This window comes from Stenotrophomonas sp. 22LJNL06-5-1 (genome assembly GCF_056861455.1).
In genome coordinates this window covers 1-112230 of record NZ_JBSPUE010000008.1, presented here as the reverse complement: position 1 = coordinate 112230, position 112230 = coordinate 1, and the positions used below count along the sequence as shown (strand labels likewise).

Below are 112230 nucleotides of genomic sequence, written 5' to 3'. Positions count from 1 at the left end.
GGCCTGTTGCCGGTGGTGGGCATCCCGATGCCGTTGATCAGTTATGGCGGGACATCGGCGGTCTCGCTGTTGGCCGGCATCGGACTGGTGATGGCGGTGCGTGGGCACCGGCCCGTGCACGGGGGATAGGGTTTCCAGCCAACGGCGCAGCCCCTCGTGGATGGTGTCTGGGTGGTCGCGGAAAGCAGAAGCCGCGGGTGGGCCGGTCGGGTTGGGTACGCGGGGGACGCCGTGAATCCGTCCCTGGAGGCTTGGCAGCCGCTTGCTCGTGTGCGCTGTCCTGCGCACACGGCAAGACCGGGGTTGGGCGTCCTGCCCAACCCGCCCGAGGCATGCCTCTGGCCCATGCGGCTGACACCCCCCGCGAACCCAACCCGACCGACCTCTGACAGATTTTGGCGGTCTGCCACCCACGGAGAAGAAAAGAGAAGATCAAAAGCGGGTCGCGGCGCTGCACTTGCTCGTGAGCCGAGCATGGCTATGCCGGTCGTCCTGACCGGCACCCTTCGGGCCGTCGCCATGGTCGACGTTGGCAGCTGCTCCTGCCGCTGCCTTCGGCTCCACACAAGGCAATGAAGCGACCCGCCAAGCCGCTTTTGCTCTTGATCTTCTCTTTTCTTCTCCGTGGGTGAATGCGCACGGAACCTGTCCGTGGCCGGGTAGATGGGCTGCGCAGGGGCGTGAGCCGCATGGATGCGGCGACCGAGCTTACATGGATGTACTTGCAGCGGCCCCTGCGCAGCCCATCTACCTGGCCTCACCCGTGAACTGCTTTTCGCGGCGACCCACGAGGGGCTGCGCCGTTGGCTGGAAACTTCCTGACTCTGCGCAACGCCCGTTGTGGAAGCGTTCTCACAACGATGCACGACAGCACACCCGCTGACCAAAGTCCGGAAAAAGCGTTAGCTGGTTCACACTTTTACAGCGCGTTGATCCTGATCAATGGACTTGTCGTAATCGGCCTGCACAATGGCGGCCCGTTCGGCACGGCGCGCCGTCAATCGTTGCAGCGCGAGGGGGCGTCGGGCGGGAAGCAGTACTGATCCAACGGGTACAGGGAGCGCGGAGCACTGCCACTGGGGAGCGGCAGCCGCGCGGGTACCGACCGGATCCGGTCGCCGGTTGCGTCTGCGGGGATGGGGACGCAACCGGCAACCTCTATCTGAATGGGGAAGTGTGATCACGACGTCTTCACATTTCCCGCTGGTCGCAGGCAAATCGTTGTGATTCATGGTGTTAGGGGTTTTAATTCATCCATGACCTGCTAACCTGCGACGATGATTCGACGCACTCTGGCCTGCATGCTCACCCTCGGCCTGGTCGCCTGCGCGACCCAGCCGAAGTCCCCACCGTCTTCGCCCCAGGCCAGCAGTACGCCGCGCCAGCCCGCCGCCAAGGCCCATGGCCCGGCCGAGGCCGCGCCCGAAGCCGCCGCTGCCACCGCGCCGCCGGTCGATCTCACCCCGGTGCGGTTCGAGGTCGCACGGGCCCGCTTCGTTGCCGATACCGCCAAGCGCTATGGCCTGAAGCCGGAGCAGATCAGCAGCGTGCTCGACCAGGCGCAGGTGCGCCAGCCGATCATTGCCGCGATGTCGCGCCCGGCCGAACGGGTCAAGCCGTGGAACGAATACCGGCCGATGTTCATCAGCAAGGCGCGTATTGATGGCGGCCGCGCGTTCCTGGCCCAGCATCGCGCCGAACTGGATCGCGTGCAGCAGCGCACCGGTGTGCCGGCCGAAGTGATCGTGGCGATCATCGGCGTGGAAACCAGCTACGGAAAGAATGCCGGCAGCCATCGCGTGCTCGATGCGCTGTACACGCTGGCGTTCTATTACCCGCGCAGCGGCGACCCGGCCAAGCTGGAACGCGAAGTGCGCCGCGAGCTGTTCTTCCGCGATGAGCTGGCCAAGCTGTTCGAGCTGGGCCGCGAAGAAAACCTGGACATCACCACGCTCAAGGGCAGTTATGCCGGTGCGATGGGCATGGGCCAGTTCATGCCGTCCAGCTATCTGGATTACGCGGTGGACGGCAACGGCGATGGCCGCCGCGATCTGTTCACCAGCTACGACGACGTGTTCTCGTCCATCGCCAACTACTTCGTGAAGAAGGGTGGCTGGGTGCGGGGTGGCCAGGTGGCCGTGCCGGCCACGTTGGCGCCGGGCCGCGAGGAATTCAATCCGACCGAGTGGATGCCGACCTGGTCGCTGGCCGACTTGGCGCAGCGCGGCTACCAGCCCAGCGCTGCAGTGCAGCCGGGCGCCACGGCCACGCCGATCACGCTTGAAGGCAGCACCGGCAAGCAGTACTGGCTGGGCTTCCAGAACTACTACGCGATCACCCGCTACAACCTCTCGAAGATGTACGCGATGGCCGTGTTCCAGTTGTCCCAGGCCATCGCCGGACAGGAGCTGCCCCCGGCATGAACATCAGATGGCTGGTCCCAGGCTTGATCGTCCTCGCGCTGGCTGCCTGCAGCAGCGCGCCGAAGAAGCCGGCCACGGCCGGCCATGGTGGCAAGTCGGGTGGCACCCTGGTGCAGGGGCGCGGCTCACGCCCGGCCCACTGCCCGGAAGGCTCGCCCTACGCGGCGGCCAAGGAAGACCTGAGCACGCGCGGCAACTACACCGCCGGTGGCCTGTACAAGCCGGGCGTGCGTGACAGCACGCCGGACTACATTCCCAACGTGGCCTGCATCCCCGAGCCGGAAGTGACCGCGGAAGAACGCTCGGCGATCGGCAACAAGACGCCGTACGTGGTGCTGGGTAAGTCGTACAAAGTGCTCGACGACACCCGCAACTATGTCGAGCGCGGCACTGCGTCGTACTACGGCGCCAAGTTCCATGGCCGCCTGACCTCCAACCGCGAGGTCTACGACATGTATCAGTTCACCGCTGCGCACAAGACGCTGCCGCTGCCCAGCTTCGCCCGCGTGACCAACCTCGACAACGGCGAGTCGGTGATCGTGCGCGTCAACGATCGCGGTCCGTTCCATGATGGCCGCGTGGTCGATCTCAGCTATGCCGCCGCTGTGCGCCTGGGCATCACCCAGCGTGGCACCGGCAACGTGGAGGTACGCGCGCTGCAGCCGGGTGAGGGCAACCTGCTGGCGCAGAAGCCGTCGCGCCGCGAGCGCCGTGCCGCCGAAGCAGCAGCCGCGGCCGCTGTGGCCAGTGCGCGCCCGACGCCAGCCGCACGCCCCACCGCCGACAGCGACATCGATCGCCTGGTCAAGCGCCTGCCGGGCGACAGCATGCCTGCGCGTGGCCAGCCGGCCACCACCCAGGGCGTGGCCAGCACGCTGCCGGACGTGGCGGTCAGCAGCCTGCCGCCGAGCGCGGCGCCGGTGCGCAGCACGGCGCCGGCTCCGGCTGTCGTGGCCAGCACCACTCCGCGCGCGGTGGCGCCGGCACCGGTGCGCAGCGCATCGACCACGCCGGCCGCACCCAGCCTGTCGCAGCAGGTGGTGGGCGCGGTGATGGTGCAGGTCGCCAGCTTCTCCAGCCGCGACAATGCCAACCGCGCGATGGGCCAGCTCAACGCCGCCGGCATCGTCGGCGCGACCATCAGTGACATCGCCGCCGGTGGCCGCACCCTGTTCCGCCTGCGTGTTCCCGCCAGCGACCATGCCAGTGCTGCGGAACTTGCCGGCCGCATCGCCGGTCTGGGCCTGGGTTCGCCGCAGATCGTCAAGGATTGATCCGCCCGGGCCGGTGCTGCCGGCCCATGCTCCCCCGGCCTTACAATGGCCGTTACGTTCCACCCTCCATTCCCGGCCGTCCCCTGGAGCCTGCTGTCCAATGAATTTCCGTTCCGCCGCCACCGCCCTGGCCGCCACCCTGGTGGTGGGCCTGGCTTCCGCCCAGACGCCGCTGCCGACCCCGGCCACGCCGACGCCTGCCGCCGCTGCCGCCCCGGCCACTGTTGCCACTCCGCCGGCGCCCGCGCCCAGCGTGTCCAAGGCCTGGGTGCTGATGGATTACGCCACCGGCCAGGTGCTGGCCGGTGAAAACATCAATGAACAGCTGGCTCCGGCCAGCATCACCAAGGTGATGACGTCCTACGTGATCGCCGCCGAGGTCAAGAACGGCAAGGTCCGTGCGGATGATCAGGTGATGATGAGCGAGCGCGCCTGGCGCGAAGGTGGCGCGGGTACCGATGGCAGCTACAGCGGCTTCCCGGTCAACCAGACTGCGCGCCTGGAAGACATGGAAAAGGGCATGGCGATCCAGTCCGGCAATGACGCCGCGATCGCTCTGGCCGAACACGTGGCTGGCAGCGAGGAAGCCTTTGCTTCGCTGATGAACAGCTATGCCGCCAAGATCGGCATGAAGAATTCGCACTTCGTCAACGCCCATGGCCTGACCGCTCCGGGTCACCACAGCAGCGCCTACGATCTGGCACTGCTGGGCCGCGCGATGGTGCGCGATTACCCGGAAACCTACGCGTACAACAAGATCAAGGAATTCCAGGTCGGCAACATCAAGCAGCCGAACCGCAACCTGCTGTTGTGGCGCGATGGCAGCGTGGACGGCATCAAGACCGGTCACACCTCGGAAGCCGGTTACTGCCTGATGAGCTCGGCCCAGCGTGGTGACCAGCGTCTGGTGGCCGTGGTGCTGGGCGGCCAGTCGGAAAAGCAGCGTGCCGATGACAGCCTGGCCCTGCTGAACTGGGGGTTCCGCTTCTTCGAGACCCACCGCCTGTACGAGCCGGGCAAGGCCGTGGCCGAGCACAAGGTCTGGAAGGGCACCACCGACAAGGTGCAGCTGGGCGTGGCGCAACCGATGCTGGTGAGCGTGCCGCGCGGCCGCTACAACGACCTGAAGCCGAGCATCGATGTGCCCAAGACCCTGGAAGCACCGTTCACCGCCGGCCAGCAGATCGGCACCGTGAAGGTGATGCTGGATGGCAAGCTGGTGGCCGAAGCACCGCTGGTGGCGGTGGCTGCCGTTGAACAGGCCGGCTTCTTCAAGCGCCTGTGGGACAGCTTCTGGATGTGGTGGGAATCGGAATGATCCACGCCCCGGCGTGGTGAACGAAAAGGCCGGCAAATGCCGGTCTTTTCCGTTTTGGGATGGCGGCTCCGCATGATTCCCGCCGGATGTGGGTAGTGCCGGCCGCTGGCCGGCTCCTCATGAACCCATCCGGATGTGGGTAGTGCCGGCCGCTGGCCGGCTCCTTATGAACCCATCCGGATATGCCGGCAGCCGGCCAGCGGCCGGCACTACCCTCGGCGCTTCGCTTACAGCGATCGGCTGATGGTGAAGCTGCCGAACACCGGTGCTTCGCGCTGGCCGTTGAACTCGCGCGTGCTGTGGTAACGCGCCGCGGCGAACTTCCAGCGTCCGTACATCACGGCCACGCCGTAGCCGCCGTAGGCCACCACATGGCGCTTGTCCACGCTGTGACTGTTGCGGAACGTGTTGCCATCCAGCGTGATGTCACGGATCACCCAGGCGGCGTCCGAGGTCGCGAACAGGTGCCAGGACCAGCCATTGGGACGGCCGCCGCGGGTCGGCGCAGTGTTCTCACCGGCCGGGCGCAACGGCGTGCTGCCGAAGTCGTCCGGCAGCTTCCAGCCGAAGCGCACTTCACCGCCGAGGTTGGCCTTGGTTTCCAGGTTGCCGATCGACCCACCGTAGTGGCTGATGGCGTCCCAACCCCAGCCGTCGGCATTGACGCTGGCATCGCCCGGCCAGCGGCGCATGCGCTCATGGGTCAGCATGAACAGGGGCTCGTTGTGCAGCTGGTTGTCCCAGCCCTTGAATTTCTCGTCGCCCAGCACTTCGTGCACGGCATTCTGCACCTGCTTGCCCTGTGCCCACGGGCCAACCACGCCCAGCGTCAGCTGGGTGGTCTGCAGGCGGTCGCCGCTGCGCGCATTGAAACCGAAGTTTGCGATCAGTACGCCGGCGTAAGGACGGTCGTCCTCGATCAGGTCCCTGCGGCTGAAATCGGTCGGGGTGAAGATGCCCTGGCCGATGCTGAAGATCATGTTCTGCTGTTCGAACTTGCCCGGATGCAGCCCTTCCAGGTACTGGTTCACCCAGCGCGCCATGCGCGGCAGGCAGGGGTCGTCGGTGTAATCGACCAGATTGGGCGAGACCAGGGTCAACAGTGCACCGTTGGTGTAGCCCTGGTCCTGGTGGCGGCCGCCGAACAAGTCATTGTCGACGCGGAAATTGACCTGCGGCGGGTGGTCGCGCATCGCGTCCGGGCCACATTGTTCGGCCGCCTGGGCGGCGAGGGGGAGGGCAGCAGCCAGCAGGCCGGACAGCCCGAGGGCTGCAAGGCGGCGTTGGGAAGGGGGGCTCATGTGAGAAGTTGTTTCTGTCTGTCGTTATATGCTGCGACACGGTACTCGCGCGGACGTGATGGAACGAGCGCGTTCGAATCACTTGTCTGTTCCGAAAACGACATTGTCTCGTGAAGACAATCCTGCACTGTCCTGCGGCGCCCCATGGCGCAACGGCCAATGCTGAACGGCCGTTCAGCTGCAACGCAGCGACTCACCGGTGCACTGTTTGACGTTGATGAATACTCTTGGGTTTATTGCCCTGCGGCCCGATAATGGGGGCATGGAAATCAAGTCCGACAACCCCGACCACGGCTTCCAGTTCCCCGGCCAGTTCGAGCTCAGTGCCATGGGCCCGGCCAACCGCGGCCTGGAACATGAGCTTCCCCGCCTGCTGCTGGCTGCCGGCATCGATGTGGTGAACGAACGCATCAGCTGGAAGCATTCCTCCAACGGCAAGTACGTCTCCGTGCGCATCGTGTTCAAGGCCGAAAGCCGCGAACAGTACGACCTGGCGCACCAGGCGCTGCGCGACCACCCGGAAGTGAAGTGGACGCTGTAGCCGACAGCTGCCCGGCCGAAGCCGCCCCGGAAGACCGCGCGCCGCGCCCGGCGCTGGTCCGCGACCTCGGCCGCCAGGCCTATGAACCGGTGTGGCGCGCCATGCAGCGCTTCACCGACCAGCGCAGCGAGGCAGACGCCGATGAGCTGTGGGTGGTCGAGCACGACCCGGTATTCACCCTGGGCCAGGCCGGCAAGGACGAGCATGTGCTGGCGCCGGGCGAAATCCCGGTGCTGCACGTGGACCGCGGTGGCCAGGTGACCTATCACGGCCCCGGCCAGCTGGTGGTCTATCCGCTGCTGCGCCTGCCACGGCTGGGCATCGGTGTGCGCGACTACGTGTGCCGCATCGAGCAGGCCATCATCGATACCCTGGCCGAGTGGAACATCGGCGCCGAACGCCGCGAGGGCGCCCCGGGCGTTTACGTGGGTGGCGCCAAGATCGCCGCACTCGGCATCCGCGTGCGCCGCGGCTGTACCTTCCATGGCCTGGCCTTCAACGTGGCCATGGACCTGGAACCTTTCCACCGCATCAACCCCTGTGGCTATCAGGGGTTGCAGGTGACCTCGGTAGTAGACTTGGGCGGGCCCTCCGGGATGGAGGCCGTCAAGCCGGTGCTGCTGGACCACCTGGCCCGCCAGTTCGGCCTGCTGCTGCAGGCCACGCCCGAACTGCCTGATCTTTCTGCGGCCGCCTGACCGCCCCCCGGAACTGCCATGACTGAAACCACCGCCCGTTCCATTCCCCTGCAGATCGTGCAGGGCGACTCTCCGTCCGCCGCGCCGTTGCAGGCCGGGGTCAAGCAGCTGGGCGGTGACAAGATCAACCGCTCGCCGGTGCAGTTCGCCGACGCGCCGGTGCTGCGCAAGCCGTCCTGGATCCGCGTGCGCATTCCCTCGGGCAATGCCGTGCAGAACCTGAAGGCCAAGCTGCGCGAGAACCGCCTGGTGACCGTGTGCGAGGAAGCCAGCTGCCCGAACATCCACGAGTGCTTCGGCCACGGCACGGCAACGTTCATGATCCTCGGCGAAGTCTGCACGCGCCGCTGCTCGTTCTGCGACGTGGCCCACGGCCGCCCGAAGCCGCCGGATGCCAACGAACCGGCCAGCCTCGGCCAGACCGTGGCCGACATGGGCCTGAAGTACGTGGTGGTGACCAGCGTCGACCGTGATGACCTGCGCGACGGCGGTGCCCAGCACTTCGTCGACTGCATCAGCGCCATCCGCGCGAAGTCGCCGGGTACCCGCATCGAAGTGCTGACCCCGGACTTCCGTGGCAAGGGCCGCATGGAACGCGCGCTGGAGATCCTGGCGCAGAACCCGCCGGATGTGTTCAACCACAACATCGAAACCGTGCCGGACCTGTACCGCAACGTTCGCCCGGGTGCGGACTACCAGTGGTCGCTGAACCTGCTGAAGAACTTCAAGGCGCAGCACCCGGACGTGCCGACCAAGAGCGGCATCATGCTGGGCCTGGGCGAAGAGTTCGAACAGATCAAGGCCACCATGCGTGACCTGCGCGCGCACGACGTGGACATGATCACCATCGGCCAGTACCTGCAGCCGACCGCGCATCACCACCCGGTGCTGAAGTACTGGACCCCCGAGGACTACAAGGCGCTGGAAGACTATGGCTACGAGCTGGGCTTCAGCCACGTGGCCTCCGGCCCGATGGTGCGCTCGTCGTACCACGCCGACGTGCAGGCCAAGGGCGCCGGCGTCTCCTGAGGTGGGTGCGAACCGCCCTGGTGGGTGCGAACCTTGGTTCGCACGCCTTTGCCTGCTGTAGAGCCGAGCCCATGCTCGGCCCCGCCTTCGCCTGCATTCACAATTTGCTACACCGGCCCGGCTAGGCTGGTTTTCCACCGAGCGCGGCCGGATGACAAACCCGGCAACTTTCGGCACTGTCGTGGTGTCTTAACACCCCGCAGTCTCCCCCTTGGCAAGGCGCCTTCGAGCACGTCAATGAAATTCAAAGCCCCCGCATTCCTGATGGCCCTGGCGCTGGTCGCGCCGTTGGCGCTGGCGGCCAAGGCCGACTCGCCGGCATTGCCCGCCGCGGCAACCGCCGATCAGGTGACCACATCCAAGCTGGTGTACGGCCTGCTGTCCGACAGCCGTTACGCCTACCGCCCGCGCGCGCTGGACGAGGCCACCTCCAAGGACGTGTTCAAGCGCTACCTGGAGACGCTGGACGGCGGCAAGCAGTACTTCACCCAGGCCGACGTGGCGCGCTTCGCGCCGTTCGAAGCCAACATCTCCTCGGCCATCCGTGGCGGCGAGCTGGAGCCGGCGTTCCAGGTGTTCGCGGTGTACAAGCAGCGTGTTGGCGAACGTGTGGCCTATGCGCGCAAGCTGCTCAAGCAGGAGCCGGACTTCACCACCGACGAGCGCTTCGAATACGACCGCAAGAAGGTGCCGTGGGCGGCCAGCAGCGCCGAACTGGATGAGCTGTGGCGCAAGTCGGTGAAGAACGACTGGCTGCGCCTGAAGCTGGCCGGCAAGAAGCCGGACGACATCCGCAAGACGCTGGACAAGCGCTACGCGACGCTGGAGAAGTCGGTCAATGAACTGAAGGGCGAAGACGTCTTCCAGTTCTTCATGAATTCGTACACGAGTGCCGTCGATCCGCACACGGACTACTTCACCCCGCGCACCGCCGAGAACTTCAACCAGGCGATGTCGCTGTCGCTGGAAGGCATCGGTGCGCAGCTGCAGCGCCAGGATGACGTGGTGGTGATCCGCGAGATCATCGCCGGTGGCCCGGCCGCGGTGGATGGCACGCTGAAGCCGGGTGACCGTATCGTCGGCGTCGGGCAGGGCAAGTCCGGCCTGGTCGAGGATGTGATCGGCTGGCGTATCGACGATGTCGTGGCCAAGATCCGAGGCGCCAAGGACACCCAGGTCAAGCTGGAATTCATTCCGGCTGCCGAAGGTGCCGACGGCAAGCACCACACCCTGGTGCTGACCCGCCAGAAGGTGCGCCTGGCTGAGCAGGCCGCCAAGGGCGAGACCATGACCATTCCGGCCGCCAATGGTGAGCCGGCGCGCAAGGTCGGCGTGATCAAGCTGCCGACTTTCTACCAGGACTTCGAAGGCCGTCGCCGCAATGCGGCCGACTACGCTTCGGCCACCCGCGACGTGGCCAAGCTGCTGGCTGGCTTCAAGAACGACAAGCTGGACGGCGTGGTGCTGGATCTGCGCAACAACGGCGGTGGTTCGCTGGATGAAGCCATTGAATTGACCGGCCTGTTCATCGAACAGGGCCCGGTGGTGCAGGTGCGCGAGTCCGGTGGCCGCGTCACCGTCAACAGCGACCGCAACCAGGGCGTGGCATGGGATGGCCCGCTGGCGGTGCTGATCAACCGCGGTTCGGCCTCGGCTTCGGAGATCTTCGCCGGTGCCATCCAGGACTACGGTCGTGGCCTGGTGATCGGTGAGACCAGCTTCGGCAAGGGCACCGTGCAGAACATCGTCGACCTTGACCGTTGGCCGAGTGGCGAGACCCAGCGCTTCGGCCAGGTCAAGCTGACCATCGCCCAATTCTTCCGCATCAGCGGCAGCAGCACCCAGCACAAGGGTGTGGTGCCGGACCTGGCCTTCCCGGCCAGCGTCGATGCCACCGAGTTCGGCGAGAGCACCTACGACAACGCGCTGCCGTGGACCCGCATCGCTGCCGTGCCGCACACCCAGTACGGCAACTTCGCGCCGTTGCTGCCGAAGCTGGAAACCCGCCATGACGCGCGCATTGCCGCCGACAAGGAATTCCAGTGGTGGAACGAGGACGTGGAGCAGTTCCGCACCGAGGCCGCGAAGAAGTACATCTCGCTCAACGAGGCCACCCGCCGCGCCGAGCGTGAGCGCCAGGACACCCAGCGCAAGGAGCGCCAGGCGATGCGCAAGGAACTGGGCCTGGCCCTGGACCCGCTGGCCGATGACAGCAACGACGACGGCCTGACCGGCAACGAGCGCGACATCGTCAAGGATGCCGCCCGCGAGAAGGCTGCCGAGAAGCGTCCGGACCCGCTGCTGCGCGAGTCGGCCTCGATCCTGGCCGATGCGGTGAACTTGCTGGCCAATGACCGCCCGCTGTCGGCGCAGGTGCTGCCGCAGTCGACCGGCGCCGGTCGCTGGGCAGACTGAGCCGGCGACGGCATGTGATACCCGAGGGGCCGGCATTGCCGGCCCCTTTCTGTTTGGGGAGCTCGTTCACGGTGGCACTGGGCCATGCCCAGCGAGTGAAGTGCCACAAACGACTTAATCCCCTCCGTCCCCTTTTACGTGCATGAACCGGCAGCAACGCGGTGGCCCGGTCACGCCGGTTTCGACCTGCCGCACACGGCCGCGGGACTACCCTTGGCGGTACCGTCCTCGCAGGAGCACCCATGCGGGCCTCCCGTCTTTCCCGTGCTGTTGTGGTGCTTGGCAGCGCCCTGATCCTGTCGGCCTGTGGTGGCCGCGCCGCCGACAGCACGTTGCTGCGCGAATCCTTCGATTCCGGCGACACGTTCTCGCGGACCGTCGATGGCGGTCCGGGTGAAGCCTGTGAAGCCGCGCGACGCACCCTGCTCAGCCAGGGCTATGCCATCGCCCGTGCCGATGACGCACAGGTGGAAGGCAACAAGAACTTCCAGCCGCGCGAAGACGACCACGAGCAGCTGGTGCTGCGCATCTCCTGCGCGCCGCGTGGCAACCAGACGCTGGTATTCGTCAGTGCGGTGCAGGACCGCTATGCGCTGAAGAAGAGCCCGACGTCAGCCAGTGTCGGCGTCGGTGCGCTGGGCTCGGTGTCGCTGCCGTTCGGCAGCAATGACGACTCGCTGGTGAAAGTGGCCAGCAGCACGGTCACCGATGCCGGGTTCTATCAGCGCTTCTTCCAGCGCCTGCAGCAGTTCCTGCCGGCGACTGCAGGCACACCCGCACCACCTCCGGCCGCACCACCGGAACCTGCACCGGCCAGCACGGACCAGGGTTGAGGGTGCGCGCCAGTTTGATCGGCGTGGTTCTGCTGCTGGTGCCTGCGCTGGGCAGCGCGGCCATGGCACCGGACTGCAGGCAAGGCCTGCTGCAGCGGCTGGGATGGCGCTTCGACGAGGCCATGGTCAGTGCCCCCCTGGTGCACGGCGGTCCGGTATGCACGCGCGCGTCGCTGGCTGAAGCACAGGCGGCGGGCGATTTGCGCGTGCAGTGGGCGGCCGGAATGCCCGCTGCGGCCCGCCAGGCAGTGCTGCAGGAGCTGCTGGATGACCCTGCGACGGTCTGTGCCTATGCCTTCCAGTTGGGCGCAGCCACGCAACGTGCAGCCTCGGCATTGCAGGCCAACCCCACCTTCCGCTTCTCCGGCCCGCAGCTGGGCTGGATCGGCTTCGGCCTGCAGGGGCCGCGCGCGCAAGGCTGGCAGCGCACGCGCAGTTTCGGCCGCGGCTTCGTGCCCAGTGCAGGCAACAGTCAGGCGCTGCAGGCGTTCTACAGCGGTGCCGTGCGTGCCGAGTGCGGGGTCGGCCGCCAGGTCGCGCAGCTGGCTACGCAACGAGAGCTGTATGGTGATGCCGCGTTCGATACGGAGTTCGCTGCGGATGAGCTGTCGATCGGCACCTTCCTCGCTCTGCATGGGACCGACAGCATCCTGCTCGGCGCGCATGCCGGCGATTTCTTCGCCGATGGCAAGGCGGTGCGTACCTCGGCGATGGGGCGGCAGGCGTTCGTCGGCGTGCCCGGTTTCATCGAACATGTGTACGACAAGGGCACGCTGGACGACCTGAGCAACCAGGCCGAGAACTTCGTGGTGGTCGATGTGGGAGCGGACGCTGCACAGGTGCTGGCGATGCACGGTGGGCTGGCCTGGTACGACCAGCGCAATGTCGAACTATGGAAACTCGCGCAGGACATCCCGCGTATCGGCCAGCGCTACTTCGAGCGCCTGCTGTTCGAGCGCGATCCGGACCTTCGTGCACGGCTGGAACCGCGCTACCAGGCCACGCTGGCACGCATGGACCAGCTGCTGGACGATCCGTTCTACCAGCAGTTCGTGATCTATGTGCACCCACGCGGTATACGTCCCATCGGCTACCACGTCGCCCGCCTGCTTGATCGCAACCCACGAACGCCGTTTTCGATCGACCTGGCGGTGCACAATCTGCATACCACGCTCTACCGGCGTTGGCGCGAGGCGCAGCTGCGCCACTGCGCGGCTACCGGCAGGCCAGGCAGCCTGACCCTAGACCCCAACTGAAGGTGAAACAATGGATATTGCAATGATCGGCCTCGGCCGCATGGGCGCCAACATGGCCCAGCGCCTGCATCGCGGTGGCCACCGCGTGGTCGGCTACGACCCGGGCGAAGGTGCCCGCCAGCGCGCCGCCGAAGCCGGCCTGGAGGTGGTCGATTCGCTGGCCGCCGCGGTTGCCGCGCTGCCGGTGCCGCGCGTGGTGTGGCTGATGGTGCCGGCCGGCGAAACCGTCGACCAGACCCTGGGCCAGCTGACCCCGCACCTGGCCGAGGGTGACATCGTCATCGACGGCGGCAACTCCAACTACCAGGACTCGATTCGTCGCGCCAAGGCGCTGGCCGAAGACGACCTGGGCTACGTCGACTGCGGCACCAGCGGTGGCGTGTGGGGCCTGCAGGAAGGCTACAGCCTGATGGTCGGTGGCGAAGCCTCGGTGGTGGAGCAGATCGCACCGCTGCTGCGCACGCTGGCACCGGCCGAAGACCGTGGCTGGGGTCGTGTCGGCCCGTCCGGCGCTGGCCACTTTACCAAGATGGTCCACAACGGCATCGAGTACGGAATGATGCAGGCCTACGCCGAAGGCTTCGCGCTGATGGAGCGCAAGCAGGAGATGGAACTGGACCTGGCCCAGGTGGCCGAAGTCTGGCGCCACGGCAGCGTGGTGCGTTCGTGGCTGCTGGACCTGAGTACCGAAGCCCTCAAGCGCAATCCGTCGCTGGATGGCATCGCGCCGTACGTGGAGGATTCCGGTGAAGGCCGCTGGACCGTGGCGGAAGCGATCGCGCTCGATGTGCCGGCACCGGTGATCACCTTGTCGCTGCTGGAACGCCTGCGCTCGCGCGAATCCAATTCGTTCACCGACCGCCTGCTGTCGGCGATGCGCAACGAGTTCGGCGGCCACGCCATCAAGAAATCGTAAGCACCGCGGTGGGGTCAGAGCCCTTCGGCGTTGCCGAAGGGATCCGACCCCAGGCAGATCGGGGTCGGATCCTTTTCTGAAGGAAAAGGCTCTGACCTCACAAAAGCAGTCGAGCATGGCTCGACTCTACAAAATCCGTCTCCGATCGTTGCCACGTCATCCACGCATGGCGTGGAACTACTGGTCAGTCCAACGCGATTCGCCGCCCTTCGCGCGCACTGTCCATGCCAGCCTGCAGCAACCGCATCAGCTGCAGCGCCTGCACCGCGCTGACCGTCGCTTCGCCGTCGCCATGCATCGCCGCCGCGAACCGTGCATACAGCCGCCGGTAGTCGCCGGGCAGATTGTCGACCGTCGCGCGCTGCACGTTGTCTTCGGCATCGCAGCGCACCAGCTCACCATGCCGCGGGTCGATGCCCCAGCCCGGCGCACCGGGTGCCACACCGCGGCGCAGCTGCGCCTCCTGCACGTCCAGGCCGTGCTTGATCCAGCTGGCCTTGCTGCCATGCACGCTGAAGTGCGGCGTCTGCGCCGCCACCAGCGAACCGGAATGGATGATCGCGCGATGCCGCGGGTAATGCAGTACCGCGTGGAAGTAATCGATGCCGCTGCCACCTTCGCGCTGCACGGCCAGATCGGCATCGATCGCCTCGGGCCAGCCGAACAGCACCAGCATCTGGTCCAGCAGGTGCGGGCCCAGGTCGTACCACAGGCCACTGCCCGGGCCGTCCTGCTCGCGCCAGCGCTCGCGAACCTGTGGCCGGTAGCGATCGAAATGCGCGTGGCACTCGGCCACGTCGCCGAGCGTGCCTTCGGCCAGCAGCGCCTGCAGGGTGAGGAAATCCGCATCGAAGCGCCGGTTCTGGAACACGGTGGCGATGCGTCCGGCATCGCGTGCCGCAGCCAGTACCACCTCGGCTTCAGCGACATCCAGCGCGAACGGCTTGTCGACCAGCACGTGCTTGCCGGCGGCCAGTGCCGCCATCGCAAGGGGGGCGTGCTGTTCGTTCGGTGTAGCGATCACCACCGCGTCCACCGCCGGGTCGTTGAACACCTCCTGCGGCGTGGCCCGCACGTGCACGTCGCTGAACGCGCGCAGCAGCGTGTCGCGCTGCGAGCTCACGATGCTGTGCAGTACCAGGCCCGGCGTGTGCTGGATCAGGGGCGCATGGAAGACGCGGCCGGCAAGGCCGTAGCCGATCAGGGCCAGATGCAGGTCGGGGCGCATGGCAGAGCTCCGGCAGTGGGGAAGGGCAGGGTAAACGACCCGCGACGACAACCCCAAACTGAACCGTTGCCGTTGAATGCGGGGCGATTCACGGCAGCGTGACCGTAGCGCCACGCGTGCTCTACGCCTGCTTGTCCAGACTGGCAGCACATTCCGCAGGAGTACGACACGATGAGCAATACGACCCGCACGCTGATTGCCTCGGCCCTTACGCTGGGCCTGGCGCTGTCCTCCTCGGCCGCATTCGCCAAGGATCCGGCCGCGAAGAGTCCTCCCAAGACCGATCATTCGGCAATGACCCACGCCGACCGCCATGATTCCAACGAGCCGGTGACCGACAGCTGGATCACCACCAAGGTGAAGGCTGATCTGCTGGCCAGCAGCAACGTTCCGGGCACGGAGATCAAGGTGGAAACGGTCAATGGCGTGGTCAGCCTCAGTGGCGCCGTGGCGACCCAGGCCGAGCATGACAAGGCGGTCACCACTGCCAAGGGCATCAAGGGCGTGACCCGCGTCGATGCCGCTGCATTGAAGGTTAGCGCTGCTGCCAAGCGCTGACCCCGATGGGCGCCCCGGCATGGGGCGCCCGCTGCCGGGGTAGAGTCGGGCTTGCTCGACTGCCCTTTGGGTTGCAGCCGAGCGTGGGCTCGGCTCTACAGCACCGGATTCCGAACTCGTTCAGCCAACAACACTGGAAATTCCAGAGTTGTGACCGCCTGCGCTATATTGCCGGTTCCGCCGCAGTGGGGCCGGTAACGGCAGACGCTTTGCGGCTGTGCTGACGAGGAACTATGGCGCTGGTTTTCAGTGATGACATCTGGGACCGCTGGCGGTTGCCGGCCCTGGCGCTGGCCGCTGCCGCGATCATCGTGGTGCCGTGGTTGACCCTGCGCAAACTGCAGCAGGACAGCGAAGATGCGATGGCCTGGGTCAACCATACCCAGGCCGTCGGTGTGGCCCTGCAACAGCTGCAGGCCGATGTACGCGATGTCGAATCGGCCGCGCTGACCCTGTCCAAAGGCGTGGACGCACCTGGCCTGCGCGAGCGCATGGCCAAAGCCAATGACCTTCCCGGGCGCCTGGCTGAACTGGGGCGGATGACCCGCGACAATCCTGATCAGCTGATCCGCATCGGCCGCATCGAGTCGATGCTGGAAGGGCGCATGGCGCTTGCCCGCGAACTGGCAAAGTCCGAGCCCAACAGTGATCAGCGCGAGCTGGTGCAGGATCTGAGCACGCGTTATCCCATCCGCGGGTTGGTGGAAGAATTGCAGGCCAGCGAGCAGAAGCTGCTGACGCTGCGCGCCGAGCAGGCCGCGCGCCAGCGCAAGCAGACCGAGCTGGTGTCGTGGAGTTCGCTGGTGATCCAGCTGGCGCTTCTCGGCCTGGTGCTGTGGCTGCTGCAGCGGCAGATCGGTCGCCGCCTGCATGCCGAACGGCAGTCGCTGCGTTCGGCCGCACGTGCAGCCTCGGTGCTGCAGACCGTGCGTGAGCCGATCGTGCTGCTCGACCGCGACCTGCGCGTGCAGCTGCACAATCCTGCCTTCGCCGAGCTGTACGGGCTGCAGGATGAACGCGCCGATGGCCTGTTGCTGGACACTGTCGGCGATGGTGCGTGGAAAGACCCCGTGGTGCGCCAGCGACTGTCCGATGTGCTGTTGCGCGGCCGCGAACTGTGGGATTTCGAGCATGAACAGCGCGCCGCCGATGGCATGGTGCGCTACATGCTGCTCAACGCGCGGCGCATGCCGCTGCCGGACACCGACGACGAAGTGGTGTTGCTCACGGTCAGCGACGTCACCGTGCAGCGTGCCGTACAGCTGCGGGTGGAGGAACTGAACCGCCAGCTGGAAGGCAAGGTTGCGCAGGTATCCGAGGTCAACAGGGAACTGGAAGCCTTCAGCTACTCGGTCTCGCACGACCTGCGTGCACCGTTGCGCCACGTCGCCGGATTCTCCGACAAGCTGTCGCGCCACCTCGGCGACGCCGCCGATGACAAGAGCCGCCACTACCTGGAAGTGATCTCCAGTTCGGCGCGGCGCATGGCGGCATTGATCGACGATCTGCTGGTCTACTCGCGGCTGGGCCGTGCGGCGATGCGCCAGCAGGCGGTGGACATGCAGTCGCTGGTGGCCGATACCCGCGCCATGCTCGATTCCAACCTGCAGGCCGAGGCCGAGAACAGCAGCCATGCGCACCAGGTGGAGTGGAGCATCGCGCCGCTGCCGATCGTGGTCGGCGACGAGAACATGATCCGCCAGGTCTGGCTGAACCTGCTCGGCAACGCAGTGAAGTACTCGGGCAATCGCGAACCGGCGAAGATCCGCGTGGACTACCAGCCGCAGCCTGACGGCGGTCATCAGTTCACGGTCAGCGACAATGGCGCAGGCTTTGACATGGCCTACGCCGGCAAGCTGTTTGGTGTCTTCCAGCGCCTGCACAAGGCCAGTGACTACCCGGGGACCGGCATCGGCCTGGCCAGCGTGCGCCGCGTGCTCACCCGTCATGGCGGCCGTATCTGGGCCGAGGCCGAACCGGACGTCGGCGCCACCTTCCACTTCTACCTGCCTCCCGCGATCGACGCGGACAAACAAGGTCCTTCTGCATGACGACTCTGCGCACCATTCTTCTCGCCGAAGACAGCCCGGCCGACGCCGAAATGGCGATCGACGCCCTGGAAGAGGCGCGTCTGGCCAATCCCATCGTGCACGTCGAAGACGGCGTGGAAGTGATGGACTACCTGCTGCGCCGCGGCGCCTTCGCCAACCGCGAGGAAGGCCTGCCGGCGGTGCTGCTGCTGGACATCAAGATGCCGCGCATGGATGGCCTGGAAGTGTTGCGGCAGATCCGTGAACACGAAGAACTCAAGCGCCTGCCGGTGGTGATCCTGTCGTCCTCGCGCGAAGAAAGCGATCTGGCCCGCAGCTGGGACATGGGCGTGAATGCCTACGTGGTCAAGCCGGTGGACGTGGACCAGTTCTTCGGCGCGGTGCAGACCCTGGGCAAGTTCTGGGCGTTGATCAACCAGGCACCGGAACTCGAGTGAGCCCATGCCCCTGACCGGTCCCGCCCTGGGGGCGCTGCGCATCCTGCTGGTGGAAGACTCACCGGAAGATGCCGAGCTGATGTCCGAACAGATGCTCGACGCGGGCCTGGAGGCTCGCTTCGAGCGTGTCGAGAGCGAGGCTGAACTGCGCCAGGCGCTGGTCGCGTTCCAGCCGGACATCGTGCTGTCCGACCTGAGCATGCCGGGGTTCTCCGGTGACGACGCGCTGCGCATCGTGCGCGAGACCTCACCGGAAGTGCCCTTCATCTTCGTCTCCGGCACCATGGGTGAGGAGAACGCGGTGGCGGCGCTGCAGAAGGGCGCCAACGATTACATCATCAAGCACCTGCCGGCGCGCCTGCCGTCAGCGGTGGCGCGTGCGATCCGCGATGCCCGCAGCGCCATAGAGCGCGCACGGGTGGAAACCGAACTGATGCGTGCGCAGCGCCTGGAAAGCCTGTCGCTGCTCGCCGCCGGCCTCAGCCACGACCTGCGCAACATCCTGCAGCCGCTGCTGATCATGCCGGACCTGCTGAAGGCGCGTACCGAAGATCCGCAGCTGCACCATCTGGCCGATGTCATCGCCGAGTGCGGCCGCCGTGGCCACGAGATGGCCGAATCGATGCTGTCGTTCGTGCGCGGCTCGCGCAAGCCGAGCGAGCGCATCGAGATCAATGGCCTGTTCGACGCGGTGGCGCTGCTGTTGCGCAGCAACGTGCCCGATGCGGTGCGCCTGGAATTGCAGGTGCAGGACGACGGCCTGGTGGTCGACGCCAACTACACCGAACTGCAGCAGGTGATGCTGAACCTGGCGCTCAACGCGATCCAGGCGATGCCCAATGGCGGCCGCCTGAGCCTGACTGCCAGCCATGCCGGCCAGCGCGATGGCGTGGACTGGATGCATATCCGGGTCGCCGACGAAGGCATCGGCATGGATGCGGATACGTTGTCGCATCTGTTCAATCCGTTCTTCACCACCAAGGCCGATGGCACTGGCCTGGGGCTGATTTCCTGCAAGCGCATCGTTGAAGGCGCCGGCGGCAGCATCCACGTCAGCAGCCAACCGGGGCAGGGCACCTGCTTCGAACTGCGCCTGCCGATGCACGAGGCCATCGACGGCAGCGAGCCGATCGAACAGCTGGTGGCACTGGGCAGCGGCCAATCGATCCTGGTGGTCGATGGCGAAGCCACGCGCCTTTCGCTGCTCGGCAACGCGTTGTCCAGCCAGGGCTACCAGCTGCAGCTGGCCTCCGATGGCCCGGCCGCGTTGCGCTGGATGCAGCAGGAGGCGATGCCGGCGCTGGTGATTGCCGATGCCGGCTCCAAGTTGCTGCCGGCCAGCCAGCTGCTGGGCGAGATGGCTACGCTTGGCTACCGCGGTCCGGCGCTGGTGCTGGAGGACCCTGCGGTGCCGGTCGCGGCCGACGCGTTCCCGGCCGGTGTGGAGGTGCATGTGCTGCACAAGCCGCTGCAGATGCAGCAGGTCTTCCGCGCGGTGGCCGAAGCGCTGGGCTGATGCCCCGGTAGTGCCGGCCGCTGGCCGGCATCCCTGTGTGGTGGGGTCAACGCGGTTGCCGGCCAGCGGCCGTACTACCGGTCCCGGGTTTCCCAGGGGAACCGCGGCAGGGCGTCCACCGCCTGTTCCAGCCGCCGCGACCAGTTCTGATGGATGTCGGCATACAACGCCGAATCCGCGCCCAGCCGCAGCTGCTGGCCAATGCGCAGCTCGCCGTCGTGCAGCAGCGCCAGGTCGATCGGCAGGCCCACCGACAGGTTGGAACGGATGGTGGAGTCCAGCGAGACGATCGCCGTGCGCGCGGCGTCCTCCAGGCGTGTGGCCGGGCTGAGGATGCGGTCGAGGATCGGCTTGCCGTACTTGGACTCACCGATCTGCAGGTAGGGCGTTTCCGGCGAAGCGGCGATGGCGTTGCCGAGCGGGTAGATCATGTACAGCCCGGGCCGCTCGCCGGCGATCTGGCCGCCGAAGATCAGCGTGGCCTGGGTGTTGACCCCGTCATGGCCATGTTCGCTGTGGCTGCTGTGCACCTGGCTGTCCACCAGCAGTTGGCCAACGTACTCGGCAGCTTCGAACAGATGGGTCATGTCGCGCAGGTTGGGCGCGCGCCGTTCGTCGGCATCGCGCCCCAGGCGTGACACCAGCAGCTGGGTGGTGGCCAGGTTGCCAGCCGCCATCAGCACGTAGGCTGCCTGGCCGGGATATTCGAACACGTGCAGCTTACGGTGCACGCGCACATCGTCCAGCGAGGCATTGGTCCGGGTGTCGGCAGCGAAGACCAGGCCCTCGTCCACCTCGATTCCAACGCAATAGGTCATGTCGGTGCCCTATCATGTGCGTCCCGGATTGTAGGCAGGCCGCCGTGACGACGGCATGTCCACGCCCCCATCGCTGCCACCTGAACCGCATGACGACCGTGCTCCTGAGCCTGGGCAGCAATGTCCAGCCCCGCCGCTACCTCCACGCCGCGGTGGCGGCCCTGCGCGAGCGCTTCGGCGCGCTGCAGGTGTCGCCGGCCTACCGTACCGCCGCGGTCGGCTTCGATGGCCCGGCCTTCCTCAACAATGCGGTGGCGATCGAGACCGACCTGCCGCTGCAGGAACTGGACGACTGGCTGCATGCGCTGGAAGACGCGCACGGCCGCGACCGCAGCGGGCCGCGCTTCTCCGACCGGACCCTGGACATCGACGTGGTGTTCTATGGCGACCTGGTGGTGGAAGGCCCCGGCCATCTGCGCATCCCGCGCCCGGAGCTGAAGCATGCCTTCGTGCTGAAGCCGCTGGCGGACATCGCGCCGGGCTTCATCGACCCGGTCAGTGGGCTGGACCTGGCCACGCTGTGGCGCGCGCACACGCAGTTCGGCGAGGCGTTCGAGGTGGTTGACCTGGAGTGATGGAGGTTGCCGGCCAGCGGCCGGCACTACCGGTAGTGCCGGCCGCTGGCCGGCAACATCTCAGCTGACCGTGCGCCCACCATCCACGCGCAGGGTGTGGCCGGTGACGAAGCTGGCCTCGGCCACCAGCCAGTAGACCGCTTCGGCGATCTCCTCGACTGTGCCGATCCGCGCCAGCGGCGTGCGTGCCAGCAGCGCCTCGCGGGCGAAATCGTCCTTGCCCTGTTCCGGCCACAGGATCGCACCCGGTGCTACTGCATTGACCCGCACCTTCGGCGCCAGCTCCAGCGCCAGCGAGCGGGTGGCCATCTCCAGCGCGGCCTTGGCCATGGTGTAGGCGATATGGTCGCGCATCGGGTCGGTGCCGTGCAGGTCAGTCAGGTTGACGATGCAGCCCTGCTGGCGGCGCAGGTAGGGCGCCGCCGCCTGTGACAGCAGCAGCGGCGCGCGCGCGTTGACCGCGTACAGCTCGTCCATTGCCTCGGCGGTGACCTGGCCGAGCGGGGTGGGGAAGAAGTTGGAGGCGTTGTTGACCAGCGCGTCCAGTCGCCCGAAGTGGGTGACGGCCTGTTCCACCAGGTCGGCGAGGGCGTCGGCGTCACGCAGGTCGGCCTGCAGGGCCAGCACGCTGCCCGGGCGCACGTTGTCGAAATCGAACGCGGCCTGCTGCAGCTCGGCGCTGGAGGTGTTGGCGTGCAGCACCACCGACCAGCCACAGGCGTGGAACTGGCGGGCGATGGCCGCACCGATCCGGCGCGCGCTGCCGGTGATCAGGACCACGGGGTGGGTGTCGCTCATCGAGGGTCCTCCAAGGCTCGGCTATCCTGTGCACCATTGTCACCGCATTCGAAGACGCCATGCAGCCCACCTTCCCCCTGCCCGAAGCCGATGCCCTGGCCCACAGCGACCAGCTGGCCGCCGCCCTGCGCGCCGAAATCCTTGCGCAGGGCGGGGCGATGCCGTTCTCGCGCTTCATGGAACTGTGCCTGTATACCCCCGGCTGGGGCTATTACAGCGCCGGCGCCAGCAAATTCGGTGGCAGCGGCGACTTCACCACTGCGCCCGAGCTCGGCAGCCTGTTCGCCGGCAGCGTGGCCAATGCGCTGGCGCCGGTGTTCGCCCAGCTGGGTGCGCAGGCGCGGATGCTGGAGCTCGGCGGTGGTACCGGCGCCTTCGCCGAGGCGGTGCTGCTGCGCCTGGCCGAGCTGGATGCGCTGCCGTCGCGCTACGCCATCCTGGAACCCAGCGCCGACCTGCGCGAGCGCCAGCAGCAGCGCCTGCAGCAGAACCTGCCGGCCGAGCTGGCCGCGCGCGTGGACTGGGTCGACCGCCCGTTCGAAGAAGACTGGGAAGGCGTGGTGTTTGCCAACGAGGTGATCGACGCGCTGCCGACCCCGCGCTTCCTGATCCGGGGCGGCGAGGTCTACGAGGAAACCGTCGAGCTGGACGCCGAGGGCAACTTCATCCGTGGCGCGCAGCCGGCCGATATCCTGCTCAACGGCGCCGTGCGGCATATCGAGCGTTACCTGGAAAAGCCCTTCGCCGAGGGCTACCGCTCCGAGGTGCTGCCGCAGCTGCCGTACTGGCTGCAGGCGGTGGCGGGCGGCCTGCAGCGCGGTGCGATGCTGTTCGTCGACTATGGCTACAACCGCGGCGAGTTCTACCAGCACGACCGTGACGATGGCACCGTACGTGCGTTCTACCGCCACCACGTGCACAACGACGTGCACCGCTGGCCGGGCCTGCAGGACATCACCGCGTCGGTGGATTTCACCGCGATGGCCGAGGCCGGCATGCACGGCGGTTTCGAGCTGGCAGGCTACTGCAGCCAGGCCAGCTTCCTGCTCGGTAATGGCCTGGACCAGGTGCTGCTGCTGGCCGAGGAACGCACCGATGAGGTCGGCCGCATCCAGCTGCGCGACCAGGTGAAGAAGCTGACCCTGCCGACCGAGATGGGCGAGCGCTTCCAGGCCATCGGCCTGCAGCGTGGCGTTGACTTCGAACCGGCCTTCGAGCTGGGTGACCTGAGCTGGCGCCTGTGAGCGAGGTGTTGCCGGTGATCAAGCCGCTGCGGCGGCCGCGGTTGTGGGTCGTGTTGTGGGCGACAGCAGTACTGCTGGTGATCGTGGTCTGCCTGATCCCACCGCCGCCGATTCCGTTGCCGGAAAACAGCGACAAGGGCGAACACTTCCTCGCCTATTTCATCCTGGCCGGCAGCGCGGTGCAGCTGTTCCGTCGGGGCCGCCCGCTGCTGTGGGTGGGCGTGGGCCTGGTGCTGATGGGCATCGGCATCGAGTTCGCGCAGGGCGCGTTGACCAGCAACCGCATGGCCGACCCGATGGATGCCATCGCCAACACGATCGGTGTGCTCGCCGGCATGGCCACCGCACTGACCCCGCTGCGCGACCTGCTGCTGCGCTGGCGCGGGTAAAGACGTGCCAACCAAGGTTGGCACCCACCCTGGATGGAATCAGTAGATCCACGCCATGCGTGGATGAACTGCCCGAGGTGCCGACCAAGGTCGGCACCCACCAGGACAGACCTTCCGTCATTTCCCCAGCGTGACCTCATCCAGCACCCACATCGCCGGGCGCGTGTCGCCGGTGAAGTTGATGCACAGGTCACCGGTGCCCTGCGTATCCTTCGGCAGCGCTGCACGCAGTGTCACGAAGCCATCGGCATCGGGCTTGGCCGGCAGCGGTACCTCAGCCAGCACTTTGCCGCTGCAGTCGCCGCGGCGCACCTGCATCTCGCCGTGCGCGCGCTTGGCCTTCCCGAAGCGACGCTTGGGCTCGTCGTGGGCCAGCTGGAAGTAGTACGGAATACGACCCGCACGCACTTCCACGCTGCCGATACCGTCCAGCTGCGCCTGCGGCCAGCGCCAGCACGGCTGGAAGATGTCCACGTTGAACACCGCACGCGTTCCCTCGCGCGGGCCATCGTCTTCCAGGCGCAGCACAAGCCCCTTCTTGCCCACGCAGCTGAGCAGCTCATCGCTGCGGCGGCTGAGCAGTGACTGCGCGGTGAACGCGGCGATGGTCGGTTTCGCCGCCAGCATCTGACCCTGATAGAACGCGGCAGCCTGCACGGTGGTTGGCAGCTTTCCGGTCAGCGGCTGCTGGTACAGCGGCGACTGCGCGGTCACCGGCTGGCCATCGGTGCTGTAGCGCACCTCATAGCCCAGCGGATTGGCCAGCGACACGGTCACCGTGTCGGCCGCGCGGTTGTCGGTGTAGTCCACGCCCACTTCGAACGGGGTCTGCGCGTAGGCCAGGCCCCAGGCACGGTAACGCTGCAGCTGTGCCGGCAGGCGCGCGAGGAAGTCGCGGAAGTCGCGATGTTCCGGCGTGCTCCAACCGGTCTCGGCCACCGCGGCCAGGCGCGGGAACAGGTTGTGCTGCAGGCGTGCATAGCTGCGCGTGTGCTCGGTGAACATGTTGGCCTGCAGGCCGAGGATGTGCCCGCGCTTGTCGGCGGCCAGTTCGGCCGGCACCGGCTCGAAGTTGTACAGCTTGCCGAGGTTGACCTGGGTCGGGCGACCGGGCGGCTCGTTCGGCGAGGCCGTCTGCAGGTAGTCCAGGTACAGGTAACCCACCGGCGACATGATCACGTCATGCCCGGCACTGGCCGCAGCCAGGCCGCCTTCGGTGCCCTGCCAGGACATCACCGTGGCCTGCGGCGGCAGGCCCCCTTCGAGGATTTCGTCCCAGCCGATCAGGCGCCGGTCGTGCTCCTCCAGGAAGGTCTCCAGGCGCTTGATGATGTGGCTCTGCATGGCCATTTCATCCTTGATGCCCAGCGCACGCATGCGCTGCTGCACCTGCCTGGAGGCTTCCCACTGGTCCTTCACTGCCTCGTCGCCACCCACATGCACGTACTTCGCCGGGAACAGCGCGATGACTTCTTCCAGCACGTTCTCGAGGAAGGTGACCGTGCTGTCTTCCACGTTGAACAGGTTCGGGAACACGCCCCATTCGCTGATCGGCTTCAGCGGCGTGCTGATCGAACCCAGTTCCGGATACGCGGCAATCGCAGCGGTGGCATGGCCGGGCACGTCGATTTCCGGAATCACCTGGATATGCAGCTTGGCGGCATAGGCGATCACCTCGCGGATCTGCTCCTGCGTGTAGAAGCCGCAGTACGGGTGCTCCTGGCCACTGACCGGATCGATGCCGCCGTCGCCGGCTGGCAGGCGGCAGCTGCCCACCTCGGTCAGCTTCGGGTAGCGCTTGATTTCCATGCGCCAGCCCTGGTCATCGGTCAGGTGCCAATGGAAGGTGTTGAGCTTGTGCGCGGCCATTGCGTCGAGCACACGCTTGATCTCGTCCAGGCTCTGGAAATGCCGCGCCGAATCGAGCATGAAGCCGCGCCAGCTGAAGCGTGGCGCGTCCTGGATCTGCACCGCCGGCAGCACGCCGTTGCTGCCACCCGTGGCGAGCTGGGCAAGCGTGGTGGCGCCGTAGAACAGGCCGGTTTCGTTGCCAGCCTGCACCAGCACGCCTTGTGCGGTGCTTTCCAGCGTGTAGCCCTCACCGCTGTCGCGGAAGGTCGGCACGATCTGGAAACGGATGCTGCCACTGCGGGAGGGCTCCTTGCCCTTGGCCAGTGCAAGGCGCGGTCCGCCGCTGTGGGCCAGCAGATCGGCGAACTGGGTGGCGACCCGTTGCGCAGCCTCACCTTCGGCCTGCAGCACGGTATCGGCGCGTACGGTGATGCCGCTGCCCTGGCCGGCCTGCACATGGGTGGGGGCGGGAATCAGCATCAGGCTGCCGGCGCGCAGCTGCGGACCCGGTGCTTCAGCGGCCGGCGTGGGATCGGCGGCAAGTGCCGGCATCGCCGGCAGCATGGCGAGCAGGCTGCCCAGCAGCACTGCGCTGCGCATCCGGGCGCGGAAAGGCTTGACCATCGGAACGACTCCTTGGAACGGTGCGATGAACGCTATACATGAAAAACGCCGGACCCGGAATGACCCAGGCCCGGCGTGCGTGCACGACTCGGCGATGTTGCCGCCGCTGGATCAGTACTTGAAGCGGAAGTTGAGGTAGTACTGGCGACCGTTGCTGTAGAACGAGGTCGGGATGGCCGCGGTCTGGTAGTACTTGTAGGTCGGATTGTTGAGGTTCAGCGCGTCGAAGCTGATGCTCAGCCAGTCGGTGGCCTTGTAGCTCAGCGATGCCGACAGGGTGCCGAAGTCATCCTGGTAGTACGGGTTGGCACCGGATAGGCCGATCAGGAACGACGAACGGCGCGTGTAGCTGACGCGTGCACCGAAGGTGTCGTTCTCGAAGTAGGCACCCACGTTGTAGGTGTTCTTCGAAGTGCCGAGCAGGTTGTCGGTTCCATCGGCCCAGGTGTGTTCGGTGCTGCCATCGGCGTAGGTGTAGTTGGCGTTGACGCCGAAGTACTCGCCGATCGGCTGCTCGTAGGCCACTTCGATACCGCGCACCTTGCCGTCGGCGTTCTTCGGACGCGAGATGTCGTACTCCTCGAGCTGGTTGGTCAGCTCGCTGAACAGCATCTGCTTCTCGGTGCTGAAGGCCACGTAGTCCTTCAGGCGCATCGAGTAGGCACCGACCGACAGCATGCCGCGCGGCATGAAGTACCACTCCAGGTTGGCGTCGAAGTTGGTCGAGATCACCGGCTTCAGCTTCGGATTGCCGCCGCCGCCCTTTCGGTTCAGATCCGAGCCGTACGAAGACGCACCCAGTGCGGAGTAGTCGGGCAGGGTCTGGGTCTGCGAGGCGGCGAGGCGCAGCACCAGGTCGTCGCGCAGGTCGTACTTGAAGTTCGCGCTCGGCAGCACGCGGTTGTGCTTGTTCTCGAAGGCTTCGCGGGTCCACGCACCGAACAGGCTCTTCACGTCCGGCACGGTCGAGCCCATGGCGGTGGCGTAGGTATCGATGTCCTGCTTGATGTTGACGTAGCGCAGGCCGACGTTGCCGCTCCAGCGGTCGCCGCTGAAGTTGCCCTGCACGTAGGCGGCGAAGTTCTTTTCGGTCACCTTCCATTCGGCGCCATAGTTGTGGCGGCCATCCGGACCGTCATTGCCCGACAGCCATTCGGAGTTGTTGGTCACCGCATTACGCAGTGCTGCCGGGGTGTAGTACCAGATGTTGCGTGGGAAGTTGCCGCCGATGTCGCCGGCGAAGCCACCCGGGTAGTTGGCGGTGGGGCTGCCGCGCAGGGCGTCCCAGATGTTGCCTGGGGTGGCGCCTTCCGGCGACTTTGCTTCACGCGTGTGGTCGGCGTAGCGCGCGCCGAAATCGATCGAGCTCAGCACGCCTGCGTTGAAGTACTGGCTGAAATCGACGTTGGCCCACTTTTCCTTGTCGATCGCAGTGACCTGCTGGTTGCCCCAGGTGCCGCCCCAGCTGGCGCCGGCAGGGCTGATATCGCCCCCCACATTCCAGTCCACCGGCGAGCCGTTGCCATGGGTGGTCCAGCTGGCGCCGCCACCCTTTGCAGTCAACAGCTCGGCGATGTACTGGCGCGGCGTTTCGCCAGTGCCCTTGGTGGTACCTGCCTGGAACTTCGCAGTCAGGTTTTCGCTGACCTGCCAGTCGGCATCCAGGGTGATGTAGTTGGTCTTGGCCGTCGACTCGCGGTAGATCATGTCGTACACCGCGTAGTTGGTGTCCGGCATGCCCTTGTAGCTGGCCTGGGTCAGTACGCCGTCCTTCACCACATAGCCCGGATCAGGCGCCTGCGACTTGCCGAAGCTGTTGCCGAACATCATGAAGTTGCGGTTGTAGTTGTTGGCTTCCAGCTTGGAGCTGAAGCCGCTGAGTACGAAGCTCAGATCATCGGTCGGCTTGAACTGCAGCGAGACCAGGCCACCCGTACGCTTGCGGGTCTGCTCGAACAGGGTCGAACCGAGCAGGCCCGGGACCTGTACGCCGAGCAGATCCGGGTTGGTCTTGGCCACCGGATCGTTGGCTTCGATAGTGAAGAAGCCACCCGGGATTTCCTGCGCTTCGCGGCGCAGCTCGCGCTTCTGGCTGAAGGCCTGCAGCATCACGCCGAAGGTGCCTTCATCGTTCTTGTAGTTGAACAGGGCCGACAGCTGCGGGTCGTTCGACTTGGCCTGGTCCGAGCGCACCGCGCCGATCGAGCCTTCCGCGGTGAACTGCTTGGAGAATTCCAGCGGCTTGCGGGTGATGATGTTGACGGTACCGGTGGTGCCGCCGTCCTGCAGCTTGGCCTGCGAGGACTTGTTCACTTCCACCGAGCTGACCAGTTCCGACGGCAGCAGCGAGTAGCTGACGCTGCGGCCGACGTTGTTGCCCTGGCTGAGCACGAACCAGTCGGCCGAGCCGACGGTGTGGCCGTTGATCAGGGTCTGGGTCAGGCTCGGGCTGGTGCCGCGCAGGCTGACACGGTCGGCTTCGTCGAAGCCGCCTTCGTCGGCGCTGGACGAGCTGATGTTCACGCCCGGCAGGCGCTGCAGGGTATCGGCGACGTTGTGCGCGGGCAGCTTGCCCACGTCTTCGGCGGTGACCACTTCCACGCGCGCATTGGCTTCGCGCTTGGTATCCAGCGACTTTTCCATCGAACCACGGATGCCGGTGACCTGCACGGTATCCAGGTCGGTGGCGGTCTGGGTGGCCTGCTGCGCGTGCGCGCTGAAGGCGAGGCAGCTGACGATGGCGGCCGAAAGCAGGGTCTTGCGGGTGTTCATGATGTCTCTCCTCATCACTCGATTGGATGCCGGCGGCGGTGTTCGATTACGGTTGCGATGACATGCGCGGGGCGGCGGCGAAGTCCCGTGCGTTGGCGTGCCACGTACTGCGTGCTGCGATTGCGTTGAAGCCTGTTGCGGTGTCAGGCGGCCGACTGCTGCTGCAGGTACCAGCTGGCAGCGCCGACCACGCCCAGCTGGCCGTGTTCGACGACCTTCACCGGGATGCGTGCCAGCGCTTCGCCCATCGGCCCCTTCTGCAGGTAGCGTTCGACGAAGGTGCTGGCATGCAGGTATTCGCGGATCTGCGGCAGGATGCCGCCGGCCAGGTAGACGCCACCGTGGGCGCCGTAGAACAGCGCCATGTCGCCGATGGTGCTGCCGAGCAGGCCGCAGAACACATCCAGCGCCTGGCGCGCGTGCGCATCGGTATCGGCCATGGCGGCGGCAGTGACCGCATCGGGGCTTGCCAGCGTCGGTGCCTGCCCCTGCAGTGCGCACACCGCGCGGTACAGGTTCATCAGGCCCGGGCCGGAGATCGCATGTTCGATCGATACATGGGCGCGGTCGCGCTGCATGTGGCGGACGATGGCCATTTCCAGTTCGGTGCTGGCGGCCAGGGTCGGCTGGCCGGCTTCGGTGGGAAGCACCACCGGGCCATGCGCAGTGGGAATCCACAGTGCCGCACCGAGGCCGGTACCGGGGCCGACCACCAGGGTCGGGCCGCGCGTGGCAGTGTCCGGCCCGCACAGGTGCAGCACGCCGCTGGCGTCCACCTGCGCGGCGGCATAGGCCACAGCTTCGAAGTCGTTGACGATGTAGACCCGCTGCAGGCCGACGTCGGCTTCCACCTGGCGCGCCGACAGCGGCCACGGCAGGTTGGCAGTGATCACCGTGCCGTCCTCGCGGGCGTAGCCGGCACTGGCGACCACGCAATGCGTGGGCCGTGGGCCTTCGCCGAGGAAGTCGGACAGGATCGCGCTGAGGCCGGCATGGTCGGCATTGCGGTACTTGCGGTACTCCAGCACCTGCACCGGGTGGGCGGCATCACCGCTGGCCTGGACCCGGGCCACGCGCACATGGGTGCCACCGACGTCGGCGGCCAGGAACGAGGGCGCGACTCGGGACAGGACATGGGCCGGGGCGGGGTGGCTGGCGGTCACGCGGGCTCCTGCTGCAGGTGGGGCCGGCCCCGGGATCGGGGGCGGCGATTGGGGCGGAGTCTGTAACCCCGCTGACAACGATGTCAACGAGTTCGTGACACTTTCGTTGCTGCATCGCAACGAATGCGACATGCAGTAAACGTTTACATGGCGTGAGTGCAGGTTTCACGTTGGAACCGTTGCCGCACATAGGCCAAGGCCTCCGGCGCATTCAGCACGATGCGTTGCGATCGGGTTGCGCAGTGCAGCACGAGGTTCACAGGGCTGCGCGTGGAAGTTGACAAACCGCAGCTGTCCATCGAAAGAATGTGACAACGTTGTTCCCAGCCACTCTCCGACGCCGCGTTCTGCGGCCGTCGCCGCAGGAGCCCTCCTGATGTCCGCCGTCCCCGCTGCAAGCGCGCGCCCGAACGTGGCCACCTCCATCGCCATCGTTGGCGTGTTGTTCTTCCTGATCGGCTTCTTCACCTGGCTCAACGGCCCACTGATCACCTTCGTCAAGTTGGCCTTCGAACTCAGCGAGGTCGGCGCCTTCCTGGTGCTGATGGTGTTCTACCTGTCCTACTTCTTCCTGGCCCTGCCGGCGTCGTGGATCCTGCGCCGCACCGGCATGAAGAAGGGCCTGAGCCTGAGCCTGCTGGTGATGGCCGGTGGTGCCGCGTTGTTCGGTGAATTCGCCACCCAGCGCTGGTACCCGGGTGCGCTCGGCGGCCTGTTCGTGATCGGCAGCGGCCTGGCGCTGCTGCAGACCGCGATCAACCCCTACATCTCCATCCTCGGCCCGATTGAAACTGCGGCACGCCGCATCGCGCTGATGGGCATCTGCAACAAGATCGCCGGCATGCTGGCGCCGGTGCTGATCGGCACCCTGGTGCTGCACGGCATCGGCGACCTTGATGCGCAGGTGCAGGCGGCTGATGCGGTCACCAAGGCCGCGCTGCTGAACGAGTTCGCTGCCAAGATCCACACCCCTTACCTGGCGATGGCCGCGCTGCTGGTGGTGCTGGCGGTGGCCGTGCTGTTCTCGCCGCTGCCGGAAATCAAGTCGTCCGAAGCCAACGCCACACCGGTTGCGGCCGGTGCCGCCGAACGGCGCAGCATCTTCCAGTTCCCGCATCTGTGGCTGGGCGTGCTGTGCCTGTTCGTCTACGTGGGCGTGGAGGTGATGGCCGGTGATGCGATCGGTACCTACGGCCATGGTTTCGACTTGCCGCTGGACCAGACGAAGATGTTCACCTCGCTGACGCTGGGCGCGATGCTGGTCGGCTATGTGGTCGGCCTGCTGCTGATTCCCAAGGTGGTCTCGCAGTCGCGCTACCTGACCATTTCGGCGGTGCTGGGCGTGGTGTTCTGCCTGGGCGCCTGGGCCACCCACGGCTACGTATCGGTGGCCTTCGTAGCCCTGCTGGGCTTCGCCAACGCCATGATGTGGCCGGCGATCTTCCCGCTGGCGATCCGCGGCCTGGGCCGCTTCACCGAGACCGGCTCGGCGCTGCTGGTGATGGGCATTGCCGGTGGCGCGATCATTCCGCAGCTGTTCGCCGTGCTCAAGCAGCACATCGACTTCCAGCTGGTGTTCGTGCTGCTGATGGTGCCCTGCTACCTGTACATCCTGTTCTATTCGGTGGTCGGCCACCGTGCCGGCCTGCCGCAGGAGCGCTGATCGGCGATGATGGACGGCAGCCAACCTCAGGGAAAACCCATGCGCAGAGCGACCATCAAGGACGTTGCGGAGAAGGCCAAGGTCTCGCTGAAGACGGTCTCGCGGGTGATCAACAACGAGCCTTCGGTGATGCAGGCCACCCGTGCGCGGGTGCTGCGTGCCATCGCCGAACTCGACTACGAGCCCGATCCGTCCGCGCGCAACCTGCGCAGCGGCACCACCTTCGTGATCGGGCTGGTCTACGACAACCCGAACCCGTACCACATCATCGGCGTGCAGAACGGCGTGCTCGCTGCCTGCCGCGAGACCGGTTTCGGCCTGCAGATCCATCCCTGCGACTCCAGCTCGCCGCTGTTGGCCGATGAGCTGGCCGACTGGGTGCAGCGTTCGCGGCTGGCCGGGCTGGTGCTGACCGCACCGATGTCCGAGCGCCGCGACCTGATCCAGGCGTTGACCGCGCGCGGCATCAAGCTGGTGCGCATCATCGCCGCGACCGAAGACCCGGCCGACGGCGCCTGCGTGTTCGTCGACGACCGCGAGGCGGCCTACGAGATCACCGAGCACCTGATCCAGCTGGGTCACCAGCGCATCGGCTTCCTCTGGGGCGGCAGCTCGCACCGTTCCTCCGGCGAGCGCTACGCCGGTTACGAAGCCGCGCTGAAGGACTACGGCATGACCGTGGACAAGCACCTGGTGGTGCAGGGCGACTACACCTTCGACGATGGATTCCGCGGTGCGCGCCGCCTGCTGGCGCTGCGCGAACCGCCCACCGCCATCTTCGGTTCCAACGACGAAATCGCCGCCGGTGTGCTGGCCGCTGCCAAGTCGGCCGGCATGAACGTGCCGTACGACCTGTCCATCGCCGGTTTCGAGGACAGCCCGTTCTCGCGCCAGTCGTGGCCGCCGCTGACCACCGCCAAGCAGGCCACCGAGGACATCGCCCGCCACGCCGCGCGCCTGCTGATCGCGCAGCTGCGCAGCGACGCCTACGACGATGCACCGGCACCGCTGCACAACCAGGGCTTCGTGCCGCAGCTGGTGGTGCGCGGTTCGACCGCGCCGATGCGCCCGGCCGGCGCACGCCCCCTTCCTTCCGATCCTGCCTGAGCCTGCCATGTCGCTGTCAGACCCCACGTCCACCCTGATGTTCGCCGAGGCCGCTGAAGCGGCCGACGTGGTTGCCCGCCAGTTCTCGCGCAACCACGCCACCATGGAATCCCTGGCCGCCAGCCTGCGCGCGGCGCCGCCGCCGTTCGTGGTCACCTGCGCACGCGGCAGCTCCGACCATGCCGCCACCTATGGCAAGTACCTGCTGGAAACCCAGCTGGGCTTGGTGGTCGCATCGGCTTCGCCGTCGGTGGGTTCGGTCTATGCCGCACCACTGCAGCTGCGCGGCGCGCTGTTCATCGTCATCTCGCAGTCGGGCAAGAGCCCCGACCTGCTGCGCAATGCCGAGGCCGCCAAGGCCGCCGGTGCGCGCGTGATCGCGCTGGTCAATGTCGAGGATTCGCCGCTGGCGCAGCTGGCCGACACGGTCATTCCGCTGCATGCCGGCGCCGAAAAGAGCGTGGCGGCCACCAAGAGCTACCTGGCCTCGCTGGCCGCACTGCTGCAGCTGGCTGCGTACTGGAAGCAGGACAGTAGCCTTCGCGCCGCACTGGACCTGCTGCCGGATGCGATGCGCGAAGCCTGGCAATGCGACTGGACGCCGGTGACCGAGGGCCTGGTCGAGGCGACCAACCTGTTCGTGCTCGGCCGTGGCCTGGGCCTGGGCGCAGCCCAAGAGGCCGCACTGAAGTTCAAGGAAACCTGCAGCCTGCATGCCGAAGCCTACAGCTCGGCTGAAGTGAAGCACGGCCCGATGGCGCTGGTTGATCGTGGCTTCCCGGTACTGGCCTTTGCCCAGCCGGACGAAACCGGCGCTGGTACCCGTGCCGTTGTCGAAGAATTCACCGCGCGCGGCGCGCAGGTATGGATGGCCGGTGCTGGCGGCAACCTTCCGGTGGCGGCCGCACCGCATCCGCTGTGCGCACCGCTGCTGACCGTGCAGAGCTTCTACCGCGCAATCAACGCGCTGGCGCTGCGTCGTGGCTTCAACCCGGACCTGCCGCCGCATCTGAACAAGGTCACGGAGACGGTGTGATGGCGACGGTCCTGCGCAATGCCCGCATCCTCGCCGGCGATGAATTCCGCGACGATCTGGCGGTGGTGATCGAGGACGGTCGCATCAGCGCGCTGCTGCCCGATGCGGCACCGCAGCTGGGCCACGCTGCAGAGCAGGTGGACCTGGGCGGCGGTTGGCTGCTGCCCGGCTTCATCGACGTGCAGGTCAATGGTGGCGGCGGCGCGCTGTTCAACAACACGCCCGATGTCGCCTCGCTGCGCACCATCGCGCAGGCGCACCGCCGCTTCGGCACCACCGCGATGCTGCCAACGCTGATCAGCGACGACGTGGGTGTGATGCGCGAAGCAATCGCTGCGATGCGCGAAGCGATCGCGCAGGGCGTACCGGGCGTGATCGGCATCCATCTGGAGGGGCCGTACATCGCGCCGGCCCGCAAGGGCACGCATGATGCCAGCAAGTTCCGCGTACCGGACGAAGCGGAGATTGCACTGGCCGCCTCGCTGGACAACGGCGTGACCCTGCTGACACTGGCACCGGAACGCGTGCCGCTGGAAACCATCCGCGCGCTGGTCGAGCGCGGCGTGATCGTCGCCGCTGGCCACACGGCTGGAACCTACGAAGAGATTCGTGCCGGCCTGGATGCCGGCGTGCGTGGCTTCACTCATCTGTACAACGCGATGTCGCCGCTGCAGGGGCGTGAGCCCGGCGCGGTGGGTGCTGCGCTGGAAGACCGCGACAGCTGGATCGGCATCATCGTCGACGGCGTGCACGTGCATCCGGCCAGCCTGCGCGTGGCGCTGGCGGCCAAGCCGCGCGGTCGCCTGCTGCTGGTGACCGATGCGATGCCGCCAGTGGGGGCCGACGACCCCAGCTACGTGCTGTACGGCGAAACCATCACGGCCATCGACGGTGTGGTGCGCAACGCTGCCGGCTCGCTGGCAGGCTCCGCGCTGGACATGGCCACTGCAGTGCGGAACACGGTGCAACTGCTTGGCCAATCTTTGGCCGAAGCCGCACGTATGGCCTCGACTTACCCGGCGCAGTTCCTCAACGTCGACGACCGCCTGGGCCATATCGCCGAGGGTTACCAGGCCGACCTGGTGCTGCTGGATGATGCCCTGCAGGTGCGGGGCACCTGGATTGCCGGGCAGTACGAGGCCGCCTGATGAACAGTTCGCCGCCACGCCGGCTGGGCTCGATCGATGCCCTGCGCGGCATCACCGTGGCGGCAATGCTGCTGGTCAACAACCCGGGTGACTGGAGTGCGGTGTTCGCGCCGCTGCGTCATTCGGACTGGCATGGCTGCACGCCGACCGATCTGGTGTTCCCGTTCTTCCTGTTCCTGGTCGGCGTGTCGATGGCCTTCAGCGTGGCGCCGCGCGCGCTGGACGCGGCGGCGCGACCTACACTGGCGCGTGGCGTGCTGGAGCGCGCGCTGCGCATCCTGCTGGCCGGTGCGCTGCTGCACCTGCTGATCTGGTGGGCGCTGGATACCCATCACTTCCGCATATGGGGCGTGCTGCAGCGGATTGCGGTATGCGCGGCGCTGGTGGGGGTGCTGGCGGTGTATGCGCGGCCGCGCGTGCAGGCGGGCGTGCTGGTCACATTGCTGGTGGGGTACACGGTGCTGCTGCTGGGCATCGGTGAGCTGGCGCCGTGGACCAACCCGGCCAGCCGTTTGGATACCGCACTGTTCGCACCGTGGATCTATCAATGGCACGCCGATACCGGGCTGGGCCATGATCCGGAAGGGTTGCTGAGCACGCTGGGTGCGCTGGCCAGCACGGTGCTTGGGCTGCTGGCCGGTGGTCTGCTGCGCAGCGGACGTGCCGGGGCGCTGGCCGGGCTGGGTGTGGCGACCGCTGTGCTGGGCCTGCTGTTGGCCGTGGTGCTGCCGTTGAACAAGCAGCTGTGGACGCCCAGCTACGTGCTGTGGACCGGCGGCCTGGCCGCGCTGGCGCTGTGGCTGGGCCACGTGCTGATCGACCAGAAGGGTTGGCCTGCACTCGGCCGGCGCTTCGGGGTCAACGCGATCACCGCGTATCTGGGGGCATCGGTGATGTCGGTGGTGTTGATGGCTACCGGGATTTGGGGGTGGGTCTGGCAGCAGCTGGCCACCGCGATGCCGCAGGCGCTGGAGCTGGCGTCGATGTTGCAGGCGCTGGTGTTCGTCGCACTGTGGTGGGGCGTGGCCTGGTGGCTGGACCGGCGGAAGATCTATCTGAAGATCTGATGGCACGGGGTCGGCCCCCCTTTCCGCAGGAAAGGGTGCTGAGCCTTCCCGGGAGGGCACCTCATCCACGCATGGCGTGGACCAACCGGGTGTGTCGGCGGCTCAATCCACGCATGGCGTGGATCTACCGGGTGTGCCGGCGGCTCATCCACGCATGGCGTGTGACCGCCGCAAAGATGAACGATTTCAGCCACGTAGATGTGGGGTGATGCCCGATCAAGTTCGCATCTGAACTGTGATGATCGGCACGCGAATTCACCTGTCGAAACCGTTCACCATGGTGCAGACTTGGCTCGCAGTGCCGCATATCCGCAGTTCCTGATCCCTTACCAGGAGTGCTGTATGTCCCGTGCCGTCCCGAGCGCAGTGCGTATGCGCAGCCTCGCCGTTTCCGTGCTGCAGGCCCTGGCCGTCCCGTCCGTCATGCTGTTGACCGCCAGCGTCGCCTGGGCGGGCTGTGACAATGCCACCCCGACCGCAGGCCAGACGGTCACCTGCGACGCCAGCGCGCCGAACCCGCAGACCGTTCCCATTACCGCCAATGGCGCGGCCGGCATCACCGTCAACGTCGCTGGTACGGCACAACTGCAGCAGAGTGGCGGCAGCAGCGCGATTTCGCTGGTCGGTGCAGATGGCCACCTGTTGTCCACTCTGGGGGCGATCAGTTCGGTGGGCGGTGTCGCGGTCCAGCTCGGCGGAGGCAGCCGTGTCGAGAATGCGGGCAGCATCAGTACGGGCAACAACACCGCCCTGCAGTTCGTCGGTGCGGGCGACAGCGTGCTGGTCAACCGAGGCACGATCAGCGGGCGCACCGGCGTGCAGTTCGGTGCCGGCAATGATCGCCTGGAGATGGAGGCCGGCAGCATCACCGGAGGCGTACTGCAGGGCGATGGAAGCGATGTGCTGCTGCTCAGTGACGGCACGATCGACAGCGTCGACCAGGGCAGTGGCGATGACCAGATGACCGTCACCGGCGGCACCGTCACCGGACTGGTGGCGCAGGGCAGTGGCCGCGATGATTTCGTCATGAGTGGCGGCACGATCGGCGCGCTGCAGCAGGGCGACAACATCGATACCTTCCGCATGAGCGGTGGCCGCATCGTTGGCGCGTTCGAGGATGGCGACCAGGCCTGGATGACCGGTGGTCGTATCGGCCGCGTCAACATGAAGCTGGACAAGAACCTGTGGGACCAGTCCGGGGGTACCGTTGACGGCAATGTGGTGACCGGCTTCGACACCGACACCATCATCATTTCGGGTACGGCGTATATCGGCGGCAACATCAGCGTCAGCGGCGGCGCCGACAGCGTGACCATCACCGATGGCACTGTGCGCGGGCAGGTCCTGCTCAGCACCGGCAATGACACCTTCAACTGGAATGGCGGCGGCATCGTCTACGGCGCGGTCGACCTGGGGCCGGACGACGACGTGGCCAACCTCAGCAACCTCAACCAGGGCAATCTCGGTGCGGTGCCGCTGTTCGACGGTGGCGCGGGCAACGACAGGCTCAGCTTCAACAACGTCAAGACCACGGGTGTAGGCCGCTTCCAGAACTGGGAGACGATCAGCCTGGCCAACAGCACCGAGCTGTCCTTCGATGGCGATCTGGTGCTGGGCGACAGCGCAACCGGCACCGGCACGCTCACGGTGGATGACACCAGTACCGTGTATGCGGGCAGTGGCGGCCATGCCATCCGCCCGTTCAACAGTGGCGCACTGGTGGAGATGGTCAATGCCGGGCGCATCGACCTGACCGGTACCGGTGCCGGCGACGTGTTCACCGTGCGTGGCAACTATCGCGGTGATGGCGGTGGCCTGTACCTGCGCACCGTGTTGGGCGCGGACAATTCCACCAGCGACCGCCTGGTGATCGATGGCGGTACTGCGACCGGGACCACCGGCATCGGCGTGCTCAATGCCGGCGGCAGCGGCGCTGCCACGCTGGCCGACGGCATCCTGGTGGTGCAGGCCTTGAATGGTGGCCGCACCGCGCCGGGCGCGTTCTCGCTGTTCGCACCGGTCGCGGCCGGTGCCTACGAGTATTTCCTGTTCAAGGGCGGTGTCAGTGCCGGTACCGGCGAGAACTGGTACCTGCGCTCCACGCTGGTCAGCGGACCGACGCCGGCACCCAATGGCGGCGGCACTGCCGTACCACCACCATTGACGCCGCCGGTGGCACCACCGCCACCGATCACCCCGGCACCGCCGCCGCCGCCCGAAGGCGCCACCGATCCAGACCTGACAGCCGGCGAGACGGCCCCGCCGCCTCCACCACCGGAACCGGCGCCTGTGGCGCCGCCCAGTGATCCCGCGGTGCCGGACGTGCCGGTGGCCGGCGGTGCGCTGCCCGGTACCGGTGCGCCGCCGACACCGGGCGCACGCCCCGCCGAGGGCGCAGTGGTACCGCTGTACCGCGTGGAGACTGCCACCTATGCCGTGGTGCCGCCGCTGCTGCGCGAGACCTCGCTGGCCAGCCTCGGTACCTTCCACGAGCGGCAGGGCGAGCAGCGCCTGCTGTACAACCAGGGTGCATTCCGCACCGCCTGGGGCCGTCTGGTGGGGCAGAGCAGCGAGATCCATTGGAAGGGTGATGCGCAGCCGGGCTTCGATGGCGATGTGATGGGCCAGCAGGCCGGCCTCGACGTGTGGGCCGCTGCTTCTGACAACCACCGCAACCAGATCGGCGTGTTCGTCGGCCGCACCCGCGCGCAGGGCAAGACCACCGGCTTGGCACTGGGCTGGGAGAACGTACAGGTGGGACAGAACCGCTTGGACGACAAGCACGTAGGCCTGTACTGGACCTTCACCGACAACAGCGGTGGTTACATCGATGCCGTGGCGATGCAGAGCCGCTACGACGGCCGCGTGCGCTCCTCGCGCGGGCTGGGCTTCGGCCTGAGCGGTGATGGCACCAGCGTGTCGGCGGAAGCCGGCAAGCCGCTGCTGCGGTTTGGGCAGTCGGCGTGGTGGCTGGAACCGCAGGTGCAGGTGATCTGGCAACGCACCTCGCTGGACGACCGTCGCGATGAGGTGTCGAGCGTACGCTTCGACAACGACAACGCCTGGACCGGCCGCGTCGGCCTGCGCCTTGCCGGCGACTACCAGCTGGCCGACAACGGCTGGCAGCCGTACTTCAAGCTCAACTACTGGCATGGCCGTTCCGGCGAGGACCGCATCCGCTTCGCCGACGACGTGATCGTCAATTCGCAGCGCTCGCGTGCGTTGGAAGCCGGTGTGGGTGTGGTCGGACGCTTCAACCGCACTATCAGTGCGTACGCGGTGGCCGACTACACCCGTGAACTGGGTGGCGACCGCAACGAGAAGCGCCGCATCATCGAAGGCAACATCGGCCTGCGGGCGGACTGGTAGCACCGGGTATGGATGTCATGGCCCGCTCTGGTGGGTGCCGACCTTGGTCGGCACGAACCGTGCCGCTGTCATGATCTTGTAGAGCCGAGCCATGCTCGGCTCTGGTAGGTGTCGACCTTGGTCGACACGAATCCATCGGTGCCATTACCCCGCGCATGCACCCGGCGTCACCAGCGCGCTGGCATGATCGGCCAACACCACCACCGCGTGCAGCAGCCCTTCCTCCACCTGCGGCGGGCACTGCGCCGACGCATCGTCCATCTCGCGTGCCGACTGCGCGGCCAGCAACACACCCCCACACGCAGACACTGCCGCCAGACAGCGCGTCGCCTCGGCCAACTCCCGGCCACGCGCCTCGCTGAGTTGCCGTTCGCGCCAGATCTGACCATCGGCAGCGTGGCTGTGCGTGATGCCGCGCAACCGCGTAAAGAATGCGGAGGGCGGCGCCTGTTCGTGGACTTCGGTGAGCGCATCTTCCAACGCTTCGGCTGCCGTAGTGGACAGCTGCAGGCCGGGCAACGCAACGCCTAGCAGTGCCTGCAGGCGTGGATAGGTGGGGTAGGACGTGTTCATTACGGCAACCTCACGGAGCAAGGCCACCTGCGGCATGCAAGGTGGCGGGCGGTGCGGGTTGGCGTGCCGGTCAAAATCGAAGCGAAAAAAGCCGACGGATCACGAGGATCCCCACGCACCGCCCGCCATGGGCGAGCCGGTGCATTGTCGCGATTGCCGTTGAGGCGACAACTCGATCGCTTCGATGTTTGATTCAGGACGCCAATCCTAGCCAGCGCAAAGCGCGCCAGCAGAGCCACCTTCGCGCTTTTGCCCGAGCGACAACATGAGCAGAGTTGTAAATGTTGTTCTGCGCGGCGCCTGCCAAAGCCGACATACAACGACAGCGGCAAGCGCGTATGCTGCGGTTCTCACCCAGGACGAAGGAACGTCGAATGTCTTTTGATCTCCGCGTGATGGCCACTGCACTGGGCGCCCTGTTCTGCACCACCGCGCAGGCCGCCGCACCAGACGCCATCGACCTGCCGACAGCACAGGCCCAGTTGCTGGACATGCTGGAGAAGGAATCGCTGTACCGCGACCGCGTGGACTGGCGGGCCATCCGCACGCGCCTGAAGGCGGCGCAGAACGACCCGGCCGAGGCCCGCGCGGTGCTGCGGCAGGCCATCGGCCGCAGTTCGGGCGGGCACGGCGCTTGGATCAGCGCAAAGCAGCTGCAGGCGAAGGCAGAACGCTTGGCGCGCGCCAATGGCGCAGCGGCAGCGGCTCCGAAAGCAACGACGGCCCCGGCCGAAGCACTGGACCCGCGCATCGGTCGGGTGGAGATCGAGGGCTACGGTGTCATGCAGGGCCCGACGGCGCACCAGCAGATGAAGCAGCGTGCCCTGCGCTGGCAGGCGATCATCGATGACCAGGACAACGGCAGCCGCTGCGGCTGGATTGTCGATCTGCGCGGCAACACCGGTGGCAACATGTGGCCGATGCTGCTGGGCGCGGCGCCGCTGTTGCGCGTCACGCCCAGTGCCGACGAGAACGTGGGTTCCTTCGCTGCCGCAGATGGTCCGTCGCTTTGGCAGCTGACGCCGTCCAGCGTGCGTCTTGGCGAGCGCGCGCGGATCGATCTTGGCGGACCCGGCTATCTGCTCAAACATCCGGGCGCGCCCGTCGCCGTGCTGACCGGGCCGCGCACTGCTAGCTCCGGAGAGGCCACCGTACTTTCATTCCGCGGTCGGCCGCAGACGCGCAGTTTCGGCCAACCCACCTCGGGGCTGTCCACCGCCAACGTGATGCGGCCGCTGGTTGATGGCAGCGCGCTGCTGCTGACCACCAGCGTGATGCAGGACCGCACCGGCCGCGGTGACGGGCTGAAGATAGAGCCCGACCAGCGAACGGACGGCGATGCAGCCACCCTTGCTGCCGCACAAGCATGGCTGCTGGCCCAGCCGGCGTGCGCTGTGCACTGATGCCGTTCGCCGCTATGCTGCGGCGCTGGACGCTGACAAGGATGCGTCAATGAACTCTCGACTTCCCGCGCGCGCGCTCCTGGGCGCAGCATTGCTGCTGGCCTGTGGCGGCCCGGCACTGGCAGCACCCGCTGCGGCCGTGGAACTGCCATCTGCCGAAGCACTTGAACAGATGCTGCATCTGCTGGAGACCCAATCGCTGTACCGCGATCGCGTCGACTGGAGTGATGCGCGCGCGCGGCTGGCCGCCGCAGGCGATGATCGTGCAGAGCAGCGCCGCGTGCTGGATGAGGCGGCCGCGCGTAGCAGTGGTGGGCATGGCCGATGGATATCGCCCAGCCAGCAGCGCGATCGCTCCGGTCGCGCCCAGCGTGTGAATGCTGGGCAGGGCGCTGCATTGGCAGAATCCCCGAAGGTCGATGCCCGCATTGGCGTGCTGAAGGTCGGCCCCTTCGTGGAGGATCTGCAGCGCAGCGAACAGGAGCGCTATGAGGCGCGCAAGGCCTACGCGCTGGCCCTGCAGCAACGCATCGTAGACCTGGATGACGGCACGCGCTGTGCTTGGGTGGTCGACGTGAGCAGCAATGGCGGCGGCAACATGTGGCCGATGCTGCTTGGGCTCTTGCCTTTGCTGCACAGCACGCCGGATGCACAGGGTGCGCTGATCGGCGCCTTCCACAGTGCCGATGGTCTGCAGTGGTGGCGGCGAGGAGAAGGAGAGGTCAGGCAGGACGGCACGCAGGGGCTGCGCTCACGACAGGCCGCCTATCACCTGCGTGCGGGTAGCGCACCGGTCGCGGTGCTGATGGGTGCGCGCACCGCGAGTTCGGGTGAAGCCGTCGCGTTGGCATTCCGCGGGCAGGCGGGCAGCCGCAGTTTCGGCCAACCCAGCGCAGGTTTCTCAACTGGCAATAGGCCCGTCAAGCTGGTGGACGGTACCACCCTGCTGTTGACCCACAACGTGATGGCCGACCGCAACGGGCAGGGCGACGGTACTAGGTTGCAGCCGGACGAGGCCACCGCCAGCGGACCGGCCACCCTTGCCGCCGCCCAAGCCTGGCTGCTGGCCCAACCCGCCTGCCAGGGCCGCTGACCCATGATCCTGATCGGCCAGCAGGAGCGGGTGATGGTGGTGGGCCCGACCGAAGCCCATCACTGTCTGCGCTGCCAGACGGAAACCGAGTTCGCGCCTCAGCTGCGTTACAGGATGGCGCGCATCGACCTGCTGTTCGGCCTCACCTACCATCGCCGCTACGAGCTGGCCTGCAGCCGGTGCGGGCACGGCTGGGTGCTGGACACCGACACCATGGACCAGCAGCTGGGTGGGGTGCCGATCCCGTGGCGGCACCGCTTCGGCCTGCCGCTGATGCTGGTGGTGGTGGCCGGTCTGGCGGCGCTGGGCTGGCTGTGGCGGCATGGATTCCTCGGTTGAGGACCGGGCCTGTTAAAGTCTGCCCTGCAATCACGTACCGGAACCGACCATGGACCACGACACCCCGTTCGAACCCCTCAACGACCTCGAGGTGCGCCTGCTGCAGGCCCAGGACGGCACGCTGACCGCAGCGCAGTTCCTCGACGGCCTGCTGACCTCGACGGCGTTCGTGCTGCTGGACAAGGCCATCGGCGAAGATGGCGCCTGGGACGAGAGCATCTCGCCGCTGGTGCTGACCAGCGAGAGCGGCGAGCCGATGTTTGCGGTGTTCACCGCCCCCGAGCGCGCGGGCCTGTGGCACGAGCAGCTGCCGCAGTTTGCGCATGCCATGCCGATCGCGGTGCACGCGCTGCTGGCCGGTATCGGCGACGGCGTCGGCCTGGTGCTGAACCCGGGCCTGGACGTGGGCATGGAGATGATTCCCGATGCCGTGGCCCAGCTGAAGCAGCGGGCTGCGGCGATTACCCGTGGGATGGCGCACTGATTCAAGGAATTGGGGTTGCCGGCCAGCGGCCGGCACTACCAGGTGCTTCAGCGCGCTGTGGCGATGGCTTTTACGCGCGCCTTGGCCAGCGCTTCGCCGATGGCCGGGCCCTTCAGATGCGTGGTATCCAGATCCCTGGCCTGCACTGACAGCGCCGCCTGGTGCAGGCGCTTGAGCGTTTCGCCCTGTGGGTAGTCGGCGTCCTCGAAGCCGAGCCGGCCGCGCTTGTCGGCCTCGCAGCACAGTGCGATGCGGGCCACGCGCTCCGGCCGGCGCAGGGCATCACAGCGGCCCAGCAGTTCCAGCACGGTGGCATCGCGCAGTTCGTCGATGCGGTGCACGTTCAAGTGCTCACGGCAGACCGCTTCGGCCAGCTGCTGGTGCTCGGTGGGAATCTTCAGCCGTGCGCACAATGCCTTCAGCGGCTTGATGCCGCGCTGCTCATGCATGATGTGGCGCGGCCACTCCTCCGGCGGGGTCAGGCCCTTGCCGAGATCGTGGGTGAGGGCAGCGAAGCCGACCAGATCATCGCCGGGGGCCAGCTTCGCGGCCATGTCGCTGACCATTTCCTGGTGGATGCCGGTGTCGACTTCCGGGTGGAATTCAGCACGCTGCGGTACGCCGTACAGTGCTTCCAGTTCGGGCAGGATCGGGCCCAGTGCCTGCGCATCGTGCAGCGTGCGCAGGAAGGCGGAGGGTTGGGCACTGACCAGTGCTTTGCGCAGTTCCTGCCAGACGCGCTCCGGCACCAGTGCGTCCAGCTCGCCACTGGCGGCGACCTCGCGCATCAGCGCCATGGTCTCTTCGGCGACGGTAAAGCCCAGTGGCGCGAAGCGCGCCATGAAGCGTGCCGCGCGCAGCACACGCAGTGGGTCTTCAACGAAGGCTGGGCCGACGTGGCGGAGCACGCGCTGCTCAAGATCGCGAACGCCACCGTAAGGATCGACCAGCGTGCCGGTCTCCTCATCGCAGGCAATCGCATTGATGGTGAAGTCGCGGCGCTGCAGGTCTTCTTCCAGCGTCACCGCCGGATCGGCATCGACCACGAAGCCGCGATAGCCGCGGCCGGATTTGCGCTCGGTGCGCGCCAGCGCGTATTCCTCACCGGTCTTTGGATGCAGGAACACCGGGAAATCGCGACCAACGGCAGTGTAGCCCTGTGCTTCCATCTGCGCGGGCGTGGCGCCAACCACCACCCAGTCGCGGTCGCCGGCAGGGCGCTGCAGCAGGCGGTCGCGTACGGCGCCGCCGACAAGATAGATCTTCATGGGGGGGATGATCGCACGGTAGGTGCATGAGCATCGGTAGTGCCGGCCGCTGGCCGGCAACCCTTGGACAATGGCGGCTGCCGGCCAGCGGCCGGCACTACCAATGTGCATCACGGCAGGCCGCGCCACTCCGGCACGAACAGGCCGGCCAGGAACCACAGGCCGTAGACGATCCACAGGCAGAGGAAATACAGCTTGATCTGCGCTTCGTCCCACAGGCTGCCCCAGCTGTCGACGAAGGCCAGCGACTTCCAGCCTTCCATCCAGGCCGCGCCACCCCAGCGCAGTACCCAGGTGGCGAACAGGCTCCAGGCGGCGAACATCCCGATCCAGGCCAGCAGGCTCATTGCGTTCCCCTCCCCGGGAATGGATACCGGGTCGTGCCGGCCACTGGCCGGCACGACCGCAGTGCGATCAATCGCCGCCCTGGTCGGCGTTTGCGGCGCAGCTGAAGCGCTTGCGCTTGTCCACCAGGCGGCCCATCAGGCGGTCGCTCAGCGGCAGCGCATCGCCGTTGAGGCGCCAGTCGTAGATCACGCTGAAGGCCAGCACGCGGGCCACGTACTCGCGGGTTTCCTTGTAGCTGATGGTCTCGATCCACAGGTCCGGATCAAAGCCCGGGCGCTGGCCCTGCCAGCGTGCGGTCGGGGTCGGGCCGGCGTTGTAGGCGGCGATGGTCACGTACGGCAGGCCGTCGTACTTGTTCATCAGCTGGCGCAGGTAGGCGGTACCGATGGCGATGTTGGTGTCCGGGTCGTACAGGCTGTCGGCGCCGCCGTAGCCGGTCAGGCCGATCGACTTGGCCACACCGGCACCGGTGGCCGGCAGCACCTGCATCAGGCCCATGGCGTTGGCAGGCGAGCGCGCACGCGGAGTGAAGGTGCTCTCGGCGCGGATTTCCGCCGCTACCCAGGCCGGATCGATCGCGTTGCGTGCCGATTCGCGGCGGATGGTAGCGTCGTGGTGCAGCGGGAAGCGCAGGTCGTACAGGCGCTGTTCCTGCGGCTGCTTGCCGAGCGCGAACACGGCGCGGTCGAACCAGCCGTTGTCCTGCGCCACGCGTACCGCCAGGCGGCGCTGGGTGTCATCGAAGCGCGACAGCGCGCTGTTCCATTCGGCCACGGCCCAGCCGGCACGGTCGATCTGGTACAGCGCCATTGCGCGCTGGATGGCCGGATCGCGCGCGACCGCTGCCTGTGCCTGCGCGCTGTCATTCGGCTTCCACGGGCACAGCGTGTAGCCCTGCTGCAGCTTGTCCGCAGCGAGGAAACCGTGGAAGGTCGGTGCGCGTGCGGCCTCGCGGAACAACGGTTGGGCCTGCTGGGCCTGGCCGGTCTTCTCCAGCATGCGGCCTTCGAAGTAGCGCCAGCGCGGATCGCTGCGCTGCTTGCTGGCCATCTTGCGGATCGCCGTCAGCGCCGCCGGCCAGTCACCGCGCGACATCGCTTCGCGCACGCGCCATTCGTGCAGTCGTTCGTCATACGCCGATTCCGGCACTGCGTTGAGACGGCGCGCCGAATCGGGCAGGTAGGAGGCCACTGTCCACAGCGCGATCTGGTACAGCACCTGGCCCTGCTGCTCGGCACTCAGGCCCAGCGCCTGCGCGTACTGCGGCAGCTGCTGTTCGGTGGCGCCCGGGTCGGCCTTGGCCAGCTTGGCCAGGCCATCGGTGGCGATGCGCCGGCTGCGCTCGTTGCGCGGCCAGTTCAATGCGCTGGCATTGGGCTTGTCGACAAAGGCGGCGTAAGTGTTGGCCAGCGCCAGGTCGGTGGCAGGCAGGCCACGTGCGGCGCTGCGCATCACGGCCGGCTGCTGGGCGTCGGCGGCGGCATCGATGCGTTCCCAGCGCAATGCGTCACTCAGTCCGCCCTGTGCCTGCAGCACGGCGAAAACGGCGTCACAGCCGTCTGGCAGCGACTTGCCGTTCTTGCGCCACAGATCCTGCGCTTCACCGATCCACTGCGGATCGACCTTGCCCGTCACCTGGCGCGCGGTCAGCTGCGCACAGCGCAGGCCGGCGTTGTCGGTGGGTGCCCAGTTGGCGAGCAGGGTCGGCCAGTCCTGGCGGCGTGCGACCGAGGGCAACCACACGCTGCGGAACGTGTTGGCCACGGCCTGGCCGTCGTAGCGCTTGAGGAAGGCCTGTGCCTGCGCGGTATCGACGGTGTCGATGTTGCGGCGCAGGTTGGCGTACTCCAGCCAGCCATAGGCCGGATGGCGGCTGAGCGAGGCGGCCTGGCCGGGATCGAACTGGCCGCGTTCGGCGGCCGCGATCGCAGCCTTCAGCTGCGCGTTCTGGGCGTCGAGGGACTGGGCATTGGCGCAGCCGATCAGCAGCGTGGTGGCCAAGGGCAGCAGGGACAGGGCAGTTGAAGTGCGTCGGGTCATGGCGACCAGCATAGCGGGCGATGGCTGAATTCAGTTTCGCATTGCGTGCACGCGCTGGTTCGGCAACGGCAGCTGAATGCTCGCGCTGCAGGCACTGCCTCGCGGGCCAGCGGGCGACGTAGTGTCGGGCGTGGGCGAACGGCCCGGCTGCAGGGAGCGGCATATGGCGTTCAGTAGCGCAGGAAGAAGCGGCCCGCTGGCGGACATCAATGTCACGCCACTGGTGGATGTGATGCTGGTGCTGTTGATCATCTTCATCGTGACCGCGCCGATCGTGGCCCGGCCGATTGCCGTGCAGTTGCCGCAGGCCACCGATCGCGTGGTCGACCGTCCTGAACCGCCACCGCCGATCGAGCTGCGCCTGGACGCTGCCAACCAGCTCAGCTGGAATGGCCAGCCGATGGCGATCGGCGAGCTGCAGGCGCGCCTGCAGGCACAGTCGGGCGAGCATGCTGGCAACCTGCCGGAGCTGCGCATCGCCACCGATCCGGCGGCCGAGTACGAAGGCATGGCGAGGATTCTGGCCGCCGCCGAGGCCACCGGTATGGAGCGCATTGCGTTCGTGCGGTAGGGCGTTGTCTCACTGCCGCTCATGCGGTGATTGCTGCATGAGCGGCGCTTGCCCTGCTGACAGTGTCGCATCCAGGATCCGCAGAAAAGCCATTTCAATCTGTGCTGGAACCGGGGTCGGATGTGCTCGCCACTTTCTGCTCTCAGGGTCATGTTCAACGTCGAAAGCAGTCAACCCGGCTCTCTCGAAATCCACCACAACCGTCAGTCCCTCTCCCGAGGCCAAGGCCGCACCGCTGGGAGAGGGGCAGTTGTTGCACTCGATCACGCCGCCTGCTCTCGATTCACCTGCCAGGGAAAGAAGCAGCATCATCACCATCGTGACGCCCAGCACGGCAGTCAGTGCTTTCATCCTGCAAAGACCTTTTTCATGAATGCGGCAGCTCCCGGCGCGTGCTGTCGCAGCCAGCATCAAGGCTGCCTGCAGTGAACAGTATCGTCCGGTCATAACCTGCAGCTATCTGACGCAATCGGCCTGCAATTGCGTCAATTCCGCGTGAAAGAGTGTCGATCATCACGCCGCGATTTTTACCACTTGTTTACAAAGGAGACGGCGCCGCCATGCAGGGAGGGAGTGCGGCAGCCCATGTCCCGACATTCCTTTGGAGAGAGAGCGAATGAATCACCTGCACCACCGCCCTTTGGCGGTTGCCGTCGCGCTGTGCGTGATGACCCTGGCACCGTTGGGTGCCGCTGCACAATCCACCACCAACCTGGATGCGGTGGAAGTCACCGGTACCCGCATCAAGCGCGCTGAAGTCGAAGGCCAGGTACCGATCCAGACCTTGACCCGCGGCGACATCGAACGCACCGGCCTGACCTCGATCGGCGAAGTGCTGCAGCAGCTCACCGGTTCCGGTTCGGCGCTCAACGCCAAGTTCAACTCGTCCGGCAACTTCGGCTTTCCGCCCGATGGCAGTGGTGTAGGTGCTGGCTCGGCGCAGGTGGACCTGCGCCATCTGGGCGCCAAGCGCGTGCTGGTGCTGGTCGATGGCATCCGCTGGGTCAATGAGTCATCCGCCTCCGGCGTCGGCTCGGCCACCGATCTCAATACCATTCCGCTGGCCATCGTCGAGCGCATCGAAGTGCTGGAAGATGGCGCGTCGTCGCTGTACGGTTCCGATGCCATTGCCGGCGTGGTCAACATCATCACCCGCCGTGACTTCGATGGCGGCCAGGTGACCCTGAACTACGGCGAGTACAGCAAGGGCGATGGTACGCAGAAGGGCGTGGACCTGGCCTGGGGCAAGAGCGGTGATCGCTTCAGCCTGTTCCTGGGCGCCAGCTGGACCAAGCAGGACCCGGTGTTCGCCAAGGACCGCGAGCAGTCGCGCTTCCCGATTCCCGGCACCGGCCTGGCCTTCGGCAGCGGCGGCATTCCGCAGGGCCGTTTCATGTTCACCGACCCGAACACCGGTGCGGTGCAGAACATCGTGCCCAATACCGGCGTGAGCAACCCGCGCTACGATGGCAGTGCCGGCTGCGCGCGCACCGATGACTATCACTGCTTCACCAGCGCCGACCGGTTCAATTTCGCCGAGTACAACATGGTGCTGACTCCGTCGGAGCGTAAGGGCCTGTTCGGTCAGTTCCGCTTCGACATCACCGACAACGTGCAGTGGTACGTCAAGGCACTGGGCAACCGACGTGAGTCGACCAACCAGGCCGGCCCGGAGCCGCTGTTCTTCGGCCCCGATGGCGCCACCGGCAATCCGCTGGCCGACAACATCACCGTGTCCGCCCTCAATCCGTACAACCCGTTCGGCTTCGACCTGGTCTCGGGTGACAACCTGAGCCTGATCGGCCGCCGTCCGGTGGAAGGCGGTGCGCGCGTGTTCAAGCAGGAAGTGGACACCACGTACTTCGCCACCGGCTTCGTCGGCAACTTCCAGGCGGCTGACCGCAGCTGGTACTGGGACGTCAATGGCATGTACAGCAAGAACAAGGCCGAACAGACCAACTACGGCAGCTACAACATCTACAACGTCAACATGGCGCTGGGCGATCCGTCCGTCTGTGCGGCGACGCCGGGCTGCGTGCCGCTGAACATCTTCGGCGGTGTCGGTTCGATCACCCCGGACATGCTGAAGTGGATCCAGCCGGTGGTGCGTGACCGCAGCCAGAACGAACTGAGCCTGTTCACCGCCAACCTGTCCAGCGACCTGTTCACGCTGCCGGCCGGCCCGGTGTCGTTCGCTACCGGCTTCGAGTATCGCAAGTACGAGGGTTCGTACCAGCCCGATCCGTTGACGGTGGCCGGTCACTACAACGGCGTGCCTTCGCAGCCGACCTCGGGTTCCTATGACGTCAACGAGGCCTATCTGGAGTTGAGCGTGCCGATCTTCGCCGATTCGACATTCGGCAAGAAGCTGGACCTGAGCCTGGCCGGCCGCTACTCGGACTATTCCACCTTCGGTGGCGAGTTCACGCCCAAGTACGGCCTGCGCTGGCAGGTGACCGACGACTTCGTGCTGCGCACGACTTATGCCGAGGGCTTCCGCGCACCGTCGATCGGCGAGTTGTACGGCTCGGCCGCGCGTGCCGATCTGCAGTTGTTCGATCCGTGCTCGGTGGGCCTGGGTGGAACGCCGCCGCGTGGCAGTGCCGCCAACTGTGCCGCGCTGGGCGTGCCGACCGGCTTCCAGCAGGCCAACTCGCAGATCTCGGTGACCACCGGCGGCAACCGCGAGCTGGATCCGGAACGCTCGCGCAGCTTCAGCGCAGGCTTCGTCTGGAGCCCGTGGTTCGGCAGTAACACCTCGTGGTCGGAGCGCTTCGACGTGGAAGTGACCTTCTACCGCCATGCCATCGACGGCGCGATCCAGGCGATCAACGCGCAGACCCAGCTGGACCTGTGCGTGGATACGCTGGACCCGATCTACTGCAACGGCATCACCCGTGCCAGCACCGGCGCGGTCAGCAGCTTCAACAACCGCCTGACCAATCTGGGTTCGATCAAGACCGATGGCTGGGATGTGGATCTGTTCTGGACGCTGCCGCAGAGCTCGATTGGCCAGTTCAAGCTGGGCTGGAAGAACACCTTCGTGGGTCGCTACGAAGCCACCGGTGCGGCGGGCCAGAAGCAGCCGCAGAAGCCGGGCGTGGAGGTGGCCGACAGCTCGATTCCGGAATGGACCAGCAATGCCAGCATCGGCTGGACGCTGGACCGCTGGAGCGCCAACTGGACGGTGCGGCATATCTCCGAACTGACAGAAAACTGCGGTGACGCCTCTGTGTTCCCGGTCTGCAGCAACCAGGCGGCGGGCACCAATACGCTGTCGGCCACCACCTTCCATGACATGCAGGTGGGCTACAAGATCGACTGGATGAAGGGGCTGCAGCTGACGGCCGGCCTGAACAACGTGTTCGACAAGGATCCGCCGATCTGCCTGTCGTGCTCGTTGAACGGTTACGACGCCTCGACCTATGACATCCCGCGTGGCCGCTACTGGTACCTGCGCGCGGACCTGCGCTTCTGATGAAGGGACGGCGCCGGGCTCAGCCCGGCGCCGTTGCAGGGTCGAGCCCTGTTCGACCGCCCTGTGTGATGGAGTCGGGCAGGGCTCGACTCCATAAAGATGGTCAGTCCGGAATGTCCTGCTCCGGGTCATCCTGCTCAAGGCCATCCTGCTCAAGGCTGGCACGGCGGAACGCGGTGCGTGCCCATCCCAGTCCGGCCACGATCATCATCGGCCCGACCGCGAAGCTAGGCAGTGACGGAATGCGGAACTGCGGCAGGGATTCGACCAGCAGGTTGTACAGGATCCAGGCCACCAGGATCAGGCCGATCCCCGCGCACAACAGTCCGAACAGCACCTGTGGAAGGCCCATTGCCAGGCCCAGCGCGCGCTCGGTGCGGGTGGGGGCGGGGATGGCACGCAGTTCCCGGCCCAGATCGAACCAGAACAGGATCGCTGCGGGCAGGCCCATCAGCAGAAGCAGGATGAAGTAGCCATTGCCGGTGGCGACCATCAACGGCAGCGAAGAGAACAGGGCCACGAGCGAGAGACCGAGTTTCGTGCGGGTGCGCATGGCCGGTCGTCCTTGAGGGGGAAGGCGCGAGGTATCCGTGTGCGCGACGCTACACCTGCAAGGGCAGCGCGGCAACAGGGGGGCGCCGAGCGCCCCCGTTGTAGTGTCGAGCCGTGCTCGACCACCCCGTGTGATCGAGTCGGGCATGACGCGACTCTACAGGAGCCGGTTACATCAGAACGCCCAGGTGAACGTCAGCGAGCCATTGCGGCCGTCGCCATAGGCACCGTAGCCGGTGATCTGCGAGTAGTACTTCTTGTCCAGCAGGTTGTTGAGGTTGGCCTGCACGCTGAACTCCGGCGAGATGCGGTAGCGCACGAAGGCACTGACCAGCGCATAGCCTTCCTGTTCGAAGCGACCCACCACCGGTGCGGAGTAGTAGATGCGGTTCTGCCAGTTGGCACCACCGCCGACGGTCAGCGCCTGCAGCGACTGCGGGGTATAGCTGGTGAACAGCTTCAACGCGGTCTGCGGCAGGTTGGTGTTGATGTCGGCGCCGTTGATGTCCTTGGCCACGTAACGCGAAGCACCGAAGGTCGCGTTCCAGCCCGGTGCCAGTTCGCCATTCACTTCGAACTCGAAGCCACGGCTGACGGTACCGCGTGCAGCGATGAAGGCGGTTTCGTTCAACTGCCCGTCAACCTTGTCCATGGTTGCCTGGCCAACGTTGTCCTGCTCGATGCGGAACACTGCCACGGATGCATTCAGTCGGTTGTCGAACCACGCACCCTTGACGCCTACTTCGTAGCTCTTGCCATCGACCGGATCGAGGTAGCTGCCCTGCTTGTTGCGCAGCGTCTGCGGCTGGAAGATCTCGGTATAGCTGGCGTAGGCGGAGTAGGTATCGTTGATGTCGTAGACCAGGCCGGCATACGGCGTGGTCACTTTGTGCGAGCGGTCGTTGCCTTCGTCTTCGCTCTTCCAGTCGGTGTAGCGCGCGCCGATGATCAGCTTCAACGGATCGGCCAGCGACAGGCGCGCGGCGGCATAGCCGGCCTTCTGGGTGATGGTGCCCTGGCTGGCCAGCTTCAGCGGTCGCCAGTTCGGCTGCGGGAAATCACCGGTCCAGCCGAAGTAGCTGGCCAGCGGCAGGTACTGGGCATTGGGATCGGTGGAATCCGGCTGGAAGTCACCGTAGTTGGTGAATTCGCGCTTGTTGTAGCTCAGGCCGGCCATGAACTGGTGTTCGCGGCCGAACAGCTGGAATGGGCCGTCGATGTAACCGTCGATACCATCGACCTTGCGCTCGGTGTTGTAGAAGCCGGCCATCGGCGTGATGCCGGCGCCCGTGGTCTTGTTGAACGCGGTGTAGGCCGGATAGAACAGCTTGTCGTCGGCCTTGGTGCGGTCATGGGTGGCGCCGATCTTGAACTTCCAGCCGTTGCTGAAGGCATGCTGCAGGGTGGCGAACGCACGCTTGCTGGTGGTGTCCCAGTAGGTCCAGTCCGGCGACGGATTGAACGAGGTCGGATAGTTCGTCGGGCTGCCATCGGCGTACCACATCGGGAAGCCGCCCCAGGTCGCGCCATTGGCGCGCTTCTGCTGGTAGTCGTAGCCCACGCTCAACTGCGTATCCGGGGTCAGGTCGGCGTCGATGACGGCGTAGCCCAGCGTCTTGCGCTGGTTGTAGCGGTCCATCTGGCCATCGGTGTCCAGGTAGCTGCCGATGACCCGTCCGCGCACGCTGCCGCTGGCGTTGAGCGCGCTGCCCACGTCCACGGTGGTGCGGGTGCGGCCCCAGCTGCCGACGTTCACCGAGACGCTGCCGGTCAATTCGGCGCTGTCGGCATGCTTGCGCACCAGATTCACCGACGCCGACGGATTGCCGGCACCGCTGAGCAGGCCGGTCGCGCCGCGCACCACTTCAACGCGGTCATACAGCGCCAGGTCCAGGCCGGAATCACCGTAGCTCCAGTTCTGCACCATCTGCGTCGGCAGGCCATCGAACTGGTAGGCATCGATGTAGAAGCCGCGCGCGTAGAACTCGGTGCGCTCGCTGTCGGACTGGGTGCTGGTCACGCCGGTGGTATTGGCCAGCACGTCGATGATGTCGTCCAGCTTCTGATCTTCGATGCGCTGGTGGCTGATGATGCTGATCGACTGCGGAATCTCGCGCGGCGCCAGATCGAAGCGGGTACCGGCCGAGGTGCGGCGCACCGAGTAGCCTTCGGCGCGTTCGCCCTTGACGACGACCTTGTCCAGCGTAGTCGGGTCGGCGGCGGTGTCGGCGAAGGCGGCTGGGGCCACGGCGCAGAGAACGGCAAGCACGGCAACGGACAGCCGCTGTGGCTGCGGGGTACGGAAGGCGGGACGGGTCATGGGGGTCCTGGACGAGCACACGCGGTCGGCCGTCATCCAGGAGGCGATGCGCTAGGGGTGGGGAAAGGACGGGCAGGCCGTCCTGGCACCACCGGAAACGAAAGAAATGGTAATACGAACTATTCCTATTTACAAATCATGAACAGATCGGTCCGCGGGTGCGCAATGGTGTCAGCGCAGCAGTGGCAGCGGGTCGCGGGCGCCGTCGGCGCCGTAGATGCCCCAGTGCAGGTTCGGCGGCGTGCCCTTGGCGTTGCCGCTGTCGCCAACATGACCGAGAAGGTCTCCTGCCTGGACCACCTGGCCGCGTGCCAGGCCGTCGGCCCAGTCCTCCAGATGCGCGTAGTAGTAGCGTTCGCGCCCGGGCCCGATCACCCACACCTGGCGGCCGCCGAGCCCGCGCTCGCTGACATCCGCGATGACGCCGGCAGTGACGCTGCGCACTGGTGTGCCGCGCTTGGCGAAGATGTCGATGCCGGCGTGGGAGCGGTCACGGCCACGTGGCGCGCCGAAAGTATCGGTGATCTGGCGTGGCCGCACGCCGTCCACCGGCACCGGCAGTTGCGTGGCCGGCGGCATACGAGAGAGTGTCCACAGCAGTTTCGGTGCAGCGGCCCATGGGCTGTTCCACAGCGCCATCGCGGCGACGATGGCGATGACCAGCCACAGGCCGAGCAGCAACCAGCGGCGCTGGCGAAGGGCGGGAGGGGGCGGTGTACTCATGGTCTCCGATGCTACAGAACCGGCAGCAGCGGGACCTCGAAACTCCGCTTCAACGTGCCCAGTGCCACCGAGGTGCGGAAGCGCTCGATGTTGTCATCGCCACCGAACAAGCGCTCGGTGATCGCCTCGTACTCCTCCATCGACGCCGCCGAAAGCAGCAGCAGGAAATCGCCATCGCCGGTGATCGAGTAGCACTGCTGCACGGCGGGGTCCTCCTGCACGCGGCGCTTGAACGGCGCCACGCGTTCGCGCTGTTCGCTGACCACGCGCACCTCGACGATGATGGTCAGCGGTCGCCCGACCTTGGCGGCGGCGACCACTGCCACATTGGCCGCGATTACGCCGCTGTCCTGCAGTCGCTTGATGCGGCGCTGCACGGCCGGGGTGGACAGGTGCACGGCCTCGGCGATTTCGCGCTGTGGCAGGGTGTTGTCCCGCTGCAGCAGGTCGAGGATGGCGCGGTCGAAGCTGTCGAGCACGGGGGCGGTGGCCATGGCGAGCAGAAGTTGCACGAACGGGCTGTCAATTGAGCCAAGTGCTCGGCGCCGGCGCAATAGACTTCGCATATGCAGACCTCACGACTCGCGCCGATGTTGCCGGCGCTGGCGGTGCTCGGCTCGGTCACCTCGCTGGCCATCGGCACCTCCTACGCAAAACACCTGTTCCCGCTGATCGGTGCCCAGGGCACCAGCGCGCTGCGCGTGGGCTTCTCGGCGCTGTTGCTGCTGCTGTTCTGGCGGCCATGGCGCTGGAAGACCAGCCGCGTGGATGCGATCACCATCCTGCGCTACGGGCTCACCCTGGGCCTGATGAACCTGCTGTTCTACATGGCCCTGCGCACGATTCCGTTCGGCATCGCGGTGGCCATCGAGTTCACCGGGCCGCTGACGGTGGCGATGCTGTCGTCACGACGCCCCATCGATTTCGTCTGGGTGGGCTGTGCTGTGGTCGGGCTGTTGCTGCTGCTGCCGTTGGGCGGCGGCCCGGCGCTGGACCCGGCCGGCGTGCTGTACGCGATGGGCGCGGCGGCGTGCTGGGGCCTGTACATCGTGTTCGGCAAGCGTGCAGGCCACCTGCACGCCGGGCATTCGGTGTCGCTGGGGCTGCTGGCGGCCTCGCTGGTGGTGGTACCGGTGGGCGTGGTGCATGCCGGTGCCGCGCTGCTCGATCCGAAGATCCTGGCGGCCGGCCTGCTGGTGGCGCTGGTCTCCAGCGCGATCCCGATGTCGCTGGAGATGATGGCGCTCAAGCGCCTGCCGAAAGAGACGTTCGGCATCCTGATCAGCATGGAACCGGCGGTGGCCGCGCTGTGGGCGATGCTGCTGCTGCACGAGCACCTGCATGGATTGCAGTGGCTGGCGATCGGCTGCACGGTGCTGGCCTCGGTGGGCAGCACGATGACCGCGCGGCGGTTGAAGGTGCCGGTGGCGCAGGCCGGGTAGCGCCGGGCCATGCCCGGCGGAGAGCGTGCGGACCAACGGTCCGCACCCACCAGAGCGGCTGTCCGCACCCACCAGAGCGGCTGTCCGCACCTACCAGGGGCGGGTCAGCGCAGGGCGTCGGCCGGGACGTCGATCTGCATCGCCAGGGCGAGGTGATCGGAGAACGCGGCCGGTACGGCTTCCACGGTACGGGTCTGCAGGCCGCTGCTGACCAGGATGTGGTCGATGGCGCGGTCGGGGCGCCAGCTGGGGAAGGTCGGCACGATGCAGCCCGGGGGCTGCAGCCGGGTCTTCTGGTACAGCACCTGCATTTCCGGGCGCTCGGCCAGGCAGTTGAAGTCACCCATCAATACGGCGTTGGGGTGGTCGGACAGCAGCTCGGCAATGAAGCCCAGCTGTGACATCCGCGAGCCCGCACCGAGTGAAAGATGGGCCACCGCCACCGCCAGGCCATCGGCACCGTCGCCGAACTTGGCCAGCAGCACGCCGCGCCCGCCGATGCGGCCGGGCAGGGCGTGGTCCTGCACTTCCACCGGTTCCAGCTTGCTCAGCAGGCCATTGGCGCTGGACGCGACCCCGCCCATGCGCCGGTTCGGCTGGTGGCTCCAGTAGTTGAAGCCGGCACGCTGGGCCAGGTAGTGGGTCTGGTTGGTGAAGCCCGAGCGCAGGCTGCCCGGGTCGGCCTCCTGCAGGCCGACGATGTCATGTTCGCGCGCCAGGGTGGCGATCGCGTCCAGGCTGCTGCGCTTGCGACCCGCCGGCAGCGCATGTGACCAGCTGCGGGTCACATAGTCGCTGTAGCGGCGGGTACTTGAGCCGGCCTGGATGTTGGCCGTCAGCAAGCGCAGGGTCCGTGTACGGGGGGAATTCACGGCCGGGAAACGCTTCTCTTGGATCAGTGAGCCTGGGCCGCACCGCGTTCGCGGGCGATCAGGTGGTCGGCAATGCGCAGCATGTCCGGGAAGCTCTTGCCCTTCACCAGGTACTTGCCGTTGACGATGATCGACGGGGTGCCGCTGATCTGGCTGCGCTGGGCGAACTGCTTGGCCGAGTTGGTCTTGGCATTCACCGCGAAGCTGCCCATGGTGGCGGCAAACTGCTTCGGATCCACGCCGTAGGTACCGTAGAACTTGGCGATGTCGTCAACCGAATCGGTGCCGCGCTCGCCCTTCAGGGTCTTCTGCGAATGGATGGCAGCGTACAGGGCTTCGTGGGTCTTCTCCTGCACGCCCAGGGTCTGCGCGGCGTAGAAGGCACGGGCGTAGTTGTCCCAGGTGCCACCGAACATGGCCGGCACGTAGACGAAGTTCACATCGCTCGGCAGGCCGGCCTTCCACGGGCCGACCAGCGGCTGGAACGCGGCGCAGGCCGGGCAGACGTAGCCGAAGATCTCGGTCACTTCGATCTTGCCGGCGGCCGGCTGGAACGGCTGGCCGTTCGGGATCACCTGGTAGTCGGCGCCTTCCACCGGGGCCGGGCCGGTCAGTGCGGCGGTGGTCGGGGCCGGTGCGGCGGCCGGGGCGGCTTCAGCCGCGGCCTTCTCGCCTTCGGCTGCGGCCGGGGCGGCGCCTTCGGTACCTGCGGCCGGAGCGGCCGGTTCGGTGGTCGCCGGAGCTGCAGCCGGTTCGGCCGGGGCTGCGGTGGTGTTGGTGCTGCCGTCGTCGGCCTTGCAGGCGGCCAGGATCGGCAGCAGCGCTGCGAGGGCGAGGGCGTAACGGATCTTCATGGAAACGTCTCCAGCATCTGGAATGGTGGGGCCGGCGTCATGCGCCGGCCAGGGGGAAATGATGACACGCGGCGGCGACAGCGCCGTGTCGGTGGTGGGTGTTGGTTCAGCGGCCGCGGGCGGCGCGGGCCTGGGCGATCAGCGCCGAGGCGATGCGCAGCTGGTCGTCGAAGCTGTCGCCACGGACCAGGTACTGGCCGTTGATGATCAGCGCCGGGGTCCCCGGGATCTTGGTGCGCTGGGCGAACGCGCGGGCGGCATCGACCTTCTTCTGTACGGCATCGCCGCGCAGGGCCAGCAGGTAACGGTCCGGGGTCACGCCGTAGGCCTTGTAGAAGGTGGCGAGCTCATCGGCCGAGATGTTCTGCATCGGCAGCGAGCCGTCCTGGTGCAGGGCCTTGAACACGGCGCCATGGCTGCGCTTGGCCACGCCGACTTCGTCGGCGGCGTAGTAGGCCAGGGCCCAGGCGTCCCAGGCGCCGCCGAAGGCCGCCGGAACCGGGGTGAAGCGCACGTCGGCCGGCAGCTTGGCTGCCCAGGCTTCCAGCTGCGGTTCGAAACGGGCGCAGTGCGGGCAGGTGTAGCCGAAGACCTCGACCACCTCGATCTTGCCGGCCAGCGGCTGGAACGGGCCCGGCTGGGCGATGCGCTCGTAGTCTTTGCCCTCGACCAGCGGGGCATTGGCGGGGGTGGCGGCGCAGGCTACCAGCGGCAGCAGCACCAGCACAGACAACAGCAGGCGGGAAATCAACCTCATCGACACGCATCTCCGTTGAAAAAAGCAACGCCGGCGCGGTCGCCGGCGTGAAGGAAACATACCGCAGGCGCGGGCCGGCGTGGCGACCCGGGCCGACCAGTGGTGGTCAGGGGGCGGCAGCCGGTTGTGCCGGCGTGGTGGCAGCGGCCACGTCGTCGGCCTTGTTGTGCAGGCCCTGCAGGTAGCTCGACAGCGCCTGCACCTCCTGTTCGCTCAGCTTCTGCGCAACCGCAGCCATGATCTGGAAGTGCGCCTTGTCGGTCTCGTTGGTCTGGCCGGCCTGGTATTCCTGCAGGCGGCGCGCGACATAGCTGGCGTGCTGGCCACCGATGTGCGGATAGGCCGGGCCAGGATTGCCGGCACCGCTGGGGCCGTGGCAGGCCATGCAGGCTGGCAGGCCGCGCTTGGCGTCACCGCCACGGTACAGCTGCTGGCCGATCTCGTAGAACTTCATGCCCTTGTAGGGGCCGTCGGTGACCGCCGTGTCATCGGCGATGCCGGCGGTGGCCTTCTGCGTGGCAAAGAACGCGCCGATGTCACGCATGTCCTGCGGGGTGAGGTTCTGCACGAACGGCACCATCGCCACCGCCGCGCCGGAACTGCGCTGGCCGTTGGCGATCAGGGCCATCTGCTGGGCGACGTAGCGTTCGCTCTGGCCGGCGATGGACGGGTACATCTCCACCGTGGAGTTGCCGTCGGCGCCATGGCAGGCCGCGCAGGCCGAGGCCTTGGTCTGGCCGGCCTTGGCATCGCCCCAGTGGGTCTTGCTGAAATCCACCTCCAGCGAGGCGGTGTTGATCGGCCCGTTGTCGGGCAGCGGGGTCAACGTGGTCTGCGCGAACGCAGCAGCGGCAACGACTACAGCAGTGGCAAGGGCGGATACGGCAAGAACGCGAGCGTGGCGCATGCTAAAGCTCCGTATGGACCGGGCCGGGCGGTGGCTGCCGGCATCGCCCGGATTATCAACGCCGTTTCCGCACACGGTCAACGCAGCAGTGCAGCAAAATGCCCGCAAAGGCCGCCGGCACGGGCGCGCGGCGCCGCAACATGCGATCCTAGGCACATGTCATTGCTCATCGAACGCGCCCGTTACCACCTTTCGGCCCACAACGTGCGGCAGCTGCCGCCCGACGAAGGGGCCGAAGTGGCCTTCGCCGGCCGCTCCAACGCCGGCAAGTCCAGTGCGCTCAACGCGCTGACCCGCCAGAACGCCCTGGCCCGTGTCTCCAAGACCCCCGGCCGTACCCAGCAGCTGGTGTTCTTCCAGGTCACCCCGGAAGCGCATCTGGTCGACCTGCCCGGTTACGGCTATGCCAAGGTGCCGCTGGACCTGCAGGCGCACTGGCAGGCCTTCATCGACAAGTATTTCCGCACCCGCGAAGCCCTGAAGGGCCTGGTGGTGGTGATGGACATCCGCCATCCGCTGAAGGACTACGACCGGCAGATGCTGTCCTACGCCGTGCAGCGTGGCCTGCCGGCGCACGCGCTGCTGACCAAGGCCGACAAGCTCAGCCGCAGCCAGCAGATGCAGTCCCTGCAGAAGGTGCGCAAGGAACTGCAATCGGCCTACGGCGACAGCGTCAGCGTGCAGGTGTTCTCCGGCGAAGACCGTACCGGCGTGGACGAAGCCCGCGGCGTGATCGGCGGCTGGCTGGGGCTGGAATAAGGCATTTACGGTCGCCCGGCTGGCAGCCGGGCGCTACCGGGCAGCCGGGCGCTACCCGATCGGGTGGGTGCCGACCTTGGTCGGCACACCCTCACAACGGCGAATACTCCGTCGGCACCCACGCGTAGGCCTGGCCCTCGCCACGCACATGGCCCAGGCCGGGGAACGGCAGGTGCGCACCGGCCACCCACCAGCCGTTGGCGGTGGCCTGCTGCAGCAGCCCGCGACGGCTGGCGATGGCCGCCTTGCGGTCCGAATCCGCCTCGAATGCCGCCTCCGGGTGCGCGAACTGCACCGCATGGAAGTGCAGCACATCACCCCATACCAGCAGCGACTGACCCTGGCTGTCGAACCGGTAAGAGACATGGCCGGGCGTATGGCCATGGGTGTCCATCGCCACCGCGCCACCGGGCAGGACATCGCCGGGACTGAAGGTACGCAGGTGGCCGCTGGCCTGGTACGGCGCTACCGCATTGCGCGCCAGCGGGAAGGCGAAGCGCACGCCCTTCGGCGCGGTGGCCTCGCTGGCCGGGCTGAGCCAGTAATCGGCATCCGCCTTGGACAGCCACACCGTGGCATTCGGGTAGGCCGGCTTGCCCTGCGCATCGAGCACACCGCACAGGTGGTCCGGATGGGCGTGGGTCAGCAGCACCTCGTCCACCTCGGCCGGGTCCACGCCGGAGGCGCGCAGGTTGCCCAGCACCTGGCCCAGGCCGGGGCCGAAGCACTGCGCGGTGCCGGTGTCGACCAGGGTCAGGTGGTTGCCCTGGCGGATCAGGAACGCGTTGATCGCGGTCTGCAGGCCCTTCTTGTCTTCCGGCACGTAACGGCCTTCCAGCAGGCGGCTGACCAGCGTCGGCGGCACGTCCACCACTTCCTGCCGGCCCAGCGCGACCACGCCGTCGAACAGGGCGGTGACCTGCAGGGCGCCGATGCGCTGGTGATAGACACCAGGCACCTGCTGGGTGGGGGCGGGCGAAGTGACCTCGGCCAGCGCGGCCAGCGGCAGGGACGACAGAGCCAGCAGCAGGGCGCCGCGCAGCGGCAGGGGACGCAGGGTCATGATGGTTCTCGATGGACGACGGGCGGTTCCGTTGCCGCATAGCGTGCCGTGGCCGACGTGTGCGCGGCGCTCAAACCACTACGCGGAATGCTCAGGGAAGGGGGGTGTCTGCAGGGCTGCGCCCTGCACCCGCAGAGGCAAGGGCAACAGCCAAAGCAACGTCAAAAGCTGGTTTCCTGTGGGATGGCGGGGTGGGTCCGGTTGCGGGGGACGCTGCAAGTACGTCCATGTAAGCTCGGTCGCCGCATCCATGCGGCTCACGCCCCCGCAACCGGACCCACCCCGCCTTCGACAGTTTTCCGCGATCTGTCAGCTCGTGGGGTCAGATCCGTTTTCCAGAGGAAAACGGATCTGACCCCGGAGTTTCATTCGATATCTGACAGATGTGTCGACCAAGGTCGACACCTACCAACAGCTGCAGAAATCTGTCAGAGGTGGGGCGGTGTGGGTGGGCAGGACCGTTGGCGCCATGGATGGCGCCATCGAGCCCCCAGGGACGGGTTTACGGCGTGTCCTGCCCACCCACACCGCCCCGCCATCCCACGGATAGCCGCTGTTGCTGTTGCTTTCGCTGTTGCCGTTGCCTCTGCAGGTGCAGGGCTGCAAGCCCTGCCGAACCCCCTCAAATGTCTGTGGGAGCCAGTCCGTACTGCTCGGCGAAGCGCTTGCTGAAACTCGCCACAGACCGGTAACCCACGCGTGCGGCCACGGTCTTCAACGGCAGGTCGGTGGTGTAGAGCAGCTGCATGCCATGCGCCAGCCGTGCCTCGGTGAGCAGCTGGCGCAGGCTGGTGTCCTCGGCGGCGAGACGACGACGCAGGGTTGCACCGCTCAGTGCGAACTGCTCTTCCACATCGCGTGATTGCCAATCGCGTGCCGGTTCGGCCGCGATGCGGTCGCGGATCTGTTCGCCCAGGCTCGGTGCCTGTGGCAGCAGCAGGTTGCCGTGGCCCTGCCGGCACAGGGTCAGTACCAGCGAGGCCAGGGCCAATCGTGCCTCGCTGTAGCGGCCGTCCTGCAGCGATTGCCGCCACTGGCGCAGCACTGTGCCATGGTCGATCAACGGCAGTCGCGCCATCGCCTGGCCCGCGGCGGGAAGCTCCTCGCTCCACAGCGTGCGTGCGGCTGCCAGCACTTCGGCACACAGCGGCACGATGGCGCTGAGGTAACGGCCGCTGCGTGGGTCGGGGCTGTTGACCACGTCGATGCGGCAGCGCTGGGTCAGCAGCAGGATGTCGCCGGGGACGAACTCCAGCGACTGGTGTGCGGTACGCACCTGCTTGCGGCCTTCCAGCAGGATCGCGAACTGCGGTTGCGGAATCTCCACCGAGCTGGCGCCATGCTCGCGACGTGCGGTGATGCAGGCATAACCTTCGGCGCGTGCGCAGCCGGCCAGGCTGGCCATCTCGGCCAGCAGTGCGGTGGCCGGGGGCAGCATGGCGGTCATGTCACGTGTGCGCCGAGCAGGCGACCGACGCCGGCGGCCGCGGCCATCGCCAACGCGCCCCAGAACATCACCCGGATCGCGCCGCGTACCGGCGGTGCGCCGCCGGCCTGGGCCGCCATCGCGCCGGTCAGGCACAGGCCGAGCAGGGTGCTGGCGGTGGTCATCATCGCGACCTTGTCGACCGGTGCGAGCAGCGCGGTCAGCACCGGCAGTGCCGCACCGCAGGTGAAGGCGCCGGCCGAGGCCAGCGCTGCCTGCAGCGGGCGGGCGCGCAGGGTATCGGTGATGCCCAGCTCGTCGCGGGCGTGGGCGCCCAGTGCGTCGTGGGCGGTGAGCTGTTCGGCCACCTGCCGTGCCAGCGCCGGCTCCAGGCCACGGTGGCGGTAGATCGCGGTCAGCTCTTCCAGCTCGCTGTGCGGATCTTCGTGCAGTTCGCGCTTTTCCATCGCCAGGTCGGCGTCTTCGGTGTCGGCCTGGGTCTGTACCGAGACATACTCGCCGGCAGCCATCGACATCGCGCCGGCCACGGTGCCGGCCACGCCGGTGGCCAGAATGGTCGCAGCGGAGGCACCGCTGGCGGCCACGCCGACCACCAGCCCTGCCACCGAGACAATGCCATCGTTGGCGCCCAGCACGGCGGCACGCAGCCAGCCGACGCGCTCGGAGCGGTGCAGTTCGGGGTGTCGTGAGTGGCGGCTCATGCCCCCGAGTGTACGAGGGTCAAGAGGGCGTCGGTAGGATGCTGAAAACCGTCTCCGTCGCATGACGCAACGGGTCGCCACGCTATAGTGCGCCCTTGCGATGGAAGGCTCCGAGCCCCACATCCCCCGCCACCGTCCAGCGAGCCTTCCCCTTGTCGAGCCCCAGCCACGTCGCCGATACACCCATTACCGACCGCTCGCAGCTGGTGGAGGTGATTGCCTCCGGCGAGAAGCCCCGCGCGCAGTGGCGCATCGGCACCGAGCACGAGAAGTTCGGGTTCCGCCTGGATGACCTGCGCCCGCCGACCTTTGAAGGCGAGCGCGGCATCGAAGCGCTGCTCAACGGCCTGGTCCGCTTCGGCTGGGAGCCGGTGCAGGAGAATGGCAACACGATCGCCCTGCTGCGCGATGGCGCCTCGGTGACGCTGGAACCGGCCGGTCAGTTGGAACTGTCCGGAGCGGCGCTGGAGACCATCCACCAGACCTGCGTGGAGACCGGCACCCACCTCAATGAAGTGGCGCAGGTGGCCGGCGAACTGCAGCTGGGTTTCCTCGGCATGGGCTTCCAGCCGAAGTGGAAGCGCGACGAGATGCCGTGGATGCCCAAGGGCCGCTACAAGATCATGCGCTCGTATATGCCCAAGGTCGGATCGCTCGGCCTGGACATGATGACCCGCACCTGCACGGTGCAGGTGAACCTGGACTACGCCACCGAAGCGGACATGGTGAAGAAGTTCCGCGTGTCGCTGGCGCTGCAGCCGATCGCCACCGCGCTGTTCGCCGATTCGCCCTTCACCGAAGGCAAGCCGAACGGCTACCTGAGCTACCGCTCGCACATCTGGACCGACACCGATGCTGACCGCACCGGCATGCTCGACTTCGTGTTCGAGGATGGCTTCGGTTACGAGCGCTATGTCGATTACCTGCTCGACGTGCCGATGTATTTCTCCTACCGCGACGGCATCTACCACGATGCCAGCGGGCAGAGCTTCCGCGATTTCATGCAGGCCAAGTTGCCGGTGCTGCCGGGTGCGGTGCCGACGCTGCGCGACTGGTCGGACCACATGACCACCGCGTTCCCGGAAGTGCGTTTGAAGAAGTACCTGGAAATGCGCGGCGCCGACGGCGGCCCGTGGAGCCGCCTGTGTGCGCTGCCGGCGTTCTGGGTGGGCCTGCTGTACGACGACACCGCACTGGATGCCGCCTGGGACCTGGTGCGTGACTTCACCCTGACCGAGCGCCATGCACTGCGCGACGGCGTGCCGAAGCATGCGATGAACCTGCCGTTCCGTAATGGCAGCGTGCGCGACCTGGCCCGCGAAGCGGTGAAGATTTCCGTTGAAGGCCTCAAGCGCCGCGCGGCGCGCAATGCCGACGGCCAGGACGAGAGCAAGTTCCTGGACGTGCTGCAGGAGATCGTCGAGTCCGGCCTGACCCCGGCCGAGCGCAAGCTGGCGCTGTTCCATGGCCGCTGGCACGGCGACGTCGATCCGGTGTTCCGCGAGTTCGCGTACTGAGTGGATTGTTCGGGATGCCGGGCATGGCCCGGCGCTACCGATGAGGGCTGCGTGCCGGGTCATGCCCGGCGTTGATGTCAGCCCGGCTTGCCGTCGCGCCGTGGGCTCAGGTAGATCCAGCCCAGCCGCGCCACCCACGGCGCCAAGGCCAGCAACCAGCCGATGGCAGCGGCGAAATACCAGGCATAGGCGTCGGGCATCAGCTCGGCAACGATGCGCATGATCGCCACCGCCTGCAGCGCGACGAACGCAAACCAGGCCACTGCCGGCATCACCAGCGGTCGCCCGGAATGGCCCTGGGTGACCCGGGTCACCATCGCCACCAGCAGGCTGCCGAACAGCCCCACGGCAAGAGCATGCAGCGGCGCGCGGCCGAGCAGCTGCGGATGGCCGAGCATCTGGCCGATGTCCTGCAGCAGATACAACGCGAAGCTGATCGGCAGCCACGCCAGCGCCAGGAACAAAGCGGCAAGCAGGCCCGGCATCGGCCCGCGTGGCCACCAGTGCCATAGCGCCTGCAGAGACAACACCAGCAGTGGCGCATCGGCAAGCCACAGCGCGTTATCGACCTGCAACGCACTCAACAGCAGGCGCAGCATCAGCAGCGCCCACATCGCGGCCAGCCAGCGCAGCGGCCGCCACGCCACATAGCCGTCCACCACGTTGTTGGCGAAGAACGGGATCATCCGGTGCGCGACGGTGAGGTAGACCGGCAGCAGCAGGCCGAACGTGCCGAGTGCCACAGTGACCGGCATCAGCGTGGCGTGGCCGCGCACCACCGCCATGAACAGCAGCAGCCCCAGCCACCCCAGCAGCAGTGCGGCATAGCAGGCGCGCGCATGCCAGTTGCGGTTGGGGCCGGCGGCCTTGAGCACGCGTCCCAGCACGATCAACCCGGCGCTCCAGCCGGCCAGTGCCAGCAGCAGGCCGGGCCACAGCCCGGGTGTCCAGCCGCAGGCGGCGGCAATCAGCAGCGCCTGCCCGCCAAACAGCCCGATGCCGACCGGCGCATAACGGCTGCGTGGCAGCTCGGGTTGCCCCATCCAGCGCGGGAACACGGTGAGCAGGAAGCCGAAGATGAAACTGGGCAACACCAGGTACTGCATCAGCAGCGCGTGCAGCCAGGCCGGTGGCAGCGGCGGTGGCTGCGGCGTCCACAGCCCGCGCAATGCGCCCAGCCACAGCGCCCACCAGAGCATGGCCAGCAGCAGGTTGCTGGCGCCGATGAAGAACAGCAGCCGATGCGGCGCACGCATCAGCATCGCAGGGGAGGGCAGGCGGGCCATGCGGCGAGTCTGCGCCAGGGCGGTGGCCGCTTCCTTGACCTTCGTCATGCCCAATGCGTCGGTCGTGCCGGCCAGCGGCCGGCGCGACCAAAAAGAAACCCCGGCAGTGCCGGGGTTCTTCGTTCACCGTCGCCGATCGATCAGGCGGCGTTCTTCATCGTCGCCATGTCGATCACGAAGCGGTAGCGCACATCGTTCTTCGCCATGCGTTCCCAGGCTTCATTGACGTTCTTGATGTCGATCATCTCGACGTCGCTGACGATGCCGTGCTCGGCACAGAAGTCCATCATTTCCTGGGTTTCGGCCATGCCGCCGATCGCCGAACCGGTCAGGTGCTTGCGGCCGAAGATCACGCTGCCACCGGTCAGCGGCGGGTCCAGTTCGGTCAGCACGCCGACCAGGCACATGGTGGCCTCGCGCTTGAGCAGGCCCATGTACGGGTTGGTGTCATGGCCGACCGGAATGGTGTTGAGCAGGAAGTCGAAGCTGCCGGCGTGGGCCTTCATCTGCGCGGCATCGCGCGAGACCAGCACGTCATCGGCGCCCAGGCGCTTGGCGTCGGCACCCTTTTCCGGCGTGGTGGTGATCATCACCACGTGCGCGCCGAGCGCCTTGGCGAACTTCACGCCCATGTGGCCGAGTCCACCGAGGCCGATCACGCCGACCTTCTGGCCCGGGCCGACCTTCCAGTGGCGCAGCGGCGACCAGGTGGTAATGCCGGCGCACAGCAGCGGCGCGGCCGCCTTCAGGTCGAGGGTCTCGGACACCTTCACCACGAAGCGCTGTTCGACCACCACGTGGTCGGAATAGCCGCCGTAGGTCGGCGCGCCGCTTTCGCGTTCACGGCCGTTGTAGGTCCAGGTCGCGCCTTCGGCACAGTACTGCTCCAGGTCGTGCTCGCAGGCATCGCAATGGCGGCAGGAGTCGACCATGCAGCCGACGCCGGCGTGGTCGCCGACCTTGAAGCGGGTGACGTTGCTGCCGACCTCGGTCACGCGGCCGATGATCTCGTGGCCCGGCACCATCGGGTAGATCGAGCCACCCCAGTCGTCGCGGGCCTGGTGCAGATCGGAGTGGCAGATGCCGCTGTAGAGGATCTCGATGCGCACATCGTCCGGGCCGACCGCGCGGCGTTCGAACTCGTACGGGATCAGCGGGTCGGTATGTGAATGGGCGGCGTAACCACGGGCGAGGGACATGGGGAATCCTTGGCAGGGTTTGTCGAAAGGCGCTTTACAATACGCCCCGTACCCAGCGGCAAGAAGCCCGGATATCGGCATGATTCATCAAGTGAAACTGCACAATCATGGCCACTGACAACCTCTCGCACCTGGCCGCGTTCGCCGCGGTCGCCCGTCACCGCAGCTTCCGCCGTGCCGGCGCCGAGCTGGCGCTGTCGACCTCGGCGGTGAGCTATGCGATCCGCGCGCTGGAAGAACGGTTGGGGGTGGGCCTGTTCCATCGCACCACCCGCAGCGTGGCCCTGACCGAGGCCGGGCAGCGCCTGCTGGAGCGCCTGCAGCCGGCCTTGGGGCAGGTGCACGACGCGCTGGAAGAGATGAACCAGTTCCGCGCCGCCCCGGCGGGCCTGCTGCGCATCAATGCCACCCGTGCGGCGGTGGCGACACAGCTGGGGCCGCGGCTGGCGCGCTTCCTGCACGCCCATCCCGATGTGCGGGTGGAGCTGACCGAGAACGATGGCCTGGTCGACATCGTCGCCGAGGGCTACGACGCCGGCGTGCGCCTGCATGAGTTCGTGCCCGAGGACATGGTGGCGGTGCCGATGGGGCCACCACTGCGCGGGCTGATTGTCGGCTCGCCGGATTACCTGCGGCGGCACCCCGCGCCACAGCATCCGCGCGATCTTGCTGCACATGAATGCATCCGCTTCCGCTTCGCCAGCGGGCATCTGTACAAATGGCAGTTCGAGCGCGGTGGGCAGGCGCTGGAGATCGACGTGCCCGGACGGCTCACGCTGGGCGAGCAGGGCACCGTGGTCGGCGCGGTACTCGATGGCATCGGCCTGGCCTACGTGCTGGAAGACACGGCAAGGCCGTACATCGATTCGGGGCAGATGGTGGCGGTGCTGGAAGACTGGAGTGAACCGTTCGCCGGCTTCGCGCTGTACTACCCGAAACAGCGGCAGATGCCCGGTGCGCTGCGCGCGTTCGTGGATATGCTGCGCGAGTGAGTTGCTGCAGGAGTGCCGACCAACGGTCGGCACCCACCGGGGGCAGGCCATTGCTGGCCAACGAATCGGGATCGGCCGGTAGATCCACGCCACGCGTGGATGGCGCAATCTTACGGCGCCTGCAACACCGGTCCCAACAACGCCAGGCACTCACCCAGATGCACCTCCACCGGCGCATCCTCGGCCACCACACCGATCACGCGTTCGCGCAGTGGCTCGGCCACGGCCATCGCCAACACCAGCCGCGCCATGCGCACGGGGTCTCCTTCGCGCAGCAGCCCACGCTGCTGCTGGCGCGCCAGCCAGTCGGCCAGCAGCGCACGGCCGCGTTCGATGCCGTTGTCCAGATAGGCCTGCAGCAGCGCGTCCTTGCCGGGAAAGTCGGTGGCCAGCAGGCGGAATACCTGCACCGCCTGCGCCGACAGCGCCTGCGCACATACCGCCTGCAGGATGTCCTGCAGCAACGGCAGCACCTCGTCGGCATCGCGCGCATCGCGCTGCAACTGTGGCGCGAAGCCGTCGGTCCACTCGCGCACTGCCAACCCGACCAGTTCCTCGCGGTTGCTGGCGTGGCGGTACACGGTCTTCTTCGCCACCCCGGCGTGCGCCGCCACCGCTTCGATGGTGGTGGCCTCGTAACCCTGCGCCAGCAGCAGCTCCAGGGTGGCCTGCAGCACGGCGTGGCGGACTTCGGCTTCCGGTCGCGCAGGGCGGCCGCGGCGGCGGGTTGGTGGAGGTGGCTCGGGCAGGGTGGTGCTGTTCATTGCGCCCATCTTACCGCATCCGGCTAATTGCGAAACGTTGATCGTTTCCGTATTGTCGGGTCTCCCAACCCGTAGGAGACCCCGATGGATACCGCTGTGAACGCTCGCGCCTGGCTGGACCACCACGATCTGCTGGACCCGGCGCCGATGCACCTGGAGACCGGCATCCAGCGCCGCGAAGACGGCACCCTGCTGGTGGCGGTGCGCACCGATTTGCACGGTTGCAAGGGGCGCATGCTGGACTGGTGGTTCACCTTCTTCGAGACCACCCAGCACATCCGCTGGTGGCATCCGGTCGATCATGTCGAGCATCGCGGTTGGGACGCGGCCTGGCAGCGTGGACGCAGCTACCACGGCGCCAGCATCCATGCCGTGGAATCACTGGCCGACATTCCGCCGGTGGCGGCGCGCCTGAAGTTCCATGACCCGCGCACGCTGCTGGTGCCAGAGCGCCTGCAGGCGGCACAGGATGCAGGCGATGTATCGGCGGTGATCGCCGCGCGCATCGGCTTCGGCGACCACGTCCGCCTGGATGCAAACGGTGATCCCTGCGACGGGCAGATGCTGCACGTGGCGCGCGATACGCCGTTTGGCTGTGTGCTGCGCAGCCGCTTCGTGCTCGGCCTGGACAGCGCCGATCCACGCTGCGATGCCGGCGATGCGGTTGGCCTGGGCCTGCTCAAGCATTGCTACACGGAGTTCAGTTTCCTCTCGCGCCTGCTGCCGTCGCTGTACTACGGCGAGCGCGCCAACGGCGAAGCGGTGCCGTTGCCGTGGTGAACGTGGCGCCGGTCATTCGACCAGCGCGTCGTAGCCTTCGCCACTGAACTGGATCAGGCAGAAGCCGTGGCCGAACGGATCGGCCAGCACGGCGATGTGCCCCCAGCGACGCTCGCGCACGGACTGCTCGAGCGTCGCCCCAGCCGCAACCGCTCGTACCAGCGCCGCTTCGATGTCATTCACCACCCAGTCCAGGTGCAGCGGCGTCCAATGGCGCTCGTAGTCGCGCACGTCGCCGTCTTCGGTGGCGGGGCTGCCGGCCTCGTTCTGCAGCAGGTACAGCGGCGCTGGCCCACCGAGCAGCTCCACCGCGCCCGGGCCGAGACGGCGGCCGATGCGCAGGCCGAAGGCTCGGATGTAGAAGTCTTCGGCAGCGGCGAGATCGGGGACATCGAGGTTGACGATGAACGATGCGGTGGGCGTATCCATGGGCAGATTCAGTGGATGCGGGCGGGCAGTGTACGCCCGCATCCACGCATGGCGTGGCTCTACTGTGCTCGCGGGTAATCGAGGTAGCCCGCCTCGCCGCCGCCGTAATAGGTGTTGCGGTCCGGCGTGGCCAGCGCGACGTTGTGCTGCAGGCGCTCGACCAGATCCGGGTTGGCGATGAACGGCTGGCCGAACGCGGCCAGGTCGATGGTGCCGGCCTCGACCAGCTGCAGGGCGCGTTCGCGGGTCATGCCACCGGCCAGGATCACGGTGCCACCATAGGCCTGCTTGAACTGTTGCAGGAACGCCTCGCCCAGCACCGACTGGCCCGCCTGCAGGTTGTCGTTGAGGTGCACATAGGCCAGGCCGCGCTTGCCCAGTTCGTCGGCCAGGTACAGATAGGTAGCTTCGTTGTCGGGGTAGAACGGCATGTCGAAGGTGAGGTTGTTCGGTGCCAGGCGCACGCCGATGCGATGCGCACCGATGCGCTGCGCCATTGCATCGACGGTGTCCAGGATCAACCGCGCACGATTGGGCAGCGAGCCGCCGTAGCGGTCTTCGCGCTGGTTGATGAGCGGGTTGAGGAACTGCTCGAACAGGTAACCGTTGGCGGCATGCAGTTCGATGCCGTCGAAGCCGGCCGCAATGGCGTTGTCCGCGCCGCGCATGAAGTCGTCGACGATACCGGGGATCTCCGCGGTCTCCAATGCACGTGCCGGGGTGGGATCGGCATGTCCGCGGCTGCCGTCGTCCAGGTACACGAACGAGGTGTTCTTCGGTGCGCTGGCCACCGGGCGGGTGCCGGCGCTGACCGGTTGACCACCGTCGGGCTGCAGCGAGGCATGCGACATGCGGCCGACGTGCCACAGCTGCGCGAAGATCGTGCCCTGTTCGGCGTGCACGGCGTCGGTCACCTGCTTCCAGCCCGTCACCTGCGCCGCCGACCAGATGCCGGGCACGTCGATGTAGCCCTGGCCCTGCGGCGAGACCGGGGTGCCTTCGCTGATGATCAGGCCGGCGCTGGCGCGCTGCCGGTAGTACTGGGCGGTCAGTTCGTTGGCCACGACGCCGGGGTTGCGGGCGCGGGTCATCGGGGCCATCGCGATGCGGTTGCGCAGGGCGGTGCCTGACAGGTCGAAGGGGCGGAAGAGGGCGGCGGTCATGTCGGTCATCTCGGTGCGGGGGAGGCGCCAGCGGCGCGATGCACACAGGATGGAGTTGACATGCAGGCGCATAAAGCGCTTCGATCTCCCTTGGTGCGGGACTATTTGTCCCCAATGGGGTGCGAACGATGCTGCCGCTGGAATCCTTGAATGGCCTGGTGACCTTTGTCACCACCGCACGCTCGGGTAGCTTCACCGAGGCTGCCGACGCGCTGGGCATCTCGCGCTCGGCGGTGGGCAAGGCCATCGCGCGGCTGGAAGCGCGGCTGGGGGTGCGCCTGTTCCACCGCACCACGCGGCGCATCGCGCTGACCACCGATGGCGAGGCGTACTACGCATCCTGTGCAGCGGCGCTGGAAGAGATCTCCGCGGCCGAGGCCTGCCTGGGTTCGGCCGGGCTGCCCAGCGGGCGGCTGCGCATCGACATGCCGTCCTCGTTCGGGCGGCTGGTGGTGTTGCCGGTGCTGCTGCGGTTGTGCCGGCAATACCCGGACCTGCAGATGACGATGACCTTCACCGATCACTTCGTCGATCCCGTCGAGGAAGGCATCGACCTGCTGATCCGCTTCGGTGGGCTGCACCAGGCAGAGCATCTTGTGGCGCGGCGGCTGGGGCGCCAGCGGCTGGTCACCTGCGCATCGCCGGAGTACCTGCAGGCACATGGCGTGCCGCGCACGGTGGAGGAACTGGCGCAGCACCGCAGCATCGTCGGTTTCCGTCATGGCCAGCCAGTCTGGTGGCGGATCGGCAGCGGGCAGGACGACGGAACGTTCATTCCCAGTGCGCCCTATCAACTCAATGATGGCGATGCGGTGATCGAAGCGGCCCTCGCTGGCCTCGGTATCTGCCAGATGCCCATTTCACTGGTACGCCGGCATCTGGATTCCGGCGCGCTGCAATCGGTGCTGGACGCGCGCATGCAACGGCACATCGACATCCATGCGCTGTGGCCACCGACGCGCCACCTGCGGCCCAAGGTGCGCTATGTGGTGGACGAGCTGACCCGGTTGGCGGAACAAGGTCTGTTTGATTGAGCGGAGGGCATCAATAGTCGACGATCCGGGCGGACGTGTCTTCGCCTTCCTGAAGTGCTTCAAACACCTCAGCCAGGAGAGCAATCAGATTGCGTCCATGCGCGGTGACGAAGTAGGTCGCCAGGCTGTCGATGTCGGGAGCGATATCGCCTCCCCACGGTGGATGCTGGGTTCGATCCTCGAACGACCAGATGACACGGGCTGGGGGCAGCTCGGCCAGTTCGCTGCGGACCCTATGCAGTTCGACCAGTGCGTCGGCAGCATCTGATTGCTGCAGTCTGCCGGCGTACAGCTGCCTCAGGAGAATAGGAAATCGGCTTCCCCATCCATCCGGTTCGAGATTTCCTGCGATGGTTGAGAAGAACGCGTACAGGAAGCTGGGACTTCCTATTTCATCGGTGATCTGTCCAAGCCGGATGCCGACTGTCATGCGCGTGAACCCCAATGACTGGTCGGAACCGCAGGCAGGACATAGGCGATCTCCTGATGGTGCCTCATCGATTTTCATTCCGCGTGATGTTTCCTTGATGGTCGGCCCCGGTAGAGGGGGGCGTCCATACGAAACATTGCAGAATCCGAGGGCGCATTGAAAAGAGCGGGGCCCGTACAGCGGGCCCCGCCTGTGGAACCACTGCGCCTGGCCTACTTGAAGTTGTAGCGCAGGCTGGCCATGTAGCGACGGCCCAGTGCATCCAGCACATAGGGGAACGGACCGATGTCGTCGCCCACGTTGATCACCGACAACGTCACGCGCGCGGCGTCGGTGATGCGGTAGGTGACGTTGGCGTCCCAGGTGGTCCAGCTGTCGCGGTAGAAGTACTGACGGCTTTCCGGGGTATCGGTCATCGTGTACTGGGCGCGGCTGGTGTAGTTGGAGGCCACGCCGTAGTTCCAGTTGCCGATGCGATGCTGGGCGGTCCAGCGGAACTGGCGCTTGGGCTCGTTGAAGCTGCCCGCCTGTTCGACGAACGGCACGTCCCGGTTCGCGGCCTGGCCACGGTTCTTCGGCATGTAGCCGTAGAAGTCCAGGTCCAGCACGCCGAAGCGCGACAGGTCCCAACGGTAGCCGACTTCGGCGGTCCAGCCGCGGAACATCAGCACCGGGCCGTTGCCATACTCGGTCTTGATGCTGGTCGCCACACCGGTGTTCGGATCACGCGTCACCAGGCCGCAGAAGCGGTTGGCGTTGGGCACGTTGGCGGCGTTGAAGTCGGCAGTGTCGAAGCAACCGGTGATGATGTCGTTGGCGCTCAGCGACGTGATCACGTTGTTGATCTTGATGTCGTACCAGTCGGCGGCGACGCGCAGGCCCGGAATCCACTCCGGCGCGAACACGATGCCGGCCGTCCACGACTTCGCCGTTTCGTTCTGCAGGCGGGTGCTGCCGTTGGTCGAACCCAGCGTATTGGTCGGTTGCTGGCGGAAGGTGTTCGGATCGGCGCCGGGGTAGGCGGCGAAGAACGCCTGGCAGTTACGGCGACGCGCCGCCGGATTGGAGCCGCCGCTGATGTTGTCCAGCGAGCACACTTCCGGGATGTTGTAGTAGGCCGGCTGCTGGGTGGTGTAGAGCTCGGCGATGGACGGCGCGCGCAGTGACTGGGTCTTGTTGCCGCGCAACTGCAGGCCGGCGATCGGTTCGTACTGGATGCCGTAGGTGAACGCATTGAACGCGCCGGCAACGGAATTGTCGACGCGGCGGAACTTGGCGGTCAGGTCCAGGCGATGCAGCCCCGGGATATCCCAGTCGGGATTGAACAGCGGTGCCAGCACTTCGGCGAACACTTCATTGGTGTGGTATTTGCCTTCCGCCGCCTGGGTCGGCACCGAACGGCCCTGGCCCAGGCGCTGGTACTCGCTGGGCGTGAATGAGCCTTCTTCGCGGCGGTGTTCGAAGCCGGCCGCCGCGGACAGTTCGCCGCCGGGAAGATCGAACAGGCCGCCGGATACCGACGCGTTGATGACGGTCTGGCGGGTCTGCGCCTTGGCCACGGTCCGGGTGGAGACATAGTCCAGGGCTTCGCGCGACGCCTGGTTCTCGCCGAACAGATTCAGCGGGCGGCAGTTCGCATCGGCCGTGGTGCCCGGGCGGGTGGCATCACAGATGATGCGCCCGCTGGCGTCGGTGGTGACGTTGATTGCATTGATGAAGTTCTGCTGGATCAGGCCGGTGCCGAGGTAGTCGAAGTCACCGCGGCCATGGGTGACGCTGGCTTCCCAGTTGAAGCTGCGCTTCCCAACTTCGAAGAAGCCGTTCAAGCCGAGCACCGCGCGGGTCAGGCGGGTCTCGGTGCTGGCGTTGTTCATCGACAGGTCGCGCGAAGAACGCGACAGGCGGAACGAGGTGATGCCGTTGTCGGCGAGGATCCTGCGGGTTTCCGCACTCAGGAACGGATTGCTGGCGCTGAAGGTCAGTGCACCGCTGGCGGTACCGCCGCCGTCCAGGCGCGCATTGCCGAAGGACACCGCGTTGTAGACGTTCTGGTCCAGGGTTTCGCGGGCGGTCGCTTCGTATCGCGAAAGCTCGAAGAAGCCGCGCACGTTGTCGGTGAAGTCGAAGCTGCCGGTGGAGAACACCGAGCGTCGTTCGAGGTCGGCGATCAGCGGCACTGTCTCGAACAGGTTCAGGCCGTCACCGCCGGAGGCATTGCCGCCGGCGTAGCTGATGCCGGGATTGAACTCGACCAGCTTGCCCTCGTTATTGAACTGCCACAGTTTGTCTTTGTTCGGGCCGAAGCCAAGGATGTCACCCAGGCCGTTGCGCGTGTAGCTGCCGGTGGCCGGCATCACCAGGCCACCGAAGGTCATGCTGGCAATGCGCCGGTTGCGGATCCAGACCTGGTCGGGGATGCCATCGCGGGGCCCGGTGTTGAACGGAATGCTGCCGTCGATGCGACCATCATTGGTCGGCCGGCGCAGGGGCTGGGCAGTGGCATTGGCGGCCGTGGGATTGGCCTGCAGGCTGTAGCCCTGGCGGTAGAAATCGCGTTGCAGCGCGTTCACCCCATCGGCATTGTCCAGTTCCGCCGCCACCACGATGTGGCCACGCCCATCGGCGAATCCGGTACCGAAGATGGCCGACCAGGAGTAGCGCTCGTTGTCGTTCTTGCTGGTTCTGCCATAGCCCAGTTCGACTTCGGCGCCATCGAACTTGTCGCGCAGGATGATGTTATTGACGCCGGAGATCGCATCCGAGCCATAGGTGGGTGCACCGCCAACGCTGAGGCTTTCAATGCGTTGCACCATGACGCTGGGAATGGCGTTCATGTCGACCTGGATGCCCGAACCGCCGCCGGCGCCGAAGATGGTGGGCGGGGTAGAGGTCACGAAGCGGCGTCCATTGACCAGGGTCAGCAGGCGATTGCTGCCCAGGCCGAACTTGCTGGCGAAGTTGACGCCTGCACCGAAACCGGCCTGGTCGCCGCGCGAACTGACGCCGGCACTGACTCCGGGAATCCGGGTTACTGCGTCAATGAGGTTGGTGTCGCCATAGTTCTCGATCGATTCACGGCTGACCACCGCAGCGGGCTCCAGCGTGTCGAAGCCGGCGCGGTAGATGCGCGAGCCGGTGACGGTCATCCGGTCCAGCTGCACGGGGGTCTTGCTGCTGGCGGGCTCGGCCTTCTGTTCCTGCGTGGCGGCCTGCTGCGCCATGGCCGGTGCGGCGGCCACCAGCACCAATGCCGAACCCAGCGCGACAGACAAGCGACTGCGGGCGAACAACGGTCGGTACATGATTTCTCCCTGGTCACGCCAATGTGACTCAGGGATAAACGCAGGGGCGAATGCGACACCCTAGGTCATGAAAAAGTAACAATTGAATCTATTTACTATTCATTCATATTTGCAGGCTGATCTGTCCGTAGCGCATGCCCCGGCATGCACGATGTGGCTTCGTCTGTCCGTGTATGTATACTATCCCCCAGTATAGTTCCGAGGTGGCCCCGCCATGCCGCACTCCCCCGAAGAGAAGAAGAAGGTCCTGGCCCGCGTGCGCCGCATCCGCGGCCAGTGCGATGCGCTGGACCGCGCGCTGGAAGCCGGCGCCGACTGCGGGCCGGTGCTGCAGCAGATCGCCGCCATCCGTGGCGCCGTCAACGGCCTGATGTCCGAGGTGATGGAGGCCCATCTGCGCGAGGAGTTCGGGCAACCCGCAGCCTCCGACGAACAACGCGCCGAACGCGTGCGCGACATGAGCGCGTTGATCCGCTCGTACCTGAAATAAGCATCGGCGCCACTTCGCGCCGATCTCCCTGCCATCCCATTTCCGCCTGATCCTGGAGAAGCCACCATGAAGTCCCGTGCCGCCGTCGCCTTTGGTCCCGGCCAGCCGCTGCAGATCGTCGAAATCGACGTCGCCCCGCCGAAGAAGGGCGAAGTGCTGGTCAAGATCACCCACACCGGTGTCTGCCACACCGATGCGTTCACCCTGTCTGGCGATGATCCGGAAGGCCTGTTCCCGGTGGTGCTGGGCCATGAAGGCGCCGGCATCGTGGTGGAGGTGGGCGAGGGCGTGACCAGCGTCAAGCCGGGCGACCACGTGATTCCGTTGTACACCGCCGAGTGCGGCGAGTGCCTGTTCTGCAAGAGCGGCAAGACCAACCTGTGCGTGTCGGTGCGTGCCACCCAGGGCAAGGGCGTGATGCCCGATGGCACCAGCCGCTTCAGCTACAACGGCGAGCCGCTGTACCACTACATGGGCTGCTCGACCTTCAGCGAGTACACCGTGGTGGCCGAAGTCTCGCTGGCCAAGATCAATCCGGAAGCGAACCCGGAGCACGTCTGCCTGCTCGGCTGTGGCGTCACCACCGGCATCGGCGCGGTGCACAACACCGCCAAGGTGCAGGAAGGCGACAGCGTGGCCGTGTTCGGCCTCGGTGGCATCGGTCTGGCGGTGATCCAGGGCGCGCGCCAGGCCAAGGCCGGCCGCATCATCGCGGTGGACACCAACCCGTCCAAGTTCGAGCTGGCGCGCGAATTCGGTGCCACCGACTGCATCAATCCGAAGGACTACGACAAGCCGATCCAGCAGGTCATCGTTGAAATGACCACCTGGGGCGTGGACCACAGCTTCGAATGCATCGGCAACGTCAACGTGATGCGCGCGGCGCTGGAATGCGCGCACCGTGGCTGGGGCCAGAGCGTGGTGATCGGCGTGGCCGGTTCGGGCCAGGAGATCTCCACCCGTCCGTTCCAGCTGGTGACCGGGCGCAAGTGGATGGGCACGGCCTTCGGTGGCGTGAAGGGCCGCAGCCAGCTGCCGGGCATGGTGGAAGACGCGATGAAGGGTGATATCGAACTGGCCCCGTTCGTCACCCACACCATGGACCTGGACAAGATCAACGAAGCCTTCGACCTGATGCATGAAGGCAAGTCGATCCGTTCGGTGGTCCATTACTGAGCCGCGTCATGGGCTGGCTGGATGCCCTGCGCCGGCCGCGTGCGGAAGACCCGCGCGCGGCCCTGGTGGCGCCGATCGAGCAGGCGTTGCGTGCGCTGGGCTGGGTAGTGGGCGAGGTGGGGCCACCGCGTGCGGTGACTTCGGCCTTCGGCAGCGACGATGGCATGCCGTTCGAGCAGTGGCTTGCGCAGGTATTCCTGCCGCGCCTCTACGAGGCGCGCGCGGCCGGGCAGTGGCCGCCACGCAGCGATGTGGCCGTGGCGGCCTGGCGCAATCTTGATGGCCAGCCTGGCGTCGAACCGTTGCTGCGCCTGCTGGCGCAGCTGGATGAACGGATCAACAAAGGCATCCACGCCGCGCGTGGATAAGCCGGCCAAGGTCGGCATCTACCAGAAGCACGCGCGCGCTGACGCGCCGTGCAGGAGAGCACCATGGAACGCATCGAACACCGCGCCTGTTCCGGCGGCTGGCAGGACGTCTACCGCCATCATTCCACCACGCTGGGCTGCGACATGCAGTTCGCTGTCTACCTGCCGCCGCAGGCGGAAACGCAGACGCTGCCGGTGCTGTACTGGTTGAGCGGCCTGACCTGCACCGAGCAGAATTTCATCACCAAGGCCGGCGCGCAGCGCTATGCGGCCGAGCATGGCGTGATCATCGTTGCGCCTGATACCAGCCCGCGCGGCGATGACGTGGCCGATGCCGAGGGCTATGACCTGGGCAAGGGGGCGGGGTTCTACCTCAATGCCACCCGTGCACCGTGGGCGAAGCACTACCGCATGCACGACTACGTGGCACAGGAGCTGCCAGCACTGATCGAGGCGCATTTCCCGGTCACCGAAGCGCGTGGCATCAGCGGCCACTCGATGGGCGGCCATGGTGCGCTGGTGATCGCGCTGCGCAACCCGGGTCGCTACCGCAGCGTGTCGGCGTTCTCGCCGATCGTCGCACCCAGCCACGTGCCGTGGGGGCAGAAGGCCTTCCACGCCTACCTGGGCGACAACCCGGCGGACTGGGCGCAGTGGGATGCCAGTGAACTGGTCGCCGTGGCCCGTGAGCGCCTGCCGTTGCTGGTCGACCAGGGCGAGGCGGACGAATTCCTGCAGACCCAGCTGCAGCCGCAGCGTCTGCAGCAGGCCTGCGATGCCGCCGGCCATCCGCTGACCCTGCGCCTGCAGCCGGGCTACGACCACAGCTACTACTTCATCGCCAGTTTCATCGGCGAGCACATCGCCCATCACGCCCGCGCCCTGCACGGCTGAGGGCTTTCCGGTAGTGCCGGCCGCTGGTCGGCAACCTGCCGCCCTGTGATTCATTGGGATTGCCGGCCAGCGGCCGGCACCACCATGGCGGCACACGCGGAGTGTCGTCTTGCCGCAGTGGATCACGTGGCCGTGGCGCGGGCGGGGCTATGGTGCGCCCATACGGCCTTGCGGATCGGGGGATGCATGCCGGTAGTGCTGGCGCTGCTGTATGTGCTGTGCCACGGCCTGGTCGTGGCCTTGTGGCCGGGTCCGGCCGGTGCGGGTTCCTTCGTGTTCCTCACGGGCGCCCCGTTGCTGGCGGCGGCGGCCTGCCTGTGGCGGGCGCGCCGCGACCGTGCCGCGCTCGGCTGGCGCGCCACCGCCCTGGCGCTGCTGCTTTGGGCGGGTGGCATGGCCGTCAACATGATCGACGCGCTTGGTGCCGGCCGTGCCGATGTCACGCCGCAGGCCAGCCTGTTCCTGTATGTGCTGTACGGCGTGCCACTGGTGTTCATCCTGGCCCGTGCACGCCGCGAGCGGTTGAGCATCAGCCTGATCGACGCGGCGATGGCCGCGTTGCTGGGCGTGCTGTTCTTCGTGCACGCGCAGTCGTTTGCCGCGCGCGTCGACATCGATGACCACGCGTTGTCCAACATGCAGCGCATGTTCGATATCCAGAATCTGTGCATCGCCGGATTCGCGGTGGTGCGCTGGCTGGTGGGGGACGTTCCGGAGCGGCGCAACTTCTTCCGCGCGCTGGCGATCTACGCGGTGGGCTACCTGATGGTGGCGTACTACATCAACCACTACACCTCGGAACAGTCCTTCGGTGCCTACAACGATCTGCTGATCGATCTGCCATTCCTGCTGCTGGCGTTGCTGGCGATGAGCCAGGCGCCCGCGCCGACGTTCGTGATGCACCCGAGGCTGGCCAGAACAGTGCAGGCGGCGGGGCCGATGATCCTACCGTTGCTGCTGCTGGTGGTCGGTACCCTGGTGGTCGACCACGCGCGACCGTTGGCGGTCACCGGCTTCGTGGTGGCTACGCTGGGCTTCGGCGTGCGCAGCATCCTGCTGCAGGTGGACCTGATGGAACGGCAGGCATCACTGGACCAGCTCGCTCGGCAGGATGGCCTGACCGGCGTGGCCAACCGGCGCGAGTTCGATGCACTGCTGCTGGCGGAATGGAACCGTGCGCGGCGCAGCGGCAGCGAGCTGGGCCTGCTGTTGCTGGACATCGACCATTTCAAGGTCTTCAACGACCGCTACGGACATCCGGCCGGGGACCGCTGCCTGCAGGCCGTGGCCACGGTCCTGAAGATCAGTGCCGGCCGCGCCGGTGACAGTGTTGCCCGTTACGGCGGCGAGGAATTTGCGGTGATCGTGCCCGGAAGCCCGCTGTCGGGTGTGCTGGCGCTGGCCGAGCGCCTGCGTGAGGCGGTGGCGGCGCTGCCACTGCCGGAAGGGTCGGTCAGTATCAGCATCGGCGTGGGCTACCTGCATCCGCCGGCGCTGGCCAGTGCCGATCAGTTGCTGGCGGATGCCGATGCCGGCCTGTATGCCGCCAAGCGGGCTGGTCGCAACCAGGTGATCCTGCATGCGCACGTGCTCGACGACGAAGGCAGTGCGCACGGCAGGATGGATTGCTGAGCGCGCCAGGTGCCCGCCCCCTGTGCATGATTGCGCACGGGCGGCGCGGCCGGGTCATCGCTGCCGCAGCCAGCCGGTGGGATCGAGCAGCCTCAGCCCGACCGGTGACAACGAGCGCTGCCGCAACGGCAGGTTTGCCGCCTGCACGGCCATCGCACAGCGCGCCAGCTGCTGGCGCAACGGTGCCAGCGTGTCGTCTTCGCGCGGGCGCGCATGCCGCCATTGTGCGATGCGCAGCAGGCAGACCAGCAGGTCCAGTTCGCTGGCGGCAATGAACGGAGAGCCGGCCGGCAGCAGATCGATCGGAGCGGCAGGCGTGGCCAGCAGCGGCAGCAGGCCGATGAAGGCGTCGCAGCCCTCCTGGCCAAGCCCGAGTCCGCTCAGCTGGGCGAGGCCATCGGCGTGCAGATCGGGGTCGCGCAGCTGCCTTATCGCGCCCAGCAGCGCCTGTTCGCCGCGGCCGAACTGGCGGCCGAAGGCGCGGTAGTTGACCCGGGTGGGAAACAACGGGGAACGGGAGGCCATGGTTGCTAGGGCTGTGGGTCGCGGGTTTCCACCAGCACGGGACAGGGCGCGTGGTCGATGGTCCATTGCCCGATCGAGGGTTCGAACAGGCGTTCCAGGCGGGACAGATGGCGGTGGCCGATGACGACCAGGTCGCACTTCAGGCGCCGGGCCTGCTCGCTGATCACTTCGCCCGGGTCGCCGGAGGGAATCTGCGCGATGGCGTCGACGCCGCGCTCGCGCAGCTCGGCCAGGGCTTCGGCCAGCACCGCTTCTGCCCGCGAGCGCTGGCGGGCGGCTTCCGGGTACTCGATGCGGTCGGCTTCGCTGGCATCGGCCGCCAGCGCGAATTCGGGGTCGAGCACGCACAGCAGGTGCAGGCGGCTGTGGGGGCCGGCGATGGCGGCGGCCAGGTCCAGCACGCGTGCGTGCTGGGGGCCACCATCCAGGGCGACCAGCAGGGTATTGAACATGGATGTCTCCTTGGCAGGCCGGGGATGGTCGCCGATGTCTCCGCGCGCACCCATGCCGTGCGCGGCAGTCAATGAATGCGTATAACGCAATCCACGGTGGTTACACGTGTCGTAGAGTCATCTGATTTACTGGAGACTGTCATGCCCCTGCCGGACCTGAACCTGTTGCTGGCACTGGACGTGCTGATTGACGAATGCAGCGTGGCCGCCGCCGCGCGCCGGATGAACCTGAGCGCGCCGGCGATGAGCCGTACCCTGGGCCGGATCCGCACCGCGCTGGGCGACCCGGTGCTGGTGCGTGCCGGCCGCGGCCTGGCGCCCACGCCCCGCGCCCTGCAGCTGCGCGAGCAGGTCCGCGATGTGATCGAGCAGGCCCACCGCGTCTTCAACGCCGGTCGCGAAGTAGACATGCGCGTGCTCGAGCGGACCTTCAGCGTGCGTGCCAATGATGTGTTCGTCGGTGGTTTCGGCGGACGCCTGCGCGAGCTGTTCCGCCAGCAGGCACCGCGCGCGGTGCTGCGCTTCGTGCCCGAGGGCGATACCGACGACGATGCGATGGCGCAGGGCCGGATCGACCTGTACATCAGCACGGCCGGCAAGCATGCGCCCGATACCAAGGTGCAGAACCTGTTCAGTACCTCGTTCATGGGCGCCGCGCGCGAAGATCATCCGTTGTTCGATGAGGAGATCAGCGCCGAGCGTTTTGCCGCCTGCGACCACATCGCGGTGTCGCGCCGCGGCTTGCCGCGTGGTCCGATCGATGATGATCTGGCCGCGCTGGGCCTGCAGCGGCGGGTGGCACTGATCAGCCCGACCTTCCACGGCGCGATCTTCGCGGCGGCCGAATCGGACCTGATCCTGCCGCAGATGCCGAGCGTGATGCTGGAGCGGATCGTCAGCATGCGCCTGCCGTTGCGCCTGTTCCCGTTGCCGATTCCGGTGCGGACCGCGGCCATCGTGCAGGCCTGGCATCCGCGCCTGGACAACGACGCCGCCCACCAATGGCTGCGGCGCTCGATCAAGACCATGTGCGAAAGCGCAGGGGAGGCCCCGCGCTGACATCTGCAGGCGTGCGCCTGGCGCACGCCTGGGATGCGGGTCGCGCCATTTTTCGCAGGGTACCGGCTCCCTAGACTGCGCTCCCCGGAGTTTCACTGAGCGCATTCCAATGACCCCCAACATGCCGTGCACTGCACGGATAGGTGCCCGGCGATGAGTACGCCGGCCGCCGCTGTCCCGGCCGCCGCAGCGCCCCGTCCTGCCGCCGCCCCCGGGCTCGACCGCCGCGTTCTGGTCGGCCTGTGTGGCGTGCTGCTGGCGGTGCTGGTGTCGGGCTTCAACGAGAACATCACCAAGGTCGCCCTGGCCGACATCCGTGGCGCGATGGGTTTCAGCGTCGATGACGGCAGCTGGATCGTCGCCCTCTACAGCGCGATGTCGGTCAGCGCGATGGCCTTCGCACCGTGGTGTGCCGCCACCTTCTCGCTGCGCCGCTTCGCATTGGCGATGATCGGTGGCTTCATGGTGCTGGGCGTGCTCTGCCCGCTTGCCCCGAACCTGCAGGTGTTCCTGCTGCTGCGCGCGCTGCAGGGCCTGTGCGGTGGCGCGCTGCCGCCGCTGCTGATGAGCGTGGCGCTGCGCTTCCTGCCGCCGGGCATCAAGCTGTACGGCCTGGCCGGCTACGCGCTGACGGCGACCTTCGGCCCAAGCATGGGCACGCCGCTGGCCGCGTTCTGGGTCGAGCAGGTGGGCTGGCACTGGGCGTTCTGGCAGATCGTGCCGTACTGCCTGGCCGCCATGGCGATGGTCAGCTGGGGCCTGCCCCAGGACCCGCTGCGGCTGGAGCGTTTTGCCCAGTTCGATGGCGTCGGCCTGCTGCTGGGCCTGCCGGCGCTGGTGCTGCTGGTGCTGGGCCTGGTGCAGGGCCCGCGCCTGAACTGGTTCGACTCGCCGATGATCACGCTGATGATCGGCGGCGGAGCCGGCCTGATGGTGCTGTTCATGATCAATGAATGGTTCCATCCGCTGCCGTTCTTCAAGCTGCAGCTGCTGGCCAACCGCAACCTCAGCTACTCGCTGGTGACGCTGGGCGGCGTGCTGTTCGTGCTGCTGGCGGTGATCTCGATCCCGTCCGGTTTCCTGGCCAGCGTGCAGGGCTACCGGCCGTTGCAGACCGCACCGATGCTGCTGTGGGTGGCGTTGCCGCAGGTGATCGCGTTGCCGCTGGTGGCGGCGTTGCTGAACATCCGCGCGGTGGACTGCCGCTGGGTGCAGGCCACGGGCCTGGCGATGCTGGCGCTGGCCTGCTGGCTGGGCTCGCACCTGGATGTGACCTGGATCCGCGACAACTTCCTGTGGGTGCAGCTGCTGCAGGTGTTTGCCCAGCCGATGGCGGTGCTACCGCTGCTGATGCTGGCCACCGGCGGCCTGGCGCCACAGGACGGCCCGTTTGCCTCGGCGTGGTTCAACACGGTCAAGGGCTTCGCTGCCGTGCTCGCCAGCGGCGTGCTGGATGCCGTCGCCCAGGGCCGCCGTCATTTCCATTCCACCGTGCTGGTCGACCGCCTTGGCGAGCAACCGTGGCTGGCCGATGGCCCGCAGCTGGGCGCGCGCCTGCATGCGCAGGTACAGGCGCTGACCTCGGCCGACCTGTACTGGGTGGTCGCACTGGTGGCGCTGGCCTTCATTCCCCTCATTGCCTGGATGCCCACCCGCATCCATCCGCCACGTGCCGTGGCCTGAACCTTTCGCAGGAACCCCCTCATGACGATCAATCGAACCACTCTCAACACCGGCCTGGGCCTGGGCGTGCTGGCCCTGGCCATCGGCGCCTGGCTGCTGCTGCGCGATGGCGGCCACCAGACCACCAACAATGCGTACGTGGTGGCTGACTACACCCTGGTGGCGCCGAAGATTCCCGGCTTCGTCAGTGCCGTGGAAGTCGAGGACAACCAGTCGGTGAAGGCCGGCGACGTGCTTGCCCGCATCGACGACCGCGACTACCAGGTCGCCCTGCAGGCGGCCCGTGCCGACCTCGCCAATGCCCGTGCACAGCTGGCCAATGCGCAGGCCGCACTGGCCCAGCAGGACTCGCTGATCGAGCAGGCCAGGGCCAGCGTCGATGTCAGCCGTTCCGAACTGACATTGGCCAGTGCCGACCAGCAGCGCTACCGCGAACTGGCCCGTGACGGCGCCGGCACCGTGCAGAACGCACAGCAGGCGCAGTCGAAGCAGGCCGTGGCCAGTGCGCATCTGCAGCAGGGCCAGGCCGCGCTGTCGACCGCACGCCAGCGCACCGACATCCTCAGCGCGGGCGTGCAGGCCGCGCAGGCAGCGGTGCAGCGTGCAGAAGCGGCGCAGGCACGCGCCGAACTGGATCTGTCGCACACCGTGCTGCGCGCGCCGATCGATGGCATGGTCGGTCGCCGCGCAGTGCGCGTGGGTGCCTACCTGACCCCGGGCACCCCGGTGGCCGCGGTGGTGCCGCTGAAGCGTGCGTTCGTGGTCGCCAACTTCCAGGAAACGCAGATGACCCGCATGCAGGCCGGCCAGCAGGTCGAACTGAAGGTGGACGTGTTCCCGGGTAAGCCGCTGCGCGGGCACATCGACAGCATCGCACCGGCCACCGGCGTCACCTTCGCTGCCGTCGCACCGGAGAACGCTACGGGCAACTTCACCAAGGTGGTGCAGCGCATTCCGGTGAAGATCGTGCTGGAGCCGGGTCAGCTGCTGCTGGACCAACTGCGTGCCGGCATGTCGGTGGAAGCCAGTGTTGACCTGGGTAGCCGTGTGCGCGCGCAGAGCGTACAGCACAGTCCGGGCCACAAGAGCGGGGAGGGTGCATGAGCGCAGTCACCGTGTTCCGCACCTTCGTTGCGGCCAGCCTGTGCACGGCCCTGGCTGCCTGCACGATGGGTCCGGACTTCGTACGCCCGCAGGCGGAACTGCCCGGCCATTGGCAGGGCGAAGCTGTCGCCGGCAACGCCATCGACCAGGACGCGGCCTGGTGGGCCGGTTTCGACGATCCGCTGCTGGGGCAGCTGGCCAACCAGGTGCTGGCGGCCAACCTGGACCTGCAGCTGGCGGCCAACCGCGTGCAGCAGAGCCGCGCCGCACGCGGCATCACTGCCGCCGACCGCCTGCCCAGCGTCAGCGCGAGCGCCAGTGGCGTGCGTGCACGCAACAGCGAGGTGGGCCTGAATGATCCGTCCGGCAACGGCGGCCGTGATGACTACGGGCTGTTCCAGGCCGGTCTCGGCCTGAGCTGGGAGCTGGACCTGTGGGGTCGCGTGCGGCGCCAGGTGGAAGCGGCCGATGCGCGCGTGCAGATGGCCGAGGAGGATGCACACGCAGTGCGCATCGCGCTGCTGGCGGAAACCGCGCGTGATTACCTGCAGCTGCGTGCGACGCGGCAGCTGCTGGCGATCACCGAGGACAACCTCAGCATCGCCCTCGACATGAAGCGCCTGACCGAGGCACGCCAGCAGCAGGGCGTGGCCAGCACGCTGCAGGTGTCCAGCGCGTCCGCGCAGGTGGCATCGTTGCAGGCACGCATCGCGCCGTTGCGGCATCGCGAATCACAGCTGCGCAATGCGCTGGCGTTCCTGCTGGCACAGCCGCCGCAGGCGCTGGACGCGCAGCTGCAGGATGCACGCCGCGACTGGCCGGCGTTGCCGGCCGTAGCGGTGGGGCTGCCCAGTGAACTGGCCGAGCGTCGCCCGGACATCCGTCGCGCCGAGGCCGCACTGCATGCGGCAACGGCGGGCATCGGCGTGGCCAAGGCCAGTTTCCTGCCGCGCATCACCTTGAATGGCGACGCTGGCTTCCAGGCCAAGCAGCTCGATGACCTGGATGGCTGGAACGCGCATCGTTTCAGCATCGGGCCGTCGATCAGCGTGCCGATCTTCCAGGGTGGGCGACTGAAGGCCAACCTCGCGCTGAGCAGGCTGCAGCAGCAACAGTCGTCGCTGCAGTTCCGCCGTACCGTGCTGCAGGCCTGGCATGAAGTGGACGACGCCATTGATGGCTACAGCGCCGAGCAGCAGCGCACGGTGCAGCTGCACGTGGCGGTGGATGAGAGCGAGACCGCATTGGGCGCTGCGCGCCGGCAGTACCAGGCCGGCGTGGTCGACATGCTGGACGTGCTGACCACCCAGCGCATCGCGCTGGACAACCAGGCCGCGCTGGCCAACAGCCAGGCCACCGCCGCGATCGCGCGGGTGGAGCTGTACCGCGCGCTGGGTGGTGGCTGGTAGTGCCGGCCGCTGGCCGGCATTTTCATGGGGTGTGTGGATGCCGGCCAGCGGCCGGCACTACCCGAAGCTCGGTAGTTGCCAACCAAGGTTGGCATCTACCAGAGCAGGGCCTCAACGCACGTCGCGCAGTTCCCAATGGTGGCCGGCCAGCAAGCGCAGGCGCTGCTTGAACACGTCACTGTCGATGCGGGTGGTGGCGACCAGATTGATGCGCAGGTCTTTCTGCTCGCCGGTCACGGTGGCGTCCGGATCGGTCACGCCCCACTGCGGTTCCACCGCGTCCGGGTCGGGCTGCTTGGCCTTCCAGAGCTCGAACAGCGTGCCGCTGCGCAGGGCGTCCTGCAGCTCTTCGGCGAAACCGGCGGCGCCCTGCGAGTGGAAGGACAGGTCAGGGTCATTGCCACGGGCCTTGGACGGGTCGGGCAGGCTGATGTGGTACTGCGCAGGCATGGAGTTCTCCTTGAAGTGCGGCAAGGCTGGCACAACCGCGGTGGAATCGGTGTGCAGATTCCGGCCGTGGCCAGCGTTCATTCGAACCGATGCGGCCCATCGGCAAAGCCCACGGTGACCGCGCCCTTGCCGACGTTGACCATGCCGGTCAGGCTCATCACCGATTCGTACACGGTCACGCCATGGGTGGCGCAGACCTCTTTCAGCTGTGCGTAGCCGGGCAGCGTGCGCAGCTCGTCCAGCTCACCGCCGTAGCTGACGCACACCGTCGGTGTCATCAGCCCGGCACGCACGCGCTGGCCGACCACCGCGAACAGCTTCTGCACGGCATTGTCGAACCCCTTGATCTTGGCCACCGGCCCGGTCTCGCCACGGTAGCCATGCAGCACCGGCTTGATGTCCAGCGCGCTGCCCAGTGCGGCGCTGAGCAGGCCGACACTGCGGTCGCCCTTGTGCCGCGCACGCGCGCGCATGTAGTACAGGTCACGGGTGACCATGTAGCCGTGCACGTTGCTGGCCAGTTCCTCCAGCCGCTCACGGATCTGCTGCACGCTGGCATTGCTGTCGCGCAGGCGCACGGCTTCCACCGCAGTCACCGCCTGGGCAGCGAACAGATTCTGGGTGTCGAGCACGCGCAGCGCGAACGGCGAGTTGTAGCCCGCTGCCTGACGCACCGGCTTGTAGTCGTTGAGGATGGCGAAGCTGGCCTGCAGCGCGTTGTCATGGATCGGGCTGCGGGTCTTGGTGATGGTCATGCAGAACACGTGGTCGTAATCGATCACCAGCTGCTGCAGGAACAGGTCGCGGATCTGGTTGACGCTGAAGGGGATGGTCTCCGCTTCAGCGCCATGTTCGGCCACATGCGCGTGCAGGAAACTCAGGGTGGCCTGCTCATCGCGATGATCGGCCAGCACGGCTTCGCCGATCCGTACGGTGATCGGCAGCAGCACGATGTTGTGCTCGGCAATGAAGTCCTGCGGCAGGTCGCAGGCCGAGTCGACGACGATTCCGATGCGCATCCGCGGCTCCCCCTCCAGGGCGGTTGTAGGTTCGGAAACGTGAAATCTATCTCAAAACCTGGCGTGGCGCGCGAGGGAAACGCGCCACGCCCTGTTCAGCGACTGCGCTGCACCGCCACCGGCAGGTTGGCCAGGCGCTGCCATTCGGGCTGCTGCAGCAGGCCCGGATCGGCCAGTACCGCTGCCATCAGCGGGTGCGCGTCGTTGCCCCAGAACAGCTCATCATCAATGGCCAGGGTCGGCACACCGAACACCCCGGTGCCAATTGCGGCCTCGGTGTTGCGGCGCAGCTGTTCCTTGACTGCCGGTTCGGCGATGGCGCTGGCGACATCGTTAATACCGAGCTGTGCGGCCGGTTCGCGCAGGGCCTCGGCGCTGTCGCCGGCATGGCCATCGCGCCAGATCCAGTCGAACAGCACGTCCACCGCCTGCACGCTGGCACCGGCGGCCAGGCACAGGCGCAGGGCGGACAACGGGTTGAACGGATGGCCGGGTGGGAACCGCAGCGGTGTGCCCTCGGCCTGTGCGGTCCACAGCAGCTGGCGGTAGATGAAGCGACGCTTGGCCGGAATCTCGGCTGGCCCCAGGTTGCCCAGGTGGTGCAGCACCGCACCGAAGGCGATCGGTACGGTCTGGATCTGCGCGAACTGTGGCAACTGCTTCAGCTTCTGCCAGTGCAGGTAGGAATAGGGCGAAATGAAGTCGAAGTACCAGCGCAGCGTCGCCATCGGTGTGTCCTCGTGTGCGGTCAGGGCTGCGCGTTGCGCTGCAGGTAGCGGTCGCGCAGTTCGGTCTGGCGCGAGCGCATCGGCATCGCACGGCCGCCCAGCCAGACCTGCTCGGCATAGTGCGCCACGTCCAGCGGATCGCCCTCCCACAGCACCAGGTCGGCACGCTTGCCGGGCTCGATGCTGCCGATCTGGTCGGCCACCCCGAACGCCTGTGCAGGCACCCGGGTCAGTCCGGCCAGGCCATCGGCCCACGGCAAGCCGTTGGCCACCGCGTTGCCGGCCAGCTGGCGCATCTTGCGCGCGTTGTGGGTGGCGTCGCCGCGCTGCACGAAGGAAACCGCCACGCCGGCACGCTGCAGGCGCGCGGCGTTTTCCAGGGTGGCACCAAGCTGGTCGAAGCTGGCCGGCAGGTTGGCCAGCACGTCGACGAACACCGGCACGTGCGCAGCGGCCAGCTCCGGCGCCACCTGCCACGCTTCGCTGGCACCGGCGATGGCGATCTTCACCTTCTCGCGGGCGGCCCAGCGCAGCAACTGGCGGATATCGGCGGCGCGATCCACCTCCACCACGATGCGGCCCTGGCCGGCCAGGTAGCGGCTGAGCGTGCGGCGCCCGGCCGGCGTCAGCAGCGCGTGCGGCGAGTCCGCAGCGACCTGTCCGCGTGCTTCGTCGATCATCTGCTGCAGCAGCATCCATTGCGCGGCGCGCGAATGCCCGGTCAGTTCGGAGGCTGCCGCGCCGATGCGCAGGAACAGGGCACGCGGTCCGATCGGGTCGGCGCTGCCGTCCAGCCGCATCACGCCGCCCTGGCCCGCCACGAAGCCACCGCCGGTGGCGGCGCCCAGTGCAGTGAAGCCGATGCCTTCCAGGCGCGTGACCGGAATCAGCACCGAGGCCGGGTTGTAGGCGAGCGTGACGTCGAATTCCGGGCGCAGCGGCTGCTCGCCGAGCTTCAACGAACTGTCCACCGTGCTTGATTCACCCGAGACCTCTTCGATACCGGTTTCGGTGATGCCACCGAACAGCGCCGGGGTCAGGGGACGGCCATTGGCCTCGACCACGGTGGCGCCGGCCGGCGCCGACAGGCCGTTGCCCACCGCACGGATGATGCCGCCCTGCACCAGCACATCGGCGTTCTGCAGGCTGCCGCGCGCGCTGGCGGTATGCACCGTGGCGTTGCGCACCAGCAGGTCCTGTGCCTGCGCGGATGCGCAGATGCAAGACAACGCCATGACCGTAGAACCGAGCCATGCCCGGCTGCCCTTCGCGGCAGACTGCACCAACTGCTTGAGCGCCGCCATCAGCGCACCTCCTGGCCAAGCTGGAAATCGGAACGCGGCGTCGCCGCCGGTGCGCTGCGGTCGTACAACCTGCGGCCATCAATGAAGACCTGCTCGGCCAGCGCGTACGAACTGAAGGGGTTGCCGTTCCAGACCACCACGTCGGCCATCTTGCCGGCCTCCAGGGTGCCGGTCTGGCCTTCAATGCCCAGCGCCTTGGCGGCGTTGGCGGTCATCCAGGTGATGGCGTGCTCGGGCGTGATCTCCGGCATGCGCGCGCGGCGCGCGGACGCCATCACCTTGGCCGCTTCCTGGTTCAGGCGCTGGATGCCTTCGGGTGAATCGGAGTGAACGATGGCGCAGCTGTTCTTCGGCCGGTCGACCAGCGCGATGTTCTCCGGAATGCCGTCGAAGGCTTCCATCTTGAAGCCCCACCAGTCGGCCCACAGAGCACCGCAGACGCCGTCGGCGGCCAGCCGGTCGGCCAGCTTGTAGGCCTCCACGCCGTGGTGGAAGGCGGCCACCTTGAAGCCGAATTCCTTGGCCAGATCGAGCATGGTGGCCATCTCGTCGGCGCGGTAGCAGTGGATGTGCACGCGGATGTCGCCTTCGATCGCGCCGGCCAGCGTGTCCAGCTTGAGATCGCGCTTGCCGCCGGCATCACCGGCGCTGTCGCCCTTGTCGCTGCCGAACCAGCCCTTGCGCTTGGCCGGCTTGGGCTTGTTCTTGGCGATGTAGTCGGCGGCATCGATGAAGGCGGCGCGATAGCCTGCCACGTTGCCCATCCGCGTGGCCGGGGTCACGCCCTTGCCTTCGCCATAGACCCGCTTGGGGTTCTCGCCGCAGGCCATTTTCAGGCCCCAGGGTGCACCGGGGAACTTCATCGCCTGGTAGGTGATGGCCGGTACGTTCTTCAGGGTCACGCCACGGCCACCGACCAGGTTGGCCGAGCCCGGCAGCACCTGCATGCTGGTCACGCCGCCGGCCAGCGCGGTAGCAAAGCCCGGGTCCTGCGGCCATACCGAGTGTTCGGCCCAGACGTTGGCGGTGACCGGCGCGGTCATTTCGTTGCCGTCGCTGTGCGCGCCGACGCCGGGGCTGGGGTACACGCCCAGGTGCGAGTGCACGTCGATCAGGCCGGGGGTGACCCACTTGCCCTGCGCATCGATGCGGGTGACACCGGCATCGGCCTGCAGCTGGCGGCCGACGGCGACGATGCGGCCCTCGCGCAGCAGCACGTCGGCATTGTCCAGGCGCTGGCCGGTGCCGGTCAGCACGGTGGCGTTCTGGATCAGCACCGGCGCATCGGGATGGGCCTGGTAGGTGCTGGGGTAGGGATCGGCGACGAAGCGCGAGGCGCCCACCGCCGGAGCCGTGCTCAATGAAAGCAGTGCCAGGGCTACCCCGGCGCGCAACAACGTCGATGCCATGCAGTTCCCCTTGCAGCCTGGTCCAACCGTCGACGCTAGCCCGGAGGCGGCGGGCTTGCCAAGTGACCTTCTTCACAGGCCTGCCGACGGTGGCTCGACGGCACCGGCCGGGTGGCTGAAAATACCCGGTCCCCCGCCGTACCGGACTGCCCATGAAGAGCAAGCAGGAAATCGTCGACAACTGGCTGCCCCGGTATACCGGCGTGCCCCTGGACCAGTTCGGCCAGCACATCCTGCTGACCAACTTTGGGGGCTACCTGCATACGTTCTCCGAGCTGACCGGCGCGCCGGTCATCGGCCTGGACCGGCCGATGGCCAGTGCCACCATCGATGGCATCACCATGATCAACTTCGGCATGGGCAGCCCCAATGCCGCGATCATCATGGACCTGCTGTCGGCGGTGATGCCCAAGGCGGTGCTGTTCCTGGGCAAGTGCGGTGGCCTCAAGCGCAAGAACCAGCTGGGCGATCTGGTGCTGCCGATCGCTGCGATCCGTGGCGAGGGTACCTCGGGCGATTACCTGCCGCCGGAAGTTCCGGCGTTGCCGGCGTTCGCGCTGCAGCGTGCGGTCTCGACCATGATCCGCGACCTCGGCCACGACTACTGGACTGGCACCGTCTACACCACCAACCGCCGGGTCTGGGAACACGACGAGGCCTTCAAGGAACGGCTGCGGGCGATGCGCTGCATGGCCATCGACATGGAAACGGCCACGGTGTTCGCCGCCGGCTTCGCCAACCACATCCCCAGTGGCGCGCTGCTGCTGGTCTCGGACCAGCCGATGATCCCCGATGGGGTCAAGACCGAAGCCTCCGATGCCAAGGTCAGCTCCCAGTTCGTGGAAAACCATATCCAGATCGGTATCGAGGCGCTTAAGCTTATCCGGCGCAACGGCAAGTCGGTCCGCCACCTGCGCTTCGACGAATGATGATGAAGGCCGGGCGCGGGGCGTCCGGGCCTGGGAGTAGGTAATGGACGTTGCCGCGCAAGTGGTGGAATTCTGGAAGGAGGCGGGCCCTGCGAAGTGGTTCGCCCGCGACGACGCGTTCGACGCGCAGTTCCGCCAGTTGTTTCTGGATGAGCATTTCGCCGCCGCTTCGCGCGGGCGCGAGCATTGGCTGGGCAGTGCCGAAGGGGCGCTGGCCCTGATGCTGCTGCTGGACCAGTTCCCGCGCAACTGCTTCCGGGGTACTGCCCATTCCTACGCCACCGATGGCCTGGCCCGGCATTACGCCATGCGCGCCATCGAGGAAGGCCTGGACCTGCAGCTGGTGCCGAAGCTGCGCGCCTTCATCTACCTGCCGTTCGAGCACTCCGAGGACCCGCTGGACCAGGACCGCTCGGTGGCGATGTTCGACGTGCTGGGCGACAAGGAATACCTGCAGTACGCCGAACTGCACCGCGACATCATCCGCCGCTTCGGGCGCTTCCCGCATCGCAACGCCGTGCTGGGCCGCATCCCCACGCCGGAAGAACTGGACTACCTGGCCGAAGGTGGGTTCGCCGGCTAAGAAAAAGGGGACGGAGGGGATTAAGTCGTTTATGGCACAAACGACTTAATCCCCTCCGTCCCCTTTTTCAGTGCCGATCAGTACTTCGGCACGCCGTTGTCCACCTCTTCGGACCAGGCGTTGATGCCGCCGGTGACGTTGAACACCTTGGTGAAGCCGAGGGCGCGGAACTGCTCGGCAGCCTGTGCGCTGCGGCCGCCGTGGTGGCACATGAAGGCCAGCGCGGTGTCCTTCGGCAGGGCTTCCAGCGCGGCGCGGCCGTTGCCATCGAAGCTCTTGAACGGCACGCCCACGGCGGCGATCTCGCGCTCGTCGGCCGGGCGCACGTCCACCAGGGTGATGTTGCCGGCACGCACCAGGTCATCGGCATCACGCACGCTGATTTCCTGTACCGGCTTCGGCGCGTTCGGGTTGTCGATGGCCAGGCCCTTGCCGCGGATGTCGTCCACCCAGTCGATGGTGATGCCGTTGGCGCGACGCGCGCTGGCCAGGTCGAACTGCACGCGCAGGCCGTTGGACTCGGCGGCAATCGCGCCTTCGTCGTGCGGGGCCAGCTGGAAGTTCGGCTGGAAGCCGGCGTCGATGCTCAGCTGCAGGGCGGCGCCCGGGGCGTCGGCCAGCGCGCCCTTGAGCATTTCCACGGCGGCCGGGGTCACGGTGATGCTCGGCGGGGTGCGGTCCGGTGCGGCCAGGCCCAGCACGCTGCTCAGCTCGCCGCTGGCGGCCATCTGCAGCACGATGTCGCTGCCGCCGACCAGTTCGCCATCGATGTACAGCTGCGGGATGGTCGGCCAGTCGCCATAGGCCTTGATGCCTTCACGGATTTCCTGGTCGGCCAGCACGTTGACGTGGGCGAACTCGACGCCGAGGTCCTGCAGGGCGCCCACGGCCTTGGCCGAGAAACCACACTGCGGCATCGACGGCTGGCCCTTCATGAACAGCACGACGCGGTTGGCGTTGAGGATGGATTCGATGCGCGAACGCAGGGCGGGATCGAGGGACATGGACGTCGGGTTTCCGGGAATTCGAATCATCAATTCTAACCCCCATGGCATCATGGGGGATGAGCAACGCAGGAACATTGCATCGCATCCCGGCCCGCCCCTGGCGCTGGCTGCCCTGGCTGGTGGCGTCGCAGCTGGCCGTGATCCTGGTCTGGGTGCTGGCGGGCTGGCAGTGGGGCCTGCCGCTGATGGTGGCCAGCCACGCAGTGTTCATGCTGCCGGTGTTCTTGCCCAACAGCCGCTTCTATGCGCCGGTGCTGAGCCGGCTGCCGGACGCCGGCAACACGGTATGGCTGACCATCGATGACGGCCCCGGCCCGGAAACCGGCGCCGTGCTCGACCTGCTGGACCGCCACCAGGCGCGCGCCACCTTCTTCCTGGTGGGGGAACGTGCGCTGGCACAGCCGGAACTGGTGACCGAGATCCTGCGCCGTGGCCACGACCTGGGCAATCACAGCCACAGCCATCCGCAGGCACGCTTCTGGCGGCTGGGTCCGGCCGCGATGCGTGCCGAGATCGAAGGCTGCCAGCACGCGCTGCAGTCCCTGAGCGGCCATCCAGTGCGCTGGTACCGCTCGGTGGTGGGCATGACCAATCCGTTCGTGGCGCCGGTGTTGAAGGCCCAGGGCCTGCTGCGCGTGGGCTGGAGTGCCCGTGGCTACGACGGGGTGGGCTGCACGCCGGACGGCGTGCTGGCACGGCTGCTGCCTGACCTGCGCCCGGGCGCCATCGTGCTGCTGCACGAAGGTGCCGCCCATGGCCACAATCGGGTGATCATCGAGCGTGTGCTGCAGGCGCTGGACGAGCGCGGTTTGAAGGCCCAGCTGCCGGCCCTGTAACTCCGGGTTCTGGTCGCTTGGAGCAGCCGAGCATGGGCTCGGCTCTACGCCTCGGGGCGTTTGGCCACCAGCAGCCAGCTGTTGAAGGGGGTACGCCCGTGCAGCGGCCGGGGGGCCGTCACCTGCAATCCGGCCTCGGTCAGCGTTGCCTGCAATATCTGTGGATCGGGATAGTGGCGCGGTCGTGTGCCCATCCAGCCGATCAGCCAGGCCAGCCGGTCCGCCACCCGCGTGGTGCGGTCTCGGCCATCACCGGTGGCCAGCGGTGTACGCAGCAGCAGGCAGCCACCGCGGGCCACCTGCGCGCTGGCCGCGCGCAGCAGTGCCTGCTGTGGGCCTGCGTCCAGGTACTGCAGCACGTCCAGCAGCAGAACGTGCCCGGCCTGCGCCGGCAGCGGCGCCTGCACATCCACGCAGTCGAAGCGCACGTCCTGCAGGTCGGCGGCAGCACGTTGCGCGCGGGTGATCTTGCCGGCATCCACGTCCACGCCCAGGTAGCGCCGGGTACCGCCGCGCTGGCGCAGCACATGGGCGAACAGGCCCAGCCCGCAGCCCAGGTCCAGCACCGGCTGCCCGTCGTCAGGCAGATGCTGCAGCACGCCGTCGTACAGCGGATCGCTGCCGAGCTTGCCGCGGGTGTAGTAGTAGTCGCGGCGGCTGCCCCAGGCCTGCGCCGGGAGGAAGGCCTCGGCGATCAAGCGGGCCTGCGGGGCCGTCAGGGGAGTGCAGGGCAGGGGCGGGCCGTTCCGTGGCGTGCCGTCCATCGCCTCAGTCCGTGCCGCCAAGCAGATGCGCGGCCACCGGAAGGGCGCGTGCGCTCCACAGCGCGTACATCCGCGCCGAAGGGTGCAGGCCATCCTCGGCAATCATCGTCGGGTCTTCGCCCTGCGCGCGGCTGATATCGGTGATGTCGACGAAGGCCACGCCGTGCCGGGTGCTGATCACCTCGGCAGCGGCATTGAACTCGTCGGTCTCGATCTCGATCGCGGCCAGGTCGCGGCCACTGCCGGTGCCGAACGGGGTCGCGCCCCAATCGGGGAAGGACAGCACCAGCACGCGACCGGCATCACCGCCAGCGAAGCCGATCGCCCGCTGCAGAAGCGCCTGGAACTGGCTGCGGTATTCGTCCAGCGGACGCCCGCGGTACTGGTTGTTGACGCCGATCAGCAGGCTGACGAAATCGAACGGTCCCTGCGGCGCGGCTGCGTCGATGCCAGCATCGAGTTCGTCGGTGGTCCAGCCGGTGGTGGCGATGGTCTGCGGATCGGACAGCTCAATGCCCTGCGCACGCAGCGCGGCGGCCAGCTGGTGCGGCCAGCGGCCTTCGACTGCAACCGCTTCACCGATGGTGTACGAATCGCCCAGCGCCAGGTAGGACAGCGTCACAGGTCAGGCCACCGAACGGCGTGGCTTCAACGGCACGACCTTGGTCGCGTCCTCGGCACGCCGCGCCAGCACGCGGTCGATGCGCGCGAACACATCGCGCATCACCGAGGCCTCCGGCATCAGGGTCACACGGAAATGATGGCGGTAGGGCACGTTGAAGCTCGAGCCGGGCACCACCAGCACACCTTCGTTGTTCATCAGGTCCAGCGCGAAGTTGTGGTCGTCGAAGCCCTTCGCCGCGGCGCCGACCACGGCCGGGAATGCGTACAGCGCGCCGGCCGGCGCGACCAGCGACAGGTGTTCGCTGGCTTCGCAGGCTTCGATGACCGCACGGCGGGTTTCGTACAGGCGGCCGCCCGGCGTGCACAACTCGGAAATGGTGTCCGGGCCGTTCACCGCCGCCTCGATGGCGTACTGGCCCGGCACGTTGGCGCACAGGCGCAGTGCGCCCAACAGGTCCAGTGCCGCGCGGAAGTCACCCAGGCGGGCATCGTCGCCGCTGAGGTGGGCCCAGCCCACGCGCCAGCCGCAGGCCCGGTGCACCTTGCTCAGGCCGCTGAAGGTCAGGCACGGATGATCACCGGCCAGCGGCGCGACCGGCTGGAACACCGCGTCGTCGTACAGGATCTGGTCGTAGATCTCGTCGACCAGCAGCAACAGGTTGTGGCGGCGTGCGATCTCCACCACGCGCTCCAGCAGTTCGCGCGGGTAGCTGGCGCCGCTGGGGTTGTTCGGATTGATCAGCACGATGGCGCGGGTGCGCGAGGACACCAGCGTCTCGATCTCGCTCGGGTCCGGCTGGAAGCCGTTCTCCGGTGCGCAGCGGTAGTACACCGGACGGCCATCGTTGAGGATGGTCGAGGCCGACCACAGCGGGTAGTCGGGCGAGGGCACCAGCACTTCGTCGCCGGGATTGAGCAGCGCACGCAGTGACAGGTCGATCAGCTCGCTGACGCCGTTGCCGAGGAAGACGCGGTCCGGGTGCGCATCAGGCGCGCCACGGCGGGAGTAGTAGCTGGCGATGGCTTCACGTGCCACCGGCAGGCCCTGCTGGTGCGTGTACGGGTCGGTGCGGCCCATGTCGTCGGCGATCGCACGCTGCAGATGCTCCGGCGCGCGGAAGCCGAAAGCTCCCGGATTGCCGATGTTGAGCTTGATCAGCTTGCGGCCCTGCGCCTCCAGCTCCCGGGCTCGCCGCGCCAGTTCTCCGCGGATTTCGTAGCGCACTTCGGAAAGGCGCTCGCGGATGGCCAGGGGCTTGGGCGAGTTGGTGGACATGGGAGCTGGGCCGTCAAAAGGCATGGGGCCTCCATCCTACCGGAATTGCTGCAATGCATGGCAAGGGCGCCGGGCCCGTCATTGCTGGGCTGGCAGGGCGCCGTCACAGGTAGAATGGCGGCGATGACCCAGACCCCCGATTTCATCGCCCTGCAGACCATTGGCTGGCCCTGGCCGGGCCCGGCGCAGCAGGCCGACTGGCAGGCCGCGATGGCCGCACATCCGCAGGCCCGCCCGGCACGGGTGATCGAACAGCACCGCACCCACTATGTGGTGGCCGATGGCCCGGATGCGTCGATCAAGGCCGAGTCGCTGCCGGAATGGCAGCGCCCGCGCTTCCCCAGCCATGAACGGCCGGCCGTGGGCGACTGGGTGCTGCTCGACGGCATCCGCATCGTCGCGCTGCTGCCGCGGCGTACCGCGATCAAGCGCGGTGCGGCCGGCGAGCATTACCACCAGCAGGTGATCGCGGCCAACATCGATACGGTGTTCATCGTCTGCGGCCTGGATGCCGACTTCAATCCGCGCCGCATCGAGCGCTACCTGCTGCTGGTCGGCGGTGGTGGTGCCGAACCGGTGGTGGTGCTGACCAAGGCCGACCAGACCGAGTACAGCGAGGATGCGCTGGCGGTGCTGGAAGAGCTGGAGATGCAGGGCATCGCGCTGCATGCGATCAACGGCCTGGATGCCGACAGCGTGGCGGTGCTGCAGCCGTGGCTGGGCCCGGGCCGCACGGTGGTGCTGGTGGGCTCGTCCGGTGCCGGCAAATCCACGCTGACCAACACCCTGCTGGGCGAGCAGCGGATGAAGACCAACGCGGTACGCGCCAACGATTCGCGCGGACGCCACACCACCACGCACCGCGCGCTGATGCCGCTGCCGACCGGCGCCTGCCTGATCGACACCCCCGGCATGCGCGAGCTGAAGCCGACCGGCGAAGAGACGCTGTCCGAAGGCGGCTTCGCCGATATCGAAGCGCTGGCCGCACAGTGCCGTTTCAACGACTGCAAGCACCAGCAGGAACCGGGCTGTGCCGTACGCGCAGCGATCGACGCGGGTGAGATCGAAGAGAGCCGGCTGCTCAATTACTTCAAGCTGAAGGAAGAAGTGGCCGCCGCCGCCGCCAAGCTGGCGGTCCGCCAGGCCGAGACCGCGCAGGAGCGTGGCGGCAAGAAGGGCAAGGGCCAGCAGTTCCGCCCGGCGGGCAAGCCGCGTAGGCGCTGACCCCGTAGTACCGGAAACCTGCTCCTGGTGGGTGCCAACTGACCGCTTGTGGTAGGTGCCAACCTTGGTTGGCACGAATCTGTCCAAAGCCCGCCTTCGGCGGATGCCAACCAAGGTTGGCACCTACCAAAGCAAGGGCAGGGCGCTATAGTCCGCGCATGGAACCGACTGCGACGCTGGACCGTGACGTGGCCCACCATGCAGCGCTCGATGCGCGCCTGGTCGAGGCCGTGGGAGGCATCCGCCTGCTGGGCCTGACCAGCTGGCCGGCAACGGTGCAGGCACCGTTCCTGGACAGCGTGGCGCGAGGCCAGCCGGTGCTGCCGAAGGTGGATTACCCACGGCTGGACTTCAGCGAAGAACGTCGCGCACTGGCCGCGATCGCCGCCGACTGTGACGACAGCCACCCACTGGGCCACTACGTGCGGCAGTCGGCGCAGAGCTGGGACCTGGCCGCGCAGCTGCTGGAAGGGCTGGGCACCGCGGCGGTCGATACCTGTTCGGTGCAGCTGTTCGGCGCACCCGAGCAGCCGCTGCCGGGCAATGGCCCGAGCACGCGCGAAGCAGCGCGCCACTTCATCCAGATTGCCGCCGAACTGGACCACGAACTGCTGGCGCCGGAAGAGCAGGTGCCGGTCTCGGCCATCGCGCTGCAGCTGCAGCTGCAGAACGACCTGGATGCCTTCTTCGAATCGCGCATCATCCAGGTGCAGCTCGACCCGGAACTGGTGTCCAAGGCGGCTGCCGGCCCGACCCGCATCCGCCTGCGCACCAGTGCGCGCTTCAGTGCCTACGACCGCGCGCAGTTGTTCCACCACGAAGCGCTGGTGCATTCGCTGACCGCATTGAATGGCCGCGAACAACCGGTGTTGCCCAGCCTGGCGTTGTCCTCGCCGCGGGTGACCGCCACCCAGGAAGGATTGGCCACCTTCGCCGAGCAGATCACCGGCAGCATCGACATCGAGCGCCTCAAGCGCATCAGCCTGCGTACCGAAGCGATTGCGATGGCACGCGAAGGCGCCGATTTCATCGAAGTGTTCCGCTATTTCTGCGACGCCGGGCAGAACGCGGAGGAGAGCTTCGCCTCGGCACAGCGCGTGTTCCGCGGCGTGCCGCCGAGTGGCGGCCTGGCCTTCACCAAGGACACGGTGTACCTGCGCGGCCTGGTGTCGGTGCACACCTTCTTCCGCCACATGCTGGCCGAGGACCGCCTGCAGGTCTGCCGCTGGTTGTTCGCCGGCAAGATGAGCCTGACCGATGCGATCGCGTTCGCGCCGCTGTTCGAGGCGGGGGTATTGAAGCCGCCGCGTTGGCTGCCGCACTGGGTGAGCCGGGCGAATGGCCTGGCCGGCATGCTGGCGTTCTCCCTGTTCGCCAACCGGATACGGATGGACCAGCTGGCGCCGGAATGAAATGCGTTGGCGGATCCTCCTGCGCCTGCCTGCTATCGGCTGGGAGGAGGCGGGGCACCCTGGTCAGGACACGCAAAAGCCCCTCCATGGTTCTCGATGGCGCCATCCATGGCGCCAACGGTCCTGACCAGGGTGCCCCGCCTCCTCCAGACAATTTCCTGCGGGCGCGGCAGCAGGTCCACCAGAGGGATTGCGTTTGAAAAGCTTGAAAAGCAAAGCGCCGGGCACTGCCCGGCGCTTTGCTTTTGCTCTTGCTTTCCACTGCCTCCGCGCCGGCGCAGGGAATTGTCGAGCGCGGGTAGGCAGGCCCATGCAGGACCGTTGGCGCCATGGATGGCGCCATCGAGCCCCCAAGGACGGGTTTACGGCGTGTCCTGCATGGGCCTGCCTACCCGCGCCATGCAGGAATACTCAATGCGCCGCAGCGCCCGCTTCTGACTTAGAACTCCGCCGCCACCGTCATGAACAACTGCCGCGGTGCGCTCGCATGGATCGCATAGCGCTTGCCTTCCGGATCAGTTGGTGCGAACGAGCTCAGCTGACCGGCGTAGCGCTTGTTGGTCAGGTTGGTCGCATTCAACGACACCCGCACGTTGCGCAGGCCCAGGCCCGGGCCGAAATCGTAGCCCGCACCGGCGTCGAAGGTGGTCACGCCCGGCACCGACTGGTCGTTGGTGTAGGTGTAGTAGCGCTTGCCGGTGTACTTGGCACGCAGGCTGGCGAAGAAGCCATCGCGGTTCCAGCTGATCTCACTGGAGGCCATGCGCTGCGGCGTATCCACGGTGATCTTGCCAGCCACCGGCACTACCGCGCCGCCGGACAGGTAGTCGTCCTCGTAGGTGGTTTTGTTCCAGGACAGCGCGTTGTACCACTGCAGGCCGTCGATCGGCTTGAGGATGAAGGTCAGTTCCGCGCCGTAGCTCTTCACCGAACCGACGTTGATGAAGCGCGTCACGCACTCCGGACGCGTGCCGACTTCGATGCTCGAGCAAGGGTTCAACGACAGCAGGCGGTTGTCGAACTTCATGTTGTAGCCCGCGATCGACGCCTGGTACTTCTCGCCGAAGGTACGGAAGCCGGCTTCCAGGCTCTTGGACTTCTCCGGCTCAAGCCCGGCGCTGGCCGCGAACGATTCCGGCGACACCTGCAGCGGGCCGCCGCTGCCACCGCCGACGAAGGCGGCGATGTTTTCGGCGTACGAGGCGAACAGCTCGTTGTTGGCGTTGAGCTTGAAGCCCAGGCCCACCTGCGGCAGCACCGATTCCTTGGCGGTCAGCGTACCCGAAGCGATGCTGGTTTCCACGCCCGGCTGGGCGGTGGCACGCATGCGGGTGTTCGGGCTCTTGATGCCCACATCCACGGTCAGGCGCTGGTCCAGGAAGCGCATGCGGTCCTGCACATAGAACTGGCGCGTGCGGATGTCGAAGTCCTGGTTGAACAGCAGGCGGTCCGGGTTCTTCAGGTACAGGTCGTCCAGGAACGGGCCGCTGATGTAGTAGAAGTTGCGCGAGACGTTGTGGTCGTTCTGCTCGTACCACAGGCCGGCTTCCAGCTCGTGGATGCCGACCGTCCACGACAATGCGGCGGTCAGGCCATCGCGGTTGATCGTGTAGTTGGTGCTGCGGATCGAGATCGGCAGCATCTTGTCGGTACCCGGGTAGGACGGCTGGCCCGGTGCCCACCAGTGACCCTGGCCACGGTTGTCGTGGTGGTAGGCCAGCAGCTTCAGGCGGCCCTGCTCGCCCAGGCGCAGGTCGGCATCGACCGAGTACAGGTTGTCGTCACGCAGTGCGCGGCTCTGGTAGTAGGCGTCGTCGATGCTGGTGACGCCGCCGCTGAACTTGCACTTGCTGCGGTCCAGCGTGCCCGGCGCGCAGTACGCGGCGGCCACGGCGCGGTCCCAGTCCGGTGCGTAGATGTTCCAGTCATAGCCCAGGCCACGGGCCAGCATGTCCTTGGACAGGTAGGCGTAGTTGGCCTGGCTGGCGCGCGAGGTGGCCACGAACGCACCGAAGCGGTGGTCGCCGACATTCCACACCGCCTTGGCATTGAACTGCCGCGTGGTCTGGTTCTGGTACGGCGCGGCCCACATGTCCTGGTCCTGGTGCACGCCGGACACGTAGGCCGAGAAGCCGTTGATGTCGCCGGTATCCACGCGCAGGTAGCCACGGCGCTGGCTGTCGTCGCCGACGGTGACGCTGGCGCGGCCGCCGAACTCGGTCGACGGGTCCATCGAGAAGTACTGGATGGTGCCGCCCAGGTTGCTGGTCGAGGCCACGCCCAGCGAACCGATGCCCTGCGACAGCTCGGCACCGGCCAGGTTCTCGGCGATGATCGCGCGGGCGATGCTCAGGCCGTTGTAGTTGCCATAGCTGTTGTCGCCCAGCGGAATGCCGTCCAGCGTGTAGCCGAGGCGGCTCTTGTCGAAGCCGCGCAGGCTGATCGTCTGCGATTCTTCGTTGGCGCCGAAGGCATCATTGGACTGCACCGACACGCCCGGCAGGCGGTCGAGGATCTTCTGGCCGCTGGTGCCCGGCGGCAGCACCTGCTTGTCGACGGCGGTGATGCGCTGCACCTGGCGGGTCTCGCCCTGGCCGATCACGGAGACGGTATCCAGCGTCTGCGCGCTCAGCGCGGCATCGGTGCTGGCGCCGGTATCGGCGGCGGTGGCGGCATGGGCGCTGGCGGCGGCGGAGAGCGCGATCGCCACGGCGATCGTCAGGTGTCGGGTCTGCATGGTGGTCCGTTGCATTGGGGGTGGTCACCGGCACGCGTGCGCGGTGCATGGCCACTATGCGAACGGAACATGAAACCTTCTTTACGAAAAACCAACGAAGACTGCAGGGCAGTGGTGCGTGTCCTGCAACATGCTCGTCATGGGGGTATGTCGGTGGGAATCAGAAGCGCTCCCCGGGCCAGCTCAACTTGAGCTGGTTCATGCAGTCACGGTCATGTTCGGAGAATGAGAATCCGATCTGGATGCCGTTCTCTACCGTGCCGAACACCGTCGACTCGTCCAGGCTATGCCCTGACGGGACGGAAAGGACGTTGAAGCCGGGGTAGCGACGACCCATCTGCTTTCGCGAGATGCAGGCGCCGCTCAGCCGCAGCGTAATGCCTTTGATGATTTGCCCCGACGCATCGGTGTGGATCTGGCCAGAAGGCCCCTTGATCCTCCCAGCGACCACGAAGGGCGCCAGATCGATGGTGGCGCTGTCGCCCCGGCCCCTTCTTGCTTCCGAACGCGAGCCGGCCGGAGCCAGTGGCGATAGCTGCGCGACAAGGTCAGAGCGTGCCAGCTGCAGGGACCAGCGTTCCACGAGCCGCCATGTTGCATCCGCCTCATCCGCAGTGGCAGCAGGTGGCGTGGCCGCCAGTGGCGGGGTGGCGACCACAAGAAGCGCAATCAGCAATGCACGCATGCCAACCTCCTTGATCCGCGATTCCGGCCGTTCATCCATCGGGCTCAGCGAGCGTTGGCAGGTATAGCACCGGTTCTGCCGATGTATCGGGCAATACGTCCCGAAAATGCAGAAACAAAAAAGGGGCCGGATCCCCCTCGCAAGCGAAGGTTCACCGGCCCCGCGCACTCCGTGGGGGAGGCGGTCCACGCGTTGCGTGGAGACGGGCTCAACCCATGTACAGGCCACCGTTGACCGGATAGTCGGCGCCGGTCACGTACGAGGCTTCGTCCGAGGCCAGCCACGCGCACAGGCCGGCCACTTCCTCGGGGCGGCCCAGGCGGCGCACCGGCACCGAGGCGGCCAGCCGGTCCAGCACATCCGGCGGGAAGCTGCTGATCGCCTGGCTGGCGATGTAGCCCGGCGAAAGGGTGTTGACGGTGACCCCGCGCGAGGCCACTTCCGCCGCCAGCGCACGGCTGAAGCCATGCATCGCGGCCTTGGCGGTGGCGTAGTTCACCTGCCCGATCTGGCCCTTGTGGGCACTGACCGAACCGATGTTGATGATGCGGCCCCAGCCGCGCGTGGCCATGCCGTCCACCACCTGCTTGGTCAGGTTGAACAGTGAATTGAGGTTGGAGGCGATCACTGCGTTCCAGTCCTCCACCGTCATCTGCCGGAACAGCAGGTCGCGGCTGCCGCCGGAGTTGTTGACCAGCACGTCCACTTCACCGACTTCGGCGCGTACCTTGGCAAACGCGGCGCTGGTCGAGGCCCAGTCGGTGGCGTTGCCTTCGGAGGCGATGAAATCAAAGCCCTGTTCGCGCTGCTCGCGCAGCCAGTTGGCCTTGCGCGGCGAGTTCGGCGCGCAGCCGGCAACCACGGTGTGGCCACTGCGGGCCAGGCTCTGGCAGATGGCAGTACCGACACTGCCCATGCCGCTGGTGACGTAAGCGATTCGAAGCGTCATTGCAGAAGGCTCCTTGGTAGAGGGTCAGGCGGCGAGCGGGTACAGGCCGAACAGCAGGCTGCCGACCATCAGCAGCATCGAGATGGCGATGGCCCACTTCAGGGTGAACTTCTGGTGGTCGGCGAACTCGACCTTGGCCAGGCCCACCAGCAGGTAGGTGGACGGCACCAGCGGGCTGAGCAGATGCACTGGCTGGCCGGCCAGCGAGGCGCGTGCCATTTCCACCGGGGTGATGCCGTAGTTGCCGGCGGCCTCGGACAGGATCGGCAGCACGCCGAAGTAGAACGCGTCGTTGGACATGAAGAAGGTGAATGGCATCGACGCCACCGCGGTGATCACCGCCAGGTACGGGCCCCACGATTCCGGAATGACGGCCAGGAAGCTGTGCGACATCGCTTCGACCATGCCGGTGTTGTTGAGGATGCCGGTGAAGATGCCTGCGGCGAAGATCAGCGACACCACCGACAGCACGTTGCCGGCATGGTTGACCACGCGGCGGCGCTGCTCGGCCAGGTTCGGGTAGTTGATCACCAGGGCGATGGCGAAGCCGACCATGAACAGCACCGGCATCGGCAGCACGCCGATGATCAGCGCGGTCATCAGTGCCACGGTCAGGGCCAGGTTCACCCACAGCAGCTTCGGGCGCTTGATGTCTTCGGCGTCTTCCACGGTCGGCAGCGGGTTGCTGTCATCGGACACGCTGTTGTCCATCCAGCTGCCGCCCTTGGGCAGGATCACCACGCCGAGGCGACGGCGTTCCTTCAGGCCCAGGTACCAGGCCAGCAGCAGCACGCCGGCACAGGCGATCACCATCGACGGGATCAGCGGCACGAACACGTCGGCCGGGTCCACGTGCAGCGCGGTGGCCGCGCGTGCGGTCGGGCCGCCCCACGGGGTCAGGTTCATCACGCCGCCGGCGAGGATGGTCACGCAGGTCATGTTCAACGCGTTCATGCCCAGCCGCTGGTACAGCGGCAGCATCGCCGAGACGGTAATCATGTAGGTGGTCGAGCCATCGCCGTCGAGCGAGATCAGCATCGCCAGCACCGCGGTGCCGAGCACGATCTTCATCGGATCGCCCTTGACGAAGCGCAGGATGATCCGCACCAGCGGATCGAACAGGCCCGCATCGATCATCACGCCGAAGTAGAGGATGGCGAACATCAGCATCACGCCGGTGGGCGCGATCTTCTTGATGCCCTCCAGCATCATCTCGTCGATGTTGGCACCGAAGCCGCCGATCAGCGCGAACAGGATGGGGATGGTGATCAGGGCGACGAGCGGCGACAGGCGCTTGCTCATGATCAAGTACATGAACGTAATGACCATGCCAAAGCCGAGGATGCTCAGCATCATCTGCGGACTCCTTGCGAAAACAGGACGTGGGGAAGTGGAAGGGGCCCGGGCGGCATGCCCGGGAGATCAGGCTTAGAAGTCGTACTGCAGGCGTCCGGTAACCGCGCGCGTGCGGTCCACCGTGACCCCGGCGAGGCGGTCGCGGTTGCGGCTTTCGATCACGTTGAGCATGAAGCGCAGGTTGTCGCGCAGGTACCAGTTGCCACCCAGCGTCCAGGCTTCGGTGCTGCCGCGGCGCAGGTCCGGCGCACCATCGAGGTGCTGTGCACCCCACATCTGGTCGTAGCGCAGCGCCACTTCGAAGGCACCGGCCTTGTGCCGGATGTCCTTCACCCGCGCGAAGCGGCCGGTCTTGCGGTCGTAGGCGCGGCTTTCGCCGGTGACGAACCAGCTGAGCATGCCGTAGGCGGCCATCACGTCGCCGCGCTGGGCGCCGTCATCGAAGGTGGCGCCACTGAACTCGCCCTGCCACGACAGCGGGCCGCGCACCTGTGCGTATTCCAGCGACCACTTGTTGACGTCGGTATCGCGGCCTGCGGAGAAGTCGACCAGGGTCAGGCGGCTCTCGTCGGACAGATGGCCGGCCGGGCGCGGGCGGATGCGCAGGCCTGGCACGCCATTGGCGCCGGGGTTGTCGTAGGCCTCGCGGGCCAGCGACAGGCCCAGGTGCAGCACGTCGCCCTCGCTGGGCGAGGGTGCCCAGGTGACGCGACCACCCGCCGCGCGGCCCTTCACCTGCCAGGCGTCGATGCTCTCCAGGCTGTAGAGGCTGGCCGCCCAGGTGAAGTCACCGGGGTTGGCCTGCCATGACGCACCCAGGCGGTACAGCGGCGCCAGCGTGGTGCCGGCGTTGCCACGTTCCAGGAAGCTGCCGTAGTTGGAGCTGGTACGGTCATCCAGCGAGAAGTACTGCTTGAACTGGCCTACGGTCAGCTTGCCGGCCTTGCCGAAGCTGCGTGCCAGGTACACGTCCTTGGCCTCGACGCGGTCGCCGGAGAAATCGGCTTCCAGCTTGTAGTCGACCACGAAGAACTTGCCCGACACGTCCAGCCAGGCGCGACGGATCTCGGTGTCGTCCTTGTTCGGGGTACCGCGGTTGTCGTTGTCGAAGGTGGCGAAGTCCAGGTGCAGGCGGCCCCCGAGCGAGGCCGTGACCGGACGGTCGTCTTCGGCGGCAAAGGCCGGCGCCGACAGGGCAGCCAGAGCCATCATGGCGGCAGGACGCCGCCAGGCAAACGTGAATTCCACAAACCCTCCCAGGTGCGCGCCAGGCGCGCGGCAATCGTGGGCACCGGACGGTGCGCGGCCGCAGTCTGGGTCGGGCAAGCTGTCATCGTCCTGTCAACGGATTGTGCGGTGCAGCGTAAAGCGGCCCGCTGCTGCCTCCGGGCGGTGCCCGGCGAGCGCGGCAGCGGCATGCGGTAGCATTCGTTTCCCCTCCCACCCCCGTGCCCATGCGCCTGCTGCTGGTCGAAGACAACCCGGATCTGGCCGATGCGATCATCCGCCGCATGCGCCGCAGTGGGCATGCCGTGGACTGGCAGGCCGATGGCCTGGCGGCGGCCAGCGTGCTGCGCTACCAGAGCTTCGACCTGGTGGTGCTGGATATCGGCCTGCCCAAGCTCGATGGCCTGCGCGTGCTGGCCGGCATGCGCGAGCGCGGCGACAGCACGCCGGTGCTGATGCTGACCGCGCGTGATGGCATCGAAGACCGTGTGCAGGCGCTGGATGTCGGCGCCGACGACTACCTGGGCAAACCGTTCGATTTCCGCGAGTTCGAAGCGCGCTGCCGCGTGCTGCTGCGGCGTGCGCGTGGCCAGGCCAGCGAAGTGGTGCAGATCGGTGGCTTCCAGTTCGACAACGCGGCGCACCGGGTCAGTCTCGACGGCGAACCGATCGAACTGCCCAACCGCGAATACCGGCTGCTGGAGATCCTGGTCGGCCGCCTCGGCCAGGTGGTCGGCAAGGACGAAATCGGCAATGGGCTGTTCGGCTTCGACGACGAAGCCGGCCCGAATGCCATCGAGCTGTATGTGGGTCGCCTGAGAAAAAAGCTGGCAGGCGCACCGCTGCGCATCACCACGGTGCGCGGCGTTGGCTACCTGCTGGAAACCAGTGATGACAGCGCCGACGCCGATGGCTGACGCGCGTACCGCGAATGCCGCACCGGGCTCGCTGCGGCGCACGCTGCTGCTCTACCTTGGCGCGTTGCTGGCGGTGTTCGCGGTGGCCCTGCTGTTTGCCGCGCGCGGCTATGGCCAGCGCGCCGCCAACCGTTCCTACGATCACCTGCTGGTGTCCTCGGCGTTGTCCATTGCCGATTCGGTGGCCCTGGTCGATGGCCAATGGCAGGTCGATCTGCCCTATGCCGCGCTGGACCTGCTGGCGATGGCCCCGGAAGACCGTGTGTTCTATCGGGTCGCCGACAGTCGCGGCAACCTGATCACCGGCTACGGCGACCTGCCGGCGCCGCCGCGCCGGCCCGGTACGCAACCGCAGCTGTTTGATGCGGCGTACAGCGGCGAGACCGTGCGCTTCGTGGTGGTCGGCCGCAGTTTCGCCGCCGCCTCGGCGCAGGGCGAAGTACAGGTGCAGGTCGGCCAGACCCGGCGTGCGCGTGAAGCAGTCGCGCAGGACATGGTCAACCGTGCATTGCTGGCGATCGGTGTGCTGTCCGGGCTGCTGCTGGCGCTGGTGGCCTTTGGCGTGCATCGCGCGTTCCGGCCATTGGTGCGGGTGGAACGCGAGCTGTCGCGCCGCGAGCCGTCCGATCTGAAACCGCTGGATGCGCGCGTGCCGCGCGAGATGGACCAGATGGTGGCGGCGTTGAACCGCTTCATGGAACGACTGTCCAGCAGCAACGAGACCTTGCGCGCGTTCATGGCCGAGGCCGCGCACCAGATGCGTACGCCACTGGCGGCATTGCGCGCGCAGGCACAGCTGGCGCTGGATGATGACGATCCGGAGGACATGCGGCGCAGCCTGCAGGCGATCGAGCGCAACGCCACGCATATGAGCCGGTTGCTCAACCAGCTGCTCAGCGATGCCAGCGTGATCCATCGTTCGCACCTGCAGCGCTTTGCGGCGGTGGACCTGGCCGAGACCGTGCACCAGGCCCTGCATGAAGCCCTGCCGCAGGCCGGCCCGGCGCCGCGCGTGCAACTGGCGATGACCGCCGAACCTGTGCAGGTGCACGGCGATGCACTGCTGCTGCGCGAAGCGATCAAGAACCTGGTCGACAACGCATTGAAATACGGCGGCGACGGCCCGTTGCAGATCGCCCTGACCGTGGAAGGCGGGCAGGCCGTGCTGACCATCGCCGACCATGGCGCCGGCATCGCAGCCGCCGATGCCGAGCGCGTATTCGAACGTTTCGCGCGTGGCGAAGGCGCGCCATCCGGCGGTGCCGGGCTGGGCCTGGCCATCGTCAAGCGCGTGGTCGACAGCCATGGTGGCCGCATCGACCTCAGCAACCGTCCGCAGGGCGGGCTGATCGCCACCATCCGCCTGCCACGGAGCAGTCCATGATCCGCCTGTTCGCTGCTGCCGTTGCCTTGCTGTTGGCCGTGCCGGTGCTTGCAGCACCGGGCGACGTGCGCCGCTTCCCGGCCCAGGCAAAGGCCACTGCGCAGCTGCGCATCCACGGCACCACTGACATCGAAGTGTTCGCGGTAGTGATTGCCGATTACCAGCGGCTGCACCCTGGCACTGAAGTGGTGTACGAGGACATCATCACCCAGGACCTGTACGCACGTTACCTGCACGACCGCGGCGGACCGGCATCGCCGGACCTGCTGATCTCCAGCGGCATGGACCTGCAGACCAAGCTGGTCAACGATGGCCACGCGCTGCCACATCGCTCGGCGCAGACCGCCGCGCTGCCGGCCTGGGCGCAGTGGCGCAACGAGGCGTTCGGCATCAGCTACGAGCCGGTGGTGATGGTCTACAACACCCGCGCAATGCCTTCGGCAAAGGTGCCGCACACCCGCCGCCAGCTGCTCGACCGCCTGCGTGCTGAAGGTGCACCTCTGCGCGGCAGGGTCGGCACCTATGACATCGAGCGCAGCAGTGTCGGCTACCTGTTGTCTACCCAGGATGCGCAGCGTGGCAGCATCGCCGGCGCGCTGCTGGGCGCGCTGGGCGACAACGACGTGGTGCGCGAGGAGCGCACTGGCGTGCTGCTGGACAAGGTGGCCAGTGGCCAGCTGTCGCTGGTCTACAACGTGCTCGGCTCCTACGCGCAGGCACGTGTCGATGCCGGCGCGCCGCTGGCCATCGTCGAGCCCGAGGACTATACGCTGGTGGTGCTGCGCACCGCGGTGATTCCGCGCACCGGCCCACACCCGGAAGAAGCGCGACGCTTCCTCGATTACCTGCTGTCGCCGCGAGGCCAGCAGGTGCTGTCGCGTGAGGCGCGGCTGATGCCGATCGTGACCGGCAACGCACGTGGCGACGATGCGCCCGGCCGCAGCCGGCGTCCGATCCAGCTGGGTCCGGGCCTGCTGGTGTACCTGGACGCGCTCAAGCGGCGGCAGTTCCTCGATGCCTGGCGCAGCAGCGTCGAGCCGGCGGGGCGCTGAGGCTCCGGCCTGCCCGTACAATGGCGGCATGAGCGAATACACCATCCTGATCGCCGACGACCACCCGCTGCTGCGTTCGGCGGTGGTGCAGTCATTGCGGCAGAGCCTGCCGCTGGCGCAGGTGCGCGAGGTCGCCAGCGCCGAGGCATTGGCCGAAGCACTCGACGCGCACCCGGACGTGGACCTGGTGCTGCTCGACCTGACCATGCCCGGCGCACATGGTTTTTCCGCGCTGCTGCACGTGCGCGGCTCGCATCCGGACATCCCGGTGGTGATCCTCTCGTCCAACGACCATCCGCGGGTGATCCGCCGTGCCCAGCAGTTCGGCGCGGCCGGGTTCATCCCGAAGTCGGCCCCGGCCGAGACCATCGGCGAGGCGGTGCAGGCGGTGCTTGATGGCGGCTTATGGTTCCCGGCGATGGCCGCCGAGCGTTCGGAGGCCGATGCACTGCTGGCCAGCCGCCTGGCCCAGCTGACCCCGCAGCAGTTCCGCGTGCTGCTGTGCCTGGCCGATGGCCTGCTCAACAAGCAGATTGCCTATACGCTGGGGTTGGCCGAGAACACGGTGAAGGTGCATGTCACCGCGATCCTGAAGAAGCTCGAATGCCATAGCCGCACGCAGGCGGCGGTGCTGGTGAAGGCGCTGGAGCCCGAGGGCGACGCCGGCATCGGGTTGTAGTTTCCAGCCAACGGCGCAGCCCCTCGTGGGTGGAGCATTGGGTGGGTCGTTGAAGGCAGAAGCTGCGATTGGGCCGGTCGGGTTGGGTGCGCGGGGGACGCCGTGAATCCGTCCCTGGAGGCTTGGCAGCCGCATCCATGCGGCTGACACCCCCGCGCACCCAACCCGACCGGCCGCTGACAGATTTCGGTGGCCTGTCACCCACGGATAAGAAAAAGAAGATCAAAAGCAAAAGCAGCCTGGCAGGCCGCCTTTTGTAGAGCCGAGCCCACGCTCGGTTGCTTTCCGGCCGGTCCGTGAAGCCGAGCAGGGGCTCGGCTCTACACGAGCAAGCGAAGCGCAGCGACCCGCCTTTGATCTTCTTTTTCCTCTCCGTGGGTGGGGAACACCCGGAACCTGTCAGCGGCCGGGTGGGTGGGTAGTGCGGGGTGTCCGCGGCATGGATGCCGCGGCCAAGCCCCCATGGACGGGTTGCGGTGGTCTAATCAACCTGGACACTCGATAGGATCAATTTCAAGCATCGAGGTAGACCCATGGCAAAACAGATCACTCAGGGCATGAGGGACGAGGCGGTCCGCC

Annotated in this window: 100 protein-coding genes (1 of these 100 only partly in view); 54 read left to right on the top strand and 46 right to left on the bottom strand. The window is 67.1% G+C overall.

The genetic code is table 11. From position 1 onward, the window contains the following. The 4 genes from rodA to AC13GF_RS16985 all read left to right on the top strand — a co-directional run. Window positions 1-129, top strand: partial view of a rod shape-determining protein RodA gene (gene rodA / locus AC13GF_RS17000; protein ID WP_483005397.1) — the final stretch only. The gene continues 951 nt to the left of window position 1, outside the view; 129 of the gene's 1080 nt are visible here — the last part of the coding sequence; its start codon lies off the left edge, out of view; its stop codon occupies window positions 127-129. A gap of 1148 nt (window positions 130-1277) precedes the next feature. Continuing rightward, window positions 1278-2423 carry a lytic murein transglycosylase B gene (gene mltB / locus AC13GF_RS16995; RefSeq protein ID WP_483005396.1) on the top strand — a complete coding sequence of 382 codons (1146 nt, stop codon included), beginning with the start codon at window positions 1278-1280 and terminating at the stop codon, window positions 2421-2423. Next, the gene (locus AC13GF_RS16990; RefSeq protein WP_483005395.1) at window positions 2420-3697 is read left to right on the top strand and encodes a septal ring lytic transglycosylase RlpA family protein; all 1278 of its coding nucleotides are present in this window, start codon (window positions 2420-2422) and stop codon (window positions 3695-3697) included. The genes mltB and AC13GF_RS16990 overlap by 4 nt, the downstream gene beginning before the upstream one ends. Before the next feature lie 100 nt (window positions 3698-3797). Further along, window positions 3798-5015, top strand: a complete 1218-nt coding sequence (locus AC13GF_RS16985) for a D-alanyl-D-alanine carboxypeptidase family protein (RefSeq protein ID WP_054172521.1) — start codon at window positions 3798-3800, stop codon at window positions 5013-5015. 227 nt (window positions 5016-5242) lie between these two features. Here the strand turns inward: AC13GF_RS16985 and AC13GF_RS16980 are convergent, their stop codons facing one another. Then, window positions 5243-6316 (bottom strand): lipid A deacylase LpxR family protein, encoded by a 1074-nt coding sequence (locus AC13GF_RS16980; protein ID WP_032130312.1) that lies wholly within the window; start codon window positions 6314-6316, stop codon window positions 5243-5245. Window positions 6317-6578: 262 nt separating this feature from the next. On the opposite strand from AC13GF_RS16980, the gene AC13GF_RS16975 reads away from it, so the two are divergent. The 7 genes from AC13GF_RS16975 (at window position 6579) to gnd (ending at window position 14004) form a co-directional block, all read left to right on the top strand. Beyond that, window positions 6579-6857, top strand: coding sequence for a YbeD family protein (locus AC13GF_RS16975; protein WP_005411067.1), 279 nt, complete (start codon window positions 6579-6581; stop codon window positions 6855-6857). Beyond that, window positions 6845-7555, top strand: coding sequence for a lipoyl(octanoyl) transferase LipB (lipB, locus tag AC13GF_RS16970; protein WP_483005394.1), 711 nt, complete (start codon window positions 6845-6847; stop codon window positions 7553-7555). The genes AC13GF_RS16975 and lipB overlap by 13 nt, the downstream gene beginning before the upstream one ends. Window positions 7556-7573: 18 nt before the next feature. Continuing rightward, a complete protein-coding gene (gene lipA / locus AC13GF_RS16965) occupies window positions 7574-8584 on the top strand; it encodes a lipoyl synthase (RefSeq protein ID WP_049421379.1) in 1011 nt (336 codons plus the stop codon). Window positions 8585-8821: 237 nt separating this feature from the next. Continuing rightward, complete coding sequence (locus AC13GF_RS16960; RefSeq protein WP_126929464.1) at window positions 8822-10999, top strand: carboxy terminal-processing peptidase; 2178 nt, start codon at window positions 8822-8824, stop codon at window positions 10997-10999. Between the two features lie 242 nt (window positions 11000-11241). Then, window positions 11242-11832, top strand: a complete 591-nt coding sequence (locus AC13GF_RS16955) for a DUF2242 domain-containing protein (RefSeq protein ID WP_483005393.1) — start codon at window positions 11242-11244, stop codon at window positions 11830-11832. A 17-nt stretch (window positions 11833-11849) separates the two neighbouring features. After that, window positions 11850-13088, top strand: a complete 1239-nt coding sequence (locus AC13GF_RS16950; RefSeq protein ID WP_483005507.1) for a hypothetical protein — start codon at window positions 11850-11852, stop codon at window positions 13086-13088. A 10-nt stretch (window positions 13089-13098) separates the two neighbouring features. After that, the gene (gnd, locus tag AC13GF_RS16945) at window positions 13099-14004 is read left to right on the top strand and encodes a phosphogluconate dehydrogenase (NAD(+)-dependent, decarboxylating) (RefSeq protein WP_014648435.1); all 906 of its coding nucleotides are present in this window, start codon (window positions 13099-13101) and stop codon (window positions 14002-14004) included. Window positions 14005-14188: 184 nt separating this feature from the next. Here gnd and AC13GF_RS16940 read toward each other — a convergent pair whose 3' ends face one another. After that, on the bottom strand, window positions 14189-15232 hold the full coding sequence (locus AC13GF_RS16940) for an oxidoreductase (protein ID WP_483005392.1): 1044 nt from the start codon (window positions 15230-15232) through the stop codon (window positions 14189-14191). A 171-nt stretch (window positions 15233-15403) separates the two neighbouring features. Between AC13GF_RS16940 and AC13GF_RS16935 the strand changes: the two genes are divergently transcribed. The 4 genes from AC13GF_RS16935 to AC13GF_RS16920 all read left to right on the top strand — a co-directional run bounded on the left by AC13GF_RS16935 (window position 15404) and on the right by AC13GF_RS16920 (window position 19794). After that, on the top strand, window positions 15404-15790 hold the full coding sequence (locus AC13GF_RS16935; protein WP_126929460.1) for a BON domain-containing protein: 387 nt from the start codon (window positions 15404-15406) through the stop codon (window positions 15788-15790). Window positions 15791-16023: 233 nt separating this feature from the next. Continuing rightward, window positions 16024-17841 carry a sensor histidine kinase gene (locus tag AC13GF_RS16930; protein WP_483005391.1) on the top strand — a complete coding sequence of 606 codons (1818 nt, stop codon included), beginning with the start codon at window positions 16024-16026 and terminating at the stop codon, window positions 17839-17841. Next, entirely contained in the window at window positions 17838-18278 is a 441-nt protein-coding gene (locus tag AC13GF_RS16925; RefSeq protein ID WP_005411057.1) for a response regulator, read from the top strand. The genes AC13GF_RS16930 and AC13GF_RS16925 overlap by 4 nt, the downstream gene beginning before the upstream one ends. 4 nt (window positions 18279-18282) lie before the next feature. Then, complete coding sequence (locus tag AC13GF_RS16920; protein WP_483005390.1) at window positions 18283-19794, top strand: two-component system sensor histidine kinase NtrB; 1512 nt, start codon at window positions 18283-18285, stop codon at window positions 19792-19794. A 74-nt stretch (window positions 19795-19868) separates the two neighbouring features. On the opposite strand, the gene AC13GF_RS16915 is transcribed toward AC13GF_RS16920, so the two are convergent. Next, entirely contained in the window at window positions 19869-20612 is a 744-nt protein-coding gene (locus AC13GF_RS16915; RefSeq protein WP_483005389.1) for a proteasome-type protease, read from the bottom strand. A gap of 89 nt (window positions 20613-20701) precedes the next feature. On the opposite strand from AC13GF_RS16915, the gene folK reads away from it, so the two are divergent. Further along, complete coding sequence (gene folK / locus AC13GF_RS16910; RefSeq protein WP_279913957.1) at window positions 20702-21187, top strand: 2-amino-4-hydroxy-6-hydroxymethyldihydropteridine diphosphokinase; 486 nt, start codon at window positions 20702-20704, stop codon at window positions 21185-21187. A gap of 60 nt (window positions 21188-21247) precedes the next feature. On the opposite strand, the gene AC13GF_RS16905 is transcribed toward folK, so the two are convergent. After that, window positions 21248-21985, bottom strand: coding sequence for a pteridine reductase (locus AC13GF_RS16905; RefSeq protein ID WP_024957037.1), 738 nt, complete (start codon window positions 21983-21985; stop codon window positions 21248-21250). Between the two features lie 59 nt (window positions 21986-22044). Between AC13GF_RS16905 and AC13GF_RS16900 the strand changes: the two genes are divergently transcribed. Then, complete coding sequence (locus AC13GF_RS16900; RefSeq protein WP_483005388.1) at window positions 22045-23229, top strand: class I SAM-dependent methyltransferase; 1185 nt, start codon at window positions 22045-22047, stop codon at window positions 23227-23229. Further along, entirely contained in the window at window positions 23226-23618 is a 393-nt protein-coding gene (locus AC13GF_RS16895; protein WP_483005387.1) for a VanZ family protein, read from the top strand. The genes AC13GF_RS16900 and AC13GF_RS16895 overlap by 4 nt, the downstream gene beginning before the upstream one ends. A 117-nt stretch (window positions 23619-23735) precedes the next feature. On the opposite strand, the gene AC13GF_RS16890 is transcribed toward AC13GF_RS16895, so the two are convergent. The 3 genes from AC13GF_RS16890 to AC13GF_RS16880 form a co-directional block, all read right to left on the bottom strand. Beyond that, entirely contained in the window at window positions 23736-26093 is a 2358-nt protein-coding gene (locus tag AC13GF_RS16890; protein ID WP_483005386.1) for a beta-N-acetylhexosaminidase, read from the bottom strand. A gap of 111 nt (window positions 26094-26204) precedes the next feature. Next, window positions 26205-28865 (bottom strand): TonB-dependent receptor, encoded by a 2661-nt coding sequence (locus tag AC13GF_RS16885; RefSeq protein WP_032130421.1) that lies wholly within the window; start codon window positions 28863-28865, stop codon window positions 26205-26207. A gap of 143 nt (window positions 28866-29008) precedes the next feature. Further along, window positions 29009-30028: a glucokinase family protein gene (locus AC13GF_RS16880; protein ID WP_019338839.1), complete on the bottom strand. Its 1020-nt coding sequence runs from the start codon at window positions 30026-30028 to the stop codon at window positions 29009-29011. 376 nt (window positions 30029-30404) lie between these two features. Between AC13GF_RS16880 and AC13GF_RS16875 the strand changes: the two genes are divergently transcribed. From AC13GF_RS16875 to AC13GF_RS16850, 6 genes are all read left to right on the top strand, one after another. Continuing rightward, a complete protein-coding gene (locus AC13GF_RS16875) occupies window positions 30405-31691 on the top strand; it encodes a sugar MFS transporter (RefSeq protein ID WP_126929450.1) in 1287 nt (428 codons plus the stop codon). A 39-nt stretch (window positions 31692-31730) separates the two neighbouring features. Continuing rightward, complete coding sequence (locus AC13GF_RS16870; protein ID WP_005411045.1) at window positions 31731-32798, top strand: LacI family DNA-binding transcriptional regulator; 1068 nt, start codon at window positions 31731-31733, stop codon at window positions 32796-32798. A 7-nt stretch (window positions 32799-32805) separates the two neighbouring features. Then, window positions 32806-33834, top strand: a complete 1029-nt coding sequence (locus AC13GF_RS16865) for an SIS domain-containing protein (protein WP_126929449.1) — start codon at window positions 32806-32808, stop codon at window positions 33832-33834. Further along, entirely contained in the window at window positions 33834-34982 is a 1149-nt protein-coding gene (gene nagA, locus AC13GF_RS16860; protein ID WP_483005385.1) for an N-acetylglucosamine-6-phosphate deacetylase, read from the top strand. Before AC13GF_RS16865 ends, nagA begins: the two co-directional genes overlap by 1 nt. Continuing rightward, window positions 34982-36049 carry an acyltransferase family protein gene (locus AC13GF_RS16855; protein WP_483005384.1) on the top strand — a complete coding sequence of 356 codons (1068 nt, stop codon included), beginning with the start codon at window positions 34982-34984 and terminating at the stop codon, window positions 36047-36049. The genes nagA and AC13GF_RS16855 overlap by 1 nt, the downstream gene beginning before the upstream one ends. 342 nt (window positions 36050-36391) lie before the next feature. Further along, window positions 36392-39418 (top strand): autotransporter family protein, encoded by a 3027-nt coding sequence (locus AC13GF_RS16850; RefSeq protein WP_483005383.1) that lies wholly within the window; start codon window positions 36392-36394, stop codon window positions 39416-39418. A gap of 144 nt (window positions 39419-39562) precedes the next feature. Here the strand turns inward: AC13GF_RS16850 and AC13GF_RS16845 are convergent, their stop codons facing one another. Beyond that, window positions 39563-39991: a hypothetical protein gene (locus AC13GF_RS16845; RefSeq protein ID WP_483005382.1), complete on the bottom strand. Its 429-nt coding sequence runs from the start codon at window positions 39989-39991 to the stop codon at window positions 39563-39565. A gap of 374 nt (window positions 39992-40365) precedes the next feature. Here AC13GF_RS16845 and AC13GF_RS16840 point away from each other — a divergent pair, with 374 nt between their 5' ends. From AC13GF_RS16840 to AC13GF_RS16825, 4 genes are read left to right on the top strand one after another with little or no spacing between them, the layout of a single operon-like run. Next, entirely contained in the window at window positions 40366-41394 is a 1029-nt protein-coding gene (locus AC13GF_RS16840; protein ID WP_483005381.1) for a S41 family peptidase, read from the top strand. 49 nt (window positions 41395-41443) lie between these two features. Beyond that, window positions 41444-42487, top strand: a complete 1044-nt coding sequence (locus AC13GF_RS16835; protein WP_483005380.1) for a S41 family peptidase — start codon at window positions 41444-41446, stop codon at window positions 42485-42487. A gap of 3 nt (window positions 42488-42490) precedes the next feature. Then, on the top strand, window positions 42491-42826 hold the full coding sequence (locus AC13GF_RS16830) for a hypothetical protein (protein ID WP_483005379.1): 336 nt from the start codon (window positions 42491-42493) through the stop codon (window positions 42824-42826). Between the two features lie 49 nt (window positions 42827-42875). After that, on the top strand, window positions 42876-43310 hold the full coding sequence (locus AC13GF_RS16825) for an SseB family protein (protein ID WP_005419309.1): 435 nt from the start codon (window positions 42876-42878) through the stop codon (window positions 43308-43310). Window positions 43311-43357: 47 nt separating this feature from the next. Here the strand turns inward: AC13GF_RS16825 and AC13GF_RS16820 are convergent, their stop codons facing one another. The 3 genes from AC13GF_RS16820 to AC13GF_RS16810 all read right to left on the bottom strand — a co-directional run bounded on the left by AC13GF_RS16820 (window position 43358) and on the right by AC13GF_RS16810 (window position 46978). Further along, entirely contained in the window at window positions 43358-44578 is a 1221-nt protein-coding gene (locus AC13GF_RS16820) for a multifunctional CCA addition/repair protein (protein ID WP_483005378.1), read from the bottom strand. A gap of 110 nt (window positions 44579-44688) precedes the next feature. Beyond that, window positions 44689-44925, bottom strand: coding sequence for a hypothetical protein (locus AC13GF_RS16815; protein WP_008267778.1), 237 nt, complete (start codon window positions 44923-44925; stop codon window positions 44689-44691). 67 nt (window positions 44926-44992) lie between these two features. Further along, a complete protein-coding gene (locus tag AC13GF_RS16810) occupies window positions 44993-46978 on the bottom strand; it encodes a transglycosylase SLT domain-containing protein (protein ID WP_483005377.1) in 1986 nt (661 codons plus the stop codon). A gap of 151 nt (window positions 46979-47129) precedes the next feature. Here AC13GF_RS16810 and AC13GF_RS16805 point away from each other — a divergent pair, with 151 nt between their 5' ends. Continuing rightward, window positions 47130-47537 (top strand): ExbD/TolR family protein, encoded by a 408-nt coding sequence (locus AC13GF_RS16805; RefSeq protein WP_483005376.1) that lies wholly within the window; start codon window positions 47130-47132, stop codon window positions 47535-47537. 9 nt (window positions 47538-47546) lie between these two features. Here AC13GF_RS16805 and AC13GF_RS16800 read toward each other — a convergent pair whose 3' ends face one another. After that, window positions 47547-47888, bottom strand: coding sequence for a hypothetical protein (locus AC13GF_RS16800; RefSeq protein WP_483005375.1), 342 nt, complete (start codon window positions 47886-47888; stop codon window positions 47547-47549). Between the two features lie 265 nt (window positions 47889-48153). Here AC13GF_RS16800 and AC13GF_RS16795 point away from each other — a divergent pair, with 265 nt between their 5' ends. Further along, window positions 48154-51015, top strand: a complete 2862-nt coding sequence (locus AC13GF_RS16795) for a TonB-dependent receptor (RefSeq protein ID WP_483005374.1) — start codon at window positions 48154-48156, stop codon at window positions 51013-51015. 103 nt (window positions 51016-51118) lie between these two features. Here AC13GF_RS16795 and AC13GF_RS16790 read toward each other — a convergent pair whose 3' ends face one another. The 4 genes from AC13GF_RS16790 to AC13GF_RS16775 all read right to left on the bottom strand — a co-directional run bounded on the left by AC13GF_RS16790 (window position 51119) and on the right by AC13GF_RS16775 (window position 55104). Beyond that, window positions 51119-51568 carry a hypothetical protein gene (locus AC13GF_RS16790; protein ID WP_483005373.1) on the bottom strand — a complete coding sequence of 150 codons (450 nt, stop codon included), beginning with the start codon at window positions 51566-51568 and terminating at the stop codon, window positions 51119-51121. A 174-nt stretch (window positions 51569-51742) separates the two neighbouring features. Beyond that, on the bottom strand, window positions 51743-53887 hold the full coding sequence (gene fhuE, locus AC13GF_RS16785) for a ferric-rhodotorulic acid/ferric-coprogen receptor FhuE (protein WP_483005372.1): 2145 nt from the start codon (window positions 53885-53887) through the stop codon (window positions 51743-51745). A gap of 171 nt (window positions 53888-54058) precedes the next feature. Further along, the gene (locus AC13GF_RS16780; RefSeq protein WP_483005371.1) at window positions 54059-54610 is read right to left on the bottom strand and encodes a M23 family metallopeptidase; all 552 of its coding nucleotides are present in this window, start codon (window positions 54608-54610) and stop codon (window positions 54059-54061) included. Between the two features lie 11 nt (window positions 54611-54621). Then, the gene (locus AC13GF_RS16775; RefSeq protein WP_019336685.1) at window positions 54622-55104 is read right to left on the bottom strand and encodes an Lrp/AsnC family transcriptional regulator; all 483 of its coding nucleotides are present in this window, start codon (window positions 55102-55104) and stop codon (window positions 54622-54624) included. Window positions 55105-55176: 72 nt separating this feature from the next. Here AC13GF_RS16775 and AC13GF_RS16770 point away from each other — a divergent pair, with 72 nt between their 5' ends. Beyond that, window positions 55177-56052: an EamA family transporter gene (locus AC13GF_RS16770; RefSeq protein ID WP_483005370.1), complete on the top strand. Its 876-nt coding sequence runs from the start codon at window positions 55177-55179 to the stop codon at window positions 56050-56052. A gap of 104 nt (window positions 56053-56156) precedes the next feature. Here AC13GF_RS16770 and AC13GF_RS16765 read toward each other — a convergent pair whose 3' ends face one another. The 4 genes from AC13GF_RS16765 to AC13GF_RS16750 form a co-directional block, all read right to left on the bottom strand. Further along, entirely contained in the window at window positions 56157-56894 is a 738-nt protein-coding gene (locus AC13GF_RS16765) for an endonuclease/exonuclease/phosphatase family protein (RefSeq protein WP_005419292.1), read from the bottom strand. Between the two features lie 53 nt (window positions 56895-56947). Then, a complete protein-coding gene (locus AC13GF_RS16760) occupies window positions 56948-57778 on the bottom strand; it encodes a thiol:disulfide interchange protein DsbA/DsbL (RefSeq protein ID WP_483005369.1) in 831 nt (276 codons plus the stop codon). Window positions 57779-57884: 106 nt separating this feature from the next. Then, a complete protein-coding gene (locus AC13GF_RS16755; protein ID WP_180867877.1) occupies window positions 57885-58535 on the bottom strand; it encodes a thiol:disulfide interchange protein DsbA/DsbL in 651 nt (216 codons plus the stop codon). Window positions 58536-58641: 106 nt separating this feature from the next. Beyond that, entirely contained in the window at window positions 58642-59442 is an 801-nt protein-coding gene (locus AC13GF_RS16750) for a c-type cytochrome (protein ID WP_180867879.1), read from the bottom strand. A 156-nt stretch (window positions 59443-59598) separates the two neighbouring features. Here AC13GF_RS16750 and yihA point away from each other — a divergent pair, with 156 nt between their 5' ends. Beyond that, window positions 59599-60201 carry a ribosome biogenesis GTP-binding protein YihA/YsxC gene (gene yihA / locus AC13GF_RS16745; RefSeq protein ID WP_005411022.1) on the top strand — a complete coding sequence of 201 codons (603 nt, stop codon included), beginning with the start codon at window positions 59599-59601 and terminating at the stop codon, window positions 60199-60201. 91 nt (window positions 60202-60292) lie between these two features. Here the strand turns inward: yihA and AC13GF_RS16740 are convergent, their stop codons facing one another. The 3 genes from AC13GF_RS16740 to AC13GF_RS16730 form a co-directional block, all read right to left on the bottom strand. Continuing rightward, window positions 60293-61264, bottom strand: coding sequence for an MBL fold metallo-hydrolase (locus tag AC13GF_RS16740; protein WP_483005368.1), 972 nt, complete (start codon window positions 61262-61264; stop codon window positions 60293-60295). Window positions 61265-61886: 622 nt separating this feature from the next. Beyond that, entirely contained in the window at window positions 61887-62711 is an 825-nt protein-coding gene (locus AC13GF_RS16735; protein WP_483005367.1) for a helix-turn-helix transcriptional regulator, read from the bottom strand. Continuing rightward, a complete protein-coding gene (locus AC13GF_RS16730; RefSeq protein ID WP_049421856.1) occupies window positions 62708-63412 on the bottom strand; it encodes a VIT1/CCC1 transporter family protein in 705 nt (234 codons plus the stop codon). Before AC13GF_RS16730 ends, AC13GF_RS16735 begins: the two co-directional genes overlap by 4 nt. Before the next feature lie 152 nt (window positions 63413-63564). Here AC13GF_RS16730 and AC13GF_RS16725 point away from each other — a divergent pair, with 152 nt between their 5' ends. Beyond that, window positions 63565-64929, top strand: a complete 1365-nt coding sequence (locus AC13GF_RS16725; protein ID WP_483005366.1) for a glutamate--cysteine ligase — start codon at window positions 63565-63567, stop codon at window positions 64927-64929. Between the two features lie 77 nt (window positions 64930-65006). Here the strand turns inward: AC13GF_RS16725 and AC13GF_RS16720 are convergent, their stop codons facing one another. Both AC13GF_RS16720 and AC13GF_RS16715 read right to left on the bottom strand, forming a co-directional pair. Beyond that, complete coding sequence (locus tag AC13GF_RS16720) at window positions 65007-66263, bottom strand: NnrS family protein (RefSeq protein ID WP_483005365.1); 1257 nt, start codon at window positions 66261-66263, stop codon at window positions 65007-65009. A 92-nt stretch (window positions 66264-66355) separates the two neighbouring features. Continuing rightward, entirely contained in the window at window positions 66356-67414 is a 1059-nt protein-coding gene (locus AC13GF_RS16715) for an NAD(P)-dependent alcohol dehydrogenase (RefSeq protein ID WP_142806735.1), read from the bottom strand. Window positions 67415-67521: 107 nt separating this feature from the next. Here AC13GF_RS16715 and AC13GF_RS16710 point away from each other — a divergent pair, with 107 nt between their 5' ends. Further along, window positions 67522-68406 carry a LysR family transcriptional regulator gene (locus AC13GF_RS16710; RefSeq protein WP_126929547.1) on the top strand — a complete coding sequence of 295 codons (885 nt, stop codon included), beginning with the start codon at window positions 67522-67524 and terminating at the stop codon, window positions 68404-68406. A gap of 110 nt (window positions 68407-68516) precedes the next feature. On the opposite strand, the gene AC13GF_RS16705 is transcribed toward AC13GF_RS16710, so the two are convergent. After that, window positions 68517-69179 (bottom strand): TetR/AcrR family transcriptional regulator, encoded by a 663-nt coding sequence (locus AC13GF_RS16705; protein WP_483005364.1) that lies wholly within the window; start codon window positions 69177-69179, stop codon window positions 68517-68519. 75 nt (window positions 69180-69254) lie between these two features. Between AC13GF_RS16705 and AC13GF_RS16700 the strand changes: the two genes are divergently transcribed. Then, complete coding sequence (locus tag AC13GF_RS16700) at window positions 69255-69950, top strand: DAPG hydrolase family protein (protein WP_483005363.1); 696 nt, start codon at window positions 69255-69257, stop codon at window positions 69948-69950. Between the two features lie 12 nt (window positions 69951-69962). Here AC13GF_RS16700 and AC13GF_RS16695 read toward each other — a convergent pair whose 3' ends face one another. Continuing rightward, window positions 69963-70379: a VOC family protein gene (locus tag AC13GF_RS16695; protein WP_483005362.1), complete on the bottom strand. Its 417-nt coding sequence runs from the start codon at window positions 70377-70379 to the stop codon at window positions 69963-69965. A 59-nt stretch (window positions 70380-70438) separates the two neighbouring features. Further along, window positions 70439-71542, bottom strand: coding sequence for an alkene reductase (locus AC13GF_RS16690; RefSeq protein WP_483005361.1), 1104 nt, complete (start codon window positions 71540-71542; stop codon window positions 70439-70441). 128 nt (window positions 71543-71670) lie between these two features. Between AC13GF_RS16690 and AC13GF_RS16685 the strand changes: the two genes are divergently transcribed. Beyond that, window positions 71671-72576: a LysR family transcriptional regulator gene (locus tag AC13GF_RS16685; protein WP_483005360.1), complete on the top strand. Its 906-nt coding sequence runs from the start codon at window positions 71671-71673 to the stop codon at window positions 72574-72576. 10 nt (window positions 72577-72586) lie between these two features. Here AC13GF_RS16685 and AC13GF_RS16680 read toward each other — a convergent pair whose 3' ends face one another. Together AC13GF_RS16680 and AC13GF_RS16675 are read right to left on the bottom strand one after the other, a co-directional pair. Then, a complete protein-coding gene (locus AC13GF_RS16680) occupies window positions 72587-73084 on the bottom strand; it encodes an Imm70 family immunity protein (protein ID WP_483005359.1) in 498 nt (165 codons plus the stop codon). A 134-nt stretch (window positions 73085-73218) separates the two neighbouring features. Then, a complete protein-coding gene (locus tag AC13GF_RS16675) occupies window positions 73219-76308 on the bottom strand; it encodes a TonB-dependent receptor domain-containing protein (RefSeq protein ID WP_483005358.1) in 3090 nt (1029 codons plus the stop codon). A 214-nt stretch (window positions 76309-76522) separates the two neighbouring features. On the opposite strand from AC13GF_RS16675, the gene frmR reads away from it, so the two are divergent. From frmR to AC13GF_RS16650, 5 genes are all read left to right on the top strand, one after another. Beyond that, entirely contained in the window at window positions 76523-76798 is a 276-nt protein-coding gene (gene frmR, locus AC13GF_RS16670; RefSeq protein ID WP_005411009.1) for a formaldehyde-responsive transcriptional repressor FrmR, read from the top strand. A gap of 66 nt (window positions 76799-76864) precedes the next feature. After that, on the top strand, window positions 76865-77974 hold the full coding sequence (locus AC13GF_RS16665) for an S-(hydroxymethyl)glutathione dehydrogenase/class III alcohol dehydrogenase (protein WP_126929554.1): 1110 nt from the start codon (window positions 76865-76867) through the stop codon (window positions 77972-77974). A gap of 8 nt (window positions 77975-77982) precedes the next feature. After that, window positions 77983-78342 carry a YqcC family protein gene (locus tag AC13GF_RS16660; RefSeq protein WP_126929555.1) on the top strand — a complete coding sequence of 120 codons (360 nt, stop codon included), beginning with the start codon at window positions 77983-77985 and terminating at the stop codon, window positions 78340-78342. Between the two features lie 63 nt (window positions 78343-78405). Then, window positions 78406-79236, top strand: coding sequence for an S-formylglutathione hydrolase (fghA, locus tag AC13GF_RS16655; protein WP_483005357.1), 831 nt, complete (start codon window positions 78406-78408; stop codon window positions 79234-79236). Window positions 79237-79422: 186 nt separating this feature from the next. Then, the gene (locus tag AC13GF_RS16650; protein WP_483005356.1) at window positions 79423-80868 is read left to right on the top strand and encodes a GGDEF domain-containing protein; all 1446 of its coding nucleotides are present in this window, start codon (window positions 79423-79425) and stop codon (window positions 80866-80868) included. Window positions 80869-80922: 54 nt separating this feature from the next. On the opposite strand, the gene AC13GF_RS16645 is transcribed toward AC13GF_RS16650, so the two are convergent. After that, window positions 80923-81393: a hypothetical protein gene (locus AC13GF_RS16645; RefSeq protein ID WP_483005355.1), complete on the bottom strand. Its 471-nt coding sequence runs from the start codon at window positions 81391-81393 to the stop codon at window positions 80923-80925. 5 nt (window positions 81394-81398) lie between these two features. Next, window positions 81399-81845: a universal stress protein gene (locus AC13GF_RS16640; RefSeq protein WP_483005354.1), complete on the bottom strand. Its 447-nt coding sequence runs from the start codon at window positions 81843-81845 to the stop codon at window positions 81399-81401. A gap of 141 nt (window positions 81846-81986) precedes the next feature. Here AC13GF_RS16640 and AC13GF_RS16635 point away from each other — a divergent pair, with 141 nt between their 5' ends. From AC13GF_RS16635 to AC13GF_RS16620, 4 genes are all read left to right on the top strand, one after another. Then, window positions 81987-82904, top strand: a complete 918-nt coding sequence (locus tag AC13GF_RS16635; RefSeq protein ID WP_005411002.1) for a LysR family transcriptional regulator — start codon at window positions 81987-81989, stop codon at window positions 82902-82904. A gap of 153 nt (window positions 82905-83057) precedes the next feature. Further along, window positions 83058-84587, top strand: coding sequence for an MFS transporter (locus tag AC13GF_RS16630; RefSeq protein WP_483005353.1), 1530 nt, complete (start codon window positions 83058-83060; stop codon window positions 84585-84587). A 21-nt stretch (window positions 84588-84608) separates the two neighbouring features. After that, the gene (locus tag AC13GF_RS16625) at window positions 84609-85691 is read left to right on the top strand and encodes an HlyD family secretion protein (protein WP_483005352.1); all 1083 of its coding nucleotides are present in this window, start codon (window positions 84609-84611) and stop codon (window positions 85689-85691) included. Next, window positions 85688-87100 (top strand): efflux transporter outer membrane subunit, encoded by a 1413-nt coding sequence (locus AC13GF_RS16620; protein ID WP_483005351.1) that lies wholly within the window; start codon window positions 85688-85690, stop codon window positions 87098-87100. Before AC13GF_RS16625 ends, AC13GF_RS16620 begins: the two co-directional genes overlap by 4 nt. A 111-nt stretch (window positions 87101-87211) precedes the next feature. Here AC13GF_RS16620 and AC13GF_RS16615 read toward each other — a convergent pair whose 3' ends face one another. The 5 genes from AC13GF_RS16615 to AC13GF_RS16595 form a co-directional block, all read right to left on the bottom strand. Further along, window positions 87212-87550: a hypothetical protein gene (locus AC13GF_RS16615; RefSeq protein ID WP_483005350.1), complete on the bottom strand. Its 339-nt coding sequence runs from the start codon at window positions 87548-87550 to the stop codon at window positions 87212-87214. A 77-nt stretch (window positions 87551-87627) separates the two neighbouring features. After that, a complete protein-coding gene (locus tag AC13GF_RS16610) occupies window positions 87628-88569 on the bottom strand; it encodes a DegV family protein (RefSeq protein WP_483005349.1) in 942 nt (313 codons plus the stop codon). Between the two features lie 95 nt (window positions 88570-88664). Continuing rightward, a complete protein-coding gene (locus AC13GF_RS16605) occupies window positions 88665-89297 on the bottom strand; it encodes a DsbA family protein (protein ID WP_483005348.1) in 633 nt (210 codons plus the stop codon). A gap of 20 nt (window positions 89298-89317) precedes the next feature. After that, on the bottom strand, window positions 89318-90601 hold the full coding sequence (locus AC13GF_RS16600) for an amidohydrolase family protein (protein ID WP_483005347.1): 1284 nt from the start codon (window positions 90599-90601) through the stop codon (window positions 89318-89320). Continuing rightward, window positions 90601-92010 (bottom strand): amidohydrolase, encoded by a 1410-nt coding sequence (locus AC13GF_RS16595; protein ID WP_126929565.1) that lies wholly within the window; start codon window positions 92008-92010, stop codon window positions 90601-90603. The genes AC13GF_RS16600 and AC13GF_RS16595 overlap by 1 nt, the downstream gene beginning before the upstream one ends. Window positions 92011-92162: 152 nt before the next feature. On the opposite strand from AC13GF_RS16595, the gene AC13GF_RS16590 reads away from it, so the two are divergent. Beyond that, window positions 92163-92939 carry an AMP nucleosidase gene (locus tag AC13GF_RS16590; protein ID WP_005414446.1) on the top strand — a complete coding sequence of 259 codons (777 nt, stop codon included), beginning with the start codon at window positions 92163-92165 and terminating at the stop codon, window positions 92937-92939. A gap of 43 nt (window positions 92940-92982) precedes the next feature. Continuing rightward, a complete protein-coding gene (locus AC13GF_RS16585; RefSeq protein ID WP_006384394.1) occupies window positions 92983-93522 on the top strand; it encodes a DUF924 family protein in 540 nt (179 codons plus the stop codon). A 77-nt stretch (window positions 93523-93599) separates the two neighbouring features. On the opposite strand, the gene grxD is transcribed toward AC13GF_RS16585, so the two are convergent. Further along, window positions 93600-94526, bottom strand: a complete 927-nt coding sequence (grxD, locus tag AC13GF_RS16580) for a Grx4 family monothiol glutaredoxin (protein ID WP_126929566.1) — start codon at window positions 94524-94526, stop codon at window positions 93600-93602. Window positions 94527-94585: 59 nt separating this feature from the next. Between grxD and AC13GF_RS16575 the strand changes: the two genes are divergently transcribed. Next, complete coding sequence (locus AC13GF_RS16575; RefSeq protein WP_483005346.1) at window positions 94586-95365, top strand: polysaccharide deacetylase family protein; 780 nt, start codon at window positions 94586-94588, stop codon at window positions 95363-95365. A 44-nt stretch (window positions 95366-95409) separates the two neighbouring features. On the opposite strand, the gene AC13GF_RS16570 is transcribed toward AC13GF_RS16575, so the two are convergent. From AC13GF_RS16570 to AC13GF_RS16560, 3 genes are read right to left on the bottom strand one after another with little or no spacing between them, the layout of a single operon-like run. Continuing rightward, window positions 95410-96129: a class I SAM-dependent methyltransferase gene (locus AC13GF_RS16570; RefSeq protein ID WP_483005345.1), complete on the bottom strand. Its 720-nt coding sequence runs from the start codon at window positions 96127-96129 to the stop codon at window positions 95410-95412. A 4-nt stretch (window positions 96130-96133) separates the two neighbouring features. Further along, window positions 96134-96751, bottom strand: coding sequence for an SGNH/GDSL hydrolase family protein (locus tag AC13GF_RS16565; protein WP_483005344.1), 618 nt, complete (start codon window positions 96749-96751; stop codon window positions 96134-96136). Between the two features lie 3 nt (window positions 96752-96754). Beyond that, window positions 96755-98029, bottom strand: coding sequence for a pyridoxal phosphate-dependent aminotransferase (locus AC13GF_RS16560; protein ID WP_483005343.1), 1275 nt, complete (start codon window positions 98027-98029; stop codon window positions 96755-96757). A gap of 114 nt (window positions 98030-98143) precedes the next feature. On the opposite strand from AC13GF_RS16560, the gene rsgA reads away from it, so the two are divergent. Both rsgA and AC13GF_RS16550 read left to right on the top strand, forming a co-directional pair. Next, on the top strand, window positions 98144-99253 hold the full coding sequence (gene rsgA / locus AC13GF_RS16555) for a ribosome small subunit-dependent GTPase A (protein ID WP_032965961.1): 1110 nt from the start codon (window positions 98144-98146) through the stop codon (window positions 99251-99253). Window positions 99254-99411: 158 nt separating this feature from the next. Beyond that, window positions 99412-100665, top strand: a complete 1254-nt coding sequence (locus AC13GF_RS16550; RefSeq protein ID WP_024956039.1) for a flavohemoglobin expression-modulating QEGLA motif protein — start codon at window positions 99412-99414, stop codon at window positions 100663-100665. A 439-nt stretch (window positions 100666-101104) separates the two neighbouring features. On the opposite strand, the gene AC13GF_RS16545 is transcribed toward AC13GF_RS16550, so the two are convergent. The 5 genes from AC13GF_RS16545 to AC13GF_RS16525 form a co-directional block, all read right to left on the bottom strand. Further along, entirely contained in the window at window positions 101105-103402 is a 2298-nt protein-coding gene (locus tag AC13GF_RS16545) for a TonB-dependent receptor (protein ID WP_483005342.1), read from the bottom strand. A gap of 160 nt (window positions 103403-103562) precedes the next feature. Next, on the bottom strand, window positions 103563-104087 hold the full coding sequence (locus tag AC13GF_RS16540; RefSeq protein WP_483005341.1) for a hypothetical protein: 525 nt from the start codon (window positions 104085-104087) through the stop codon (window positions 103563-103565). Between the two features lie 208 nt (window positions 104088-104295). After that, on the bottom strand, window positions 104296-105036 hold the full coding sequence (gene phbB / locus AC13GF_RS16535; RefSeq protein ID WP_012481221.1) for an acetoacetyl-CoA reductase: 741 nt from the start codon (window positions 105034-105036) through the stop codon (window positions 104296-104298). A 24-nt stretch (window positions 105037-105060) separates the two neighbouring features. Continuing rightward, on the bottom strand, window positions 105061-106389 hold the full coding sequence (locus AC13GF_RS16530) for a CitMHS family transporter (protein ID WP_483005506.1): 1329 nt from the start codon (window positions 106387-106389) through the stop codon (window positions 105061-105063). A gap of 75 nt (window positions 106390-106464) precedes the next feature. After that, window positions 106465-107604 (bottom strand): OprO/OprP family phosphate-selective porin, encoded by a 1140-nt coding sequence (locus AC13GF_RS16525; RefSeq protein ID WP_483005340.1) that lies wholly within the window; start codon window positions 107602-107604, stop codon window positions 106465-106467. A 242-nt stretch (window positions 107605-107846) separates the two neighbouring features. On the opposite strand from AC13GF_RS16525, the gene AC13GF_RS16520 reads away from it, so the two are divergent. Genes AC13GF_RS16520 through AC13GF_RS16505 form a run of 4 tightly spaced genes read left to right on the top strand, consistent with a single transcriptional unit; the run spans window position 107847 to window position 111651 of the window. After that, window positions 107847-108536: a response regulator gene (locus AC13GF_RS16520; protein WP_087802437.1), complete on the top strand. Its 690-nt coding sequence runs from the start codon at window positions 107847-107849 to the stop codon at window positions 108534-108536. After that, on the top strand, window positions 108529-109920 hold the full coding sequence (locus AC13GF_RS16515; protein ID WP_032129112.1) for a sensor histidine kinase: 1392 nt from the start codon (window positions 108529-108531) through the stop codon (window positions 109918-109920). Before AC13GF_RS16520 ends, AC13GF_RS16515 begins: the two co-directional genes overlap by 8 nt. After that, window positions 109917-110972, top strand: a complete 1056-nt coding sequence (locus AC13GF_RS16510; RefSeq protein WP_483005339.1) for an ABC transporter substrate-binding protein — start codon at window positions 109917-109919, stop codon at window positions 110970-110972. The genes AC13GF_RS16515 and AC13GF_RS16510 overlap by 4 nt, the downstream gene beginning before the upstream one ends. Before the next feature lie 28 nt (window positions 110973-111000). Further along, entirely contained in the window at window positions 111001-111651 is a 651-nt protein-coding gene (locus AC13GF_RS16505) for a response regulator (RefSeq protein WP_005414428.1), read from the top strand. The last annotated feature ends 579 nt before the right edge of the window (window positions 111652-112230 follow it).

What these genes read in the sequence shown, in the direction of transcription:
- AC13GF_RS16825 (WP_005419309.1), top strand. Translation starts at nt 42,876, where the DNA reads ATGGACCACGACACCCCGTTCGAACCCCTCAACGACCTCGAGGTGCGC.
- phbB (WP_012481221.1), bottom strand. Translation starts at nt 105,036, where the DNA reads ATGACGCTTCGAATCGCTTACGTCACCAGCGGCATGGGCAGTGTCGGT.
- AC13GF_RS16755 (WP_180867877.1), bottom strand. Translation starts at nt 58,535, where the DNA reads ATGAGGTTGATTTCCCGCCTGCTGTTGTCTGTGCTGGTGCTGCTGCCG.
- frmR (WP_005411009.1), top strand. Translation starts at nt 76,523, where the DNA reads ATGCCGCACTCCCCCGAAGAGAAGAAGAAGGTCCTGGCCCGCGTGCGC.
- AC13GF_RS16700 (WP_483005363.1), top strand. Translation starts at nt 69,255, where the DNA reads ATGGATACCGCTGTGAACGCTCGCGCCTGGCTGGACCACCACGATCTG.
- AC13GF_RS16520 (WP_087802437.1), top strand. Translation starts at nt 107,847, where the DNA reads ATGCGCCTGCTGCTGGTCGAAGACAACCCGGATCTGGCCGATGCGATC.
- AC13GF_RS16630 (WP_483005353.1), top strand. Translation starts at nt 83,058, where the DNA reads ATGAGTACGCCGGCCGCCGCTGTCCCGGCCGCCGCAGCGCCCCGTCCT.
- AC13GF_RS16530 (WP_483005506.1), bottom strand. Translation starts at nt 106,389, where the DNA reads ATGCTGAGCATCCTCGGCTTTGGCATGGTCATTACGTTCATGTACTTG.
- AC13GF_RS16885 (WP_032130421.1), bottom strand. Translation starts at nt 28,865, where the DNA reads ATGAACACCCGCAAGACCCTGCTTTCGGCCGCCATCGTCAGCTGCCTC.
- fghA (WP_483005357.1), top strand. Translation starts at nt 78,406, where the DNA reads ATGGAACGCATCGAACACCGCGCCTGTTCCGGCGGCTGGCAGGACGTC.
- AC13GF_RS16975 (WP_005411067.1), top strand. Translation starts at nt 6,579, where the DNA reads ATGGAAATCAAGTCCGACAACCCCGACCACGGCTTCCAGTTCCCCGGC.
- AC13GF_RS16645 (WP_483005355.1), bottom strand. Translation starts at nt 81,393, where the DNA reads ATGGCCTCCCGTTCCCCGTTGTTTCCCACCCGGGTCAACTACCGCGCC.
- AC13GF_RS16735 (WP_483005367.1), bottom strand. Translation starts at nt 62,711, where the DNA reads ATGACCGCCATGCTGCCCCCGGCCACCGCACTGCTGGCCGAGATGGCC.
- AC13GF_RS16840 (WP_483005381.1), top strand. Translation starts at nt 40,366, where the DNA reads ATGTCTTTTGATCTCCGCGTGATGGCCACTGCACTGGGCGCCCTGTTC.
- AC13GF_RS16640 (WP_483005354.1), bottom strand. Translation starts at nt 81,845, where the DNA reads ATGTTCAATACCCTGCTGGTCGCCCTGGATGGTGGCCCCCAGCACGCA.
- AC13GF_RS16940 (WP_483005392.1), bottom strand. Translation starts at nt 15,232, where the DNA reads ATGCGCCCCGACCTGCATCTGGCCCTGATCGGCTACGGCCTTGCCGGC.
- AC13GF_RS16980 (WP_032130312.1), bottom strand. Translation starts at nt 6,316, where the DNA reads ATGAGCCCCCCTTCCCAACGCCGCCTTGCAGCCCTCGGGCTGTCCGGC.
- mltB (WP_483005396.1), top strand. Translation starts at nt 1,278, where the DNA reads ATGATTCGACGCACTCTGGCCTGCATGCTCACCCTCGGCCTGGTCGCC.
- AC13GF_RS16560 (WP_483005343.1), bottom strand. Translation starts at nt 98,029, where the DNA reads ATGTCCACCAACTCGCCCAAGCCCCTGGCCATCCGCGAGCGCCTTTCC.
- AC13GF_RS16545 (WP_483005342.1), bottom strand. Translation starts at nt 103,402, where the DNA reads ATGCAGACCCGACACCTGACGATCGCCGTGGCGATCGCGCTCTCCGCC.
- AC13GF_RS16805 (WP_483005376.1), top strand. Translation starts at nt 47,130, where the DNA reads ATGGCGTTCAGTAGCGCAGGAAGAAGCGGCCCGCTGGCGGACATCAAT.
- AC13GF_RS16955 (WP_483005393.1), top strand. Translation starts at nt 11,242, where the DNA reads ATGCGGGCCTCCCGTCTTTCCCGTGCTGTTGTGGTGCTTGGCAGCGCC.
- AC13GF_RS16960 (WP_126929464.1), top strand. Translation starts at nt 8,822, where the DNA reads ATGAAATTCAAAGCCCCCGCATTCCTGATGGCCCTGGCGCTGGTCGCG.
- AC13GF_RS16830 (WP_483005379.1), top strand. Translation starts at nt 42,491, where the DNA reads ATGATCCTGATCGGCCAGCAGGAGCGGGTGATGGTGGTGGGCCCGACC.
- AC13GF_RS16505 (WP_005414428.1), top strand. Translation starts at nt 111,001, where the DNA reads ATGAGCGAATACACCATCCTGATCGCCGACGACCACCCGCTGCTGCGT.
- AC13GF_RS16870 (WP_005411045.1), top strand. Translation starts at nt 31,731, where the DNA reads ATGCGCAGAGCGACCATCAAGGACGTTGCGGAGAAGGCCAAGGTCTCG.
- AC13GF_RS16600 (WP_483005347.1), bottom strand. Translation starts at nt 90,601, where the DNA reads ATGGCGGCGCTCAAGCAGTTGGTGCAGTCTGCCGCGAAGGGCAGCCGG.
- AC13GF_RS16635 (WP_005411002.1), top strand. Translation starts at nt 81,987, where the DNA reads ATGCCCCTGCCGGACCTGAACCTGTTGCTGGCACTGGACGTGCTGATT.
- AC13GF_RS16695 (WP_483005362.1), bottom strand. Translation starts at nt 70,379, where the DNA reads ATGGATACGCCCACCGCATCGTTCATCGTCAACCTCGATGTCCCCGAT.
- AC13GF_RS16720 (WP_483005365.1), bottom strand. Translation starts at nt 66,263, where the DNA reads ATGACGAAGGTCAAGGAAGCGGCCACCGCCCTGGCGCAGACTCGCCGC.
- AC13GF_RS16925 (WP_005411057.1), top strand. Translation starts at nt 17,838, where the DNA reads ATGACGACTCTGCGCACCATTCTTCTCGCCGAAGACAGCCCGGCCGAC.
- AC13GF_RS16920 (WP_483005390.1), top strand. Translation starts at nt 18,283, where the DNA reads ATGCCCCTGACCGGTCCCGCCCTGGGGGCGCTGCGCATCCTGCTGGTG.
- AC13GF_RS16575 (WP_483005346.1), top strand. Translation starts at nt 94,586, where the DNA reads ATGAGCAACGCAGGAACATTGCATCGCATCCCGGCCCGCCCCTGGCGC.
- AC13GF_RS16590 (WP_005414446.1), top strand. Translation starts at nt 92,163, where the DNA reads ATGAAGAGCAAGCAGGAAATCGTCGACAACTGGCTGCCCCGGTATACC.
- AC13GF_RS16740 (WP_483005368.1), bottom strand. Translation starts at nt 61,264, where the DNA reads ATGACCCTGCGTCCCCTGCCGCTGCGCGGCGCCCTGCTGCTGGCTCTG.
- lipA (WP_049421379.1), top strand. Translation starts at nt 7,574, where the DNA reads ATGACTGAAACCACCGCCCGTTCCATTCCCCTGCAGATCGTGCAGGGC.
- AC13GF_RS16915 (WP_483005389.1), bottom strand. Translation starts at nt 20,612, where the DNA reads ATGACCTATTGCGTTGGAATCGAGGTGGACGAGGGCCTGGTCTTCGCT.
- AC13GF_RS16690 (WP_483005361.1), bottom strand. Translation starts at nt 71,542, where the DNA reads ATGACCGCCGCCCTCTTCCGCCCCTTCGACCTGTCAGGCACCGCCCTG.
- grxD (WP_126929566.1), bottom strand. Translation starts at nt 94,526, where the DNA reads ATGTCCCTCGATCCCGCCCTGCGTTCGCGCATCGAATCCATCCTCAAC.
- AC13GF_RS16790 (WP_483005373.1), bottom strand. Translation starts at nt 51,568, where the DNA reads ATGCGCACCCGCACGAAACTCGGTCTCTCGCTCGTGGCCCTGTTCTCT.
- AC13GF_RS16865 (WP_126929449.1), top strand. Translation starts at nt 32,806, where the DNA reads ATGTCGCTGTCAGACCCCACGTCCACCCTGATGTTCGCCGAGGCCGCT.
- AC13GF_RS16715 (WP_142806735.1), bottom strand. Translation starts at nt 67,414, where the DNA reads ATGTCCCTCGCCCGTGGTTACGCCGCCCATTCACATACCGACCCGCTG.
- AC13GF_RS16705 (WP_483005364.1), bottom strand. Translation starts at nt 69,179, where the DNA reads ATGGGCGCAATGAACAGCACCACCCTGCCCGAGCCACCTCCACCAACC.
- AC13GF_RS16775 (WP_019336685.1), bottom strand. Translation starts at nt 55,104, where the DNA reads ATGGCCACCGCCCCCGTGCTCGACAGCTTCGACCGCGCCATCCTCGAC.
- AC13GF_RS16540 (WP_483005341.1), bottom strand. Translation starts at nt 104,087, where the DNA reads ATGCGTGCATTGCTGATTGCGCTTCTTGTGGTCGCCACCCCGCCACTG.
- AC13GF_RS16665 (WP_126929554.1), top strand. Translation starts at nt 76,865, where the DNA reads ATGAAGTCCCGTGCCGCCGTCGCCTTTGGTCCCGGCCAGCCGCTGCAG.
- AC13GF_RS16525 (WP_483005340.1), bottom strand. Translation starts at nt 107,604, where the DNA reads ATGATGGCTCTGGCTGCCCTGTCGGCGCCGGCCTTTGCCGCCGAAGAC.
- AC13GF_RS16835 (WP_483005380.1), top strand. Translation starts at nt 41,444, where the DNA reads ATGAACTCTCGACTTCCCGCGCGCGCGCTCCTGGGCGCAGCATTGCTG.
- AC13GF_RS16890 (WP_483005386.1), bottom strand. Translation starts at nt 26,093, where the DNA reads ATGGTCAAGCCTTTCCGCGCCCGGATGCGCAGCGCAGTGCTGCTGGGC.
- AC13GF_RS16660 (WP_126929555.1), top strand. Translation starts at nt 77,983, where the DNA reads ATGGGCTGGCTGGATGCCCTGCGCCGGCCGCGTGCGGAAGACCCGCGC.
- AC13GF_RS16675 (WP_483005358.1), bottom strand. Translation starts at nt 76,308, where the DNA reads ATGTACCGACCGTTGTTCGCCCGCAGTCGCTTGTCTGTCGCGCTGGGT.
- AC13GF_RS16820 (WP_483005378.1), bottom strand. Translation starts at nt 44,578, where the DNA reads ATGAAGATCTATCTTGTCGGCGGCGCCGTACGCGACCGCCTGCTGCAG.
- rsgA (WP_032965961.1), top strand. Translation starts at nt 98,144, where the DNA reads ATGGCGGCGATGACCCAGACCCCCGATTTCATCGCCCTGCAGACCATT.
- AC13GF_RS16985 (WP_054172521.1), top strand. Translation starts at nt 3,798, where the DNA reads ATGAATTTCCGTTCCGCCGCCACCGCCCTGGCCGCCACCCTGGTGGTG.
- AC13GF_RS16810 (WP_483005377.1), bottom strand. Translation starts at nt 46,978, where the DNA reads ATGCTGGTCGCCATGACCCGACGCACTTCAACTGCCCTGTCCCTGCTG.
- AC13GF_RS16595 (WP_126929565.1), bottom strand. Translation starts at nt 92,010, where the DNA reads ATGGCATCGACGTTGTTGCGCGCCGGGGTAGCCCTGGCACTGCTTTCA.
- AC13GF_RS16750 (WP_180867879.1), bottom strand. Translation starts at nt 59,442, where the DNA reads ATGCGCCACGCTCGCGTTCTTGCCGTATCCGCCCTTGCCACTGCTGTA.
- AC13GF_RS16875 (WP_126929450.1), top strand. Translation starts at nt 30,405, where the DNA reads ATGTCCGCCGTCCCCGCTGCAAGCGCGCGCCCGAACGTGGCCACCTCC.
- AC13GF_RS16850 (WP_483005383.1), top strand. Translation starts at nt 36,392, where the DNA reads ATGTCCCGTGCCGTCCCGAGCGCAGTGCGTATGCGCAGCCTCGCCGTT.
- AC13GF_RS16610 (WP_483005349.1), bottom strand. Translation starts at nt 88,569, where the DNA reads ATGCGCATCGGAATCGTCGTCGACTCGGCCTGCGACCTGCCGCAGGAC.
- AC13GF_RS16815 (WP_008267778.1), bottom strand. Translation starts at nt 44,925, where the DNA reads ATGAGCCTGCTGGCCTGGATCGGGATGTTCGCCGCCTGGAGCCTGTTC.
- AC13GF_RS16625 (WP_483005352.1), top strand. Translation starts at nt 84,609, where the DNA reads ATGACGATCAATCGAACCACTCTCAACACCGGCCTGGGCCTGGGCGTG.
- AC13GF_RS16795 (WP_483005374.1), top strand. Translation starts at nt 48,154, where the DNA reads ATGAATCACCTGCACCACCGCCCTTTGGCGGTTGCCGTCGCGCTGTGC.
- nagA (WP_483005385.1), top strand. Translation starts at nt 33,834, where the DNA reads ATGGCGACGGTCCTGCGCAATGCCCGCATCCTCGCCGGCGATGAATTC.
- AC13GF_RS16780 (WP_483005371.1), bottom strand. Translation starts at nt 54,610, where the DNA reads ATGAGTACACCGCCCCCTCCCGCCCTTCGCCAGCGCCGCTGGTTGCTG.
- AC13GF_RS16770 (WP_483005370.1), top strand. Translation starts at nt 55,177, where the DNA reads ATGCAGACCTCACGACTCGCGCCGATGTTGCCGGCGCTGGCGGTGCTC.
- AC13GF_RS16905 (WP_024957037.1), bottom strand. Translation starts at nt 21,985, where the DNA reads ATGAGCGACACCCACCCCGTGGTCCTGATCACCGGCAGCGCGCGCCGG.
- AC13GF_RS16550 (WP_024956039.1), top strand. Translation starts at nt 99,412, where the DNA reads ATGGAACCGACTGCGACGCTGGACCGTGACGTGGCCCACCATGCAGCG.
- AC13GF_RS16605 (WP_483005348.1), bottom strand. Translation starts at nt 89,297, where the DNA reads ATGGCGACGCTGCGCTGGTACTTCGACTTCATTTCGCCCTATTCCTAC.
- AC13GF_RS16855 (WP_483005384.1), top strand. Translation starts at nt 34,982, where the DNA reads ATGAACAGTTCGCCGCCACGCCGGCTGGGCTCGATCGATGCCCTGCGC.
- AC13GF_RS16900 (WP_483005388.1), top strand. Translation starts at nt 22,045, where the DNA reads ATGCAGCCCACCTTCCCCCTGCCCGAAGCCGATGCCCTGGCCCACAGC.
- gnd (WP_014648435.1), top strand. Translation starts at nt 13,099, where the DNA reads ATGGATATTGCAATGATCGGCCTCGGCCGCATGGGCGCCAACATGGCC.
- AC13GF_RS16685 (WP_483005360.1), top strand. Translation starts at nt 71,671, where the DNA reads ATGCTGCCGCTGGAATCCTTGAATGGCCTGGTGACCTTTGTCACCACC.
- AC13GF_RS16990 (WP_483005395.1), top strand. Translation starts at nt 2,420, where the DNA reads ATGAACATCAGATGGCTGGTCCCAGGCTTGATCGTCCTCGCGCTGGCT.
- AC13GF_RS16570 (WP_483005345.1), bottom strand. Translation starts at nt 96,129, where the DNA reads ATGGACGGCACGCCACGGAACGGCCCGCCCCTGCCCTGCACTCCCCTG.
- yihA (WP_005411022.1), top strand. Translation starts at nt 59,599, where the DNA reads ATGTCATTGCTCATCGAACGCGCCCGTTACCACCTTTCGGCCCACAAC.
- AC13GF_RS16510 (WP_483005339.1), top strand. Translation starts at nt 109,917, where the DNA reads ATGATCCGCCTGTTCGCTGCTGCCGTTGCCTTGCTGTTGGCCGTGCCG.
- AC13GF_RS16800 (WP_483005375.1), bottom strand. Translation starts at nt 47,888, where the DNA reads ATGAAAGCACTGACTGCCGTGCTGGGCGTCACGATGGTGATGATGCTG.
- AC13GF_RS16615 (WP_483005350.1), bottom strand. Translation starts at nt 87,550, where the DNA reads ATGCCTGCGCAGTACCACATCAGCCTGCCCGACCCGTCCAAGGCCCGT.
- AC13GF_RS16935 (WP_126929460.1), top strand. Translation starts at nt 15,404, where the DNA reads ATGAGCAATACGACCCGCACGCTGATTGCCTCGGCCCTTACGCTGGGC.
- AC13GF_RS16650 (WP_483005356.1), top strand. Translation starts at nt 79,423, where the DNA reads ATGCCGGTAGTGCTGGCGCTGCTGTATGTGCTGTGCCACGGCCTGGTC.
- AC13GF_RS16620 (WP_483005351.1), top strand. Translation starts at nt 85,688, where the DNA reads ATGAGCGCAGTCACCGTGTTCCGCACCTTCGTTGCGGCCAGCCTGTGC.
- AC13GF_RS16930 (WP_483005391.1), top strand. Translation starts at nt 16,024, where the DNA reads ATGGCGCTGGTTTTCAGTGATGACATCTGGGACCGCTGGCGGTTGCCG.
- fhuE (WP_483005372.1), bottom strand. Translation starts at nt 53,887, where the DNA reads ATGACCCGTCCCGCCTTCCGTACCCCGCAGCCACAGCGGCTGTCCGTT.
- AC13GF_RS16585 (WP_006384394.1), top strand. Translation starts at nt 92,983, where the DNA reads ATGGACGTTGCCGCGCAAGTGGTGGAATTCTGGAAGGAGGCGGGCCCT.
- AC13GF_RS16515 (WP_032129112.1), top strand. Translation starts at nt 108,529, where the DNA reads ATGGCTGACGCGCGTACCGCGAATGCCGCACCGGGCTCGCTGCGGCGC.
- folK (WP_279913957.1), top strand. Translation starts at nt 20,702, where the DNA reads ATGACGACCGTGCTCCTGAGCCTGGGCAGCAATGTCCAGCCCCGCCGC.
- AC13GF_RS16680 (WP_483005359.1), bottom strand. Translation starts at nt 73,084, where the DNA reads ATGAAAATCGATGAGGCACCATCAGGAGATCGCCTATGTCCTGCCTGC.
- AC13GF_RS16760 (WP_483005369.1), bottom strand. Translation starts at nt 57,778, where the DNA reads ATGAAGATCCGTTACGCCCTCGCCCTCGCAGCGCTGCTGCCGATCCTG.
- AC13GF_RS16730 (WP_049421856.1), bottom strand. Translation starts at nt 63,412, where the DNA reads ATGAGCCGCCACTCACGACACCCCGAACTGCACCGCTCCGAGCGCGTC.
- AC13GF_RS16710 (WP_126929547.1), top strand. Translation starts at nt 67,522, where the DNA reads ATGGCCACTGACAACCTCTCGCACCTGGCCGCGTTCGCCGCGGTCGCC.
- AC13GF_RS16845 (WP_483005382.1), bottom strand. Translation starts at nt 39,991, where the DNA reads ATGAACACGTCCTACCCCACCTATCCACGCCTGCAGGCACTGCTAGGC.